Annotated in this window: 114 protein-coding genes, 2 tRNA genes and 1 riboswitch (2 of these 117 cut by a window edge); of the genes, 51 read left to right on the forward strand and 65 right to left on the reverse strand. The window is 64.0% G+C overall.

Going from position 1 to position 112026, the window contains the following annotated elements:
* Both CK219_RS00290 and CK219_RS00295 read left to right on the forward strand, forming a co-directional pair.
* Positions 1 to 913: the 3' portion of an endonuclease/exonuclease/phosphatase family protein gene (locus CK219_RS00290; protein WP_095764809.1), read on the forward strand. 200 nt of this gene lie to the left of the window's left edge; 913 of the gene's 1113 nt are visible here — the last part of the coding sequence; its start codon lies beyond the left edge, outside the window; the stop codon is at positions 911 to 913.
* Between the two features lie 5 nt (positions 914 to 918).
* Positions 919 to 1635, forward strand: coding sequence for a hypothetical protein (locus CK219_RS00295; protein ID WP_095765533.1), 717 nt, complete (start codon positions 919 to 921; stop codon positions 1633 to 1635).
* 71 nt (positions 1636 to 1706) lie between these two features.
* Here the strand turns inward: CK219_RS00295 and CK219_RS00300 are convergent, their stop codons facing one another.
* Genes CK219_RS00300 through CK219_RS00310 form a run of 3 tightly spaced genes read right to left on the reverse strand, consistent with a single transcriptional unit; the run spans position 1707 to position 4919 of the window.
* Positions 1707 to 2924, reverse strand: a complete 1218-nt coding sequence (locus tag CK219_RS00300; protein WP_095764810.1) for an ABC transporter permease — start codon at positions 2922 to 2924, stop codon at positions 1707 to 1709.
* Complete coding sequence (locus tag CK219_RS00305) at positions 2921 to 3628, reverse strand: ABC transporter ATP-binding protein (RefSeq protein ID WP_095764811.1); 708 nt, start codon at positions 3626 to 3628, stop codon at positions 2921 to 2923. The genes CK219_RS00300 and CK219_RS00305 overlap by 4 nt, the downstream gene beginning before the upstream one ends.
* 4 nt (positions 3629 to 3632) lie before the next feature.
* Positions 3633 to 4919, reverse strand: a complete 1287-nt coding sequence (locus CK219_RS00310; RefSeq protein WP_095764812.1) for an efflux RND transporter periplasmic adaptor subunit — start codon at positions 4917 to 4919, stop codon at positions 3633 to 3635.
* A 132-nt stretch (positions 4920 to 5051) separates the two neighbouring features.
* Here CK219_RS00310 and CK219_RS00315 point away from each other — a divergent pair, with 132 nt between their 5' ends.
* The 4 genes from CK219_RS00315 to CK219_RS00330 all read left to right on the forward strand — a co-directional run bounded on the left by CK219_RS00315 (position 5052) and on the right by CK219_RS00330 (position 7237).
* On the forward strand, positions 5052 to 5954 hold the full coding sequence (locus tag CK219_RS00315) for a PhzF family phenazine biosynthesis protein (protein ID WP_095764813.1): 903 nt from the start codon (positions 5052 to 5054) through the stop codon (positions 5952 to 5954).
* Positions 5955 to 6117: 163 nt separating this feature from the next.
* Positions 6118 to 6193, forward strand: a tRNA-Lys gene (locus CK219_RS00320).
* Between the two features lie 112 nt (positions 6194 to 6305).
* Positions 6306 to 6545 carry a hypothetical protein gene (locus CK219_RS32025; protein ID WP_095764814.1) on the forward strand — a complete coding sequence of 80 codons (240 nt, stop codon included), beginning with the start codon at positions 6306 to 6308 and terminating at the stop codon, positions 6543 to 6545.
* A 374-nt stretch (positions 6546 to 6919) separates the two neighbouring features.
* Positions 6920 to 7237 (forward strand): hypothetical protein, encoded by a 318-nt coding sequence (locus tag CK219_RS00330; RefSeq protein ID WP_095764815.1) that lies wholly within the window; start codon positions 6920 to 6922, stop codon positions 7235 to 7237.
* A 55-nt stretch (positions 7238 to 7292) separates the two neighbouring features.
* Here the strand turns inward: CK219_RS00330 and CK219_RS00335 are convergent, their stop codons facing one another.
* The 4 genes from CK219_RS00335 to CK219_RS32710 form a co-directional block, all read right to left on the reverse strand.
* Positions 7293 to 7478 carry a hypothetical protein gene (locus CK219_RS00335; protein WP_095764816.1) on the reverse strand — a complete coding sequence of 62 codons (186 nt, stop codon included), beginning with the start codon at positions 7476 to 7478 and terminating at the stop codon, positions 7293 to 7295.
* Entirely contained in the window at positions 7475 to 7888 is a 414-nt protein-coding gene (locus CK219_RS00340) for a hypothetical protein (protein ID WP_095764817.1), read from the reverse strand. Before CK219_RS00340 ends, CK219_RS00335 begins: the two co-directional genes overlap by 4 nt.
* Entirely contained in the window at positions 7885 to 8325 is a 441-nt protein-coding gene (locus CK219_RS00345) for a hypothetical protein (protein ID WP_095764818.1), read from the reverse strand. Before CK219_RS00345 ends, CK219_RS00340 begins: the two co-directional genes overlap by 4 nt.
* Positions 8326 to 8393: 68 nt before the next feature.
* Complete coding sequence (locus tag CK219_RS32710; protein WP_176476894.1) at positions 8394 to 8726, reverse strand: hypothetical protein; 333 nt, start codon at positions 8724 to 8726, stop codon at positions 8394 to 8396.
* Positions 8727 to 8802: 76 nt separating this feature from the next.
* Between CK219_RS32710 and CK219_RS00355 the strand changes: the two genes are divergently transcribed.
* Complete coding sequence (locus CK219_RS00355) at positions 8803 to 9159, forward strand: type II toxin-antitoxin system PemK/MazF family toxin (protein ID WP_210199983.1); 357 nt, start codon at positions 8803 to 8805, stop codon at positions 9157 to 9159.
* Between the two features lie 176 nt (positions 9160 to 9335).
* Here the strand turns inward: CK219_RS00355 and CK219_RS00360 are convergent, their stop codons facing one another.
* From CK219_RS00360 to CK219_RS00435, 14 genes are all read right to left on the reverse strand, one after another.
* The gene (locus tag CK219_RS00360; RefSeq protein WP_095764820.1) at positions 9336 to 9773 is read right to left on the reverse strand and encodes a hypothetical protein; all 438 of its coding nucleotides are present in this window, start codon (positions 9771 to 9773) and stop codon (positions 9336 to 9338) included.
* A 39-nt stretch (positions 9774 to 9812) separates the two neighbouring features.
* Entirely contained in the window at positions 9813 to 10082 is a 270-nt protein-coding gene (locus tag CK219_RS00365; protein ID WP_176476895.1) for an HNH endonuclease, read from the reverse strand.
* A 783-nt stretch (positions 10083 to 10865) separates the two neighbouring features.
* On the reverse strand, positions 10866 to 12245 hold the full coding sequence (locus tag CK219_RS00375; protein WP_141245277.1) for a hypothetical protein: 1380 nt from the start codon (positions 12243 to 12245) through the stop codon (positions 10866 to 10868).
* Positions 12246 to 13316, reverse strand: a complete 1071-nt coding sequence (locus CK219_RS00385; RefSeq protein WP_095764825.1) for a DUF2793 domain-containing protein — start codon at positions 13314 to 13316, stop codon at positions 12246 to 12248.
* A 28-nt stretch (positions 13317 to 13344) separates the two neighbouring features.
* The gene (locus CK219_RS00390; protein WP_095764826.1) at positions 13345 to 14046 is read right to left on the reverse strand and encodes a hypothetical protein; all 702 of its coding nucleotides are present in this window, start codon (positions 14044 to 14046) and stop codon (positions 13345 to 13347) included.
* Positions 14046 to 15788, reverse strand: coding sequence for a hypothetical protein (locus CK219_RS00395; protein ID WP_095764827.1), 1743 nt, complete (start codon positions 15786 to 15788; stop codon positions 14046 to 14048). The genes CK219_RS00390 and CK219_RS00395 overlap by 1 nt, the downstream gene beginning before the upstream one ends.
* A 1-nt stretch (position 15789) precedes the next feature.
* Positions 15790 to 16059, reverse strand: a complete 270-nt coding sequence (locus tag CK219_RS00400) for a hypothetical protein (protein ID WP_141245278.1) — start codon at positions 16057 to 16059, stop codon at positions 15790 to 15792.
* 274 nt (positions 16060 to 16333) lie between these two features.
* Positions 16334 to 16660, reverse strand: coding sequence for a hypothetical protein (locus CK219_RS00405; RefSeq protein ID WP_095764829.1), 327 nt, complete (start codon positions 16658 to 16660; stop codon positions 16334 to 16336).
* On the reverse strand, positions 16657 to 17445 hold the full coding sequence (locus CK219_RS00410) for a hypothetical protein (protein ID WP_095764830.1): 789 nt from the start codon (positions 17443 to 17445) through the stop codon (positions 16657 to 16659). Before CK219_RS00410 ends, CK219_RS00405 begins: the two co-directional genes overlap by 4 nt.
* Positions 17442 to 17609, reverse strand: a complete 168-nt coding sequence (locus tag CK219_RS31585) for a hypothetical protein (RefSeq protein WP_176476896.1) — start codon at positions 17607 to 17609, stop codon at positions 17442 to 17444. The genes CK219_RS00410 and CK219_RS31585 overlap by 4 nt, the downstream gene beginning before the upstream one ends.
* Positions 17606 to 18280: an ATP-dependent Clp protease proteolytic subunit gene (locus tag CK219_RS00415; RefSeq protein WP_095764831.1), complete on the reverse strand. Its 675-nt coding sequence runs from the start codon at positions 18278 to 18280 to the stop codon at positions 17606 to 17608. Before CK219_RS00415 ends, CK219_RS31585 begins: the two co-directional genes overlap by 4 nt.
* Positions 18277 to 18822 (reverse strand): hypothetical protein, encoded by a 546-nt coding sequence (locus CK219_RS00420; RefSeq protein ID WP_095764832.1) that lies wholly within the window; start codon positions 18820 to 18822, stop codon positions 18277 to 18279. Before CK219_RS00420 ends, CK219_RS00415 begins: the two co-directional genes overlap by 4 nt.
* A gap of 65 nt (positions 18823 to 18887) precedes the next feature.
* A complete protein-coding gene (locus tag CK219_RS00425; RefSeq protein ID WP_095764833.1) occupies positions 18888 to 19160 on the reverse strand; it encodes a hypothetical protein in 273 nt (90 codons plus the stop codon).
* Positions 19161 to 19427: 267 nt separating this feature from the next.
* Complete coding sequence (locus CK219_RS00435) at positions 19428 to 19628, reverse strand: hypothetical protein (RefSeq protein WP_095764835.1); 201 nt, start codon at positions 19626 to 19628, stop codon at positions 19428 to 19430.
* Positions 19629 to 19948: 320 nt separating this feature from the next.
* Here CK219_RS00435 and CK219_RS00440 point away from each other — a divergent pair, with 320 nt between their 5' ends.
* On the forward strand, positions 19949 to 20185 hold the full coding sequence (locus CK219_RS00440) for a hypothetical protein (RefSeq protein WP_095764836.1): 237 nt from the start codon (positions 19949 to 19951) through the stop codon (positions 20183 to 20185).
* 11 nt (positions 20186 to 20196) lie between these two features.
* Here CK219_RS00440 and CK219_RS00445 read toward each other — a convergent pair whose 3' ends face one another.
* From CK219_RS00445 to cbiE, 14 genes are all read right to left on the reverse strand, one after another.
* Positions 20197 to 20850 carry a hypothetical protein gene (locus CK219_RS00445; protein ID WP_095764837.1) on the reverse strand — a complete coding sequence of 218 codons (654 nt, stop codon included), beginning with the start codon at positions 20848 to 20850 and terminating at the stop codon, positions 20197 to 20199.
* Positions 20847 to 21605 (reverse strand): hypothetical protein, encoded by a 759-nt coding sequence (locus CK219_RS00450; protein WP_141245279.1) that lies wholly within the window; start codon positions 21603 to 21605, stop codon positions 20847 to 20849. Before CK219_RS00450 ends, CK219_RS00445 begins: the two co-directional genes overlap by 4 nt.
* Complete coding sequence (locus tag CK219_RS00455) at positions 21595 to 21777, reverse strand: hypothetical protein (RefSeq protein ID WP_095764839.1); 183 nt, start codon at positions 21775 to 21777, stop codon at positions 21595 to 21597. Before CK219_RS00455 ends, CK219_RS00450 begins: the two co-directional genes overlap by 11 nt.
* The gene (locus CK219_RS00460; protein ID WP_095764840.1) at positions 21777 to 21980 is read right to left on the reverse strand and encodes an AlpA family phage regulatory protein; all 204 of its coding nucleotides are present in this window, start codon (positions 21978 to 21980) and stop codon (positions 21777 to 21779) included. The genes CK219_RS00455 and CK219_RS00460 overlap by 1 nt, the downstream gene beginning before the upstream one ends.
* A gap of 79 nt (positions 21981 to 22059) precedes the next feature.
* Positions 22060 to 22638: a hypothetical protein gene (locus CK219_RS00465; RefSeq protein WP_095764841.1), complete on the reverse strand. Its 579-nt coding sequence runs from the start codon at positions 22636 to 22638 to the stop codon at positions 22060 to 22062.
* Entirely contained in the window at positions 22635 to 23822 is a 1188-nt protein-coding gene (locus CK219_RS00470) for an integrase family protein (RefSeq protein ID WP_095764842.1), read from the reverse strand. The genes CK219_RS00465 and CK219_RS00470 overlap by 4 nt, the downstream gene beginning before the upstream one ends.
* A 373-nt stretch (positions 23823 to 24195) precedes the next feature.
* Positions 24196 to 24528: a hypothetical protein gene (locus tag CK219_RS00480; protein ID WP_095764843.1), complete on the reverse strand. Its 333-nt coding sequence runs from the start codon at positions 24526 to 24528 to the stop codon at positions 24196 to 24198.
* A 229-nt stretch (positions 24529 to 24757) separates the two neighbouring features.
* Positions 24758 to 25768 (reverse strand): nicotinate-nucleotide--dimethylbenzimidazole phosphoribosyltransferase, encoded by a 1011-nt coding sequence (gene cobT / locus CK219_RS00485; protein ID WP_095764844.1) that lies wholly within the window; start codon positions 25766 to 25768, stop codon positions 24758 to 24760.
* 24 nt (positions 25769 to 25792) lie between these two features.
* Complete coding sequence (cobS, locus tag CK219_RS00490; protein ID WP_095764845.1) at positions 25793 to 26560, reverse strand: adenosylcobinamide-GDP ribazoletransferase; 768 nt, start codon at positions 26558 to 26560, stop codon at positions 25793 to 25795.
* Positions 26557 to 27873: a cobyrinate a,c-diamide synthase gene (locus CK219_RS00495; RefSeq protein ID WP_095764846.1), complete on the reverse strand. Its 1317-nt coding sequence runs from the start codon at positions 27871 to 27873 to the stop codon at positions 26557 to 26559. The genes cobS and CK219_RS00495 overlap by 4 nt, the downstream gene beginning before the upstream one ends.
* Positions 27870 to 28685 (reverse strand): uroporphyrinogen-III C-methyltransferase, encoded by an 816-nt coding sequence (gene cobA / locus CK219_RS00500; RefSeq protein ID WP_095764847.1) that lies wholly within the window; start codon positions 28683 to 28685, stop codon positions 27870 to 27872. Before cobA ends, CK219_RS00495 begins: the two co-directional genes overlap by 4 nt.
* Positions 28682 to 29446: a precorrin-4 C(11)-methyltransferase gene (cobM, locus tag CK219_RS00505; RefSeq protein WP_095764848.1), complete on the reverse strand. Its 765-nt coding sequence runs from the start codon at positions 29444 to 29446 to the stop codon at positions 28682 to 28684. The genes cobA and cobM overlap by 4 nt, the downstream gene beginning before the upstream one ends.
* Positions 29443 to 29829: a cobalamin biosynthesis protein gene (locus CK219_RS00510; RefSeq protein ID WP_095764849.1), complete on the reverse strand. Its 387-nt coding sequence runs from the start codon at positions 29827 to 29829 to the stop codon at positions 29443 to 29445. The genes cobM and CK219_RS00510 overlap by 4 nt, the downstream gene beginning before the upstream one ends.
* Positions 29826 to 31067, reverse strand: a complete 1242-nt coding sequence (gene cbiE / locus CK219_RS00515; protein WP_095764850.1) for a precorrin-6y C5,15-methyltransferase (decarboxylating) subunit CbiE — start codon at positions 31065 to 31067, stop codon at positions 29826 to 29828. The genes CK219_RS00510 and cbiE overlap by 4 nt, the downstream gene beginning before the upstream one ends.
* 1 nt (position 31068) lies before the next feature.
* On the opposite strand from cbiE, the gene CK219_RS00520 reads away from it, so the two are divergent.
* Entirely contained in the window at positions 31069 to 31836 is a 768-nt protein-coding gene (locus CK219_RS00520) for a cobalt-precorrin-6A reductase (RefSeq protein ID WP_095765535.1), read from the forward strand.
* Here the strand turns inward: CK219_RS00520 and CK219_RS00525 are convergent.
* From CK219_RS00525 to CK219_RS00560, 8 genes are all read right to left on the reverse strand, one after another.
* Positions 31803 to 32564 carry a precorrin-3B C(17)-methyltransferase gene (locus CK219_RS00525; RefSeq protein WP_095764851.1) on the reverse strand — a complete coding sequence of 254 codons (762 nt, stop codon included), beginning with the start codon at positions 32562 to 32564 and terminating at the stop codon, positions 31803 to 31805. The genes CK219_RS00520 and CK219_RS00525 overlap by 34 nt on opposite strands.
* Entirely contained in the window at positions 32561 to 33310 is a 750-nt protein-coding gene (locus CK219_RS00530; protein WP_095764852.1) for a precorrin-2 C(20)-methyltransferase, read from the reverse strand. The genes CK219_RS00525 and CK219_RS00530 overlap by 4 nt, the downstream gene beginning before the upstream one ends.
* The gene (locus CK219_RS00535) at positions 33307 to 33939 is read right to left on the reverse strand and encodes a precorrin-8X methylmutase (protein ID WP_095764853.1); all 633 of its coding nucleotides are present in this window, start codon (positions 33937 to 33939) and stop codon (positions 33307 to 33309) included. Before CK219_RS00535 ends, CK219_RS00530 begins: the two co-directional genes overlap by 4 nt.
* A complete protein-coding gene (gene cobG, locus CK219_RS00540; RefSeq protein ID WP_095764854.1) occupies positions 33940 to 35427 on the reverse strand; it encodes a precorrin-3B synthase in 1488 nt (495 codons plus the stop codon).
* Positions 35424 to 38963 carry a cobaltochelatase subunit CobN gene (locus tag CK219_RS00545; RefSeq protein WP_095764855.1) on the reverse strand — a complete coding sequence of 1180 codons (3540 nt, stop codon included), beginning with the start codon at positions 38961 to 38963 and terminating at the stop codon, positions 35424 to 35426. The genes cobG and CK219_RS00545 overlap by 4 nt, the downstream gene beginning before the upstream one ends.
* Before the next feature lie 16 nt (positions 38964 to 38979).
* Positions 38980 to 40017: a cobalamin biosynthesis protein CobW gene (cobW, locus tag CK219_RS00550; RefSeq protein ID WP_095764856.1), complete on the reverse strand. Its 1038-nt coding sequence runs from the start codon at positions 40015 to 40017 to the stop codon at positions 38980 to 38982.
* A 2-nt stretch (positions 40018 to 40019) separates the two neighbouring features.
* Positions 40020 to 40445 (reverse strand): DUF1636 family protein, encoded by a 426-nt coding sequence (locus CK219_RS00555; protein ID WP_095765536.1) that lies wholly within the window; start codon positions 40443 to 40445, stop codon positions 40020 to 40022.
* A gap of 39 nt (positions 40446 to 40484) precedes the next feature.
* Positions 40485 to 40688, reverse strand: a riboswitch (cobalamin riboswitch).
* 30 nt (positions 40689 to 40718) lie between these two features.
* A complete protein-coding gene (locus CK219_RS00560; RefSeq protein ID WP_095764857.1) occupies positions 40719 to 41918 on the reverse strand; it encodes a winged helix-turn-helix domain-containing protein in 1200 nt (399 codons plus the stop codon).
* A 334-nt stretch (positions 41919 to 42252) separates the two neighbouring features.
* Here CK219_RS00560 and CK219_RS00565 point away from each other — a divergent pair, with 334 nt between their 5' ends.
* The 23 genes from CK219_RS00565 to CK219_RS00675 all read left to right on the forward strand — a co-directional run bounded on the left by CK219_RS00565 (position 42253) and on the right by CK219_RS00675 (position 67393).
* Positions 42253 to 42618, forward strand: coding sequence for an NADH-quinone oxidoreductase subunit A (locus CK219_RS00565; RefSeq protein WP_042643187.1), 366 nt, complete (start codon positions 42253 to 42255; stop codon positions 42616 to 42618).
* Entirely contained in the window at positions 42609 to 43190 is a 582-nt protein-coding gene (locus CK219_RS00570; RefSeq protein WP_095764858.1) for an NADH-quinone oxidoreductase subunit B, read from the forward strand. Before CK219_RS00565 ends, CK219_RS00570 begins: the two co-directional genes overlap by 10 nt.
* A 4-nt stretch (positions 43191 to 43194) precedes the next feature.
* Positions 43195 to 43797 (forward strand): NADH-quinone oxidoreductase subunit C, encoded by a 603-nt coding sequence (locus CK219_RS00575; protein WP_095764859.1) that lies wholly within the window; start codon positions 43195 to 43197, stop codon positions 43795 to 43797.
* Positions 43798 to 43805: 8 nt separating this feature from the next.
* The gene (locus CK219_RS00580; protein ID WP_095764860.1) at positions 43806 to 44996 is read left to right on the forward strand and encodes an NADH-quinone oxidoreductase subunit D; all 1191 of its coding nucleotides are present in this window, start codon (positions 43806 to 43808) and stop codon (positions 44994 to 44996) included.
* Positions 44997 to 46319: an NADH-quinone oxidoreductase subunit E gene (locus tag CK219_RS00585; RefSeq protein WP_095764861.1), complete on the forward strand. Its 1323-nt coding sequence runs from the start codon at positions 44997 to 44999 to the stop codon at positions 46317 to 46319.
* A gap of 10 nt (positions 46320 to 46329) precedes the next feature.
* On the forward strand, positions 46330 to 47634 hold the full coding sequence (gene nuoF, locus CK219_RS00590) for an NADH-quinone oxidoreductase subunit NuoF (RefSeq protein ID WP_095764862.1): 1305 nt from the start codon (positions 46330 to 46332) through the stop codon (positions 47632 to 47634).
* Positions 47635 to 47709: 75 nt separating this feature from the next.
* On the forward strand, positions 47710 to 48393 hold the full coding sequence (locus CK219_RS00595) for an NADH-ubiquinone dehydrogenase (RefSeq protein WP_095764863.1): 684 nt from the start codon (positions 47710 to 47712) through the stop codon (positions 48391 to 48393).
* A gap of 74 nt (positions 48394 to 48467) precedes the next feature.
* A complete protein-coding gene (nuoG, locus tag CK219_RS00600) occupies positions 48468 to 50549 on the forward strand; it encodes an NADH-quinone oxidoreductase subunit NuoG (protein WP_095764864.1) in 2082 nt (693 codons plus the stop codon).
* 2 nt (positions 50550 to 50551) lie between these two features.
* Positions 50552 to 51595, forward strand: a complete 1044-nt coding sequence (nuoH, locus tag CK219_RS00605; RefSeq protein WP_095764865.1) for an NADH-quinone oxidoreductase subunit NuoH — start codon at positions 50552 to 50554, stop codon at positions 51593 to 51595.
* Complete coding sequence (nuoI, locus tag CK219_RS00610) at positions 51595 to 52086, forward strand: NADH-quinone oxidoreductase subunit NuoI (protein WP_095764866.1); 492 nt, start codon at positions 51595 to 51597, stop codon at positions 52084 to 52086. The genes nuoH and nuoI overlap by 1 nt, the downstream gene beginning before the upstream one ends.
* A gap of 229 nt (positions 52087 to 52315) precedes the next feature.
* Positions 52316 to 52936 (forward strand): NADH-quinone oxidoreductase subunit J, encoded by a 621-nt coding sequence (locus CK219_RS00615; RefSeq protein WP_095764867.1) that lies wholly within the window; start codon positions 52316 to 52318, stop codon positions 52934 to 52936.
* 1 nt (position 52937) lies between these two features.
* Positions 52938 to 53246, forward strand: coding sequence for an NADH-quinone oxidoreductase subunit NuoK (gene nuoK, locus CK219_RS00620; RefSeq protein WP_027168992.1), 309 nt, complete (start codon positions 52938 to 52940; stop codon positions 53244 to 53246).
* Positions 53247 to 53257: 11 nt separating this feature from the next.
* A complete protein-coding gene (gene nuoL, locus CK219_RS00625) occupies positions 53258 to 55231 on the forward strand; it encodes an NADH-quinone oxidoreductase subunit L (protein WP_095765537.1) in 1974 nt (657 codons plus the stop codon).
* Entirely contained in the window at positions 55231 to 56736 is a 1506-nt protein-coding gene (locus tag CK219_RS00630) for an NADH-quinone oxidoreductase subunit M (protein WP_095764868.1), read from the forward strand. Before nuoL ends, CK219_RS00630 begins: the two co-directional genes overlap by 1 nt.
* A 14-nt stretch (positions 56737 to 56750) precedes the next feature.
* On the forward strand, positions 56751 to 58187 hold the full coding sequence (gene nuoN / locus CK219_RS00635) for an NADH-quinone oxidoreductase subunit NuoN (RefSeq protein ID WP_095764869.1): 1437 nt from the start codon (positions 56751 to 56753) through the stop codon (positions 58185 to 58187).
* A 4-nt stretch (positions 58188 to 58191) separates the two neighbouring features.
* Positions 58192 to 59013 carry a biotin--[acetyl-CoA-carboxylase] ligase gene (locus CK219_RS00640; RefSeq protein ID WP_095764870.1) on the forward strand — a complete coding sequence of 274 codons (822 nt, stop codon included), beginning with the start codon at positions 58192 to 58194 and terminating at the stop codon, positions 59011 to 59013.
* 96 nt (positions 59014 to 59109) lie between these two features.
* Positions 59110 to 60780 carry a ribonuclease J gene (locus CK219_RS00645; protein ID WP_095764871.1) on the forward strand — a complete coding sequence of 557 codons (1671 nt, stop codon included), beginning with the start codon at positions 59110 to 59112 and terminating at the stop codon, positions 60778 to 60780.
* A gap of 128 nt (positions 60781 to 60908) precedes the next feature.
* On the forward strand, positions 60909 to 61313 hold the full coding sequence (gene mce, locus CK219_RS00650; RefSeq protein ID WP_095764872.1) for a methylmalonyl-CoA epimerase: 405 nt from the start codon (positions 60909 to 60911) through the stop codon (positions 61311 to 61313).
* Positions 61310 to 61594, forward strand: a complete 285-nt coding sequence (locus CK219_RS00655; protein WP_095764873.1) for a DUF1467 family protein — start codon at positions 61310 to 61312, stop codon at positions 61592 to 61594. Before mce ends, CK219_RS00655 begins: the two co-directional genes overlap by 4 nt.
* Before the next feature lie 574 nt (positions 61595 to 62168).
* A complete protein-coding gene (gene proS / locus CK219_RS00660; RefSeq protein ID WP_095764874.1) occupies positions 62169 to 63497 on the forward strand; it encodes a proline--tRNA ligase in 1329 nt (442 codons plus the stop codon).
* Positions 63494 to 64780: a lipoprotein-releasing ABC transporter permease subunit gene (locus tag CK219_RS00665; protein ID WP_095764875.1), complete on the forward strand. Its 1287-nt coding sequence runs from the start codon at positions 63494 to 63496 to the stop codon at positions 64778 to 64780. The genes proS and CK219_RS00665 overlap by 4 nt, the downstream gene beginning before the upstream one ends.
* Entirely contained in the window at positions 64777 to 65460 is a 684-nt protein-coding gene (locus CK219_RS00670; protein WP_176476897.1) for an ABC transporter ATP-binding protein, read from the forward strand. Before CK219_RS00665 ends, CK219_RS00670 begins: the two co-directional genes overlap by 4 nt.
* 682 nt (positions 65461 to 66142) lie before the next feature.
* Entirely contained in the window at positions 66143 to 67393 is a 1251-nt protein-coding gene (locus tag CK219_RS00675) for a site-2 protease family protein (protein WP_095764876.1), read from the forward strand.
* A gap of 154 nt (positions 67394 to 67547) precedes the next feature.
* On the opposite strand, the gene lipB is transcribed toward CK219_RS00675, so the two are convergent.
* On the reverse strand, positions 67548 to 68291 hold the full coding sequence (gene lipB / locus CK219_RS00680) for a lipoyl(octanoyl) transferase LipB (RefSeq protein ID WP_095764877.1): 744 nt from the start codon (positions 68289 to 68291) through the stop codon (positions 67548 to 67550).
* A gap of 239 nt (positions 68292 to 68530) precedes the next feature.
* Here lipB and CK219_RS00685 point away from each other — a divergent pair.
* Positions 68531 to 68615 (forward strand) — tRNA-Leu (locus CK219_RS00685).
* A 150-nt stretch (positions 68616 to 68765) separates the two neighbouring features.
* Here CK219_RS00685 and CK219_RS00690 read toward each other — a convergent pair.
* From CK219_RS00690 to CK219_RS00715, 6 genes are all read right to left on the reverse strand, one after another.
* Entirely contained in the window at positions 68766 to 71447 is a 2682-nt protein-coding gene (locus CK219_RS00690) for a phosphoenolpyruvate carboxylase (RefSeq protein WP_095764878.1), read from the reverse strand.
* 198 nt (positions 71448 to 71645) lie between these two features.
* Entirely contained in the window at positions 71646 to 72545 is a 900-nt protein-coding gene (gene sucD, locus CK219_RS00695) for a succinate--CoA ligase subunit alpha (protein ID WP_095764879.1), read from the reverse strand.
* Positions 72546 to 72558: 13 nt separating this feature from the next.
* Entirely contained in the window at positions 72559 to 73746 is a 1188-nt protein-coding gene (locus CK219_RS00700; protein ID WP_095764880.1) for a malate--CoA ligase subunit beta, read from the reverse strand.
* A 19-nt stretch (positions 73747 to 73765) separates the two neighbouring features.
* Positions 73766 to 74728, reverse strand: coding sequence for a CoA ester lyase (locus CK219_RS00705; RefSeq protein WP_095764881.1), 963 nt, complete (start codon positions 74726 to 74728; stop codon positions 73766 to 73768).
* 10 nt (positions 74729 to 74738) lie between these two features.
* The gene (locus tag CK219_RS00710) at positions 74739 to 75929 is read right to left on the reverse strand and encodes an aminotransferase class V-fold PLP-dependent enzyme (RefSeq protein WP_095764882.1); all 1191 of its coding nucleotides are present in this window, start codon (positions 75927 to 75929) and stop codon (positions 74739 to 74741) included.
* A gap of 121 nt (positions 75930 to 76050) precedes the next feature.
* Positions 76051 to 76722, reverse strand: coding sequence for a response regulator transcription factor (locus CK219_RS00715; RefSeq protein WP_095764883.1), 672 nt, complete (start codon positions 76720 to 76722; stop codon positions 76051 to 76053).
* A 357-nt stretch (positions 76723 to 77079) separates the two neighbouring features.
* Here CK219_RS00715 and mgtE point away from each other — a divergent pair, with 357 nt between their 5' ends.
* Together mgtE and CK219_RS00725 are read left to right on the forward strand one after the other, a co-directional pair.
* On the forward strand, positions 77080 to 78498 hold the full coding sequence (mgtE, locus tag CK219_RS00720; protein WP_095765539.1) for a magnesium transporter: 1419 nt from the start codon (positions 77080 to 77082) through the stop codon (positions 78496 to 78498).
* A gap of 143 nt (positions 78499 to 78641) precedes the next feature.
* Positions 78642 to 79028: a MerR family DNA-binding transcriptional regulator gene (locus tag CK219_RS00725; protein WP_095764884.1), complete on the forward strand. Its 387-nt coding sequence runs from the start codon at positions 78642 to 78644 to the stop codon at positions 79026 to 79028.
* Positions 79029 to 79365: 337 nt separating this feature from the next.
* Here the strand turns inward: CK219_RS00725 and CK219_RS00730 are convergent, their stop codons facing one another.
* Entirely contained in the window at positions 79366 to 79845 is a 480-nt protein-coding gene (locus CK219_RS00730; RefSeq protein ID WP_095764885.1) for an isoprenylcysteine carboxylmethyltransferase family protein, read from the reverse strand.
* Positions 79842 to 80843, reverse strand: a complete 1002-nt coding sequence (locus tag CK219_RS00735; protein WP_095765540.1) for a DUF1624 domain-containing protein — start codon at positions 80841 to 80843, stop codon at positions 79842 to 79844. Before CK219_RS00735 ends, CK219_RS00730 begins: the two co-directional genes overlap by 4 nt.
* Positions 80844 to 81070: 227 nt before the next feature.
* Between CK219_RS00735 and CK219_RS00740 the strand changes: the two genes are divergently transcribed.
* The gene (locus CK219_RS00740; protein ID WP_095764886.1) at positions 81071 to 82270 is read left to right on the forward strand and encodes an MFS transporter; all 1200 of its coding nucleotides are present in this window, start codon (positions 81071 to 81073) and stop codon (positions 82268 to 82270) included.
* Here CK219_RS00740 and CK219_RS00745 read toward each other — a convergent pair.
* The gene (locus tag CK219_RS00745; protein WP_095764887.1) at positions 82239 to 83429 is read right to left on the reverse strand and encodes an aromatic ring-hydroxylating dioxygenase subunit alpha; all 1191 of its coding nucleotides are present in this window, start codon (positions 83427 to 83429) and stop codon (positions 82239 to 82241) included. The two genes, CK219_RS00740 and CK219_RS00745, sit on opposite strands and share 32 nt — an antisense overlap.
* Positions 83430 to 83532: 103 nt before the next feature.
* Here CK219_RS00745 and CK219_RS00750 point away from each other — a divergent pair, with 103 nt between their 5' ends.
* The 3 genes from CK219_RS00750 (at position 83533) to cobO (ending at position 85524) form a co-directional block, all read left to right on the forward strand.
* Positions 83533 to 84219 (forward strand): gamma-glutamylcyclotransferase, encoded by a 687-nt coding sequence (locus CK219_RS00750; RefSeq protein ID WP_095764888.1) that lies wholly within the window; start codon positions 83533 to 83535, stop codon positions 84217 to 84219.
* A 128-nt stretch (positions 84220 to 84347) separates the two neighbouring features.
* Complete coding sequence (gene cobU, locus CK219_RS00755) at positions 84348 to 84893, forward strand: bifunctional adenosylcobinamide kinase/adenosylcobinamide-phosphate guanylyltransferase (RefSeq protein ID WP_095765541.1); 546 nt, start codon at positions 84348 to 84350, stop codon at positions 84891 to 84893.
* Between the two features lies 1 nt (position 84894).
* Entirely contained in the window at positions 84895 to 85524 is a 630-nt protein-coding gene (gene cobO, locus CK219_RS00760) for a cob(I)yrinic acid a,c-diamide adenosyltransferase (protein WP_095764889.1), read from the forward strand.
* Here cobO and cbiB read toward each other — a convergent pair.
* Entirely contained in the window at positions 85521 to 86510 is a 990-nt protein-coding gene (gene cbiB / locus CK219_RS00765) for an adenosylcobinamide-phosphate synthase CbiB (protein WP_095764890.1), read from the reverse strand. The two genes, cobO and cbiB, sit on opposite strands and share 4 nt — an antisense overlap.
* Here cbiB and cobD point away from each other — a divergent pair.
* Positions 86509 to 87564, forward strand: a complete 1056-nt coding sequence (gene cobD / locus CK219_RS00770) for a threonine-phosphate decarboxylase CobD (RefSeq protein ID WP_095764891.1) — start codon at positions 86509 to 86511, stop codon at positions 87562 to 87564. The genes cbiB and cobD overlap by 2 nt on opposite strands.
* On the forward strand, positions 87561 to 88070 hold the full coding sequence (locus CK219_RS00775) for a tyrosine phosphatase family protein (protein WP_095764892.1): 510 nt from the start codon (positions 87561 to 87563) through the stop codon (positions 88068 to 88070). Before cobD ends, CK219_RS00775 begins: the two co-directional genes overlap by 4 nt.
* An 18-nt stretch (positions 88071 to 88088) precedes the next feature.
* Here the strand turns inward: CK219_RS00775 and CK219_RS00780 are convergent, their stop codons facing one another.
* Positions 88089 to 88886, reverse strand: a complete 798-nt coding sequence (locus tag CK219_RS00780) for a creatininase family protein (RefSeq protein WP_095764893.1) — start codon at positions 88884 to 88886, stop codon at positions 88089 to 88091.
* Positions 88887 to 88948: 62 nt separating this feature from the next.
* A complete protein-coding gene (locus tag CK219_RS00785; RefSeq protein ID WP_095764894.1) occupies positions 88949 to 89332 on the reverse strand; it encodes a RidA family protein in 384 nt (127 codons plus the stop codon).
* A gap of 253 nt (positions 89333 to 89585) precedes the next feature.
* Here CK219_RS00785 and CK219_RS00790 point away from each other — a divergent pair, with 253 nt between their 5' ends.
* The 8 genes from CK219_RS00790 to CK219_RS00825 all read left to right on the forward strand — a co-directional run bounded on the left by CK219_RS00790 (position 89586) and on the right by CK219_RS00825 (position 96481).
* Positions 89586 to 90590 carry an ABC transporter substrate-binding protein gene (locus CK219_RS00790; RefSeq protein WP_095764895.1) on the forward strand — a complete coding sequence of 335 codons (1005 nt, stop codon included), beginning with the start codon at positions 89586 to 89588 and terminating at the stop codon, positions 90588 to 90590.
* A 15-nt stretch (positions 90591 to 90605) separates the two neighbouring features.
* The gene (locus CK219_RS00795; protein ID WP_095764896.1) at positions 90606 to 91427 is read left to right on the forward strand and encodes an ABC transporter ATP-binding protein; all 822 of its coding nucleotides are present in this window, start codon (positions 90606 to 90608) and stop codon (positions 91425 to 91427) included.
* Positions 91414 to 92265, forward strand: a complete 852-nt coding sequence (locus CK219_RS00800; RefSeq protein ID WP_095764897.1) for an ABC transporter permease — start codon at positions 91414 to 91416, stop codon at positions 92263 to 92265. Before CK219_RS00795 ends, CK219_RS00800 begins: the two co-directional genes overlap by 14 nt.
* Positions 92266 to 92301: 36 nt before the next feature.
* Complete coding sequence (locus tag CK219_RS00805; protein WP_095764898.1) at positions 92302 to 93600, forward strand: cytosine deaminase; 1299 nt, start codon at positions 92302 to 92304, stop codon at positions 93598 to 93600.
* Positions 93601 to 93602: 2 nt separating this feature from the next.
* Complete coding sequence (locus CK219_RS00810; protein ID WP_095765542.1) at positions 93603 to 95006, forward strand: FAD-binding oxidoreductase; 1404 nt, start codon at positions 93603 to 93605, stop codon at positions 95004 to 95006.
* Positions 95006 to 95587, forward strand: coding sequence for an NAD(P)H-dependent oxidoreductase (locus tag CK219_RS00815; RefSeq protein WP_176476898.1), 582 nt, complete (start codon positions 95006 to 95008; stop codon positions 95585 to 95587). Before CK219_RS00810 ends, CK219_RS00815 begins: the two co-directional genes overlap by 1 nt.
* The gene (locus tag CK219_RS00820; RefSeq protein WP_095764900.1) at positions 95587 to 96174 is read left to right on the forward strand and encodes an NAD(P)H-dependent oxidoreductase; all 588 of its coding nucleotides are present in this window, start codon (positions 95587 to 95589) and stop codon (positions 96172 to 96174) included. The genes CK219_RS00815 and CK219_RS00820 overlap by 1 nt, the downstream gene beginning before the upstream one ends.
* A 73-nt stretch (positions 96175 to 96247) precedes the next feature.
* Complete coding sequence (locus tag CK219_RS00825) at positions 96248 to 96481, forward strand: hypothetical protein (RefSeq protein ID WP_095764901.1); 234 nt, start codon at positions 96248 to 96250, stop codon at positions 96479 to 96481.
* 106 nt (positions 96482 to 96587) lie between these two features.
* On the opposite strand, the gene CK219_RS00830 is transcribed toward CK219_RS00825, so the two are convergent.
* The 4 genes from CK219_RS00830 to CK219_RS00845 form a co-directional block, all read right to left on the reverse strand.
* Entirely contained in the window at positions 96588 to 99035 is a 2448-nt protein-coding gene (locus CK219_RS00830; protein ID WP_095764902.1) for an FAD-dependent oxidoreductase, read from the reverse strand.
* Complete coding sequence (locus CK219_RS00835; RefSeq protein ID WP_095764903.1) at positions 99032 to 100213, reverse strand: pyridoxal phosphate-dependent aminotransferase; 1182 nt, start codon at positions 100211 to 100213, stop codon at positions 99032 to 99034. Before CK219_RS00835 ends, CK219_RS00830 begins: the two co-directional genes overlap by 4 nt.
* The gene (locus CK219_RS00840) at positions 100213 to 102666 is read right to left on the reverse strand and encodes an FAD-dependent oxidoreductase (protein WP_095764904.1); all 2454 of its coding nucleotides are present in this window, start codon (positions 102664 to 102666) and stop codon (positions 100213 to 100215) included. Before CK219_RS00840 ends, CK219_RS00835 begins: the two co-directional genes overlap by 1 nt.
* A 98-nt stretch (positions 102667 to 102764) precedes the next feature.
* Positions 102765 to 103352, reverse strand: a complete 588-nt coding sequence (locus CK219_RS00845) for an XRE family transcriptional regulator (protein WP_224600936.1) — start codon at positions 103350 to 103352, stop codon at positions 102765 to 102767.
* A gap of 232 nt (positions 103353 to 103584) precedes the next feature.
* Here CK219_RS00845 and CK219_RS00850 point away from each other — a divergent pair, with 232 nt between their 5' ends.
* Positions 103585 to 104289: a nitroreductase gene (locus tag CK219_RS00850; protein ID WP_095764905.1), complete on the forward strand. Its 705-nt coding sequence runs from the start codon at positions 103585 to 103587 to the stop codon at positions 104287 to 104289.
* A gap of 14 nt (positions 104290 to 104303) precedes the next feature.
* Here the strand turns inward: CK219_RS00850 and CK219_RS00855 are convergent, their stop codons facing one another.
* The 5 genes from CK219_RS00855 to CK219_RS00875 form a co-directional block, all read right to left on the reverse strand.
* On the reverse strand, positions 104304 to 105686 hold the full coding sequence (locus CK219_RS00855; RefSeq protein ID WP_245340357.1) for an MFS transporter: 1383 nt from the start codon (positions 105684 to 105686) through the stop codon (positions 104304 to 104306).
* Between the two features lie 227 nt (positions 105687 to 105913).
* Positions 105914 to 106501, reverse strand: a complete 588-nt coding sequence (locus CK219_RS00860; protein WP_095765544.1) for a sarcosine oxidase subunit gamma — start codon at positions 106499 to 106501, stop codon at positions 105914 to 105916.
* Between the two features lie 7 nt (positions 106502 to 106508).
* Entirely contained in the window at positions 106509 to 109502 is a 2994-nt protein-coding gene (locus tag CK219_RS00865; RefSeq protein WP_095764907.1) for a sarcosine oxidase subunit alpha, read from the reverse strand.
* Positions 109499 to 109777 carry a sarcosine oxidase subunit delta gene (locus CK219_RS00870; protein WP_095764908.1) on the reverse strand — a complete coding sequence of 93 codons (279 nt, stop codon included), beginning with the start codon at positions 109775 to 109777 and terminating at the stop codon, positions 109499 to 109501. The genes CK219_RS00865 and CK219_RS00870 overlap by 4 nt, the downstream gene beginning before the upstream one ends.
* Before the next feature lie 15 nt (positions 109778 to 109792).
* On the reverse strand, positions 109793 to 111052 hold the full coding sequence (locus CK219_RS00875; RefSeq protein WP_095764909.1) for a sarcosine oxidase subunit beta: 1260 nt from the start codon (positions 111050 to 111052) through the stop codon (positions 109793 to 109795).
* A 194-nt stretch (positions 111053 to 111246) separates the two neighbouring features.
* Here CK219_RS00875 and CK219_RS00880 point away from each other — a divergent pair, with 194 nt between their 5' ends.
* Positions 111247 to 112026 carry the 5' end (the start) of a mechanosensitive ion channel family protein gene (locus tag CK219_RS00880; protein WP_095764910.1) on the forward strand. 1710 nt of this gene lie beyond the right edge of the window, so only the first 780 of its 2490 coding nucleotides appear in the window; it begins with the start codon at positions 111247 to 111249; its stop codon lies off the right edge, out of view.

The following is a 112026-nucleotide window of genomic DNA, read 5'->3' on the forward strand; positions in this document are numbered from 1 at the left end:
AGCCACCCGCGCCGACATCATCTGCATGCAGGAGGTCGACAATATCGAGGCGCTGAAGGCTTTCGAATATGGCTATCTGTTCAAGATGATCGGCCAGGGCTACCGGCAGAAATACACCACCGCCGGCAACGATACGCGCGGCATCGATGTCGCGGTGATGATGCGCAACGAAACGGCGCAAGGGCAGCCGATCGACTTCGTGCGCATGACCAGCCATGCCTATGTCACCTTCGAACAGTTCGGCCTGTTCACGCCGGAGCTCGCCGCGCTCGGCTATCTCGCCAATGAGCGTGTCTTTCGCCGCGACTGCCTGGAGATCGACCTGAGGGTCGGCGGCGTGCCGTTAACGCTCTATCTGGTGCATTTCAAATCGATGGGGCCGCCGCGCAACGGGCTGGATGGCCGCCAGGCGTCGATGCCGCTGCGCATCGCGGAAGCGCAAGCGGTGCGCCGCATCGTCGAGGAGCGTTTCGGCAAGGACCATGCCGCCGACAAACGCTGGGCCATCTGCGGCGACATGAATGATTACCGGCAGCGCGTGAAGATCGATGGCGACGCGATCGACGGCTACCATTTCGAGGTCATAGACGAAGCCCGGTCCTCGATCGATGTGCTCACCGCCGGCGGCTTTTGCGAGAATGTTGTCGAGCGGCGTCCGGAGATGGACCGCTGGAGCTTCTACCATACGCGCGGCCCGGAAGAGCGGCACCTTTGCCAACTCGACTATATCCTGCTGTCGAAGGCGCTGGCCGCGAAGAACGCCACCGCCGTTCCCGACATCATCCGCAACGGCCAGCCCTGGCGCACCATCTTTCCGCCCGGACAGGATGTCGAACGTTTCCCGCGCGCGGGCTGGGACAGGCCGAAAGCGTCGGACCATTGCCCGGTGGCGATCACACTGAACATGGCGTGACACTGTTGAGTTTCGACCTGCCACGCAACGTCATCCTTCCGGTCGATGCGGTCGATGTCCGCCTCGATCCCGGCCCGCATCCCTTCGCGCTGAGCAATGCGGCAGCCATCGCCGAGAACTGGCGGCAGGAGATCGCCGCCAATCCGGCATTGTTCGACGGCGCCGTGGTGCTGCTTTCCGAGCTTGCCTACCGCGACGGCCGCCTCGTCGGCCGCTGCCATGCGGTGAACTATTCGACGTTCCTGCTGTGGCGCAGGCGGCGCGAGAATTCCGGCGCCGAGCACGCCTACGCGCATGCCGTGCTGGTTGCCGGCGACAATGCGCTGGTGGCGATCCGCATGGGGCCGCACACGGTCAATGCCGGCCGCGTCTATTTCGCTGCCGGCTCCTTCGAGCCGATCGATTTCCGCGACGGGCTCGTCGATGTCGACTTCAACATGATCCGGGAGGTGAGGGAGGAGACCGGGCTGGACCTTTCGACGGCCGAGCGCGGACAGCGCTATCACGCGCTATCGACGGCAAGCGGCACGGTGATCTTCCGCCGCTACCACGTGGCCGAACCGGCCGACGAGCTGGCGCGGCGCATCACCGCCTTCGTCGCCGCCGAGACCGAGCCGGAGATCGAGGGGCCGGTGATCATCCGCCACGCCGGCGATCTGCCCGATGGCTTGATGCCGCACATGAAGCCGCTGGTCGAGTGGCATTTCGGCGGCGGCCGTTAGCAGCACCCAGCCGCTCTCTCCGCGCTGCGTCACCGCAAGATCGGCGCACAGGCGCAGAACGCTGCCTCTGATTATTCGTGCCGCAGCGCGTCGATCGGGTCGAGCCTTGCGCCGCGCAGCGCCGGGAAGAAGCCGAACACCATGCCGATCAGCGCCGAGAAGCCGACGGCGAGCAGGATGACGGCGGGGCTTGGCGCGAAGGGTATCGTCAGCGCCATCGAGGCCATGCCGGCCAGCGACAGGCCGATCAGGATGCCGATGATGCCGCCAAAGAGCGACAGCACCGTCGCCTCGACCAGGAACTGGATGAGGATGTGCTTTTCGTGCGCGCCGATGGCCAGCCTGATGCCGATCTCGCGCGTGCGCTCGGTGACCGAGACCAGCATGATGTTCATGATGCCGATGCCGCCGACCAGGAGGCTGACGCCGGCGACGGCGCCCAGCATGCCGGTCATGGTGGTGGTGGCGCTGGTCATCGCATCGGCGATCTGGGTCATGTCGCGGATGGCGAAATCGGGATCGCGATCCGGCGTGATACGGCGCGTGTCGCGCAAAATGTCCTCCACGCGCGGCTGCAGCTCACCGGTCGGCGTGCGGTCGTCGGCGGCGATATAGATGTTGTCGATGTCGCGGTTGCCGGCGATGCGTCGCTGATAGGCGTGCAGCGGCATCAGCACGACATTGTCCTGGTCCTGGCCGAAGCCGGTATAGCCCTTGGGCTCGAGCAGGCCGATGATCTTGCAGGAGGTGCGGTTGACACGGATGATCTCGCCCTCCGGATCGCCGGCGCCGAAGAATTGCTGTCGCACGGTTTCGCCGATCAGGCACACACCGGCGCCGGCGCGCGTTTCGGAATCGCTGAACGGCCGCCCGGAGACCAGTTTCCAGTCGCGGGCGTCGAGATAGGCGCTGTCGGTGCCGGTCACGCCCGAAGTCAGGCTTTCGGTGCCGAAGATGACGCGGACCTGCTTTTGCGAGGCCGGTGAAATCGCGCGGGCGCCGCTCAGATGCGCGACGAGCGCCATGACATCCTTTTCGGCCAGCGGCCGCACCGCCTGGTCGAGCCCTCCCGGTCCGCCGGGTCCTGCCGGCCGGCCGGCGCGGACGACGAGCAGGTTGCTGCCGAGCTTGGAAATATCGGCCTTGACCTTCTCCGTCGTGCCGGAGCCGATGGTGAGCATGGCGATGACGGCGGCGACGCCGATGACGATGCCAAGCAATGTCAGGAAGGAGCGCAACACATTGCGGCGGATCGAGCGCAGCGAGAGGCGGACAGTTTCCCAGATCATGCTGCTTCCTCCGCTTTCAAAGTATCGGAGGCGACATGGCCGTCGAGGAAGCGGATTGTGCGGCCGGCATAGCCGGCGACGTCGGCCTCATGGGTGACCATGACAATGGAGAGACCGAGCTCGGCATTGAGCCTGGTCATCAACTCCATGATTTCATGCGTACGCGCGGTGTCGAGATTGCCGGTCGGTTCGTCGGCGACCAGCAGCGTCGGCCTGGTGACGATGGCGCGGGCGATCGCCACGCGCTGCTGCTGGCCGCCCGAAAGCTCGGCCGGCGTGTGATGCTCGCGCCCGACAAGCCCGACCTCGGCCAGCGCCTGCATGGCGAGATCGCGGCGCTCGCGCGCGGCGACGCCGCGATAGATCAGCGGCAGCTCGACATTTTCTGCCGCGGTGGTGCGCGGCAGGAGATTGTAGCCCTGGAAGACGAAGCCGACATAGAGGTTGCGCAAAAGCGCGCGGCGGTTGCGGTCGAGCCGTCCCGCATCGATGCCCGTGAAAGAGTAGGTTCCGGCTGTCGGCGTATCGAGGCAGCCGATGATATTCATCGCGGTCGATTTGCCCGAGCCGGAGGGACCCATGATGGCGACGAATTCGCCGCGCCGAATGGCGAGATCGACGCCGGCCAGCGCGTGCACGCGAGCCTCGCCCTCGCCATAGCTCTTCCAGACCTTGTCGAAGGTGATGAGCAGGGGAGCCGACATTTCGTCAGCTCCGCTGCTGTGCGCCGGTGATGACCTCAGCGCCCTCATCGAGGCCGGACGTGATCTCGGTCAACTCGCCGTCGGTCGAGCCGATCCTGACGTTGACCGGGTGCGGTCGGCCGTTCTCCAGCACATAAAGCGTGCGCGAGCCGTCGGTCGGCGCCTTCGTTGCCTCGGCTTGGCGGTTCGGGCGGCCCATGCGGCCGGTGAAGAGGTCGCTAAGGCTCCAGCCGCGTGCCTGCTGTTGCATCGGGCGATAGCGGAAGGCGGTCGACGGGACGGTAAGCACGCTTTTGGCCTGCCGGGTCACCACCGAGACCGTGGCCGTCATACCGGGCCGCAAGAGAAGCTCGCCATTGTCGACTTCGAGGCGGGCATTGTAGGTGACAACGCCGTCGGTGGTGACCGAGGCGTAGGAGATGTCGCGGATCTCTGCGTCGAAGGGTCGGTCCGCGAACGCGTCGACGGTGAATCGGGCATGCTGGCCTGGCTTGACCTGGCCGATATCGGCCTCGTCGACCGCGGCCTGCAATTCCATGTTGCGAAGGTCGGCGGCGATGACGAAGAGCACCGGCGCCTGCAGGGAGGACGCGACGGTCTGGCCGGGATCGACCGAGCGCGTCAGCACGATGCCGTCGATCGGCGCATAGATGGTGCTCTTGGCGAGATCGGTCTGCTGCGCCTTGAGATCTGCCTGGGCGATGGCGAGATTGGCTTCGGCGCTGTCGAGCGCCGCCTTCGAGCGGTCGCGCGTCGCCGTCGCCGCTTCGAGCGACTGGTCCGTCGCCATGCCGCGCTTGGTCAGCGCGCTGGCGCGCACAACCGCGTTCTCGTTTTCCTGCAAGGTAACCTTGGCGTTCTCGACGGCGGCCGCCGCCGCCTTGGCGGAGGCGGTGGCGCGCTCGATCTGGACTTCGAGCTTGGCGGTGTCGAGCGTCGCCAGCACGTCGCCCTTCTTGACCTGCTGGTTTTCATTGGCCGCGACCGAGCGGACGATGCCGGAAAGCTCGCTGGAGATGTCGACCTGGGTCAGCGGCTGCAGCGTACCGGTGGCCGATACCGCGACAGTGAGGTCGGCGACCGCCGCGGGCACGGCGGTGTATTCGATCCTGGGAGGTGCTGCGGCATACGACCGATAGAGGGCAATGCCGGCCGTGATTATCGCTATCGTCAGCAGCGCGTAGAACCAGAAGCGGCGACGCTTGCGGCTTACGCCCTTGCGGTCGAGCCCGAGCGCTGTCTCTATGGAAGTACCGGATTCCGCGTTTGCCGGATTGACAAGCTGGTCCACGCCGGACCCCTATGCTGAAAATGGATGTCCCTATCCGTCCACAAATCAGGCCTTAAGGTTCGAATTTCAAATTAAATTTCCCTCATGTTTGGATTGAGGCAGAAATTCGGGGCGAGGCGAAAGGTTTTCTCCATGGCGCGCAATTACTTGCTTTACGATGTGTTTACCACCGAAAGGCTGGCTGGAAATCCGCTTGCGGTGGTGCTGGACAGCGACGGGCTCGACACTGCCGGCATGCAGGCGATCGCACGTGAATTCAATCTGTCTGAGACAGTGTTCGTGCTGCCTCCCGACAATCCGAAGCATCGCAACCGCATACGCATCTTCACGCCCGACTATGAGATGCCTTTCGCGGGGCATCCGACGGTCGGCTCGGCGATCGCGCTGGCCGAACTCGCTGGCGAGGCCGCCGGCATTTTCGTGCTGGAGGAGAATATCGGGCCGGTGCGTTGCGCGGTGAGCAAGCATGATGGCTCGACATTCGCTGAGTTCGACTTGGCGAAACTGCCGGAACCGCTGGAGCTCAAGGCTGACCCGGACGCGATCGGCGCGGCGCTCGGCCTTGCCCCGCACGAGATCGGCTTTGAGAATCACCGCGTCGCCTTCTGGTCGGCCGGCGTGCCTTATGTGACGATTCCCGTTGCCGGCCTGGAGGAGGCGGCCAAGATCCGGCTCGACAACCAGGCGTGGTCGGAATTGGCGCCGCGCAAGAGCGAATGGGCCTTCGCCAGCCCCTATGTCTATTGCCGCGAGACGGTGCATCACGACAGCGCCTTCCATGCCCGCATGATCGTGCCCGGCACGCCTTCCTATGAGGACCCGGCGACCGGTTCGGCCGCGGCCGCCTTTGCCGGCGCCATCATGCATTTCGACGCCCCGACCGACGGCATCTCGCAGCTCTGGATCGAGCAGGGGCTGGAAATGGGCCGGCCGTCGCGCATCCGGCTCGAGCTCAATGTCGATGGCGGGAAACTGGCCTCCGCGCGCATTGGCGGCCACGCGGTCAAGGTGGCTGAAGGCAAGCTATTTGTGTGACACCTGCGGGCTTTTTTGGCAGGCATGATCTTTTCCCGAAAAACCGGAATCCACTTTTCGCGATCATGCCGTGTCGATTTGTCGGGAAATGATCCGGCAGGGCCTAGACACAGCCGAAAGCGGCGGCTATATGCGCCGCCGACGCTGAGTTTTCCGGCGGTGTGGGTGTGTAGCTCAGTTGGTAGAGCAGCTGACTCTTAATCAGCGGGTCCACAGTTCGATCCTGTGCACACCCACCAAATTTCTCTTAAAAATCAATCGGATATCGTTTCGTATCTGAAACAGTTGAACCGGATTTTTCGGCTCGGCTAACCGGCGGCTAACAATTTCGTGATCGGGGAGGGATCTGAAATGAAGGCGCTTAAGGCGGTTTGGATCGTCGGACTGCTCAGCAGTCTCGGTGGTTGCTCAAACAGCGAACCTCGCTACCAGGTCTCCGAAGGTTCGATTGCGACCTATCTGAATCCCAACCAATCGCAGCCTACGACGATATTGCTTGATCGGCAAACGGCCAAGAGCTGGTATCTGACGCGTACCGGCTCTGGCGAGATCATTTGGTTTGAGATCGCCGAGCCTTTAGGTGCAAAGTAGCCCGCCACCGTGAGGCAGCGGCACGGCGAATTAACCAAGGTTGACCTTATCCGGGAACATCGACGCTTAACATTTGTTAGGGGGAGCATGACCATGCCGCCCCCGCCGCCGCGCATGTTGGCCCTTGCAATTCTGCTTCAGATAGCCTTGCGCGTGCATCTGGACTCTCAGCAAGCACCGGCCAAGAAATAGGCCCCGGAAGCCGAAGTGCCCGCTACGTTGCCGCAGCGAGCGCCTCCAGTCCGCACATGTGGTTTCAATGCTTGGTGGCTGACATCGCCTCCGCATGCCCAAGAGAATCCTCTTTCTTGCAATCTGCGTCGACCCTGCGACTATCGGTAGGTCCACGGGAATGGACGCGACGGGAGGGTTTGATGGTCGGTTTTAGGGAGACGCTCACGCACGAGGCCGGCGAGTTGGCTTTCGCCGAGGAAAGGCGGGCCGCAGCATTACGTCGCAAGCTCGCCCTTCACGATGAAACTGGGGCAAAGCTAAAATCCGACGTGGATCACGCTGCCTCTGCGGCGGCCCGTATTCATAGATATCAGCCCGTCATTGACGAGACGCCACAATGCCCGCACTGCTGGATATTGCGAGCAAAGAAGGAGCCATTGAGCAATCAAGAGAGCGGCGGCAAAAACGATTTGTTCAAGTGCCGCGAATGCGGGTACGAGGTGCCCTTGGAGCCTTGAGGGCCCGGAAGCCGAAACCTCCGGGCCACCGTTTCGCGTGCGGAATGATCAGTGCTTATTGGATGCAAGAACCGTGGGGGTATCGCTCACGGTCGTAGTGCCAATGCGAAACCAACATCAACCCCTCGTCCGCCCGAAGAGGGATCATGCCGAAATTGTTGCGGTAGGCGTGGTGGAACGGGATGACGATCATGTCTTCCCTGGGCTCTGTCGCCGCTGACAGCAGGTCGAGCGTGCTCATACCGGCACCAGTACACAGAAATTCGCCAGCGCGTCCGCGTCGGCGATGCCGGCTTCTGCCTCGTCATGCTCGCGATCGTCATCCACCTCGCGCTCATGATCACCAGCGGCGCCGTCGGCCCAATGCTCTTGATTGTAGTTGAAGTTTGGAGCGCCGAGCGTCGGTTCTGCGGTGCCGTCGTCTTCGTCATCGCTGTTATCCTGCTCGCGATCGTCATTGTCGCCAGACCAGCCAGATAGATAGGGCTCAGCATCGGCGTCGTCCTCCAGGTCGCAATCGGCTTCCATGAGGTCCAGCGCGGTGATCAGCGCCATGGACTGGTCGAGCAGCTCGTTAACGCGTGCCTCGATCGCCTGCCGCCAGGTGCGCGGATCCATGCCGGCGGGCATCCCGAATGGCAGCGCGTTCATGACGGCATCCCTTCAAGATAGGCCAGCGCCGCGGCAACCAGCGGCGGCACCGTCGGCGAGGCAGCAAACGAGCTCATCTCGTCCAGGACAAGCCGCAGGGCCTCGATGGCACCCTGCCTTGATGCCGCCGGCCGCTCCCATTCCTCGATGACGGCCATCGGCGGCCCATACGACACCTCTGCGTAGGCCTCCGCTTCATCGTCATCCTCCGGGGCGTTCCGATTGAAATCTTCAAGGCCGGCGCGTAAGGCGGCGATCGCATCGATCAGCGGATCTTTGACGGGAACAGCGCGCGGTGCCGCCACAGCGCCACCAGTGGCAGGCAGTGAGGCAATCCCGGCCAGGATGAGCCGGCGGGAAAATCGTCCGGTGATGATGTGCATTCCCTCGGCGCCGGGCATAGCTTCGCCGGCGGCCGGAATACGGGTGTTCGGCATGGTGGTGCTCCAAATGGTGATATTTACACCATTAAGCATATTGTTATCACCGATTTGCTGTCAATGGCTTATGGTGATAAAAGCACCACATGAAGCCAGTTCAATGCCGCATGGGGCGTGCAGCCCTCAATTGGAGCACCCTCGACCTTGCCAAGGCGGCAGGCGTCGGAGGCAATACGGTCAATAGGTTCGAAGCAGGCCAGGATGCTCGGGTCAGCAGCGTGGACAAGATGCGCGCGGCCCTCGAGTCCGCCGGCGTCGAGTTCATCCCAGAAAACGGCGGCGGCGCTGGTGTGAGGCTGCGGAAGCCATGATGAGCCGGACGGTCGTCTGGATTGCCCTGATTGCTGGTTAGCTGTGAAAAGCGGGAAGAGCGACCTTCCTCGCTTGATCTCAAGCAAGTCCTTGCGGATCGTCTAAAGTATGGCGATTCGATATCCTGTTGGTCCAAAGACGCTCGTACTTTGCGATTATGCTATGGGCGGTTTCTGCGAGCCTGAGATGGTGAAGCGGCGGCCGGCGATAGTGATTTCGCCGAGGCTTCCACACCGTGACGGCCTCTGCAGTGTTGTGCCGATCTCTTTGACCGCGCCGACCCACAACGTGCACTACGTCGTCAAGCTCGACTTCCTGGAACCTCTGCCTGCGCCTTTTGATTCGGTCGTCGGCTGGGTGAAATGCGACATGGTAGCCACGGTGTCGTTCAATCGCCTAGATTTGTTTCGCACCGGTCGCGACCATGAGGGCAAGCGTAAGTATCTGACGATCAAGGTGTCCGACGAGGATTTTGAGCGCGTGAAGCACGGAATTCTTTGCGGCCTCGGCTTTCGGTAAATTGACATTAACCCCAGAAGCCCCATATTGAGGCCGATCGCTCGCGGCGAATGCCGTTGAGCCTCAAGACCTCGAGAGAGGCGAACCCCACCACGGCGACACCAAGCCCGGTGGGGTTTCTTGTTTCTAAGGCCATATGGCAGCCTCGCCAGCGCGCGTTTCCCTTCTTCGCTGTCCTACGCCGCCCGTGCCTCGATCGCCCTCTGGCGGGCTTCCCTGGCCAGCGCCATGCACTGTAGAGCCATGCCGCGGCTGAGGCGCTTCTGCTTCTCGACCCACGGCCCGAAATGCCCATGTGGCAGCGTCGCCTTGATGTGCATCAACCAGCACCCTACCCTGATCTTGAGATCCGTCGACCAGCGGCCACCAGGAAGCGCCACAGCGTCGTTGTCGCCCGGCTCGGGCTCCGGTGGCGCCATGAGGGTCAGATAGGCCCTGTGCACCGCCTGCTGCCTGTCTGGCGGCAGCTTAGCGAACTGGTGCACCGTCATGCCGCATCCAAAGGCCAGGACCGCGGTATGGCGCTTCTCGCCCCGCATGCGGCCGAGGCGCGCGTATTGCCATTCGTTTGGCAGTCGATAGACGCCGACGCCCTCGATCTCGATCTCGGTCATGCCGCCCCCTGTAACGGCGGATGATGCATAAGCCGCGACTTATTCGCAAGCCTCTACCGCCTTCGCTGCCTTTTCTTTCTGCAACTTGGCCATGTTCATCTGGTGACCGCGATGCTGATTGCAGTGAAGGTGGGCCGCAGCCAAATTCTCCCGCGAATTCGTGCCGTTGCGCATCTTTGGCTTCAGGTGCTCTAACGTCGCTTGTTTAGGCCCGGTTGCCGTGAAAGGCTGATGGCACCAGCAGCAGAGGCCGCCCTGCTGTTCGATGAGTTCGTCACGGATTCTTGCTAGCCTGGATTTCTTCGCCATGGGGGTTGTTTCCCTCCTTATTGTTGTTGTTGGCCTTGTAAGGCATGCCAAAAGGACCATGACGTCGAGGAGAGGTCAAGGGTGACGCTGAAAGCATCGCCACGGGGCTGGCAATTGGCGTTGTGCGGGCTGAAATCAGCACCTCTGAACGCGATCTGGACTCCCAGCCGCTTCGGACGCATTCTGCGCCCTGGGGAGTGAGGGGCGTGGGCAAGGATCAGCTTGTAGGCCAGATGGTAGTGTACGGGACCGACGTGACGCCCTTCTGTGGCGTATTTGGCCGCCGGTCCGATAAAGCTCCACCCCTATGAGTGGCAATAATATACGCCGCTTCCGGCGCGTGCGGTGGGCGCAGATCCGCTGGCTTGATGGGCAGGGGCGACTTGCGCTTGCCAAGGCAGGGGCGCGACGGCCAGTAATTTCCACCACTGTTGTGCTGCTTTGCGTGATGGTCGCTGCAACCTCTGCTTGTGTGGCTCAGTACGCTTTGAACCATATCTCGCTGAGTGCAACCGCTGGTCCCAGTTTGCTTGGCTTTGGCTGCAACATCAAAGGCGACATCTCGAACAACACTGGTAATCGGATCTACCACCTGCCAAGCCAGAGATACTACAACTCGAGGATCATCACCCCGAGCAAGGGCGAGCGCTGGTTCTGCGGCGAGGCGGAGGCACAGGCGGCCGGCTGGCGGAAGGCAAGGCGATAGGAGTCTTCCGCAAAGTCAGGATCGCGGGAATGTCGTGGTCGCCTCCGTCAAGCCTGCACCCGATGCATAGTCATCCATTAGGTGCAGCAAATGATTTGCGGTTGCTGCGTAGGCACGACGGGGGCAGTCGCGAGAATTTCCGTCGTGAAATTCAGCCATTGGCACGAAGCAAAGAGCGACATATTCACGCTGTCGCTAACAGTCCCTGACGTAGCCAGAAACTCATCGCTAATCTGCCAGCAGCCGGTCGCGGGTGATATCGCGCCGCCGGATGATCTCGGTCGATATGGATAGGGTGCCAATGGCGACAACACCTCGCCCACGTCGAGATAGTTCACAACCAGACTATTTGCTCGCGATGTCGTGATCGTTGCGCATGTGACCGACGCGCTCGACGCTGAATTATGGGATGAAGCGCCGATCGGATTGCTCTGGTCAACCCCACTGATCTGGATAACTTGCGCCATAGACCCGGTACTGCCGGTCCATGTGATAGTCGGATCAGTTTCTGTTCCGTCGACGTAGCGCCAGGCTTTGGAGCCATTCTGGGTGCCGATCGTCCAGTTCTCGATCACATTCCAGCCAGCGGGCCATACCGCCGTGGCCGTTGCCGATGTGATCGAGCAATAGGCGAGAAGGAGATTGCCGTTCACGCGTGAACCGGGCAGCGATGGCGTAATGGAGGCAGCGTTTGCCACCACGCCGCCGCCAGAATTTACAACTTTGGGGCCCAGCCGCGCGGCCCCGGCCGCCACGATGGCATCGACGAAGCCGACGTAGTTGGTGCTGATGCTGGAGACACTGGAAAACACATTCTGGCTAACGCTGGAGAGTGCTGCCGAATTTATTTTGTATTCCGACTGCAGGCCGTCCCAGCTGGCGTTGGCCCAGAGGTTGTCGATCACGGTAAAGCCGGAATCTGCAGCGGGGGTTCCGGTCCCGCCGACTGCCGTTGCGAGCGCTGCAATCTCGAATGTACTTGAATTCGTCGTCGATATTCCTGTGACCGTGTGCGACGATGAACCGCCGCTTCCTGCAACAGCGACCACGGCCGGCAGTGACGAATTGGTGTCGAAGACGGCATCTATATCGGCACCAGAGACGCCGAAAACGTCCAGGTCAATATAGTTGGTAACGCCGCTGCCGCCCATGGTTGCCGTGATCGTCTGAGCCGTGAGCGGAGATGGCGCATGCGCGACCCACTCATCGACGATCAGCGGAAAAGAACTTATGGTTGATACCAATCTTGTTCTGGCGCGCAGCGCCCAAGTCAGACCGCCGCCGACGACTTTGATGATGCTGGGTGAATTACCGAACGTGTTAGCCGTATTGCTCGAAAACAGGGAAATGAGAGCAACAATAATATCGTCCGAATTGGTAGTCGTCAGCGTTACCGAAGCCGACGTTGCGGACGTCGGCGTGCTTGTACCTGCGTGACCGTCGAGCGAAAGTGCCACTTACCGGCTCCCGACAAGCGTGATGCTGATGTTTGCAAGCGTCGCATCGGCCGTTGCCTGGTTCGTGACCGTGATCACGTCGCCCGCCGAGGTCGTGACTGGGCTCGCGAACGTGAATGTCGCTGTCGTCGCGCCCAAGGCGAAATTGATCGTGCCGATGCTCGCCCCGTTCTGCTTGATGGTGAGCGTGGTCGCCGCCGTTGCCGCAACAGTCGCGCTGGCATAGCTGCCGGAGAGGCCGGACGGGAAGGTGACGGCACGGGGAACGACGATGCGCGTCATCACCGCGCTATTGGCCGTGACGCCCGGGCAGAACATCATCACGTCGTATGGCGTGCTGATAAGCTGCGTTCCATCGGCGCGGATGTAGGCGATGCAGATCACATTATCCGAATTGTCCTGAACGAAGATCGCCCTATCGCCGGCCGCCGTAGTTATGTTGGCCCCGCCAGGCAGTTTCAGCGTCGTTGCATTGTGGGTGAGCGTCAGGACGCCGTCGAAAATGAGAATGGCAACCCGCCCATCCTTGGCGGTCGCCCAGTCGATATCCGTGACTGTGGTCGTGCCGGTGATGTGGAACAAACCGCCTTCGCCGAGCGAGATCGCGCCGGAACTGGCAACGTTGGCGCCCTTCTCCCAGAGCGCGGCGAGGGCATCAGGCGTCACCGCTTTTGCGGTATCGGTTCCGGTCAGAGTTTCTATGGTGGTCGCTGTCAACCCGCCACCGCCAAGAGTGAACGTGCTCCATGCCGAGCCATCATAATATTTCAAGGAATTCGAGGTCTGATCCCAGGCGAACATGCCTTCAATTGGCGAGAAGAAAAACCACGAGCTGTTATAGTACACGGCAACGCCGTTGTTGTGGCCGCTCCAGGCACCCGAGCCAGCCGTTCCGACGACATACAGATCGCCTTCGGCCGGCGATCCCGGCGGAGTATTAAGCGAGACCTGGACGGCCGGGAAGAACATAGCTCCGGCCTCCAGTTTGGCGATTGCCTCGTTGACAGTCACCGAGCGATTATTCTGCGTCGCGTCGAGCTCGGTGATGCTGAGGCGATTGGAAGTGGTCATATCGCTGATTCCTTCGTGTTTTTCCTCATCACGCCACCTCCAGCATCTTAGAAAGCTGATAGTGCGGATCGATCTTCTCGCCGATCTTGTCGGGCCATCTGTGAAGTGTCGTGATCGAGACGCGACCACGCGTCACCACCGTCATGTCGCAGATGCCGCCGATCAGATATTGTCGATCGGTGTTCTCGTCGGCCGGATCGATCGGAACAGGGATGTCCCGGAAATACTCGAAGAGGTCCACGCCGTAGCGGGTGAGCCATGTCTCCAGAGATTGGCCCTGCCGTGCCGGGATGCCCATCGCCGCCAAGCTGATGGCGCGCCCGTCGGAGCCAAAGCCCATGTGCACGAGGCCGGGATCGTTCAGGCTGAACGGCTTATCCACTTCGCATCCGACATGCTTGTTCCGGAACACCCTGTGCATCGGTCCGGCGGTCTCGGAGATGCCGGCGATCAGCACTTCGAGGTGTGGTGACGCGGGGAAATCGAGCAACACCACTGCGATGTCACGAAGCATCTGGTCGAAGCCGACCGCTTCGGCATCGCCGATGATCCTGCGCGCGACGGTTTCGCCGAAGTCGAGATTGCCGCGGAAGGCGACCGCCAATGGCAGGCGTTCCGAGACGGTGACCTTTCGCTTGATCTCCAACAACACGCCGGTGTTATCGTAGACGGCGCCGTCGGTCAGCACGATGATCGTATCGGGTGTGAGGGCTGAGAAAATGCCAGACATCAGCAATCTCCTTTGAAGAGTTCGGCGGTGATCTGCGAAACATCACAAGGCAGACCGGCCAGGGTGCATTCCGCCTCGATCACATCCTTAAGCGCAACCTTCTGGCTCTGGGCGCGCGGCAGGAACCACATGACGGGAGCAGACGCTCCACTCGGCAGGATGAGCAGCGCCTGCCATGTCTGGTTGACGGCGTAATTGTTGAGGTCGCTGTTCAGTTTGAGCAGCCAGGTCGACGTGCCAGCATCATAGGTGTTGACTAGCGCCAGATCGGAGACCCGGAATTCCCTGATGTCGTTGCCGATGAACGATTTGATCGCGATGAGATCGGAACCCGATTTCATCCGCTTCGACAGGGTCGGCATGGCCTGATCGGCCAAGGTTCCGACACCTGTCGAGGTGTTGGACCGCAGCAGCGTCGAAAGATCGGCGGAGTAGACATAAAGGCTGCCGTTCTGGTCCAGAACGATGACGCTGTCGCTTTCCTCATCATAAAAGCACGCCACGGCATGGCCGGAGAGCGCGCTTAACGTCACGTCGGTGTCCGACAACACACCGCTGGTGACATCCCATCTGATGAGGTTGACAACCTTGCTGGTGGTGGCAATTCCGCCTCTCAGCGCATAAGCGTAGTCGGGACCGACAGAGAGCGTCTGCAGATAGAAAAGCGGGTTGTGCGTGGTGGTCTCGGTCCAGACATAATTCCAGCCGGTGCCGGTATTCGACAGCAACGCGAGCTTCGATCCGACCATCCAAACCAGCATATAGGTGACGCCACCGAAGCTGACGTCATCGATCAGCGCTTCCAAGGGACTGGCGCCGCCGAGCCCTGAGACCTCCTGCCTGAAGGCACCTGTTGCGGCATCATAGAACCCGATGGAATCGCCGGAACCCCCGGCGACCGCGACATCGAGCCGATCGCTGATATGCACAGACCCAAGATAGGGAATGGTGGCGGTGTCGAGGGTTGCCGTGCCCGAAGGCAGACGACTGATGGTCAGGACACCGTTGTTATTCGAGGCGATATAATCGCCGTTCGTATCGATGCTCCAGACACTCGCACGAGCAGAGAAACCATCAATGCTTGCCGTGGCCAGTAACGCCCCTTGCAGGATTTCCGCCTCGATATTCGGAACCCGGATGCCGAACTCGTCAAGCGGCAGGTTCTTGATCACGACATAGACGATGCCCGGCCATGCCGGGACCATGCCAGCACCGCGATCGGCCTCGATCAAAGGATCGGGCTTCTGGGTATCGGTGCCCAGATAGAGCGTGATCGAGGCGCCCTTGGCGACGCCGATGCCCTTGCCGCCATTCGAGATGGCGTTCTGCAGCGCTTCGAATGAAACATCGAAGATCAGCTTGTCGTCGGCCCAGATACGGGTGATCGCGGTGGCGGGACCATTCCAAGCGAAGGCGACGGCGAAGGTTGCGGTGTAGCTGTATGTCGTGACCTCCGGCCCGAGCGCCTTGCCCTGCCTTTCCGTCTTGACATGTTCGTCGACGTGATCGCCCTTGAGCCAGATCACGGCACCGGCGGTTCGGATGGCGCCATGCCAGCGCGCTAACTGCTCGCCATATTGCGATGTCTGGGCTTTGAGGCTTTCGGCGCGCGGACCCTTGATCTTCTGCGGGAAGAAATAGGCGATGGCGAGGTTGATGCCGACGCCGACCGCAGTGGTGACGATCGAACCAAGCAGACCGCCGCCGACCGCGGCGCCAGCAAGTGGGGCTATGAAGGCCATTTTATGCTGCCCTCCGTGCCGCCGCGCGGTTTTCTTCAGCGGTTTTCTGCTTGTGCGGAAGGCGGAGCGATTCCTCGAGACGATGCGCTTTGTCGACGGTGGCGTTGATCTGGCTGTTCAACGAAATGACCAGGCCAACGTCCTTGGCGCGCATCGCAGAGCGCATCAGCCTTCGCATGCCCAGAATCCTGCCGCGGAGGTCGATCAGATCGCCGAACCGCTGCAATTCGACGTCGGTCAGGAAGCCTTTCCAGCCGTTTTCGAGCGCCAAAAGAGCGGAAAAATCGCGTTTCTGCGCTGCATTCATCCATCTGAGAGACGGCGAAATGCTGGTTTTCTGCGACTTTGCAGTCGTGCGAGCCATCAGTCGCCCTCAAAAACAGCCAACGAATGCCGAAAAATCAAACGGCAGAAAAAAATTGCGCGCATGAGCCCGGAGCGGTTCCGCTCCCATTTTGCCGATCTCGGACGCCATGGCCCCCCGGAGGGTTGGCGACGGCCACAGGCGAGGACCAATTGATCACGCTGTTCCACGGGCATCGTGATCAATCCTTCACTAGGCGCAGTGCCCCACGTCGGTCGGCATGGCTGGCATTGTTGCGGCCGACTGATGCGGCGAGCAACCTGAACACCTTGGATGCGAGCTCGTCGACCTGCTGACCTTTGGCGCCGCCGATTGCCTGAAGCGACGCGGCGTAGGCGATGCCGTGAAGTCGGCTGAATTCGTCCTCGTCCATCAGCAACGGCATGCCTTTCGACATGTCACTCTCAGCCGCATCGATGGCTTCGACCACCTTCCGGCGAAGCGAGCTTGCCGGGACGCCTGCCTCTGCTGCGACGCGTGCGATTTCCCGTTCGGCTTCAGGCGTCATGTCCGGTCCCTTCCGTCTTTGCCTGCTTTGATGGCTAGCTGCCAGATGTCCGGGCTTTCGCCGGGCGTTACGCCGACATCAGCATCCTTCAGAGCAATCCAGCCGGAACCGCCATACGTGACGATAGTGCCGCGCTTGTAGCTGTTGGCGCGCTGGTGAATGCCGCCGTAGCGTATGCCCGACTTCTCAAGCTCGGCTGTCTGCTGTTCGAGTTGATCGAGGCGGGCTTCGATGGCCGCGCAGCGTTCTGAGTACCAATAGAAGTTGGCTACAACTTCGCCTTGGATGGATGCCGCGAGGTCCAGATTGACTACAGCATCGGCGGGCAAATCACCCTTGCGGAAATGATCCGCTACAGTCGCTTCCCAAAAGAGCTTCGTTGCGAAGTAGGCTTCGGAAAAGATGCCGTTATCGGCCTGGCTGCCGCGCAAGATGCCGGGGTAAGCGGGCTTGCCAGCCTTCAGAACTTTCTCATCGATGTTCCACGGTCGATGCTGTTTTGCGGTTGGCGCGGCCTTCGGAGGTTCTACCTCGCCGAGTTCGGTCTTGAAGCGCCGCTCCCTCTGCTTGCCAAGCAATTCGTTTATGTCGCCGATCTCGCCTTTGAGGCGCTGCTGGCGGTCGACGTCCTGGTCCAGTGCGTGCTGGCGCTGGTCGGCATCGAACGTCGATTTTTTTTGGGCCACCAGCTTTTCCAGTCGTTCGATCTCGGCATCGATCTTTGCGAGATCGGCGGCACGCTGATCCGCGACGATAGCCTTGACCGGCTTGACGCCCTTGCTCATCGCGCACCCTTCCAGCTTTTCCACACGGAATAGCTGTAGCGATGCTGCTCGGCTTCGCGCTTCCAGCGGGCACGACGTTCGGCTTCGGTCTCGTCAAGATTGACCTTGTGGATTTTCTTGGGCGGCAGCGAGCCTTTCAGTGCCACTTGTCGATGCTTGGTCATTTCGCCACCTCATGGATGAGACCGTGAGCCAGGCACCATTCGAGCGTTTGGCATTCGTCCTTGGCCGCCTCAATGGCCAGTTCGGCCAGATCGGCGCCGGACCTGTCCGCGATCGTGTTCAGGTATTCGCTGTCACGCTTGCGCAGGACGCGCATTGCCTCGAGGTGACGGAGCAGCGTCCAGCGGTCTTTATTAGGGTCGGGATTGTCGGCAGTGAGGTGCATCAAATATTGGGTGTCGGCTGCGGCCACGCGATAGTCGGCGGCCATCGAGATCAACACACCAGCGCTCATGCACCGCTTGCCGAGCTTGGCGCGCCTCATGCCTGGGTGCCACCGAATGGCGCGGTAGATCCGCATGGCCGCGGCGAAGTCTCCGCCCTGTGTGTCGATCTGCACGTTGATGCATTGGCAAAGGCGTGCCGCTTCGAGCTGGTCGTGCACGCTCATGGCCATGGCGTCGTCTACTTCCCCGATAACGCGGATCTCAGCCATCTCGATAACGGATATAGGGGCTTTGTCACGATCAATTTCGGCCTTGGCCCTGACCCTCGCCATTAGACAATCGCCCGGCTCGAACGGGTTGCTACGGCGCTCTAACGGTGCCGGTAAGAATTCCGCGACTTGCGCCTCGAGCGTGGCCAGACGGTTGAGGAGATCGGGCTCTGTCAACGTCTCGCTCCGATCATTTTGCGAATGGAGTTGACGACGACGGTCTCGAACATCCGCCTGGCGATAGCGGCATCCTTGACGATGCCCGGCAGATCGACGCGCGCTTGTTGCGCTTCGGCACCGAGCGCCGCGGCAACGTCCAGCAGTTCCAGAACCTCGACGAGGTGCTTGGTGATCTTGGCGCTTAGGCTTTCGATGTCGGCGGCGAGGCTGGCGCGAACGTGCTCGCCATAGACAACCATCTGCCGCTCGAACTCGGCGCGCGCTTCGCGATCGCGAACTTCGGCTGTGCCCGTTTCCATCGCTAGATCTTTGAGCAGGGTGCGAAGCGTCTGCTCAGGAAGTTTGTCGCGGCCGGGGTTGTCGACGCCACTTTCAAGCTTCAGGGTTTCCCGACGTGTGGTAAGGCTCCGGTGTTCGGCCGCCGCGGCGCGCGCTTCCTGTTCAGCGGCGAGGTATTCGGGGGTCGGTCGCGGAAGCCTCAGCGCGGCCCTGAAGTAGGCAGCGTCGGGTTCGGCGGCAGCTTTCAGGCGGGCAAGCATCTAGCGCTCCAAGGTTGATTGCAGTGAGTCTAACCCAGAGCCGCTAGCCGTAACCGGCGATCCTGTTACGCATATTTGCGGGCAAGCTCCTGGCACATGCGGGCGAAGGCCTGGCGCACCAGTTGCGGGTCGTGCTCGTCTTGCATGTTCAGTTCGCCGATCTCGATGAGCGCGTCGCGCATCTGTCGATCGATGACGACCTCGGCCGAGATCGCGTCGACGCGGCCGACTTCCTGTCGATGCGAGTTCACCCTGCAGGCCGCCGAACAGAACTTCGCATCGGCCCGCTTGCCGGCCAGGCTGCCGCTGCAATGCTGGCATTGCCGAACGCTCAACATGGCAGCATCCCAGCGACGATGGCCAGGATGGTGGCAATAGCGGCGGCAGTGAGCGCAAAGGAAGCGGCCGCGGTCATGCACACCCCCAGGGCGGGGAGGTCCGCTTTTCAGCCTGCGAAAGGCCGCCGACCGCTGGGCAAGGTTCTTGAGCTAAACCGTAAGAAAACGGATTTTGAGCGTAACTTTTTTTATACAGATTTTGCTCAGCCGCGGTGCCCAGCGGTCGGGTGCTGACAGTCGGCCGGCGAAGTCTGGTTCCCCCGCCCATCACTGCCGATTCCCCATCAGTCCAAGGTCGCTGAGATAGCCGCGCATCTGGCTATGCTTTGCCGCGCCGAACTGGCGAGGCGCCATCTGGAATTCAGCCCAGAGCAGGCAGAAAGCGATCGCCGCAGCCTCCCTGAATTGATCTAGCCAGCCAGAGGGCTCGATGTACCTTTCCCAGGCGACGGCGGCCTTGCCGCGCATCCATTTCGGCTTGGGCAGCGGTCCTTGCTCTGGCAGGTTCGCGGGAGTCGGCCCATGCCGATCGGGTCGATAGGTGCCTTCTACAAGACGCAGGCGGCCAGGAAGGGGTTTTCTTCCTCGCTTCATGGAATTAGCCCTCCCGGGATTTTAATTTGCCATCGTGCGAAATTTGGAGCCGAGCGGTCGACAAGTTGATCGAGGCAACCGCGGCAGACCGGCCGACACGTCAGTGACAGCCTGTAGCTAACCGTGACGGAACCGACGCTGCCAGCAGATGTTTCATCTGCCTGTGGATCAAACCAGCGTAGGGAGGCTGTCTCGTGATCCCGAACCCGACTGAACTGATCAATTTTGGACGATCGCTGTTCTATGGCCGGCATAACGCAAACATCACCAAGCCGACCGTTTCGAGAGCCTTTCAAAGAGGCGTCTTCGCCGCTCGCACGGGGATGGAAAGGAACGACAACCCCTATCCCTTTGGGACGCATGCCTACCTCGATTGGATCGACGGTTATGAGACCTCGATCGACGTAGGTCAGGCGATGGATCTCGACTGAGCAAGCTGTCATCACAAGCCTCCGAACTCGTCGTCGGCGAGTGCGCCCGTCTCCTGCAAATGTTCCTTCACCTCGGCCATGCTCATCAACATGACATTGGGCTGCTCTCTCTCGCGCGTATGCGCCAAGTTCTTTCTTTCCGGAGCAGAATCTTTAGGTTCAGGCTCCTGCTCCTGTTCCGGCTCAGGTTCCTGCTCCTGATTTGGCATACGGTTAGGCAGCATTTGCGGTAACGGTTTGCCGAACTGTTGCACAAACGCTTCCGCAAATGATTTCGGCCGACTCAGTAGTGACTTATATGCCCTTGAAAGTGTTCTGCTTTTCAGATCGCACTCGGGCAGCATGTCGGCACAAGAGACCCATGCCTTCACGACATTCGGGTTCTCAGGAGGGTTGTATTTGAGGAAGTTGGGAAGGCAGATCAAACCCTCATCTTCATCGTACTCCGCGAGACCGTTTTCGAGCACTCCGCCCAACGCTTCGCCGAACCGTTTCGGTGACCATTTCAGCATGTGGGCGAGGCCATTGGCATGGCTCGGGAGCGCACCCAGAGCCGTCATCCCTGGATGCGTCAGCAAGAGGAGAAAAACGAGCTTGTCGTCGTCGGCCAGAGCCCGGAACTTCGCGTCGTTCCAGACGCGCGTATCGACCTTGCGATACCTCATAGCGCCACCTCGCTGAAAGTGTTCGGGGTGATGAACGGCGCGAGGACTATCGCAGGGATCTGACGGTCGACGGAACCGAACTGCCAATCTGCGATCGGGAGAGTAAAGCGGCGGGTCAGAAAATAGACGAGTATGTTGATAGGCCGGCCGCCGGTGTCGTCCGTGAAAGGCAGCATCGGCCGCCTCGATGCTATGCACTCTTCCTCACCGTCATTGCCGGTGATGATCATGCCGGCGTGGTAGTAGCCGCGGTGCTGGTGGTCTTCCCAGACGTAGGCCACGCCGCGACCGACTGGCGTCTCGCCGTCTTCGGGGTCATAGATGAACAGCGCCTTGTTGAAGCTCGGCAACTGCCATTTTGACGTGAAGGCCAGGGCGGCGCCGAAGCCTCCCAAATCGGACACGGTGTCCGATTCGAGCCCGGACCGGGCAAGCTGTATCAGTCGGCGCGCGCGCCGCTCATTGATGCCGGCGCGGTCGAGAAATGGCAACCAGTCGCCATGCTGGCAGGCCGCCTTTGCGTTGACGAGCATTTGGCCCGCGTCCATCGCCTTGATGATACTCGAGCGCTCGGCCATGTCCGCCGCGGCGGACAATTCGCGGACGCGCTCGGCGAGGTCGGCCAAACTGTTCGAGAGTTGCGGCAAGCGCACGCCTGCGGTATTTTGATACCCGTCTAGGTTCGCCCCTGTGACAACTCCTGATGAGCCCGTGCCGCTTGCCCTGGCGGCCGGGCTTTTCGCTTCATCGGACATCGGCGCCTCCCTGCCGAGAGAGCCGAATTGCCTCGCAAGCCTGGCTAGCACTGATGCCGAAGCGGGTTTTCAGGTCGGGCACGATGGCGCGGTCGCGCGGGTCGTTGCGGTGCTTGCGCAGCCATTCGGCCGCAAGCGTCACCGCCTCATCGGGATCGAGGTCGGTCTGCATCAGGCGGCCTCCTCGCGATGGCCGGCGAGGGGACGAGCGGCTAGCCATTCGTCGATCTCGATCTCGGTCCAGAAGCGGGAGTTTTCGCCAAGCATCCGACCCGGGGGAAAGCCGTTCTTCTCGACGAGTCGCCGCAGTTGCGGCCAGTTGCGAACGATGCCGCGCTCGGCGAGATCGGCAAAGCGTAGAAGTCGTGCAGTCATTGGGTGCCTCGCTGTGTTTAGTTGCGAGACGACCAATTACAGCGCCTTTAGTCGGGCAGGGTGCTGTATGTTTCTAGGTTTATTTTAGCACGGCTTGGCCGGGCACATCGCGCGCTGCTGCGTGTCCGTACTTACGCCAGATTTCAGCCACCGCCTTGTAGCCGATCGCCTGGTTTTCGGCCGCCATCGCATCAGCCACCACCAGACAGGCGCAGATGTTTTTCCCGTCTCGGCTTGTAGCGGCGAGCTCGAATTTCTCCATCACCATAATGATGGTGCAAAGCACTGCCATGTCGCGCAGGAAATAATCAGCCTTCTGCTTGCCGCGAATTTTTGGGATGCGGCCGCTGATGATTTCCATGCTGTAGGCGGCGAGATACGTGGGCATCACTTCGCCGCGGTTCTGATACTCGAGCATGAGGCTCCGCAAGGCTTCATCAGCCACACCCCAACCAGCCCTTGCCAGGTCGACGATGTGCATCAGGTTCTCCACACGCCACTGACAAAACTGTTTGACCAACTCGACGACAAAGCGCCTGTTGCCGGCCTTCCTCAGCCAATTGACCCTGATGCCAAAGGCGACGTCGATCTCTTCGATTTGGTAGCGATGTATGACGCTGCGCGCGAACGCCAGCGCATCGACGGGCTCACCGATCATTTTCTCGCCCTCCGCTTCATCGGCAGGACGTTCTTGGCCGGCGGGTGGAGGATCGTTTTCAAGAGCCCAGCGAGCCGGGTGAGGGCGCTTGCCTTCTCATCGGTATACTTGTGGCGGTTATAGACCCCTTCCACGCCATCGATGACGTGTCCCATGACGCGCTCGGCCGTGTCGCTGTCCACGCCGGCCCTCGCCATCAGGGACCGCGCCGTTCGCCTCAAATCGTGCACCGTCCAATGCGGGATCGGCACATGTTGATCAAAATCAGTCTTGGCCTTCGAAACGCCGCTGAAAAAGCTGCCCTTGGTGCGGCCGGCGAACACGTAAGGGTTTTCGCCGACGCGCTTGCGGGCGCGGATGATGTCGAGCGCCAGGCCTGGAAGCTTTAGCTCGCCTCCAGTGCCTTTCTCCCGGTCGGCGCCGGGAACGTGCCAAATGCCGTCCACCGAAACGTCATCCCACTGCATGGTGAGGATCTTTTCCCGACGCTGCGCAGTGGTCAGAGCAATCTTGAGGATGTCGCCAAAGGTTCCAGCCTGGCCGGCATGCTTCCAGATTGCCCGAATCTCGTCGTCGGTCAGAACGCGCTCGCGCTTAACGGGCGTAGATCGACGCATGCCGCGCACGATAGGGGACAGGTAGGACTCATTGCGGGCTGCATACCAGTTGCAGATACCCCGCACGATCGCCAACACCATATCGGCCTGCCTGCCGCCGTTGCCGTCCTCGATCTCGTCTAGCAGCTTGGCGACGTCGCCGCGGCGAATACCGGTGAACTCTCGATCTTCCCAGGTCGGGAAAATGTAGACATCGAGGCAGCGCTGTATCTCCCGCTCCGAGCGCAGGCCCTTCGCAGCGACGTGGCGCTTCATGTAGTTCTCGGCAACGGTCCGGAAGGTGTCTACAGCGGCCTTCGGCTCGATCGCCGGCAGTCCAGCCCGGATGCGCTTGATCGCCTCCCTAGCATCGTCCCTGGCCTTATCAATGCCCATCATGTCGGCGGCGCCGATGGTCGCCCATACCTGCTTGCCATTCGGGTCTCTGGAAACGGCAACGAACGACTTGGCGCCGGATGGCATCACGCGGACGTAATGGCCGCGCAATTCAGGGTCGGGGAAAGTGTAGCGAGCGGCCCTTGCTTTGAGGTCCGCCACGCCTGCATCCGAGAGGGTTTTTCTGCGCATCGAATTGGCTCCGGGCTAACCATGGGCTAACAACTCGGCCCAGTGACATCGGCTAACACCAGGCTAACATGCGCTAATTTCTATGGTAGAACAGTCGCTTGAGGCAAGCGCATTTTAGCGCTTGTTCGCGGTTGTCACCGCAAAACCGCTGACTCTTAATCAGCGGGTCCACAGTTCGATCCTGTGCACACCCACCATTTTTTCCGATGGTATTTCTCCTTTTTAGCCCGCCTTCGCGGCGGATTGAGCTGTTAAAGCTCAAGACCTGCAACGATCGCCCGTCAGACAGCTCTCATGACGATTGATGCCCAACCGGCGATCGCAGGATCAAGCCGCAAGTGCCAATGCCGCACTAGCGCACGGAAAATGTCCGCTACGCCTGGAAGAATTCCTCGATGTCATCCAGAACGGTGATGGTCGCAACGATGTCCAATGGGTTGTCCCAGTCGACATGAAGAAGGAATTCAACGCCTCCTGCTTCCCCGCCGGCCACGCCGTGGGGGCCAACATTGGTCACATAAATATTAGCTGAGCCAAGATTTGGGCGCCCAAGCGTCTTCGGTCCGCCACCAAAGCCACCGAAGGCAGGTATAAATTCCGCTGCTGTTATGATCACCACCGAGTCTAGGTTGATCGGGTTCCAATTGAAGTTCTGACGAATTGTACCTTTCATTCCCCGGTAGAGTACTCTAATTGAACGAGCCATGCCTTCCTCCTTTTCTGAAGAAACCTCAAATCTGGGGTAATAACGAGGTATGATTTGGCATGGCGTCAGAGTTTGATCTGTGAGGATGATCACAAATCATTTGCAATTGTTGGTAAGAGGATCTTTAAATGATCCGGCGTCGGATCAGTGCAGCCGTCAAATCCGCTAAATTTAGATAATATTAAGCCGATTTGCAGAAACGGAAATTGCGCAAGGGCGACCAATCCCCTCACTTTTCAGAAACGCCGGCCTCGGCAAAGCTCGCCATCTTCGCGTGGCATTCCAGTGCCGAACGCACGATGTTGACGGCAAGGCAGGCGCCGGAGCCTTCGCCGAGCCGCATGCCGAGATCGAGCAGCGGCGGCAGGCCGAGCGCCTCGAGCAGGCGGCGGTGGCCGGCTTCGGCCGAGACATGGGCGGCGATGGTGTGGGCGAGGCCGGTCGGATGCAGCCTCGCCAAAGGTGCTGCGGCTGCGGTGCAGACGAAGCCGTCAAGCAGCACCGGCACGTTGTTTTTGCGCGCGGCGAGTGTGGCGCCGAGGATTGCTGCCAGCTCGCGCCCGCCAAGGGCGGCAGCGATCTTCAGGGGATCGGAGAGCGCATCGGCATGGCGCTTGAGGCCGGCCTCGATGGCCACGACCTTGCGCAGCAGCCCGGCATCGTCGACGCCGGTGCCGCGGCCGGTCCATTTTTCCGCGCCGCCGCCGAAAAGCGCCGTCGAGATCGCCGCCGCCGGCGTGGTGTTGCCGATGCCCATCTCGCCGAAGCAGACGAGGTCGAGATCCTTGGTCACCGTGTCGTAGCCTGCCGAGACGGCGGCGAGGAACGCCTTTTCGTCCATCGCCGGCACTATCGTGAAATCACCGGTCGGATGGTCGAGATCGAGCGGGATGACGTCGAGCTTGGCACCGGCAATGCGGGCAAGCTGGTTGATGGCCGCGCCGCCGCCGGCGAAATTCGCCACCATCTGTACCGTGACTTCCGAAGGATAGGCCGACACGCCCTGCGCGGTGACGCCGTGATTGCCGGCGAAGACGACAACCTTCACATGGTCGAGCTTCGGCATGTCGCGCGCCTGCCAGCGGCCGAGCCAGGCGGCGATCGCTTCCAGCCGGCCGAGACTGCCCTGCGGCTTGGTCAGCGTGTCCTGGCGCCTCGCGACGGCGCTGGCGGCCGCATCGCTGCCGGACGGGAGGTCGAGGCAGGCGGCGCGAAGGTCTTCGAGGGATTTGAAGCTCATGGGGGCAAGGTCTCCGAAAGTGAATCAGGAAAGGCAGATGGAAGCGACGAGCAGCACGGCGATCTCGCCGAGCTGCTGCAGCGCGCCGATCGTGTCGCCGGTCTGCCCGCCGATCTGGCTGAGGCAAAGCGCGCGGAACGCCATGAAGACCAGGCCGAGCAGGATCAGCGCCGCGATCGTGCCGCCAAGGCCGAGCGCCAGCAGCGCCACGGCACCAAGCGCAGCACCTATGACGGCGGTCTCGGTGGTGACGGTGCCTGCACCCGCCGACAGACCGTCGCTGCGGGCCGGCGGCAGAAGATGCATAAAGGCGCCGAACAGGCCGCGCGAGCCGGCATGCGCGGCAAGCAGCGCCAGGAATACGTGGCCTGGACCGGCGAGTTCGGAAAGAGCGCTCCAGCGGATGAGCAGTGACAGCCCAAGCGCGGCCGCGCCATAGGCGCCGATGCGGCTGTCGCGCATGATCTCCAGTTTCCTGTCGCGCGTCCTGCCGCCCCAAAAGCCGTCGGCGATATCGGAAAGCCCGTCCTCGTGCAGGCAGCCGGTGACGAGCATCGTCGCGGCGAGGGTGAGCGCCGCAGCTGGGCCGCTGGCAAGACCCAAACTGTAGGCGATGGCGTAGACGAGCGCGCCGATGATCGCCACCGCGAGACCGGCGAAGGGCGCCGCCCAGATCGCATCCGCGAGGCTGCGGCCGCCGAAATCGCTTGAGGGCAATCTCAATCTGGTGAAGAAGACGAGGCTGAGGCCGATATGGTCAAGCACTTGCCGGGGCGCGGAAGGGCCGCTCATGCGCCCCTCGCAATGGCATGGAAGAAGGTGCCGCTGACATGGCCGCGCCGGTAGCCGGAGGCGCCGAGCGGATTGCCCTGGCCGTCGGCGAGATCGGCCAAGGGCTCGTCATTGCCGGTGCCCGTCATCTGTGCGTAGTGGAATTCGTGACCGCGGATCAGCGTGCCCTCCGGTCCCAACGGACAGGCGGCGCGCAGCCGCGCCTCGCGATAGCCGAGATTCATCTTGCGTTTGGCGAAGCTGGTCGAATGGCCAAGCAGGCCAAGCATCTTGTGGCTCTCGCCCTCCGCGTCTTCCAGCACTTCGCCCAGCACCATGAAGCCGCCGCACTCGCCGTGAACCGGCTTTGCCGCCGCAAAGCGCGCCATTCCTGCCTGGAAGTTGGTCGCGGCTGCGAGCTTGCCGGCATGCAGCTCGGGATAGCCGCCGGGCAGCCAGCAGACATCGCAGTCGGGCGAGGGCGCCTCGTCGGCAAGCGGCGAGAAAGACACGATCTCGGCGCCTGCCTTGCGCCAATGCGAGGCGACATGCGGATAGAGGAAGGTGAAGGCGGCGTCCTCGGCGAGCGCGATGCGCTGCCCGGGCGGCCGCAAGGCATCGCCAAAATCGCCGGTCGCCGGTTCCAGCGGGGTGGCCAGCGCCAGGATGGCGTCGATGTCGAGCGACTTCTCGACCATGTCGGCCAGCCGGTCGAGATGCGCCATCAGGTTCTCGTATTCGCCGGCCTGGACGAGGCCGAGATGCCGCTCCGGCAGGTTGAGCGTCGGATCGCGCAGGATGGCGCCGACCACGGGCAGGCCGATCGCCTCGATGGCGTCGCCGGACAGGCGGCGATGGCGTTCGCTGCCGAGCCGGTTGAGAATGACACCGGCCATGCGCACGTCCGGATCGTAGGTGGCAAACCCCTTGGCCACTGCCGCCGCCGTGGTCGACTGCCCGGAAACGTCGAGCACCAGAAGTACAGGCAGGCCGTAGAGGCGGGCGAGATCGGCAGCCGAGCCGGAGCGGCCTTGCGGCGCGGGGATGCCGTCGAACAGGCCCATCGCGCTTTCAAGGATAATGTATTCGGCGTCGTCCGCGGCTTCGGCCGCTAGCGCATTGAGGAGAGAAGGCGACATCGCCCAGCTGTCGAGGTTGACGCCTGACAGGCCGGTCGCGGCGGCGTGGAAGCCCGGGTCGATATAGTCTGGTCCGGACTTCGCGCCGCGCACTTTCAGCCCGCGCCGCGCAAGCGCACGCAACAGGCCGATGGTGACGCTGGTCTTGCCCGAGCCGGAGCGCGGCGCGCCGACGATGATTGCGCGCGCCGTCATGCGCCGCCCGTCAGTGCCGCGCGCATGGCGACGATGCCGCCGACAACGATCAGCGCCGGCGAAGCGAGCCCGGCGGCCGCGGCCTCGTCAGCGATGTTGGCGAGCGTGGCGACGACGATGCGCTCCTGCGGCGTGGTTGCCGCCACGATCACGGCGGCCGGGGTCGATGGCGCGAGGCCGCCCTCGAGCAGCTTTGCCGCGATCACCGGCAAATTGGCCATGCCCATATAGACGACGACCGGCTGTCCGGTGCGGGCGATCGCGGTCCAGTCGATGTCGTCATCGGTGCCGGCGGCGTGGCCGGTGGCGAGAATGACCGCCTTGTTGATGCCGCGCATGGTGGTGGGAATGCCGGTGGCAGCCAGCGCGCTGAGGCCGGAGGTCAGGCCGGAGAGCACCCGGAACGGAATTTCTTCGCCGGCGAGCGCCAGAGCTTCTTCGCCGCCGCGGCCGAAAATATAGGGGTCGCCGCCCTTCAGGCGCACGACTCGGCGGCCTTCGCGCGCCAGCCGCACAAGAAGCGCGTTGATGTCGTCCTGCTTCATCGAGGGCTGGCCGCCGCGTTTTCCGGCGTAGAAGAGCTCGGCGCCTTGAGCGACCGCCACGACGTCGGGCGAGACCAGCGCGTCATAGACCAGCGCATCGCATTGCCCAAGTGCCGCCAGCACCTCCAGCGTCAGGCAGCCGGGGTCGCCGGGGCCGGCGCCTGCCAGCCAGACATGGCCTGGCTCAAGCTCGCGCGGCTTGAAGTTCAGCCGCGCCAGCGCCTGCTCCACATTAGCCCGTCCGTTCGTATTGGCGCTGCCGTTCACAATCCGTCCCGTCCGCGAAAACGCCGCTGGTAGTGGGCGTCGTACAGTGAGCTTTCGCCGAAATCCTGCGCGGCGAGAGCGCTGCCGACGAAGATGATCGCGGTGCGTTCCATCGGGCTCTCCGCCAGTTGCGCTTCGATGGTGCCCAGCGTGCCGGTCAGGATGCGCTCGTCTGGCCAGGAGGCGCGGAAGACGACCGCGACCGGACATTCGGCGCCGTAAAGCGGGGTCAGATCCGCCACGATGCGGTCGATGGCATGGATGGCGAGATGAATGGCAAGCGTGGCGCCGGTGCGGCCGAAGCCGGCCAGCGTCTCGCCCGGCGGCATTTTCGAGGCGCGGCCGGAGACGCGGGTCAGCACCAGGCTTTGCGCGAGCTCGGGAATGGTGAGCTCGCGGCGAAGTGCTGCCGCCGCTGCCGCGAAAGAGGGCACGCCTGGGGTCAGCGAGTAGGGGATGCCGTGCTTTTCCAGGCGCCTGATCTGTTCGGCCACCGCGCTCCACACCGAAAGATCGCCGGAATGCAGGCGCGAGACGTCGTGGCCGACCTTGTGCGCGGCGACATATTCGGCCTCGATCTCCTCAAGCGACATCGGCGCAGTGTCGATCAATTTGGTGCCTGGCGCGCAATGCTCTAGCAGCTCCGGCGCGACGATCGAGCCGGCATAGAGGCAGACCGGGCAACTGGCCAGGAGCCGGGCGCCGCGCAAGGTGATGAGATCGGCGGCGCCCGGGCCGGCGCCGATGAAATGGACGGTCATGCGGCGCCTCCGCCAAGAGCGATGGCGCAAGTCACCGGACCGAGCACGATGCGCGGTCCAAGCAGTCTCGCACCTTTTCCGGCCGCGGCCAGAGCCGAGGCTTCCGAGACAGAAGGCGTGCCGGCCTGGGCCTGCGACGCTTCGGAGCGACTGACCGTGCCGGACGAGACGGATCGCAGCGCGGCGTCGGAGATGACGAGCACGGGGAGGTCGAGGTCTCGGCCGGCAAGGAAGATCGCCGGCTCGTCGCGCTTGATTTCGCCTGTCGCCAGCGCGGAAAGCGCCGTCATCGCCAACCCGTGCGCTTCGAGCGCGGTCTCGACCGCGGCGCGAACGTCGCCCGCCGTCACGCCTTTGCGGCTGCCGATGCCCGCGACCATCATAGCTTGACCCAGCTCCACTGCGTGACCGGCATGGCCGGTCGCCACGCCTGCATCGAGCCGACAGGCGCCGCGCGCGACAGCGCGATGCGGGTGAGATCGCCGCCACGCCTGTTGTGCTGGTCGAGCAGCAGCGCCTCCATCTCCAGCGTCACCGCATTGGCGACCAGCCGGCCGCCGGGACGCAGCGCCTTGATCGCCTTGTCCAGCACCCCGGCATCGCTGCCGCCGCCGCCGATGAAGATGGCATCGGGCGTCTCCAATTTTGCCAGCGCCTTCGGCGCGGCTCCTTCGATCACGACGAGGCCGGGCACGCCGCAATGGGCGGCGTTGCGGTGGATGCGGGCGGCGCGCTCGCTATTGGCTTCGATGGCGATGGCGCGCATAGAGGAATGAGCCAGCATCCACTCGATGCCGATCGAGCCGGAACCGGCGCCGATGTCCCACAGCAGCTCGCCGCGCCGTGGTGCCAGTGCCGACAGCGTGATGGCGCGGATCTCGCGCTTGGTGATCTGGCCGTCATGTTCGAACAGGTGATCGGCAAGGCCGACGGTCAGAGGCAGGACGCGGGCATCCGGTGTTGATTCAATTTCAATCGCCAGCACGTTGAGCGGATTGACGCTTTCGAGATCGAAGGCTTCGGCGCGAGCGGTGCGGCGTGCCTCATCCTGCCCACCGAGTGCTTCGAGGACCGTCAGTCGCGAAGGGCCAAAACCGAGCTCGTCGAGCAGTGCAGCGATAGCCGCCGGCGCGTCGGCGTCGGAGGTGAGCGCCAGGATGCGCGCGCCGGAATGGAGCAGGGGCCGGATCAGATCGATCGAATGGCCGTGCAGCGAGATGGTCTCCACGTCCTGCAATGCCCAGCCGAGACGGGACGCGGCCAGCGACAGAGACGAGGGCGCCGGCAGGACGAGCATTTGATCCGGCTTGACCTTGCGGGCCAGCGTGGCGCCGACACCATGGAAAAACGGGTCGCCGGACGCGAGCACGCAGATTTTTTTGCCCGCGACCGCCAGCACGTCGCGCATTTCGGCATCGAAGGGCGTCGGCCACGGGCGCGCTTCGCCCTTGGCCAGCGACGCGACAAGGCCGAGATGCCGCTTGCCGCCGAAGACGATCTCAGCCTCGGCAATCCGCTGCTTGGCCTCGTCGCCGAGACCCGCTACACCGTCCTCGCCGATGCCGACGATGGTGAGCCATTTTGAGGCTGGCTGGGCGGCGCGCGGACCCTTAGCAGGCATGATGACCCACCATATCCTGATCCTCGGCGGAACGACGGAAGCCCGGCAATTGGCCGGGAAGCTCGCCCGTCGCGACGATTTTTCGGTCACGCTGTCGCTGGCCGGTCGCACTGAAAGCCCGGTCGCGCAAGGCGTGCCGGTGCGTGTCGGCGGCTTTGGCGGCGCAGATGGGCTGGCTGCCTATCTTCGCGAAGAACACGTCGATCTGCTGATCGACGCCACGCATCCATACGCCGTGCGTATTTCGGCCAATGCCGCCGAAGCGGCTGCGCAGGCTGGCGTGCCGGTCCTTGCGCTGCGGCGTCCTGGATGGGAGCCCGTGGCCGGTGATCGCTGGACGCTGGTCGACAGCGTCACTGAGGCGGCGAAGGCGCTTGGCGAGGCGCCGCGCCGCGTTTTCCTGGCGATCGGCCGTCAGGAGGCCGGCGCCTTCGAAGTCGCTCCGCAGCACCGCTACCTGATCCGCAGCGTCGACCCGGTCGAGCCGAAGCTTGGCGTGCCCGATGCGCTTTACCTCCTGGCGCGTGGACCGTTTCCGGAAGCGGACGAAAGGGCGTTGCTCGAAAAATACGGCATTGATGCCGTCGTTTCCAAGAACAGCGGCGGCGAGGCGACCTATGGCAAGATCGCCGCTGCGCGGGCGCTTGGTATCGAAGTGATCATGATCCGCCGACCGCGTTTGCCGGACGTTCCTTCGACCGAGACCGTCGATGCGCTGGCGGCAAAGGTCGATCATCATTTCGACCCCGTTGCAGAACGCGGGGTGTAGACCAGCGCTGGTTTTTCGCCGCGCTTGATGATGCGGGTTTCCGGCGAGCCGATGATGATGCAGGTCGCCATGTCGGCCTTTGACGCGTCGGCATCCGCCAGCAGAGAGATTTCGATTCGCTCGTCGGGCCGGCCGGCGGCGCGGCCGAAGATCACCGGCGTGGTGCCGGGCAGGATCGCCTTCAGGCATTCGAAGGCGCGGCCGAGCTGCCAAGGGCGAGCCTTGCTGATCGGATTGTAGAGCGCGATGACGAAGCCGGCGCCGGCCGCCGCCAGCAGGCGCAGCTCGATCAGCTCCCACGGCTTCAGATTGTCGGAGAGCGAGATGGCGCAGAAATCATGGCCGAGCGGCGCGCCGATGCGGGCGGCGACGGCAAGCATGGCGGTAACGCCCGGGACAACCGAAATGTCGATGGCACGCCATTCTTCAGGGCCGGCTTCGATCGCCTCGCAGACGGCCGCGGCCATGGCGAAAACGCCGGGATCGCCGCCGGAAACGACAGCGACATTGTGGCCTTCTGCGGCCTTGGCCAGCGCTTCGTTGGAGCGGGCGAGTTCCTCGCGGTTGTCGGAGGCGATGCGGGTCTGGTCCGGCCGCAGTTCCAGCCGGTCGAGATAGGGCTTGTAGCCATAGAAGAAGGAAGCCTCGGCGACGGCATTGGCAGCCTGCGGCGTGACCTGGTCGGCATTGCCGGGTCCGAGACCGATGACGGTAAGGCGGCCGCTCACGGCTTGGTCCCTGGGCGAGCCGACCAGCCGGCAACCAGCACGATGGCGAAATAGGGCGCCTTGTCGTCCGGCTTTTTGGCAAGCCGCATCGAGACGCTGCCCGGCATGGTGCCGCGCTCGACATAGACGGCCTTCGCCAGCTTGCCGGTCGCTTCCAGCGCGCGGCGGATTTTTGGCAGGTTGCGGCCGACCTTCATGATGACGGCCGCATCGGTGTCGGCGAGGCGGCGGGTCAGCTCGAACTCGCTCATCGTGCCGGGCAGCACACTCAGCACGTCGTCGCCCTGGACGATCGGCAGGCCGGTGGCGGACCAACAGCCGGACATGGCGGTGATGCCCGGGATGACTTCCGTCGGGAAGCGGTGCGCAAGCCGCACATGCAGATGCATGTAGGAGCCGTAGAAGAGCGGATCGCCCTCCGACAGCACCGCCACCATCCTGCCGGCGCCGAGATGCTCGGCCACCTGTTCGGCCGATTGCTCGTAGAAATCGGCGATCTGCGCGCGATAGTCGTCGTGATCCTTGTCGATCTCCGTCGTCACCGGATAGAGCAGCGGCAGTTCGATCATGTCCGGCCGGAAGCGCGCCTCGACGATGGCACGCGCATTGCTGTTGTTGCCGCGCTTGGCGAAATAGGCGACGACGTCCGCCTCTGCCAACGCGCGCGCCGCCTTCAGTGTCAGAAGCTCCGGATCTCCAGGGCCGGTGCCGACGCCGACCAGACGGCCTTTCACGATCGCGTTCACAGGCCGGGCCTCGCCAGAGAGTTGAGCGCGGCGGCGGTCATGGCGCTGCCGCCCAGCCTGCCGCGCACGATGGCATAAGGCACGCCGTAGGAATTTTCGGCCAGCGCATCCTTGGATTCGGCAGCACCCACGAAGCCCACAGGCATGCCGATGATCGCGGCCGGCCTCGGCGCGCCGTCGCGCAGCTTCTCAAGCAGATAGAAGAGCGCGGTCGGCGCGTTGCCGATGGCGACGACAGAGCCGGCCATGCGCTCGCCCCAGAGGTCGATCGCCGCGGCCGAGCGGGTGTTGCCGATTTGCCTGGCGATGTCGTGCGTGCGCGGGTCGCGCAGCGTGCATATCACATCGTTGCCGGCCGGCAGACGGGCGCGGGTGACGCCATGCGCCACCATCTCGGCATCGCAGAAGATCGGCGCGCCGGCGGCGAGCGCGGTCCGGGCGGCGGCAACGAAATTATTCGAGAAGACGAAATGGGTGGCGGCTTCAACCTGGCCGCAGGCATGGATCATGCGAATCGCGACATCGGCTTCCGCCTCCGAGAAGCGCGACAGATCCGCCTCGGCGCGGATGATGGCGAAAGAGCGCTCGTAGATCGCCGTTCCGTCATGGATATAGTCGTAGGCGGCCATTCACTGGTTCCGTCGATAGAGTTCGGCGATGCCGGCCGCGCCAAGTCTTTTCAGGCAGGCGGCGGCGGTTTCGCCCTGATGTCGTGCGTCGCGGATCGCGGCAAGAATGCCGGCGACCCCGCGCGCGGCGTCATAGCCCGGCCTGTACGCGGCAGGAAGGGCCTTTGCCGTCCCGTCCACGACAAGTCCGGCTCCGTTTTCGTCGCCGACCAGGGTGAGCGCAGCGGTGCCGGGATGCGCGCAGCCCTTGGCGCAGCCGGAGATGTGGAGCGACAGCGAGGCGTCGAGAAGGTCCGCGCTTTCTTTTGCGATCGTTTCGGCGATGGCACGGGTGGCGATGCGGCCGGACGCGCAGGCCGGCGTGCCGGGGCAGGCGGCGATGCGGGTGCGCGGATCGGCGGGGTCGGTGACAAAGCCGAGAGCGGCGGCGGAGGATTGGAGCGTGGAGGGGGCGGAGAGACCGAGGAAGAGCAGGGCTCGCCCTGGGGCGAGGCGGACTTCGGAGGCGCCGAGGTTCGCGGCTTGGGTGGCGAGATCGATGAGGTTTTGCGCCGGCATGCTGCCGTAGGGCAGGGCGATGCCTAGGGCGTGGTCGGCGTTCATTTCGAAAAAGCCAATCGGCAAGCGAGGGCGCTCTACGGCGCCCCCCTCTGTCCTGCCGGACATCTCCCCCACAAGGGGGGAGATTGGCAGCTCCGCCGATGGCGCCCTGCCTGCAACCTTGCTGCTGGGCTCGATCTTGGCGATTGGCGAAACCGGCGGCGACGGCTCAATCTCCCCCCTTGTGGGGGAGATGTCCGGCAGGACAGAGGGGGGCGCGAAGGAATGCCAGCTGGCGAGAGAGGCCAACTGCCGCTCCGACAAATCGCGGGTATGCGCCTCCCGGCCCTTTTCCGAGACCATCCGGAGTGCAGCAACTGTAATGTCACGCCCAGCATCCGCATCGACCGCCGCGAGCGGCTTCGCGCTCCGCCCGTCGCCGGCAATCGACACGCTCCACCAGATGCCCGCCGCAGCCTGCACTGCCTTCAGCCGCACATCGCCCGTCACCGCATCCATCGTCAGCTGTCCGCCGCCGTCGACAACCACCGACACCTTCGGCCCCAGCCTTGTCGTCAGCCCGGCTTCCTCGATCGCCGCGCTGATTCGCTCTGCCAACGGGCGCGGATCGACGATCTCTTCTGGATCGATTCCCGCCAGCGGTCCGGTCTCGACCGGAACGCCACTGCGCACCGCGATGCCGAGCGCATCTACTTCGTCCGCCAGCAGCCGGGCGCTTTCGGCCGTCAAACCGCGGATCTGCAGGCTGCCGCGCGCGGTCACTTCCATGATGCCGTTGCCGTGGCGCAAAGCGGATTCACCGAGTTCGATGAGCGACTTGGGTGCGAGCCCTCCTGCGACCGGGTTGAGCCGCACCAGCAGCCCGTCGCCGGTCTGCATCGGCGCGCTTAGAGCAGGGCAAGCGCCACGGCGCGAAAACGCGTTCATGCCGCCACTCCACCTGCCTGGGCCCCGGCGATCAAGGCCGCGAGATCGTCGTCGATGGAATTGCGCAGCGGGTGCCACAGGCCGCGACGTCGCGCGGAGAGAAGCCGCTCGGCGATGACCTTCGCCGCCGCCGGATTCTCGCGCAGGATGAAGGCGCGAACTTCCGGGTCGCCAACATAGGCGTCATGCACCGCCTCGATCAGCGCGCCCGAAATGGCATGGGTAGTCTCCGCGAAGCCGACCAGACGGTCGACCGTCTCGGCGAATTCGGAGGCGCCGCGCGGGCCGTGGCGCATCTGGCCGGCGATGAAGCGCGGGTTGACGGCGCGGGCGCGGACCACGCGCGATACCGCTTCGCCGATCGAACGCGGCTTCGGCTTTTTCGGGTCGGTCGTGTCTAGCACGATGACGTCGGCATTCCTGCCGAGCGCTGCAAGGGCGGCCGAAAAGCCGCCGATGAAGGCGACGTCGGCCGAGCCTTCGAGGATGTCGCGGCCCGGATCGTCGCCGGTGTGGACGAGAAGATCGGCTTCGGCGATGCGGCCTTCGAAAGCGCCGGGCGCAGAAATCCCCTCGCCGTCGGCGCCGCCATAGGCGTGCGACGTGGCCTCGAGATAGGCGCGGCCGATCTCTTCGCGCGCGCCCCATTCGCCGCGCGACAGCAAGTCCTCGACGCCGGCGCCATAGGTGCCGGGCGAGGTCCCGAAAATGCGCGCGCCGACCTTGCCCTCCGCGCGGGTCGCCGCAGCGAGAGGGTTTTCCGTGTCGTCTTCGTCGCGGCTGGCGACCGCATTGGCGGCGGCGTCGATCAGCGCGATCTGGGTCGGGAACATGTCGCGGAACAGGCCGGAAATGCGCCAGGTGACGTCGACGCGCGGGCGGCCGAGCGTAGCCGGCGGCAGCACCTCGATGCCAGTGACGCGGCCGGTGGCGGCATCCCATTGCGGCCGGCAGCCCATCAGCGCCAGGCCTTGCGCGATCTCCTCGCCGCCGGTGCGCAGGGAGGCGGAGCCCCAAAGGTCGATGACCAGCGAGCGCGGCCAGTCGCCATGGCTCTGCATATAGCTGCGCACCACTTCTTCCGCCGCCGCCTGGCCGAGGTCATAGGCGGTCGGCGTCGGCATGGTGCGCGGATCGGAGGTGAAGAGGTTGCGGCCGGTGGGGAGCACATCGGAGCGACCGCGCGCCGGGGCGCCGGCAGGGCCGGCCTTGATGTGGCGGCCATCGAGCGCGGCAAGCAGGGCTGCTTTTTCAGCCGCCGCGCTTTGCCGGCGCAGCGGGTCGGCTTCGTCTTCCGGTGCGCGGCCATAGACATGCAGCCCGTCCTTGACGGCGAAATCCTTGAGGTCGCAGAGCCAGGCGTCGATGCGGCGCAGCGCTTCGTCCGGAGCGTCTGTGCCGGCAACGCCGGCTTCGGAAGCAAGGCCAGTCTTTTGCGCCGTCTCGACAATCAATTTGGCCAGACGGTCGCGGCGGCGGCGGTCGAGGCCGTCGGCCTGCGCATATTCGTCGACCAACCGCTCGAGTTTCTGTTGCGCCTCGTCCAGGCCGGCGCCGGTCAGCGGCGGCGGCAGATGGCCGAGGGTGACGGCCGAAATGCGGCGCTTGGCCTGCGCCGCCTCGCCCGGATTGGAGACGATGAAGGGATAGATGACGGGCAGCGACCCGGTGACGATCTCGGGGAAGCAGGTTTCGGACAGCGCGACGGTTTTGCCCGGCAACCATTCCAGCGTGCCGTGTGCGCCAACATGGACGATGGCATGCACGCCGAGCGATTTTTGCAGCCAGAGGCCGAAAGCGATCAGCTCGTGGCGCGGGGGCCGCGTCGGGTCGTGATAGTCGGCGCGGCGGTCGGCCGAGCGGCCGCGGTCGGGGGCCAGCGCCACGGTGACGTTGCCGAAGGTCGCGGCGCGGAAGGGGAAGGTTGCCGAGATCGGCGCTTGAACACCCCCCTCTGTCCTGCCGGACATCTCCCCCGCAAGGGGGGAGATCGGCAGTTCCGCCGAAGGCGCCATTCTTGCAACTCCGACAATTGGCGAAAGCGGTGGCGACAGATCAATCTCCCCCCTTGCGGGGGAGATGTCCGGCAGGACAGAGGGGGGTGCCTCGCGCGAACCTATCCCCTTTGCCTTGCCCCATGTCGCCTCAACTGAAGCTCGCGCTTCCCTCGGCAGTTCCGCTGAAAAGGCAACGTAATCCGTCAACGTAAGGCCGTGCCCACCTACCTCCAGCGCATCCAGCAACGCGCGCGGCGATTGCGGAATCCCCTCAACCGCATAGCCCTGTTCCTTCAGGTCATGCAGCATGGCGAGCACGCTTGAAGGCACATCCAGCCCGACGGCATAACCTGTACGTCCGGGCGCGCTCGGATAATCAGGGATCAGGATCGCGAGCTTGCGCTCGGCCCGCTCCGTCCGCTGCAGGCGGATAAACGCCGCGATCCGCTTGGCGACCTGCGCGACGCGGTCCGGCTCGGACCGGTTGGTGAAGGCGCGGAAGGCGAGCGCCGCATCGGTCTCGACCTCGCCCTTGAACGAGATCGCGCCGGCCAGGATGCGGCCGTCGAGCTCGGGCAGCACCACATGCATGGCAAGGTCGGCAGGAGCCAGGCCGCGCTGGTTCTTTTGCCAGACCTCGCGCCTCGTCGTGGCGACGATGACCTGGAAGACGGGCACACCGGCGCGGTCGAAGAGGGTCTCGGCACCGGGTTCCGCGCCGGAGGCGAAGGCGGTGGCGGTGACGATGGCGGAGGGGTTCAGGGAGGTGAGGGCGGTTTCGACGAAGGCCAGGGATGCCGCGTCTTTGAGGCTGGAGACGAAGATCGGCACAGGCGCTAGGCCTTGCGAACACAGGGCGTCAACGAGTGCGTCGATCGGCGCCACGTCGGCGGCAAGCAGCATCGAGCGGTAGAAGAGGATGGGGATGACGGCGAAATTGTCGACGTCGAGTTCCGCCTCTAAAAGATTCGGCTTCTCGACGACACCAACTCCCGGCTGATAATATCCCGCCTTCGGCACGCTGACCGGTTCGGCCACGGCCGCATCCGACCCGGCGAGCCTTGCCAGCCTTTGCACCAGCGCGCTCATATTCGCCGGGCCGCCTTCGCGGAAATAACCGAGCAGGGCGTCCAATTCGGCGCGCGGCAGGGTCGAGGCTTCGATCAGCCGCTGGTCCTCGTCATGGCTTTCGCCGGGCAGCAGCGCCAGCTTCATGCCGCGTTCTCGCGCCAGCGCCGCGAGCTGGTCGCAGCCGTAGCGCCACCAGTCGTAGCCGCCGAGGATGCGCACCAGGACGACCTTGGCGTGGCGGGCGACGCTGTCGATCCACAGGTCCACCGACATCGGGTGGCGAAGGTCGCGCAGCGCCGCAAGCCGCATCGACGGCAGCCGCGCCGCATCCGTCTTCCAGGCCGTGACCAGGCCGGCGAGATCGCTGTCGGTGAAGGACAGCGCCACCACATCCGCAGGCGTCTGCCTGAGGTCGATCGGCTCGGCGAGATCGTCGAGCGATGCGGATGTGGTGGCGAGGATGTGCATCGCGGTCCGGATTGCCTCAGCCGGCGAGGATACGCTCGATCGCCGGGCGGTTCAGCCCCTTGAGGCCGATGACGACGAGCCTCGAGCGGCGATCGTCCTCGGCCGTCCATGCGCGGTCGTAATAGTGGTTGACGCGCGGGCCGACGGCCTGCAGCAGGAGCCGCATCGGCTTGCCGCCGACCTCGACGAAACCTTTGACGCGCAGCACGTTTTCCTGCTCGGCGGCAAGGGCGACGCGCTTGGCCAGTTCGTCGGGATTGGCGATCGAGGGGATATCGATGACGAAGGAATCGAAATCGTCGTGCTCGTGGTCGAGCTCGTCGTCGTGATGGGTCTTGCGGTTCTCGATGTCGTCCTCCACCGCAAGGCCAAGGCCGAGCAGCACGGCCGAATCGACCTTGCCCTGTGCTGTCGGCACGACCTTGACCGCGCGCGCGACATGCTCGCCGATGACGGCGTTGGCGCGGGCGGAGCCTGCCGCATCCATCAGGTCGCTTTTCGACAGGATGATCAGGTCGGCGCAGGCGATCTGGTCCTCGAACACCTCTTCGACCGGATCGTCATGGTCGAGGGAATCGTCCGCCGCACGCTGCGCCTGCAGGGCATCTACATCGGAAGCGACGCGGCCGTCGGCGAGCGCCGGGCCGTCGACCACGGCGATGACGCCATCGACCGTGACGCGGCTCTTCACGCTCGGCCACTGGAACGCCTGCACCAGCGGCTTCGGCAGAGCGAGGCCCGAGGTTTCGATCAGGATGTGATCGACCTTGGGGTTGAGCGACAGGATCTGGTCGAGCGCCGGCACGAAATCGTCGGCGACGGTGCAGCAGATGCAGCCATTGGCGAGCTCTACGATGTTTTCCTCCGGGCAGGTGTCGACGCCGCAGCCCTTCAGGATCTCGCCATCGATGCCGACATCGCCGAACTCGTTGACGATGATCGCCAGTCGCTTGCCCTTGGCGTTTTCGAGCAGGTTGCGGATCAGCGTCGTCTTGCCGGCGCCGAGGAAGCCGGTGACGACGGTGCAGGGCACGCGGGAAACGGATGCGTTCATGGTCAGTCCTTCAGCATGTCGAGAGGAGGGATGCGGGCAACCAGGCCGCGCTTGAGGGAATCGGGCCGGCCGCGCCAGGGGATGAGACCATCGGTCGAGGTGGCGAAGAGCTTTGCGCCGGCGACGAGATCGGCGCCGCTGGTCGTGTTCAGATCGCCGAAGACGTAGCTCCAGCAGCCGTCGCGCAGCAGCGCGGCGCTTAGCCGGCGCTTGCAGTTGCCGAGGCATTCGACGGTACGGATGTCGATCTTTTCGCCGCAAGCAGCCCGACACGTGTCTTCGGCAAGCAGCGCGCCGGCGCGCGGATGCGCATCCGACCCGGTCTCGTCGCGGCAGGATGAGCAGACGATGACGGTGACGCCAGCCAAAGCATCGGGCTCGGACGGAATGTCCGCACTGTTTGCCGGGAAACTGCCGTTGCGATCCAAAACCATGCTCCTTGCCCGGAAAACCCGCCGGGCATTCGGATACTTAAAGTCTCAGACGGCAGGTCTCCTGGCTCGCGGGTCGTCACCCTGAATGCCGCCTTCCCGGGAACATCCCAGTGGTTTTCGGCAGAGGCTCGTCGCTTACAGTTGCGGGGACAGCCGCGGATTTGGGTGTTGGCCCGCACCGCATTCCCTCTTGGCTCCTCCCTTTGCCGGGAGAAGACCGTCTGGGTCAGGATTTAGGCTTACGGCTAGGTCCCTGTCAACGCGCAGCTACGACACCGCGATGTCGGCCAGCGCCGGTCCGAGGTCGCCGGCCGGCGTCACTTCGATCGCCTCCAGGCCGAGCCAGGCCTGCATCTGCTTCAACTCGTCGAAGAGCTGGGCGGCCGTTTCGGGTGGGGCGCCGGCCTCGGCGTAGGCGGCGTGGACGCGCAAGATGCTGGCCGGGCGGTCAGCTTTCAGATCGACGCGGGCGACGATCCGATCGCCGAGCAGGAAGGGCAGCACGTAGTAGCCATATTGGCGTTTCTCGGCCGGCGTGTAGATCTCGATGCGGTAGCGGAAATCGAAGAGTTTCTCCGTCCTGGTGCGTTCGAAGACGACGGGATCGAAGGGGGCGAGCAGGGCGCGCGCTTCTATCCGGCGCGGGAAACGGGCGTCCTTGTGGAGATAGGCGGTCTTGTCCCAACCTTCGACCTTCACCGGCAGCAATTCGCCGGCTTCGACCAGGTCCTCGATACGATCCTTCGTGTCGCCCGGCGCGAGACGAAAATAGTCGCGAAGGTCGCCATAGGTGGCGATGCCATGGGCGCGGGCGGAAATGCGCAGCAATTCGCGATGCGCGTCCTCGACCGAGGGTACGGGCAGGTCGAGGACCGCCTGCGGCAAAACGCGCTCGGGCAGGTCGTAATAGCGTTCGAAGCCGCGGCGGTAGGCGGTGGTGATGCGCCCGGCCCAGAACAGCCATTCGAAAGCGTGCTTGGCCTCGCTCCAGCCCCACCAGCCGCCATTGCCCTTGTGGCCTTCGATGTCGGACGCGGCGATCGGACCGCGATCGGCGACCTCTCTATATATCTCGTCGATCATTTCCTTGCGTTCACGGCCCCATTTCGCCAGGCCGAGATACATCTCGTCGCCCTGCTCGGCGCGCTGCATGCGCCAGCGCATCAAAGGATAGGTCTCGACGGGCAGGAACGATGCCTCATGCGCCCAGTATTCGAAAACGGCGCGCTTGCGGGTGACCGCGGCATTGTCGAGCAGCGTAAGCGGGTAGGGGCCGAGGCGCGAATAGAGCGGCATGTAATGCGCGCGCACCACCGCGCTCACGGAATCGATCTGCAGAAGGCCGGTTCGCGAAAGTACCCGCGCAAGGTGGCGGCGATCCGGAACACCACTGGGCCTAGGGTCGTTGAACCCTTGCGCGCCGAGCGCGACGCGCCTCGCCATGGCCAGCGAAATCTTGTCCTTCATCAGGTGTCCTTGCCCCGATCGTCCGTTGGATTTTTAGCCGGTGATTCCTGTCATGCTAGCAGGCAAATGGCGGTAGATATGTCAGGAGAGAAAACTGGAGTAAAAACTGAAGGAAATCAAACAGGAGCGGATCGGACCAGTTTCTTCCGATAAGGCGTCCAGAGCCGCGATTTGAACAACGTTTGACTTGCGTCACCGAAACCGCTGCGCTAACCCTCGCCGCGTTGCAGCATGGGCCCCTTAAAACGGTTCAGCGGTTAATCTGTCACGCTTCCGCATTAGAGTTCGTTGCTGTAATCAAAATGAACTGCCCCCGCCGAAGGAAAGTCGCCGCATGAGCGCACTCCTAAGTTCGTACCTGCCTATCGTGCTGTTCATCGCCGTGGCGATGATCGTCGGTCTGGCGCTCATCATCGCTCCGTTCCTTGTGGCCTACCGCAATCCCGACCCGGAAAAGCTTTCCGCCTATGAATGCGGGTTCAACTCGTTCGACGACGCCCGCATGAAGTTCGACATCCGCTTCTACCTGGTGTCGATCCTGTTCATCATCTTCGATCTCGAGGTCGCCTTCCTGTTCCCGTGGGCGGTGTCCTTCTCGAAGCTTGGCATGCTCGGCTTCTGGTCGATGATGGTGTTCCTGGCGGTGTTGACCATCGGCTTTGCCTATGAATGGAAAAAAGGAGCGCTGGAATGGGATTGAACGACAGTTCAGGCGCCCTCGTCGCGCCGAAGCCCAAGGGCATCATCGACCCCAACACCGGCAGGCCGGTGGGGGAGGACGATCCCTTCTTCCTCGAAATCAACAATGAGCTGGCCGACAAGGGTTTTCTCGTCACCTCGACCGAGGCGCTGATCACCTGGGCGCGCAGCGGCTCGCTGATGTTCATGACCTTCGGCCTCGCCTGCTGCGCGGTCGAGATGATCCACACCTCGATGCCGCGCTATGACTCGGAGCGTTTCGGCGTCGCCCCGCGCGCGTCGCCGCGCCAGTCCGACATTATGATCGTCGCCGGCACGCTGACCAACAAGATGGCGCCGGCGCTGCGCAAGGTCTACGACCAGATGCCGGAGCCGCGCTACGTCATCTCGATGGGCTCCTGCGCCAATGGCGGCGGCTACTACCACTATTCCTATTCGGTGGTGCGCGGCTGCGACCGCGTCGTGCCGGTCGACATTTATGTGCCCGGCTGCCCGCCGAGCGCGGAGGCGCTGCTCTACGGCATTCTCCTTCTGCAGAAGAAGATCCGCCGCACCGGCACGATCGAACGGTGAGCCGATGACCCTGGCGTTGAACGAACTCTCCACCTATCTCGGCGAGAAGCTCTCCGGCCGCATTGGCGAAGCCGTGCTTGCCTATGGTGAGCTGACGGTTTCGGTTGAACCGGGCAACCTGATCGAGGTCGCGACCTTCCTGCGCGACGATCCGCGCTGCCAGTTCATCTCGATCATCGATGTCTGCGGAGCGGACTACCCGTCGCGCGCCAGGCGCTTCGATGTCGTCTATCACCTCCTGTCGCCGAAGCAGAATGTGCGCATCCGGCTCAAGGTCCAGGCCGACGAGGAGACGCTGGTGCCGTCGCTGACCGGCGTCTATCCGGGTGCCGACTGGTTCGAGCGCGAGACCTACGACCTTTACGGTGTGCTGTTCTCGGGCCATCCGGACCTGCGCCGCATTCTCACCGACTATGGTTTCGAGGGGCATCCGCTGCGCAAGGATTTCCCGCTGACCGGTTTCGTCGAGGTTCGCTACGACGACGAGGCCAAGCGGGTCATCTACGAGCCGGTGGAATTGAAGCAGGAATTCAGAAATTTCGACTTCTTGAGCCCGTGGGAAGGAACGGATTACGTGCTTCCCGGGGATGAGAAGGCGAAACAGTAGGGCGACCCATGGCTGAAACCTCCGTCCGCAACTTCAACATCAACTTCGGCCCGCAGCATCCTGCGGCGCATGGCGTTTTGCGCCTGGTGCTGGAGCTGGACGGCGAGGTGGTCGACCGCGTCGATCCGCATATCGGTCTGCTGCATCGCGGCACCGAGAAGCTGATCGAGGCCAAGACCTATCTGCAGGCCGTGCCTTATCTCGACCGGCTCGATTATTGCGCGCCGATGAACCAGGAGCATGCATTTGCGCTCGCGGCCGAGCGCCTGCTCGGCATCGAGGTGCCGAAGCGCGGTCAGCTGATCCGCGTGCTCTATTCCGAGATGGGCCGCATCATGTCGCACATCTTGAATGTGACGACGCAGGCCATGGACGTCGGCGCGCTGACGCCGCCGCTGTGGGGCTTCGTCGAGCGCGAAAAGCTGATGGTGTTCTATGAGCGCGCTAGCGGTTCGCGCATGCATGCGGCCTATTTCCGGCCGGGCGGCGTGCACCAGGACCTGCCGCAGAAGCTCGTCGAGGACATCGGCAAGTGGATCGACCCGTTCCTGAAGTCGATCGACGATCTCGACGCGCTCTTGACCGGTAACCGCATCTTCAAGCAGCGCAATGTCGATATCGGCACGGTGTCGCTGGCCGACGCCTGGGCGTGGGGCTTTTCTGGCGTGATGGTGCGCGGCTCGGGCGCCGCCTGGGACCTGCGCAAATCGCAGCCCTATGAATGCTATTCCGAGATGGATTTCGACATCCCGATCGGCAAGAACGGCGACTGCTACGACCGTTACCTTGTGCGCATGGAAGAGATGCGCCAGTCGGCGAAGATCATGCGCCAGTGCGTCGATCTGCTGCTCGGCAAGGAAAGCGCCGGCCCCGTGTCGAACCTCGACGGCAAGGTCGTGCCGCCGAAGCGCGCCGCGATGAAGCGCTCGATGGAAGCGCTAATCCATCACTTCAAGCTCTATACCGAGGGCTACCGCGTGCCGGCCGGCGAGGTCTATGCGGCCGTCGAGGCACCGAAGGGCGAATTTGGCGTCTACCTGGTCTCCGACGGCACCAACAAGCCCTATCGCTGCAAGCTGCGCGCGCCCGGTTTCGCGCATCTGCAAGCCATGGATTTCCTGTGCCGCGGCCACATGCTGGCCGACGTCACCGCCGTGCTTGGCTCCCTCGACATCGTGTTTGGTGAGGTCGATCGCTAAATGTCAGTCCGCCGTCTTGCAGAAGCCAGCCTCCAGCCTGCCACCTTCGCCTTCAACGAGGCGAACGCGGCGGCCGCCCAGCAGTGGATCGCCAAATACCCGAAGGGGCGCGAGCAGTCGGCGATCATCCCGTTGCTGATGATCGCGCAGGAGCAGGAAGGCTGGGTCACCAAGGCGGCGATCGAGACGATCTCCGACATGCTCGGCATGCCGCGCATCCGTGGCCTCGAAGTCGCGACCTTCTACACGCAGTACCAGCTCAATCCGGTCGGCACGCGCGCGCATATCCAGGTCTGCGGCACCACGCCCTGCATGCTGCGCGGCTCGGAAGCGCTGATGGATGTGTGCCGTTCGAAAATCCATCACGACCAGTTCCATACCAACGACAAGGGCACGCTGTCGTGGGAGGAGGTCGAATGCCTCGGCGCCTGCGTCAACGCACCGATGGTCATGATCTTCAAGGACACTTTCGAGGACCTGACGCCTGAGCGGCTGGCTGAGATCATCGATCTCTACGACGCCGGCAAGGGCGCCGAGGTGAAGCCTGGTCCGCAGAACGGCCGCCACGGGTCCGAGCCGGCGACCGGGCTGACGACGCTGACCAGCGAAAAGGCGATCCTGAAGTCGACGCGCGACAAGGAAGCCAGGGCGGCGGCGAAAGCCGCCAAGGAAGCTCTCGCATCGGCGCCGCCTGCAGCTTCCGCTGCAGCCCCGGCACCCGCTGCGCCGGCAAGCTCGGCGCCAGCTCCGGCCGCCTCTGGCCCGGTTGGACCGTCAAAATCCAGCAAGCCGAAGACCCATGCGGCTGAAACCAGCCCGGCGCTCAACACGCCGTCGCCGGTCAAGGTCGCCCCGGCCACTGAGAACGGCGCCAGCGTCAGGGCGCCGCGCCACTCGGCCGCCAACGCCAACCAGGCCGCTCCGGAAGTCGAGGCGGTTTCAAAGCCGCGCAGCGGGCCGAAGACCAAGGCCGAGCCGGCCACCGCTTTCAAGGCGCCGGAAACCAAGCAGCCTGTCGCCAAGACGACGAAGCCTTCGCTCGACGACAAGAACCGGCCGAACGGCATCGAGCGCCCGGCAACGGTCGACGATCTCAAGCTGATCTCGGGCGTCGGCCCGAAGATCGAAGGCACCCTGCATTCGCTGGGCATCTACACCTTCGCGCAGGTCGCCGCCTGGAAGAAGGCCGAGCGCGAATGGGTCGACGGCTATCTCAATTTCCGCGGCCGCATCGAGCGCGACGACTGGGTGAAGCAGGCCAAGGCGCTCGCCAAGGGCGGCGTCGCCGAATACATCCGCGTCTTCGGCAAGAAGCCGGTCTGAGGGACGACAAATGCTTCAGGACAAAGACCGCATCTTCACCAACATCTACGGCCTGTTCGACAAGTCGCTGGCCGGCGCGCAGTCGCGCGGCATCTGGGACGATACGCCAGGCCTCGTCGCCAAAGGCCGCGACTGGATCATCAACGAGATGAAGGCGTCGGGCCTGCGCGGGCGCGGCGGCGCCGGCTTCCCGACCGGATTGAAATGGTCGTTCATGCCCAAGCAGAGCGACGGACGGCCGAGCTATCTCGTCATCAATGCCGACGAATCCGAGCCGGGCACCTGCAAGGACCGCGATATCCTGCGCAACGATCCGCACACGCTGGTCGAAGGCGCGCTGGTCGCCGGCTTCGCGATGGGCGCGATCGCCGCCTACATCTATGTGCGCGGCGAGTTCATCCGCGAGCGTGAGGCGCTGCAGCGCGCCATCGACGAGGCTTACGCGGCCAAGCTGATCGGCAAGAACAACACATCCGGCTACGACTTCGACATCTACATGCATCATGGCGCCGGCGCCTATATCTGCGGCGAGGAGACGGCGCTGCTCGAAAGCCTGGAAGGCAAGAAGGGCCAGCCGCGGCTGAAGCCGCCATTCCCGGCCAATGTCGGCCTCTATGGCTGCCCGACCACCGTCAACAACGTCGAATCGATCGCGGTGGCGCCGACCATTCTGCGCCGGGGCGCCGCCTGGTTCTCGTCCTTCGGTCGCCCGAACAATGCCGGCACCAAGCTGTTCTGCGTGTCCGGCCACGTCAACAATCCGTGCACTTTCGAAGAAGCGATGTCGATCCCGTTCCGCGAGCTGATCGAGACGCATTGCGGCGGCATCCGCGGCGGCTGGGACAATCTGCTCGCGGTCATTCCGGGCGGCGCTTCAGTGCCGCTGGTGCCGGCCGAGCAGATCATCGATGCGCCGATGGATTTCGACGCGCTGCGCGACCTGAAATCCGGGCTCGGCACGGCGGCCGTCATCGTCATGGACAAGTCGACGGATATCGTGAAGGCGATCGCCAGGCTGTCCTACTTCTACAAGCATGAGAGCTGCGGCCAGTGCACGCCGTGCCGCGAAGGCACCGGCTGGATGTGGCGGGTGATGGAGCGGCTGGTGCGCGGCGAGGCGCAGAAGCGCGAGATCGACATGCTGCTCGACGTCACCAAGCAGGTCGAGGGCCACACGATTTGCGCGCTGGGCGACGCGGCTGCCTGGCCGATCCAGGGCCTGATGCGGCATTTTCGCGGCGAGGTGGAACGCCGCATCGACGAGTTTTCGCGCAACGCGCACCGGGTCGAGCCGGTGATGGTGGCGGCGGAATAAGACTACGAAATACGGGCTTGGCCCGAAGACTGAAAAACTGGGGCGGGCATACGAAGAAACGACCAGGAGATCTCTATGGCGCCGTATTCGATACCCTATCCGTTCGTGCCTGATTTGGACCAACTCGAGAAGATGAACCAGGACCTGACCAAGATGATGCCGAAGGAGATGGCCAGCGCCGTCAACCTTCTGGCGCATCCAGTCGCGGGTGCCGCCGCGATGTCGGCGCTCAGCATCGGTCTGGCCAACCACGCCGTCGGCATGTGGATGGGCGCGTTCACCGGCGCGCTGGAGGCTTCGCAGCGCATGTTCCAGCCTTTCCTCGACGATCTCGAGGCGCAGCACGAAGCGGCCGCCAACGCCTCCAAGGCGCGCAAGGCGACCGAGACGTTGATCGCCAGGGCTCAGACCTTCGCCCAGGATGTGACCGATATAGCGGCGAACGCGACCGAGAAGGCGCTCGACGCGACCGGGGCCGATATTGTCGCCCAACCGGCCGCAACGGGGCTGATGCCCGAGGATTTCAGGCAGCCTAAGGCCGTCGATAAGCCGGCGAAGCCGTCGGACCTGAAGGCGATTTCGGGTATCGGACCGAAGCTGGAAAAGGTGCTCAACGGTCTCGGCATCTGGACCTATGGCCAGATCGCCGCCTGGACGTCGGAAGAGATCGCCTGGGTGGAAGATTACCTGTCGCTCGCCGGCCGCATCGGCCGCGACAACTGGACTGCCCAGGCCGCGGCGCTCGCCGCGAAGAAGTGAATTGAAATGCCGGGCGCGGCTTCGTTCGCGCCCGGAAGGATAGATTGCGGGACATCCGCAGAGGTTTGAGGCGAATGGCAAAGCTAAAGGTCGACGGGAAAGAGATCACGGTACCCGACCATTACACGCTGCTGCAGGCGGCCGAGGACGCCGGCGCGGAAGTGCCGCGCTTCTGCTTCCACGAGCGGCTGTCGATCGCCGGCAATTGCCGCATGTGCCTTATCGAGGTGAAGGGCGGTCCGCCCAAGCCGCAGGCCTCCTGTGCCATGGGCGTGCGCGACCTGCGTCCCGGCCCGAACGGCGAGCCGCCGGAAATCTTCACCAACACGCCGATGGTCAAGAAGGCCCGCGAAGGCGTGATGGAATTCCTGTTGATCAATCATCCGCTCGATTGCCCGATCTGCGACCAGGGCGGCGAATGCGACCTGCAGGACCAGGCGATGGCCTTCGGCGTCGATTCCTCGCGCTATCATGAGAACAAGCGCGCGGTCGAGGACAAGTATATAGGCCCGCTGGTCAAGACGGTGATGAACCGCTGCATCCATTGCACGCGCTGCGTCCGCTTCACCACCGAGGTCGCTGGCATTTCCGAGCTCGGCCTGATCGGCCGCGGCGAGGATGCCGAGATCACCACCTACCTCGAACAGGCGATGACGTCGGAGCTGCAGGGCAACGTCATCGATCTGTGCCCGGTCGGCGCACTGACCTCGAAGCCGTTCGCCTTCCAGGCGCGGCCGTGGGAACTGACCAAGACGGAATCGATCGACGTCATGGACGCAGTCGGCTCGGCGATCCGCGTCGACAGCCGCGGTCGCGAGGTGATGCGCATCCTGCCGCGCGTCAACGAGGCGGTGAACGAGGAGTGGATCTCCGACAAGACCCGCTTCATCTGGGACGGCCTGCGCACGCAGCGCCTAGACCGCCCTTACGTGCGCAAGAATGGCAGGCTCGTTTCGGCAAGCTGGGGGGAAGCCTTCGCCGCGATCAAGGACGAGGTTGCAAAGACCGCGCCCGAGCGGATCGGCGCCATCGCCGGCGATCTCGCCGCGGTCGAGGAAATCTACGCGCTGAAGCTGCTGATGGCCGCGCTCGGCTCGAAGAACATCGACTGCCGCCAGGATGGCGCAGCGCTCGATCCGTCGCTCGGCCGCGCCAGCTATATCTTCAACCCGACCATCGAAGGCATCGAGCAGGCCGATACGGTGCTGATCATCGGCGCCAATCCGCGCTTCGAGGCCTCGGTGCTCAACGCTCGCATCCGCAAGCGCTGGCGCGTCGGCAATCTGCCGGTCGGCGTCATCGGCGAGATCGGCGACACACGCTACGACTATGAGCTGATCGGCGCCGGCCCGGAATCGCTCAAGGACCTTGCCGACGGCAACGGCAGGTTCTTCGAGGTGCTGAGCAAGGCCACGCATCCGCTGATCATCGTGGGCCAGGGCGCGCTGGCGCGCACCGACGGCGCAGCGGTGCTCGGCCAGGCAGCCAGGCTCGCGGCCGCCGTCAACGCGGTCACGGCCGAGTGGAACGGCTTTGCGGTGCTGCACAACGCAGCGGCAAGAGTCGGCGGCCTCGATGTCGGCTTCGTGCCGGGCGAGGGCGGCAAGAACGTCGCCGGCATACTGGGCGAGACCGATGTGCTCTTCCTGCTCGGCGCCGACGAGATCGACATGGCCAAGACCGGCGGCGCATTCGTCGTCTATATCGGCACGCATGGCGATGCCGGCGCGCACCGCGCCAATGTCATCCTGCCGGCCGCGGCCTACACCGAGAAGTCGGGCACCTATGTCAACACGGAAGGCCGCGTGCAGCAGACCAACCGCGCCGGCTTCGCCCCTGGCGAGGCGCGCGAGGACTGGGCGATCCTGCGGGCGCTCTCCGACGTGCTCGGCAAGAAGCTGCCCTTCGATTCGCTAGCGCAGCTGCGTGCCAAGCTCTATGGCGAATTCCCGCATCTCGCTCGCATCGATCAGGTGCAGGCGGGCAGCGGCGACGACATCGCCAAGGTGGCGAAGCTTGGCGGCCGGCTTAACAAGGGAACCTTCACCTCGCCGGTGAAGGACTTTTATCTGACCAACCCGATCGCGCGGGCGTCGGCCGTGATGGCCGAATGCTCGGCGCTGGCCAAGAGCGGCTTCAAGCAGGCGGCGGAATAAGCATGGACACCTTCTTTTCCTTCTATGTGCTGCCGACGCTGCTGATCCTGTTGAAGTCGGTCGTGCTGATCGTCGTGCTTCTGATCGGCGTCGCCTATCTGCTTTATGCCGACCGCAAGATCTGGGCGGCGGTGCAATTGCGGCGCGGGCCGAACGTCGTCGGTCCGTGGGGAACGCTGCAGGCCTTTGCCGACCTTCTGAAATTCGTCTTCAAAGAGCCGGTGATCCCGTCGGGCGCCAACAAGGGCGTGTTCCTTCTGGCGCCGCTGGTCTCGGCGGTGCTGGCGATTTCGGCCTGGGCGGTCATTCCGGTCAATGAGGGCTGGGCGATCGCCAACATCAATGTCGGCATCCTTTATGTTTTCGCCATCTCCTCGCTCGAGGTCTATGGCGTGATCATGGGCGGCTGGGCATCAAACTCGAAGTACCCGTTCCTCGGCGCGCTGCGCTCGGCCGCGCAGATGGTGTCCTACGAAGTCTCGATCGGCTTCGTCATCGTCACCGTGCTGCTCACCGTCGGCTCGCTCAACCTCTCCGACATCGTCATGTCGCAGCAGGACGGTCTCGGCACGCGGCTCGGCCTGCCCAACACCTTCCTCGACTGGCACTGGCTGTCGCTGTTGCCGATGTTCGTGGTGTTCTTCATTTCCGCGCTTGCCGAGACGAACCGCCCGCCCTTCGACCTGGTGGAAGCGGAATCGGAACTCGTCGCCGGCCACATGGTCGAATATTCGTCGACGCCGTTCCTGCTGTTCTTCCTCGGCGAGTATGTCGCCGTCGTGCTGATGTGCGCGCTGGCGACCATCCTGTTCCTCGGCGGCTGGCTGCCGCCGTTCAACTTCGCGCCCTTCACCTGGATACCTGGGGTGATCTGGTTCGTGCTGAAGATCTGCCTGATGTTCTTCATGTTCTCGATGGTGAAGGCTTTTGTGCCGCGCTACCGCTACGACCAGCTGATGCGGCTGGGCTGGAAGGTGTTCCTGCCGATTTCGCTGTTCATGGTCGTGGCCACCGCGGCCTTCCTCAAGATCACGGGGTTTGCGTGATGTCCGCTCTGGCCCAGGCCGCAAAATCGCTGCTGCTGAAGGATTTCGTCAGCGCCTTCTTCCTGTCGATGCGCCAATTCTTCGCGCCGAAGGAAACGATCAACTATCCGCATGAGAAGGGGCCGATCAGCCCACGCTTCCGCGGCGAGCATGCGCTGCGCCGCTATCCGAACGGCGAGGAACGCTGCATCGCCTGCAAGCTTTGCGAGGCGATCTGTCCGGCGCAGGCCATCACCATCGAGGCCGGCCCGCGCCGCAATGACGGCACGCGCCGCACCGTGCGCTACGACATCGACATGGTGAAGTGCATCTATTGCGGCTTCTGCCAGGAAGCCTGCCCGGTCGACGCCATCGTCGAAGGGCCCAATTTCGAATTCGCGACCGAGACGCGCGAGGAGCTCTACTACAACAAGGAAAAGCTGCTCGCGAACGGCGATCGCTGGGAGCGGGAGCTGGCGCGCAACATCGCGCTGGATGCGCCGTATAGGTGATTAGCGTGCTTCTCCCCGTTTACGGGGAGAAGACGCCGGCAGGCAGATGAGGGGCCGCGCCAGCTTCTGGAAACTTGGCGTACCCCTCATCCGGCCCTTCGGGCCACCTTCTCCCTGTAAACGGGGAGAAAGAACAAGAAAGTGGACGGCGCAACGTCGTCCGTCTAAGGAACACGCGGTTTCGAACCGGAGGCGGGTCGGAGTCGGAATTTGGAACCCGGGGGAACCCATGCTGAGTGGACTAGAGGCGGCCTTTTTCTACCTCTTCGCCTTTATCGCCGTGGCGTCGGCCTTCATGGTCATTTCGTCGCGCAACCCCGTGCATTCGGTGCTCTTCCTGATCCTCACCTTCTTCAACGCCGCGGGTCTGTTCATGCTGACCGGCGCCGAGTTCCTGGCGATGATCCTGCTGGTCGTCTATGTCGGCGCGGTTATGGTGCTGTTCCTGTTCGTCGTCATGATGCTCGACGTCGACTTCGCCGAGATGAAAGAGGGCGCGCTGCAATACGCGCCGATCGGCGCGCTGGTCGGGCTGATCCTGGCGGCGGAGCTGATCGTCGTGCTCGGCGGCTACACATTTGCGCCGCAGCTCGCCTCGACGGTCGCCAAGGCGACGCCGGATCTCGCCACGCGCTCCAACACGGCGGCGCTCGGCGACATCCTCTACACGGACTACCTCTATTATTTCCAGATTTCCGGCCTTGTGCTGCTGGTCGCCATGATCGGCGCCATCGTCTTGACGCTGCGCCATAAGGAAGGCGTCAAGCGGCAGTCGATCGCCGCGCAGGTCGCCCGCACGCCGGCGACGGGCATAGAAATCCGCAAGGTCAAATCGGGCGAGGGCATCTGAGATGGTCGTCGGCATTGCACACTACCTGACGGTATCGGCGATCCTGTTCACGCTCGGCGTGTTCGGCATCTTCCTGAACCGCCGCAACATCATCGTCATCCTGATGTCGATCGAGCTCATCCTGCTTGCGGTCAACATCAACTTCGTCGCTTTCTCGGCGGCGCTGCATGACCTTGTCGGACAGGTCTTTGCCCTGTTCGTGCTGACGGTCGCAGCCGCTGAAGCCGCGATCGGACTTGCCATTCTTGTCGTCTTCTTCCGCAACCGCGGCTCGATCGCGGTCGAAGACGTGAGCGCGATGAAGGGTTGACGGGAACCATCATGTATCAGGCTATCGTCTTCCTTCCGCTGCTCGGCTTCCTGATTGTCGGCCTGTTCGGCAATTCGCTCGGCGCCAAGGCTTCCGAATACATCACCTCCGGCTTCCTGGTGATCGCGGCGGTGCTGTCGTGGGTTGCCTTCTTCACCGTCGGCTTCGGCCATGGCGAAGTGTTCACCGTGCCGGTGCTGCGCTGGATCCAGTCGGGCGGCATCGACGCCTCCTGGGCGCTCAGGATCGACACGCTGACGGTGGTTATGCTGGTCGTCGTCAACACCGTGTCGGCGCTGGTCCATATCTACTCGATCGGCTACATGCACTACGATCCGAACCGGCCGCGTTTCTTCGCCTATCTGTCGCTGTTCACCTTCGCGATGCTGATGCTGGTGACGGCCGACAACCTCATCCAGATGTTCTTCGGCTGGGAGGGCGTCGGTCTCGCCTCGTATCTGCTGATCGGCTTCTGGTACAAGAAGCCGTCGGCCAATGCCGCCGCCATCAAGGCTTTCGTCGTCAACCGCGTCGGCGACTTCGGCTTCGCGCTCGGCATCTTCGGCGTGTTCGTGCTGTTCGGCTCGGTCAATCTGAGTACCGTGTTCGCCAATGCCGCATCCTTCCTGCCGGCCGAAGGCGCGCCGGCGGGTGCTGCCATGCTCACTTTCCTCGGCCAAGCGCTCGACAAACAGACGGCGCTGACGGTGGTCTGCCTGCTGCTCTTCATGGGCGCCATGGGCAAGTCGGCGCAGGTGCCGCTGCACACTTGGCTGCCGGACGCGATGGAAGGCCCGACGCCGGTCTCCGCGCTCATCCACGCGGCGACCATGGTGACCGCCGGCGTGTTCATGCTGGCGAGGCTTTCGCCGCTGTTCGAGCTGTCGCATTCGGCGCTGACCGTCGTCACTTTCATCGGCGCATTCACCGCCTTCTTCGCGGCGACCGTCGGCCTCGTCCAGAACGACATCAAGCGCGTCATCGCCTATTCGACCTGCTCGCAGCTCGGCTACATGTTCGTGGCGCTAGGCGTCGGCGCTTATGGCGCGGCGATCTTCCACCTTTTCACGCACGCCTTCTTCAAGGCGCTGCTGTTCCTCGGCTCCGGCTCGGTCATCCATGCCGTATCCGACGAGCAGGACATGCGCAAGATGGGCGGCCTGCGCAGGCTCATCCCGGCGACCTACTGGATGATGATCGTCGGCACGCTGGCGCTGACCGGCGTCGGCATTCCGGCAACGGTGATCGGCACCGCCGGCTTCTTCTCCAAGGACGCCATCATCGCGACCTCCTTCGCCAGCCACAATGCGGTCGCCGGCTTCGCCTTTATCCTGCTGGTGGTCGCCGCCTGCTTCACCAGCTTCTATTCCTGGCGGCTGATCTTCATGACCTTCCACGGCGAGCCGCGCGCCAGCCACGAGGTCATGCACCATGTCCACGAATCGCCGCCGGTGATGCTGGTGCCGCTCTATGTGCTGGCCGCCGGCGCGCTGTTTGCCGGTATCATCTTCCACGGCGCCTTCATCGGCGAGGGTTACGCCGAATTCTGGAAGGCTTCGCTGTTCACGCTGCCGGAAAACCACATCCTGCATGAGATCCACGAATTGCCGCTCTGGGTAGAGCTCGCCCCGTTCGTCGCCATGCTGATCGGCCTCGCGGTGGCCTGGAAATTCTATATCCGCTCGCCGGAACTTCCCCGAAGCGTCGCCGCCAATCATCGCCTGCTTTATGCGTTCCTGCTCAACAAGTGGTATTTCGACGAGCTCTACGACTTCCTGTTCGTGCGGCCGGCGAAGCGCCTCGGCAGGTTCCTGTGGAAGACCGGAGACGGCGCCGTCATCGACGGCCTCGGCCCCGACGGCATCTCGGCGCGCGTCGTCGACGTCACCAACAGGGTCGTCAAGCTGCAGACCGGCTATCTCTATCACTATGCCTTCGCCATGCTGATCGGCGTGGCCGCTCTCGTCACCTGGATGATGCTCTGATGACCGACTGGCCAATCCTCTCGCTGGTCACCTTCCTGCCGCTGGTTGGTGTTCTGCTCATCCTATTCATCAGCGACGACAGCGAAAACGCGCGCCGCAACATCCGCGCCATCGCCTTCATCACGACGGCGTTCACCTTCGTGATCTCGCTGTTCATCTGGACGGGCTTCGACAATTCGCAGGCCGGCTTCCAGTTCGTCGAGAAGCACGCCTGGCTGGATTCGGGCATTTCCTACCACATGGGCGTCGACGGCATCTCGATGCTGTTCGTCATCCTGACCACCTTCCTGATGCCGCTTTGCATACTGGCCTCCTGGGATGCGATCGAGAAGCGGGTCAAGGCCTATATGATCGCCTTCCTGATCCTCGAGACGCTGATGATCGGCGTGTTCTGCGCGCTCGACATCGTGCTGTTCTACGTCTTCTTCGAGGCTGGCCTGATTCCGATGTTCATCATCATCGGCGTCTGGGGCGGCAAGCGGCGCGTCTATGCCTCGTTCAAGTTCTTCCTCTACACGCTCGCCGGCTCGGTGCTGATGCTGCTCGCCATCATGGCGATGTTCTTCCAGTCGGGCACCACCGACATTCCGACGCTTCTGACGCATAATTTCCCGGCCAACATGCAGACTTGGCTGTGGCTCGCCTTCTTCGCCTCCTTCGCGGTGAAGATGCCGATGTGGCCGGTGCATACCTGGCTGCCGGACGCGCATGTCGAGGCGCCGACCGCGGGCTCCGTCATCCTGGCGGGCATCCTCCTGAAGATGGGCGGGTATGGCTTCCTGCGCTTCTCGCTGCCGATGTTCCCGGAAGCGTCCGCGATGTTCGCGCCGCTGGTGTTCACGCTCTCTGTCGTGGCCATCATCTACACCTCGCTGGTGGCGCTGATGCAGGAGGACATGAAGAAGCTGATCGCCTATTCGTCGGTCGCCCATATGGGCTTCGTCACCATGGGCATCTTCGCTATGAACCAGGAAGGCGTGCAGGGCGCGATCTTCCAGATGCTCAGCCACGGCCTCGTCTCGGGCGCGCTGTTCCTGTGCGTCGGCGTCATCTACGACCGTATGCATACGCGCGAGATCGACGCCTATGGCGGCCTGGTCAACAACATGCCGAAATACGCCACCGTGTTCATGATCTTCACCATGGCCAATGTCGGCCTTCCCGGCACCAGCGGCTTCATCGGCGAGTTCCTGACCATGCTCGGCGTGTTCAAGGTCAACACCTGGGTGGCGTTCTTCGCCGCCACCGGCGTCATCCTGTCGGCGGCCTACGCACTGTGGCTCTATCGCCGGGTGATCTTCGGCGCGCTGAGCAAGGACAGCCTGAAAAACCTGCTCGACCTTTCGCCGCGCGAGAAGGCGATCGTCTACCCGCTGGTGGTGCTGGTCATCTTCTTCGGCGTCTACCCGGCGCCGGTGTTCGACGCGACGGCCCAGTCGGTCAAGACGCTCGTCACCAACGTCACCGCATCCATCAATTCCGCGCAGACCGCGGCGGCGAACTGACTGGGGAATAGACCATGACGCCGGACCTTCTCTCCAGCTTTTCGCTCTCGACGCCGGAACTGATCCTCGCCGTGGGCGCGCTGGCGCTCCTGATGATCGGGGCCTATTCGCGCTCCAACAACACCATGACCGTGACCGGCCTGGCCGTCCTCGTGCTGGTGGTGGCCGGACTGTGGCTTGGCTTCTCCGGCACGCAAGGCGCTGCTTATGGCGGCGCCTTCGTGCAGGATGCCTTCAGCGCCTTCATGAAGATGCTGGCGCTGATCGGATCGGCGGTGACGCTGGTCATGTCGATGCGCTTTGCGCGCCAGGAGCATTTCGACAAGTTCGAATTCCCGGTTCTGGTGTTGCTCTGCACGCTCGGCATGATGTTGATGATTTCGGCCAACGGCATGATCGGGCTCTATCTCGGGCTCGAGCTGCAGTCGCTGGCGATCTATGTGCTGGCGGCGATCAACCGCGACAATCTGCGCTCGACCGAAGCCGGCCTGAAATACTTCGTCCTCGGCGCGCTGTCGTCGGGCATGCTGCTCTACGGCATCAGCCTCGTTTACGGCTACACCGGCAATACCGGCTTCCAGGAAATCGCGACGGCTCTTGGCAGCGGCGAGCGCCAGCTCGGCCTCGTCTTCGGCCTGGTGTTCGTGTTGGCAGGCCTCGCCTTCAAGATCTCGGCCGTGCCGTTCCATATGTGGACGCCGGATGTCTATGAGGGGGCGCCGACGCCGATCACCGCGTTCCTGGCAGCCGCCCCGAAGATGGCGGCGATGGCGCTGATCGTGCGCGTCACCATGGGCGCCTTCAAGCCGATCGCCTCGGACTGGCAGCAGATCGTCGTCTTCATCTCGATCGCTTCGATGGCGCTTGGCGCCTTCGCGGCCATCGGCCAGACCAACATCAAGCGCCTGATGGCCTATTCCTCGATCGGCCATATGGGCTATGCGCTGGTCGGCCTTGCCGCCAACAGCCAGGCCGGCGTGCGCGGCGTCGCCATCTACATGCTGATCTATCTGGTGATGACGCTCGGCACCTTTGCCTTCATCCTGGCCATGCGGCGCAAGGAAGGCAATGTCGAGCAGATCAGCGATCTTTCCGGTCTCGCCTCGACCAATCCGATCATGGCCACCATCCTCACCGTCCTGATGTTCTCGCTGGCCGGCATTCCGCCGCTCGCCGGCTTCTGGGGGAAGTGGTACGTGTTCCTCGCCGCCATCAACGCGCATCTCTACGCGCTGGCGATCATCGGCGTGCTGGCCTCGGTGGTGGGCGCCTATTATTACCTGCGCATCATCAAGATCATGTGGTTCGACGAGCCGGTCGGCGGCTTCGTGCCGATGGCCAGCGAGCTGCGCCTCGTGCTCGGCGCCAGCGGCGCCTTCGTGCTGTTCTACGTGCTGATCGGCGGGCCGATCGGCAGCTATGCCGAAGCCGCCGCCAAGACCTTCTTCTGACGGGATGGCATTTCGGCTGGCTCCAACCGCGGCGTCAGAGGGGTTCCGGCTCGAGGCGCATGACAGCGTCGGCTCGACCAATGCGCTGGCGCTGGAACACGCGCGCGCTGGCGATCCCGGCAAACTCTGGGTCGTTTCGAAGAAGCAGGAGAGCGGCCGCGGCCGGCGTGGCCGTGCCTGGGCGACGCCGGAGGGCAATCTCGCGGCGACGCTGCTCCTGGTTCCCGGCGGCGAGCTTCGGCTGGCCGCGACGCTCGGCTTCGTCGCCGGGCTGGCGCTGGCCGACGCGCTCGACGCCGTCGTGCCGAAGGGCCGGATCGCCGTCGCCTTGGATGGCGCAAGCCGGGGCCGCAACCGCTTCGAATTGAAATGGCCGAATGACGTGCTGGCTTCGGGCGCCAAGCTTGCCGGCATCCTGTTGGAATCGGCGATGCTCGAGGGCGGCCGCTTTGCCGTCGCTATCGGCATCGGCGTCAATGTCGTGGCTTACCCCGAAGATTTGCCTTATCCGGCGACGTCGCTGCGGGCGCTGGGCGCCACTTGCGATGCCGAAACGCTGTTCCTGGCGCTTTCGGATGCCTGGAGCGAGAATGCCAGGCTGTGGGATGACGGGCGCGGGCTCGATGCCATCAGAAAGCGCTGGCTTGCCCGCGCGGCAGGGCTCGGCGGTGAGGTTGCTGTCAGAATTGACGGCAATGTGGTGCGCGGCGTCTTCGAAACCATTGACGAGGACTGCCGTTTCGTGATCCGCGACGATGAGGGATCGGTTTTGACGATCGCGGCCGGCGACGTGCATTTCGGCGCGGTCGCCTCGGCCCGGGTATAATTTTGTTTTTGTGCAATTCCGTACGGAAAGCCGTGACACGCTTTTCCCGGGTTTGCGCCAACGGCTTGGCCAAAGCGGCCAGGAAGGAAAGAATTGATGGCGAATAAGGAAAACGCCGAGCTCGTCTTCGCGCCGCTGGGCGGCGTCGGCGAGATCGGCATGAACTTCGCCCTTTACGGCTATGGGCCTGCCGACGCGCGCGAATGGATCATCGTCGATGTCGGCGTCACCTTTCCGGACTCGGCACATCCCGGCGTTGATCTCATCCTGCCCGATACGCGCTTCATCGAGGAGAATATCGACGGCCTACGCGGCATCGTCATCACCCATGCGCATGAGGATCATTACGGGGCGCTGCTCGATATCTGGCCGAAGCTTAAAGTCCCGGTCTGGATGACGCCGTTCACCGCCGGGCTGCTCGAGGCCAAGCGACAGGGCGAGCAGGGCGCGCCGAAGATCCCGGCGTCGATCTACCGGGCCGGCGAGAAATTCACCATCGGACCTTTCGAGATCGAGGCCATTCCCGTGGCGCATTCGATTCCCGAGCCGATGTCGCTGGCGATCACCACGCCCGCCGGGATCGTCATCCACACCGGCGACTGGAAGATAGACCCGGCGCCGACGATCGGCCCGAAGACCGACGAGGCACGCTTCCGCGCCTATGGCGACAAGGGCGTGCTGGCGCTGATCTGCGATTCCACCAACGCGCTGAGGGAAGGGGAGTCGCCGTCGGAAGTCGCTGTCGGGGAAGGCCTCAAGGGCGTCATTGAGAGCGCGAAGGGGCGCGTCGCGGTCACGACCTTCTCCTCCAATGTCGGGCGTATCGTCTCGATCGCCAAGGCGGCACGCGATGCCGGCCGGCAATGCCTTGTGCTCGGCCGATCGCTGAAGCGCGTTATCGATGTGGCGGGCGAGCTCGGCTACATGGACGGGCTGCCGGAGTTCATCGCCGAGGAGGACTATGGCTATATCCCGCGCGAGAACCTGGTGATCATCTGCACCGGCAGCCAGGGCGAGCCGCTGGCGGCGCTGGCAAAGCTTTCACGCGACGAGATGAAGTCGGTGGCGCTGACGGCCGGCGACACGGTGGTGTTTTCCTCGCGCACCATTCCCGGCAACGAAAAGGGAATTCTCGAGATCAAGAACCGGCTGATTGATCTCGGCATGAAGATCATCGAGGACGGCGATGCGCTGGTGCATGTCTCCGGCCACCCGCGCCGCAGCGAATTGCGCAAAATGTATGAATGGGTGCGGCCGCAGATCGGCGTTCCCGTGCATGGCGAGGCGGCCCATCTGGTGGCGCAGGGCTCGCTGATGTCGATGTCGGGCATCGGCCAGGTGGCGCAGGTGCGCGACGGCGACATGCTGAGGCTCTGGCCAGGGCCGGCGACGATCATCGACCAGGTGCCGTTCGGGCGGCTCTACAAGGATGGCTCGCTGATCGGCACCGACCAGGCGATGGGCATACGCGACCGCCGCAAGCTTTCATTCGCCGGGCATGTCGCGGTCAATGTCGTGCTCGACGACAAATATGAGCTTGCCGGCGACCCCGACCTGGTGGCGATCGGCGTCGCCGAAGCGGATGCCCGCGGCGAGACGCTGGAGGATCTGATGCTCGATGCGGCAATCGGCGCGGTGGACTCCATTCCGCGTCAGCGCCGAAAAGACCTCGACCTGGTGCAGGAGGCGGTGCGCCGCGCAGTGCGCGGCGCCGCCAACGAAGCCTGGGGCAAGAAGCCGCTGGTGACGGTGTTCGTCACGCGGTGACGAACAAGGGAGTAGGGGAGTAAGGCAGTAGGGCAGTAGGGAAAGGGCGATAGATTTGTATACGCCGAGATTTTTTCCCTACTCCCTTACTGCCCTACTCCCTTACTCCCCTAAAAGCGGAGCGCTTTATGCTTGGACGCCTGAACCATGTCGCGCTTGCCGTGCCGGATCTGGCCGCGGCAATGGCCGCCTATCGCGATACGCTGGGCGCGCGCGTGGGCGAGCCGCAGGCGCTGCCGGAGCATGGTGTGAGCGTGGCGTTCATCGACGTCGGCAACACCAAGATCGAGTTGCTGGAACCACTGGGCGAGGCATCGCCCATCGCCGCGTTCCTCGAGAAGAACCCTTCGGGCGGCATGCATCACGTCTGCTATGAGGTGGACGATATCCTGGCCGCTCGCGATCATTTGAAGCAAAGCGGCGCGCGTGTGCTTGGCGACGGCAATCCGAAGATCGGCGCGCATGGCAAGCCGGTGCTGTTCCTGCATCCCAAGGATTTCTTCGGCACGCTGGTCGAACTGGAGCAGGCATGAACTGGATCCTGTTCGCCGCGCTGTTCTTCGTCACCTGGTGGCTGGTGCTGTTCGTCGTTCTGCCGTTCAGCCTGCGCACCCAGGACGACGACCAGGATGTCACGCTTGGCACCGTTTCCAGCGCACCGCGCGGCCCGCACATGCTGCGCGCCTTCGCCCGCGCGACGATCGTGACGGTGGTCGTGATGGGCATTCTCTACGGCCTGACGATGGGCCTGGGATTCAGCTTCGACGATATCATGCGGATCATGCCGGACTTTAGTCCGAATGCCCATCACTGACGCTGAAGATACAGTCTCCGCAAGTATTAAGCAGCATACGCGCGCCAAGGTTGAATTCGGAAGCCGGCTTCCGAATTCGACGGCTAACCATGGCTGACGCTGTTTGGCAGATGATCGCGCTAAGCAGATGATTGCACAAAAAAAATGCAAGGCACAAGGCCTTGCAATTTAAACGCGTCCGATCCGTTTCCGGTGTCCGGCGGCAGCGAGTTACCGCGCCTAGATCGCATCCTCCCAAGACTTTGACCGCGTAGGAGAGCAGATTTTTCTCCGCCCTCTCGGTTATCGGCGCACACTAGACCAAGGCAGGTGAAAATGTCACGAAGAATTTTGCCTCGAAACAGGCAATATCGTGCTGCACTGCACAATAGTGCGGCAGGGCTTGCTTGTGAATCGATCAAATAGCCATTTGCGGCACTTTGCAGCCAAAATCGCCTTTTTGGTAAGGTGCAGAAGGCCCGATACTTTGGGGCACTCGGGTTTCCATTCGGCCATGAAATGGCTATGAAGCCCGGGCAAGCAGCCTCGGTTGCGCCGATTCCCCGCGCCGCCATTTTCACTCACGGACCAGTCCATGCGTTTGTCGCGCTATTTCCTGCCCATTCTCAAAGAAAATCCCCGCGAGGCCGAGATCGTCTCGCATCGGCTGATGCTGCGCGCAGGCATGATCCGCCAGCAGGGGCAGGGCAGCTTTTCGTGGCTACCGCTCGGCAAGCGCGTGCTGGACAAAGTCTGCCAGATCATCCGCGAGGAACAGAACCGCGCCGGCGCGCTGGAAATCTTGATGCCGACCATCCAGTCGGCGGATCTTTGGCGCGAAAGCGGCCGTTACAACGACTACGGCAAGGAGATGCTGCGCATCAAGGACCGCCAGGACCGCGACATGCTCTACGGGCCGACGAACGAAGAGATGGTCACCGAGATTTTTCGCGCCTATGTGAAGTCCTACAAGGACCTGCCGCTCAACCTCTACCACATCCAATGGAAGTTCCGCGACGAGGTGCGCCCTCGCTTCGGCGTCATGCGCAGCAGAGAGTTCCTGATGAAGGACGCCTATTCCTTCGACCTCGATTTCGAGGGCGCCAAGGCCGCCTACAACCGCATGTTCGTCTCTTACCTCAGGACGTTTACACGTATGGGCCTGCAGGCCATTCCGATGCGCGCCGACACCGGTCCGATCGGCGGCGATCTCAGCCATGAGTTCATCATCCTGGCCGAGACCGGTGAGAGCCAGGTGTTCTGCGACCGCGCTTATCTGACGCTCGACGTGCCGGGCGCCGGCACCAACTTCTCCAACGACGCCGAGATCGGCGATATCGTGAAGAAGTGGACGACGCCTTATGCCGCCACCGACGAGATGCATGACGAGGCGGCCTGGGCGAACGTTCCGCCAAGCGAGCAGGTCTCGGCGCGCGGCATCGAGGTCGGCCATATCTTCCACTTCGGCGAGAAATACTCCAAGCCGATGAACGCCAAGGTGACCGGCCCCGACGGCAAGGACCATTACGCCTCGGGCGGCTCCTATGGCATCGGTCCGTCGCGCCTGGTCGCGGCGATCATCGAGGCCAGCCATGACGAGAACGGCATCATCTGGCCGGAAGCGGTGGCGCCCTTCGATATCGGCCTGATCAACATGAAGGTCGGCGATGGCGAATGCGACCGCGTCTGCGCCGAGCTCTACACGGCGCTGACTTCGGCGGGCAAGGACGTGCTTTATGACGATACCGACCAGCGGCCGGGCGGCAAGTTCGCCACCGCCGATCTGATCGGCCTGCCGTGGCAGGTGATCGTCGGCCCGCGCGGCGTGGCCGCCGGCGAGGTCGAGATCAAGAACCGCAGGTCGGGCGAGCGCGAGACGCTGCCGATCGCCGAAGCCAAGAAACGCCTGGGTATCGCCGCATGAACGAGGCGGCGGCAGCGGCCAGGTCAGCGGCGGGCGCTTTCTCCGGCTTCGAGCGCATGGTGGCGTGGCGCTATCTGCGATCGCGCCGCAAGGAGACGGTGATCTCGGTCATCGCCTCGATCTCCTTTCTCGGCATCATGCTCGGAGTCGCGACGTTGATCGTCGTCATGGCCGTGATGAACGGTTTCCGCGCCGAATTGCTGACCCGCATCCTCGGCGTCAACGGCCATCTCATCGTGCAGCCGCTCGATTCGCCGCTGGAGGACTACGCCCAGGTGGCGAGCCGCATCAACGGTGTTTCGGGCGTCAAATACGCCATCCCGCTGATCGACGGCCAGGTCCTGGCGCAAGGCAATGTCGGCGGCGGCACGGGCGCCCTGGTACGCGGCATCCGCGGCGAGGACCTCGGCAAGATTTCGATCGTCGCCAGCAACATCAAGCAGGGCACGCTCGACGGCTTCGACACCGGCGACGGCGTGGCGATCGGCAAGCGCATGGCCGAAAGCCTCGGGCTAGTGCTCGGCGACACCATCACGCTGATCTCGCCGGACGGCGATGTGACGCCGCTCGGCACCACGCCGCGCATGAAGGGCTACAAGGTGGCGGCGATCTTCGAGGTCGGCATGTCGGAATATGACAGCTCGATCGTCTACATGCCGTTCTCGGAAGCGCAGCTCTATTTCAACATGGACGGGCGAGCCCAGACCATCGAGATCTATGTCGACAATCCCGACAATGTCGACGCGCTGAAGCCGCTGGTCGAGCAGGCGACGCAGCGGCCGGTTGACCTCGTCGACTGGCGCCAGCGCAACGAGACCTTCTTCTCGGCGCTGCAGGTCGAGCGCAACGTCATGTTCATGATTCTCACGCTGATCGTGCTGGTGGCGGCGCTCAACATCATTTCCGGCCTCATCATGCTGGTGAAGGACAAGGGCCACGACATCGCCATCCTGCGCACGATGGGCGCCTCGCGCGGCGCGATCCTGCGCATCTTCCTGATGACGGGCGCGGCGATCGGCGTCACCGGCACGATCGCCGGCGTGCTGCTCGGCGTCGTCATCTGCCTCAACATCGAATCGATCCGCCAGTTCTTCTCCTGGATGACCGGCAGGATCCTGTTCAATCCCGAGCTCTATTTCCTCAGCCAGCTGCCGGCGAAGATGGATCCGCGCGAGACGACCTATGTCGTCATCATGGCGCTTGGCCTGTCGTTCCTCGCGACGGTGTTCCCGGCCTGGCGGGCCGCCCGGCTCGATCCCGTCGAAGCCTTGAGGTACGAATGATGGCCGAGGCCATTATCGAGTTGAAGGGCGTCGAGCGGCACTACGTCCAAGGGCCGCGCAAGCTCACCATTTTGAACGGCGCCGACTTTTCGCTCAGGCGCGGCGAGATGGTGGCGCTGGTGGCGCCGTCGGGCACCGGCAAGTCCACCCTTTTGCACACGGCGGGGCTATTGGAGCGGCCCGATGCGGGCGATGTGATCCTCGCCGGCCGTGCGTGCGGACGGCTGTCGGACGAGGAGCGCACCGCGATCCGCCGCAACGACGTCGGCTTCGTCTATCAATTCCATCATTTGCTGCCGGAGTTCTCCGCGCTCGAGAACATCATGATGCCGCAGCTGATCAAGGGGCTCGGCCGCAAGGAAGCATCCGAGCGGGCGGCGCAGCTCCTCGACTATATGCAGATCGGCAAGCGCGCGCAGCACCGGCCGGCCGAGCTTTCCGGCGGCGAGCAGCAGCGCGTCGCCATTGCCCGCGCCGTTGCCAACGCGCCGCTGGTGCTCCTGGCCGACGAGCCGACCGGCAATCTCGATCCGGTCACCGCCTCCTATGTGTTCGATGCGCTGGAGGCGCTGGTCAGGCAGTCGGGCCTCGCGGCGCTGATCGCCACCCATAACCACGAGCTGGCCTCGCGCATGGACCGGCGCGTGACGTTGGCCGAGGGGAAGGTGGTGCCGCTCTAGGCCAATGTCGTCATCCTAGGGCGAAGCTCCGCGAAGCGGAGCGAAGACCCTAGGATCCATTCCGTTACCTCTGCCGAAGAATGCGACGCCGCAGAGGGGGCAGAGGGGCTTTTAGAAGCCTTGTTCCGCACCGTAGCGAAGCATCAATCTCACGGAATGGATTCTAGGGTCTGCGCGCGTCGCTTCGCTCCTTGCTCCGCCCTAGAATGACGAAGCCATCGGCGTGTTGGCTAATCGCAAACGGCTGCGGTGTGCCCGCGGAGCAAGGCCCTCAACCTTTCCTTAACCCTGCCCAAACGGATCGCCCGAAATCAATCTGGCACGCCTCCGACGGTCGTTGACATTCGAACAAAATTAGAACAAATTACGAACAAAGCAACAACAGGAGAGAGTTATGAGCGATCTTGTTCAGGACGTCATTTCACTGGTTTGCATGAGCACCTTTCTCGTTTCCATGGCGATCTGGATCGGCGCCATGTGATCAGGCGGTTTCGCCGCCGTACGGGACGGGCAGATGACTGCCCGTCGTTGGGGCGGGCAGGAGCCCGCCCATGTCGGGATGGGGAGACCACCTGGAACGGGCAAGAGCCCACCCGCGGGACGGACAAGAGCCCGCCCGCTGTTAAGCCTTTCTTGGCCGCGTCGCCGCTAGGCTGCTCCCTCAAGACAGGGAGCCAAGGCAGTGTCGGTCATCGTCACGGTCACGCTCGTGGCCGGCAATCTCGGACTGATCTTTCTTTTGATGACCGTGCCGCTCGGACTGCGCACGGTGACGGTCAGCCGCGTGATCAAGGCCGACCGCAATTGCCTTTGGCAGGCGCTGTGGCCGTTCGGCGGCGACGCCGGCTGGTCGGGCGAAATCCTTGCCGCCGAGCCCCTGGATAGCGAAGGGACGGCGCTGATCCGGCTCTCGTGGGAAGGACGGGACGGCCGGCCGATCGACCGCAAGGCGCGGCTCGAGGATGTGGTGGAGGGAAGCTGCTTCTCGATGACGGTCCTCGAGGACACGGCGCTCGATCCCTCGTTCTGGGCGAACTATCGCGAGACCGCCGAGCTCGTACCGGAAGGTGATGCCACGCGGGTGACGCTCAGCCAGACCGATCGCTATCGCGGTGTCGCGTTCCTGATCTTCCGCTTCTTCGCCACGCGTCGCGAATTGCGCAAGCTCGACGTCTGGGCGGCGACGGGCACTTATCGCAGGGGCGGCTGGTTCGAGCATCCGCTGAGCCAGGTCGGCTTCGCCGTGCTTTCGGCCCTGATCCTGTGGCCGTTCTTCGGGCTCAATCTTGGCGGCCTGGCGCTGGCGGCGATCCTCACCTCGGTGGTCGCCCTGCACGAGCTTGGCCATATGGCCGCCTTCCGCCTGACGGGGCATCGCCGCGCGCGGATGATCTTCATTCCGCTGCTGGGCGGCATCGCCATCGGCGGCAGGCCCTATGACAGCCGCTTCGAGGTCGCCTTCGTGGCGCTTATGGGCGCCGGCTTCTCCGCCTTCCTGGTGCCGGTGCTGATCGCCGCCAGCGGCTTCGCCAATGGCGAAGGACATCGGTTGGCCGCCATGCTTTTGGCCACGCTTGCCGGCTGCGCGTCGCTGTTCAACATCGCCAATCTGGTGCCGGTGTGGAAATTCGACGGCGGCCAAGTGCTGCGCCAGATCTGCCCGGGGCCGGCCGCACTTGCGCTGGCGTCCTTCCTGCTGCTCTTGGCGCTTCTGTCGCTCGGCTGGCGGGCTGGTTTCTCGCCGAGCTTCCTGCTGATCGCCGGCGCGGTATTCGCGATGCTGAGCCTGATCACAGTGGGCAGCGGCGTCAAGCCGCGCCATGAGCTGAAGCCGATCCGGCCCTTCGACCAGCTGGCCATGGCCGGCGCGCTGCTCGCCGTCTTTGTCATCCATGGCTACGGCATGCTGTGGGCCTCGGCGCAGCTCATGTAGGGTGTGTCGATATTCAGGTGAGGCCGGTCTGCAAATGGCGGCTTCCTGCGCTTCCGGTGCTCACGTACGAAAAGTACGCTCCGCTCCGGTTCTCGGAACCCGCCATTTTCGACTCGGCCTGACCTGAATATCGACACACCCTAGGCGGAGCGGCTTAGCTAGCCTTGCGAGCAGGCTCTACAGCCGGAACGGCGGCAGGTCCGAACACATCCTCGAACGCAGCTTTCAGCGCGAGGTCGAGGTCGGCCATGGTGACGGGGAGGCCAAGATCGACGAGGCTGGTCACGCCATGATCCGAGACGCCGCAGGGCACGATGCCGCTGAAATGGCCGAGGTCCGGCTCGACATTGATGGCGATGCCGTGGAAGCTCACCCAGCGCCGCAGCCGGATGCCGATGGCCGCGATCTTGTCTTCGGCGGGCGTGCCGTCCGGCAGGGCGGGCCGGTCCGGCCGCACCACCCAGACGCCGACGCGGTCCTCGCGCCGCTCGCCGCGCACGTTGAAGGCGGCGAGCGTGGCGATGATCCATTGCTCGAGCGCCGCGACGAAGGCGCGCACATCCTCGCGCCGGCGCTTCAGGTCGAGCATCACATAGGCCACGCGCTGGCCAGGACCGTGATAGGTATATTCGCCGCCGCGCCCGGCGGCAAAAACTGGAAACCGGTTGGGATCGATCAGGTCATTGATTCGCGCGCTGGTGCCGGCGGTGTAGAGCGGCGGATGCTCGACCAGCCAGACCATCTCGCCGGCAGCACCGCTGCGGATCGCCTCGGCGCGCGCTTCCATGAAGGCCAGCGCGTCCGGATAAGAGGTCAGGCCAGGCTCGATCACCCATTCCACCGGCGCCGAACCAGGCAAAGGAAGGAACGACGTGGCGATCTGGCTGCGTTCTGTCATGGAACTTTCTCGATGCTCCTCTCATATGGCGGCAATCGGCCAAAACGTCCAGTTCCGCCAGTGTGAAGCCGAGCCGCGGAGGCTTGTGCCAGCCGCTTTGCCTGATGCACGTCGTCCTCCCAAAACCTCTGCGCACTTGTGGGCGATACGCATTCGCGAATATTCCGCTCGGCGCACTTGTTTCGCCGGAAACGATTTGCTACAGGCCCCGGGCCGGTCGGTTCCGGCTCCTACCACGTGCGGTCGTGGCGGAATTGGTAGACGCGCAGCGTTGAGGTCGCTGTGGGGCAACCCGTGGAAGTTCGAGTCTTCTCGACCGCACCATTCTCCCCAAAAGCCTGTCGAATTTGGCATCGGCGAGCGATCGTTCTCGTCGCTCCCGGCGGTAGACCAAAGTGAAGCGGCGGCGGGCCATGAGACCGCACCGCCGCTGATGCTTGACGCGAGGTGATTCCGGCAACGGGCAAACCGAGCCTATCCCGTCCACCCCAGACCGGCCGAGATGCAGTTGATCGAGACGAGCAGGGCGTCGGTCGCCCGCCTTTGATCTGCGCCTGTGCCTGCCCGAACTTCGCGCAGCAGATTGACCTGCAGCCGGTGGATGTCGTGCATCTGCCGGCGCAGATTGTCGAAACGCCTTTTGAACATCGGAAAGCGCGCGGAAAGGTCGCCTCCCGTAAGGTCGCCGATCAGGCGTCGCGTCAGCTCGTATTCGGCCGCGATGCGGGCGTGGATTCTTGCCGCCGCATCGCTGTCGGACACCAGGTCGGCATAGAGCCGTGCAATCTCCATGTCGGACTGGTAGAGCGTCTTTTCGGCCTCGTCGACGATCAGGCGGAAAAAGCGCGAGTGCTCGAACATGCGGGTCAGAAGCTCGCGCCCGGCCTCGCCGCGCACCGTGACGAACGCGCTCAGCGCGCTGCCGATGCCGTACCAGCCGGTCAAGAGATGTCGGTTCTGGCTCCAGGCGAACACCCATGGAATGGCGCGCAGGTCGGCAATGCCGCTGGCGCCGAAACGGCGATCCGGCCGTGAGCCCATTTTCAAGAGCGCCAGTTCGGCAACCGGGCTCGCCTGATTGAAATAATCCAGGAAGCCCGGCTCGGCCATCAATCCGGCATAGGACGCCTGCGACATGCCGGCGAGCGCTTCCAGCGCTTCGTCGAACTCCGGCGATTCCTTTTGCCTGGCATCGCCGGGCGATCGGATCCCGTGCGCTAGCACGGCGGCGGCGAGAACCTCAAGCTGGTTGAGGCCGGTGCCGCGATTGGCGAATTTCGACGAAACGACCTCGCCCTGCTCGGTCACCCGCATGGATCCGGCTACGGTGCCCTGCGGCTGCGCCGCGATCGCGCGGCCGGTCGGCGCGCCGCCCCGGCTGACGGAGCCGCCGCGGCCGTGAAAGAAACCGATCCTGACCTTGTGCTTGCGCCCGATCGCGGCGAGGCGCTTCTGCGCCTTTGCCAGTTCCCAATTGGAAGCCAGGAAGCCGCCGTCCTTGTTGGAATCCGAATAGCCGAGCATGATTTCCTGGCGCGCGCCGAAATCGCGCACCGTGCGCCGCACCAGCGAGACGCCGAGCAGTTCGTTCAGGATGGCAGGGGCTGCCTGCAGGTCGGCGATGGTCTCGAACAACGGCACGATCCGCAGCCTGATCGTGCCGTCGCCGCCGGGCGCGGTGGAGAGCCCGCAATATTGCGCCAGCAGATAGACCGCGAGCAGATCGTCGGCCGAGCGGGTCATGCTGAGGACGAAAGAGCCGACCGCATCGGCATCCGCGCTGGATATTTGTTCGCGGATGACAGCGAATGTCGACAGCAGTTCACCTGCCTCCGGCGAGATTTGGCTTGCCTCGATCTCCAGCCGCTCGCCCTGGCTGAGCGCCGCGCGGATGCGCGCCGACCATTGCGGCGTGCCGGCGGCGATCGGATCGGCGGCGTCTATCAGCGCAAACAGCTCGGCCAGCACGCGGTTGACGACCGTGGAGTTCTGCCGGATGTCGAGCGAGACGGTGCGGAAGCCGAAGCTTCCGACCTGCCAAATGAGCGGCTGGACGAAACGCCTGGCGACCGCGCGGCCGCCGATCGCTTCGAGGACTGATGAGAGGGCGTTGAGATCGGCGCGAAACGCCTCCGCCGAGGGGTAGGCCGCCTTGCCGCCGTCACGCGTGGCGACCAGCCGGGCCAGCAGGGCCGAAGCGAACTGGCGCAGCGGTTCGTCAGGGTTGCGGGCGGCTATCTCTTGCGCCTCTCCACTCTTATCCAGCGCTGTCTGCAGCACCGGCCTGAAGCCGGCCGGCAGCTCGATGACGTTCGTGCTGGCGCTGAGCACCGACACCAGCCGCTGCAACTGCGCCAGATACCAGCCTATGGCGGTGTTGCGGTATTCGGCCATGGCGTAGGCGGTGACTTCGGCTGTCACATTCGGATTGCCGTCGCGGTCGCCACCGATCCAGGAGGCATAGCGCATGAAGGAAGGAATTCGGATCGGCTCTCCCGGATAGTGGCGCTCGCAGGCGCTCTGAAGCTTGCCATAGAGCTGTGGCGTTGCCTCGAAGATGACTTCGCGGAAGAAATGCAGTCCCCAGGCGATCTCGCGCTCGACCGTCGGCCGCTCCAGCCGCAACTCGCCGGTCATCCACAAAAGCTCGATCTCGCTTTCCAAGTCGGCGACCAGGAGATCGCGTTCGCGCGGCGCCCAGCGCGGCTGATCGAGCTCGGTCAGCTTGCGATAGATGCGGCGGTGGATTTCCAGCACCGTGACGCGTTTGGCCTCCGTCGGATGCGCGGTCATGGTCGGGCCGACGCAAAGTTCGTCGAGCGCCGCCTGGGCTTCCGCCGCCGAGTGGCCGTTCGCCGCCATCTCGGCAATCACGCTGGCGAACGACCCAGGCACTTCGTCGGCGCCCGCGCCTTGCTCAAGCTCGCGCCGCGCCCGCATGGCAAGCAACTCGTCGACAATGGTCAGCAACTGGAACCACACGCCGCTCGCCTGGAGCGCCGGGATGCGCTGCTCGGGAGCCAGCGAGACGAGTGACCTGCGTCCGTTCAGGACCGCGGCGATCTCGGGCTCACGCGCGCTTGCGACCTGAAGCAGCAGGCGCAACAGCAGGCTGCGCTCGTCCTCACGAAACTTGATGGGTTTGCTCTGTTCCAAAGCCGCTTTCCCGATCGTCAGACGATTTGCCGCCGCGCTGCTAAGCAGTTGTTTTCAGGCAATTCCCGGACGGCCGCAGCGCACGTTTCCTGGGATTGCCCTTCATAGGGCAGCGCCGAGCGCACGGGCCGACGACCGTCGAGGAGGCCGGCCCGAAACAGGCTTCACATCCTGTCGCGATTCTCGCCTGGTCGGCCGTCAAGCAGCCTTTTTCGTCCGCGCCAGCGTATCGGCCACAACTTCGCCGAAGGAGGCGGGGGTCGGCACGATCACGACGCCCGCTTCCTTGAGGATCTCGACCTTTTCCTGCGCCGACTCGCCGAAGGCGGAGATGATCGCGCCAGCATGGCCCATGCGGCGGCCCTTCGGGGCTGAGAGGCCGGCGATGTAGGCGATCAGCGGCTTCCTCATGTTATCGCGCGCCCAGATCGCGGCTTCGGCTTCCTGCGGGCCGCCGATCTCGCCGATCATCACCACGGCGTCGGTGTCGTCGTCGCGCTCGAAGAGCTGCAGGATGTCCTTGAAGGACGAGCCGTTGATCGGATCGCCGCCGATGCCGACGCTGGTCGACACGCCGATGCCCAGCGCCTTCATCTGCGAGGCCGCCTCGTAGCCCAGCGTGCCGGAACGGCCGACGATGCCAACGCGTCCCGGCAGATAGATGCTGCCCGGCATGATGCCCATCAGCGCCTGTCCGGGCGTGATGACGCCGGCGCAGTTCGGTCCGACGAGGCGCATGCGGTCCTCGAAGCGGTAGCGGCGCATGTAGCGCTTGACCTGCATCATGTCCTGCGAGGGGATGCCGTCGGTGATGCAGACGCAAAGCTTGATGCCGGCGTCGGCGGCTTCCATGATCGAATCGGCGGCGAAGGGCGGCGGCACGAAGACGATGCTCGCCTCGGCGCGGGTCTCGCGCACGGCGCCCTTGACAGTGTTGAAGACGGGCAGGCCGAGATGCGTCTGGCCGCCCTTGCCGGGGGTGACGCCGCCGACCAGCTTGGTGCCGTAGCGCTTCATGTCGTCGGCATGGAAGCTGCCGATCTTGCCGGTGAAACCTTGCACGATGACGCGCGTGCTGCGGTTGAGCAGGATTGCCATTTCTCGACCTCCCTCAGGCTGCTTTTTTGTTCTTGGCGGCTTCGCGCCAGGCGGCGACGGCCTTTTCGGCGGCTTCGGCCAGCGTGTCGGCGACGATCACCGCCTCACCGGAATCGGCCAGGATCTTGCGGCCTTCCTCGACCTTGGTGCCGGAAAGGCGCACCACCAGAGGGACGTCGACGCCGACCTCGCGGATCGCCTTGATGACGCCTTCCGCCACCCAGTCGCAGCGGTTGATGCCCGCGAAGATGTTGACCAGGATGGTCTCGACATTCTTGTCGCCGAGCACGGCGCGGAAGGATTTCGCAACACGCTCGGGCGAGGCGCCGCCGCCGATGTCGAGGAAGTTGGCCGGCTCGCCGCCGGCGATCTTGATCATGTCCATCGTCGCCATGGCGAGGCCAGCACCGTTGATGATGCAGCCGATATTGCCGTCGAGCCCGACATAGGAGAGGCCGCGGTCGCTGGCGAAAGTCTCGCGCGGATCTTCCTGGCTCTTGTCGCGCAGCTCGGAAATTTCCGGGCGGCGAAACAGCGCGTTCTCGTCGAACGACATCTTGGCGTCGAGCGCGACGAGGCTGCCGTCGCGCGTCACCACCAGCGGATTGATCTCCAGCATCGAGGCGTCGTAGTCGCGGAACACCTGGTAGCAGCCGAGGATGGTTTCGGTCGCCTTGCCGATCAGGTTGCTCTCGAGCCCGAGGCCGAAGGCGATCTCGCGCGCCTGGAAGCCCTGCATGCCGACGCCCGGATCGACGGTGGCGCGGATGATGGAATCAGGTTTTCTCTCGGAGATTTCTTCGATCTCCATGCCGCCGGCGGCCGACGCCACGATCATGACCCGCTCTTCCTTGCGGTCGAGGACGAAGCCGAGATAGAGCTCCTGCGCGATGTCGACGGCCTCCTCGAGATAAAGGCGCGAGATCAGCTTGCCGCGGGGGCCGGTCTGCTGGGTCACCAGCTTGCGCCCGAGCATGGCTTCTGCCGCGTTGGAGATCTCCTCGTCGTTCGAGCAGAGCTTGATGCCGCCGGCCTTGCCGCGCGCGCCGGAGTGAACCTGCGCCTTCAGCACCCATTTGGCGCCGCCGATCTCCCTGGCACGATAGGTCGCCTGTTCGGGGCTGTAGGCGAGGCCGCCGCGCGGCACATGCACGCCGTGGCGGGCAAGCAGTTCCTTGGCCTGGTATTCGTGGATGTCCATCATGTCCTCCCAGTAATTTTTAGTGCGCCGCGCTATGCGCCTGGCCGGCGCGCTCGATCGCCTCGCTCACCACCAGCACGTTGCGCGCCATGCGCTCCGACGCCGCGTCGATCATCTTGCCGTCGAGCGCCGCCGCGCCCTTGCCGAGCGCCTCGGCCTCCTTCAGCACCTCGAGGATACGCCTGGCCCGCGTGACTTCTTTCTCCGGCGGCGAGAACACATCGTTGGCCAAGGCGATCTGCGAAGGGTGGATCGCCCATTTGCCTTCGATGCCGAGCGCCGCGGCACGCCTCGCGGCCGCGTTGTAGCCCTCCGGATCGGAGAAATCGCCGAATGGACCGTCGATCGCGCGCAGGCCATAGGCGCGGCAGGCGACCGTCATGCGCGACAGGGCGAAATGCCACTGGTCGCCGGGATAGTCGGGATTGAGGCCGCCGATGTTGACGGTGCGCGCCTTGTTGGACGCGGCATAGTCGGCGACGCCGAAATGCATGGCTTCCAGCCGCCCGGGCGTGGCGGCGATCGCCTCGACATTGGCCATGCCAAGCGCCGTCTCGATCAATGCCTCGAGGCCGACACGGGTCTTGAAACCCTTGGCCATCTCGATCTGATTGACCATGGCCTCGACCATATAGAGGTCGGCCGGCACGCCGACCTTCGGCACCAGGATCGTGTCCAGCCGGTCGCCGGCCTGCTCCATGACGTCGACGACGTCGCGGTACATGTAATGCGTGTCGAGGCCGTTGATGCGCACCGAGACGGTCTTGCCCTTGGCGCGCCAGTCGATGTCGTTCAGTGCCTGGATGATATTCTTGCGGGCGCGCTCCTTGTCGGGCGGCGCCACCGCATCCTCGATGTCGAGGAAGACGAAGTCGGCGGCGCTGTTGGCCGCCTTGTCGATCATCTCCGGGCTGGAGCCCGGCACGGCGAGCTCGCTGCGCTGCAGCCTCAGCTTCTTCAGATGGTTGATGGTGTGGCTCATGGTGCGCTCCTCACGCCGCTCTGGCGACAGGCACGTCGGCCGTGCGGCGGAAATGCTCGATTGCCGCCGCCACGCCCGAGCCGGGCGCCAGGCGCACGCCGCAATCGAGCAGCGCCATTTCGGCCGCCGACAGCGAGGCCAGCACCATCACCTCGTTCAGCCAGCCGAGATGGCCAATGCGGAAGACTTTGCCGGCCACCTTGTTGAGGCCGCCGCCGAGGGAGGTGTTGTATTGCTGGTAGGCGCGCTTGACGACATTGGCGCTGTCGATGCCTTCCGGCACCAGGATGGCGCTGACCGTGTCGGAGTGCCATTGCGGTGTCTTGGCGCAGAGCTTCAGGCCCCAGGCGTCGACGGCCTTGCGCACGCCCTCGGCTAGGCGATGGTGGCGGGCGAAGATGTTCTCCAACCCTTCCTCGGCAATCAGGTCGAGCGAAGCGCGCAGGCCGCGCAGCAACTGGGTGGCCGGCGTATAGGGGAAATAGCCCGCGTCATTGGCGCGGATCATGTCCTCAAAGGAAAAGTAGCAGTGCCGGTGTGTCGCTACCCGCGAAGCGGCAAGCGCCTTCTTGCTGACCGACAGGAAGCCGAGGCCGGCCGGCAGCATGAAGCCTTTCTGCGAACCGCTGACGGCGCAATCGACGCCCCATTCCTCCTGGCGGAAGTCGATCGAGCCGATCGAGGAAACGCCGTCGACGAAGAGAAGGGCAGGATGGTTCGCCGCGTCGAGCGCGGCGCGGCAGCCGGCGACGTCGCTGGTGACGCCGGTCGCGGTCTCGTTCTGGGTGCAAAAGACAGCCTTGATGCGGTGCGCCTTGTCGGCCCGAAGCTTCTCGGCATAGAGCTCGAGCGGGACGCCAGTGCCCCATTCGCAATCGATGACATCGACATCGAAGCCGAGCCGCTCGGCCATGTCGACCCACAGATGGGAGAATTGGCCGAAGCGCGACATCAACACCCTGTCGCCGGGGCTGAGCACATTGGTCATCGCCGCCTCCCAGGCGCCGGTGCCCGAGGAGGGGTAGATGAAGACGCGGCCGGTCTCGTTCTTGAAGACCTTTTTGATGTCCTCGAACAGCGGTAGCGTCAGGTTGGGGAAGGAGGAGGCGCGCATATCCTCCATTGGGAGGTTCATGGCTTGCCGGACCTGTTCGGGAATGTTGGTGGGCCCCGGGATGAAAAGATGCGTGAACCCAGCCATGCGCGAAACTCCTCCGATCGTTGGGATAGTGGAGGCAGTTTCGTTTCGATGAGGCCTTGCAACAACACCTTGCCGGGTAAGTTGTTGGCCCTTGCGGGTGGGATGATCCTACCCGGTCGGCCTACCCGATAGGCGATTTGGAAGTGCGGCGTTTTTCGCTCGAATAGAGCGCGACGGCCATGGCGCGGTTGCGGACGTCCAGCTTGTCGTAGAGATTCTTCAGGTGATACTTCACCGTGTTCTCGGAAATCCCGGTCCGCGTTGCGATCTGCAAATTGGTCCAGCCGTCGGAAAGCACCGCCAGCAACTCGCGCTCGCGCACGGTGAGCCTGGACAACGGTGTGTCGTTGACCTTGTTGATATCGATATAGGGAATGCAGATGCGCCCGTGGGCGACCGCCAGGATCGTCTCGAAGATGACCGGCGGATCGTCGAACTGGAAGCAGTACCCTTGAGCGCCCAGGCGCACGCATTGCTTCAGGATGCCGATGTCGTGGTCGTTTGAGAAGATCGCGATGCGAACGCCAAGCTCGCGACTCTGGACTTCCGTAAGCACATCGGCGCCGTCCATGTCGGCGAGCTTCCAGCCGACGACGGCGACATCGAATGTCGTGGCGGCGGCCAGTTCCAGGAATTGCGCGCCGCTGTGCACGACACCGAGCAAATCGAAACGGCCGTCGCATTCCAGCATCTCGCGTAGAGCCGAAACGACGAAAGGATTGCGCTCGGCAACGACCACGCGAACGCGCCGCTCGGCATTGCCCTCGTTCGTCTTTGCGGACTTGATGTTCAAGGCCAGCGTTGTCCTCGGAGCGATTGGCGATGCGCTGATCCTGCTGGATCATGCATCATGACAATTCTGCCTCAATAGGGAAGGGGTGCTCTTTCCCCAGCGACATGCGCTGTCGCGCCCGCTGAAGCCATTGCCACACCTGCGGCTGCGCTCCACGCTACTTCCGGGAGGTTGCGAGGCGAAGGCGACCGTCACATTTCCTTGGCTATTCCACGCGCTAGAGCGACATCTTTCCAAGACGAATCCTATTGCCGCGCTATCTGCCGCACAGGGTTTGGATTTTCCGAAAAGCGGTTTCCCCTTTTCGGGATCATGCACTAGACCTCGTTTGGGGATTCCTCGTTGCGGGAGGCGCTGGTGGAAGGCCAGGACACACAGACGACCGACGCCGCGCCCGCCGAGGAGCGCCACGCCGACATCTATGGCGAGGACGGCGCGGTGCGCGCCTCCTTCCTTGCCCAGATCGGCGCGGCGATCGCCGACCGCGACACGATCACCCTTAAGCGCGAGGTCGATGACCTGCACCAGTCGGAGCTCGGCGACGTGCTGGAGGCGCTTCATCCCGAACAGCGCCGCGCGCTCGTGGAGTTGCTCGGTTCCGATTTCGACTTCTCCGCGCTGACCGAAGTCGACGAGGCGATCCGCCTCGACATCGTCGACAATCTGCCCAATGCGCAGATCGCGCAGGCGGTGCAGGAGCTGGATTCCGACGACGCGGTCTACATCCTCGAGGACTTAGAGAAGGAAGACCAGGACGAAATCCTGTCGCAACTGCCTTTCACCGAGCGCATCAGGCTCAGGCGCGCGCTCGACTATCCGGAAGAGACCGCCGGCCGGCGCATGCAGACGGAGTTTGTCGCCGTGCCGCCGTTCTGGACCATCGGCCAGACCATCGACTACATGCGCGAGGACAGAAACCTGCCCGAGCGCTTCAGCCAGATCTTCGTCATCGACCCTAGCTTCAAGCTGCTCGGCGCCATCGATCTCGACCAGATCCTGCGCAACAAGCGGGCGGTCAAGGTCGAGGACGTCATGCATGAGACACTGCATGCGATCTCGGCCACGATGGACCAGGAAGAGGCGGCGCGCGAGTTCGAGCAGTACAATTTGCTCTCCGCCGCCGTGGTCGACGAGAACGGGCGGCTGGTCGGCGTGCTCACCATCGACGACGTGGTCGACGTCATCCAGGAAGAGGCGGAAGAAGACCTTTTGCGCATGGGCGGCGTCGGCGATGAAGAACTGTCCGACACGGTGCTCGCCACCTCGCGCTCGCGCGTGCCCTGGCTGCTGGTCAACCTTGTGACCGCCTTCCTCGCGGCTTCGGTCATCGGCCTGTTCGACCGCACCATCGAGCATGTGGTGGCGCTGGCGGTGCTGATGCCGATCGTCGCCGGGATGGGCGGCAATGCCGGCTCGCAGACCATGACCGTCACCGTGCGCGCGCTGGCGACCAGGGACCTCGATATCTACAACGCCGCCCGCATCATCCGCCGCGAGCTCGGTGTCGGTTTCGTCAACGGGGTGGTGTTTGCCGTGCTCATCGGCATGGTTGCCGGTTTCTGGTTCCGCGATCCCAATCTGGGCGGCATCATCGCGGCGGCGATGATCATCAACATGTTCGCGGCCGCCTTGGCAGGGATTCTCATCCCCCTGCTGCTTGACCGTTTCAAGATCGACCCGGCCGTGGCCTCCGCCGTCTTCGTCACCACCGTCACCGACGTCGTCGGCTTCTTTGCTTTCCTTGGCTTGGCTACCTGGTGGTTCAGCATTCGCTAAAGCAATGAAGCGCCGTTAATTGACTTTTACGTAAGTGCCGTGCGAGGGTTGCCGCGGGGTCACGTGCCGATTCCGGCGCTGGATGGGTATCATCGGAGGGAAGGGCGACGCTTCAAGCGCGATGCCCGGGCTTGGGAGCGGGAATGCGGGAATATTACACGATCACCGAGCTGACGCGCGAGTTCGACGTGTCAACGCGGACATTGCGTTTTTACGAGGACGAGGGGCTGGTGCAGCCGGTAAGGCGCGGCCGCACGCGGCTGTTTCGGCCTTCCGACCGGCATCTCATCCGCCAGATCATGCGGGGAAAAAGGCTCGGCTTCTCGATCAACGAGATCCGCGAGATCATTCAGATGTACAAGGAGCCGCCCGGCGAGGTCGGCCAGCTCAAGCTGATGATCAAGCGCATCGAGGAGAAGCGCGAGGACCTGCGCCAGAAAAGGCGTGACCTGGAAGAGACGCTGACCGAGTTGGACCAGGCCGAGGAGTCCTGCGTGGAGCGGCTGGCCGAGCTGGGCGTGAATACCTGATGGCACCTGTCATAGCGGACCTTGGTGATTAGCCGAAGCGTTCCGAACCTTCGTCATCCTTGGGCGTAGCGACGCGAAGCGGAGCGAAGACCCGAGGATCCATTCCGTTACCTTCGCCGAAGGGCGAAAACGGTGCAGAACGTAGGCTCTCTGCACCGTTGCAACGCGTATAGGTAACGGCATGGATTCCAGGGTCTGCGCGCGTCGCTTCGCTCCTTGCTCCGCCCTAGAATGACGAAGTTGCGGATGCTCCTGCCAAATCGCCGAGGTGCGCGGTTGCTGATCGCCTAGGTGTGCAGTCTGATCGCACCAGGCAGCCGTCATTGCGGAAGCAACCTCAAATCCAGCGCCGCACCCTTTTTGCATAATCGCGGTATTTCTTGCCGAACTTCTCCGCCAGGATCTTTTCTTCCTTCTCGATCGCCAGTTTCTGCGTCGCGAAGGCGGCCAGGAAGGCGAAGAGCAGGAACCAGGCGATGCCGGTGATGAAGGCGACGCCGATCAGCAGCAGCGTGTTGGCGAGATACATCGGGTTGCGGGTGATGCCGAAGGGGCCCGACGTCACCAGATGATCGGGCTCGGCGTTGGGGTCGAATGTCGTTTTGGCCCGCATCATCACGCGGATAGCCGTGACCCAGAGCATGGCGACGCCGAACAGCGCCACCCAACCGACGCCGAACAGGAGATCGCCGAGAATGTCGCCGATCCAGGGCAGCGGGTAGAGCATGCCGAGGACGATGCTCGCCGCAATCGCCACGACATAGATCACCGGCGGCCAGGGAATGATCCCGTGTCTGGGCTTTGTGATGCCCGTCATTGCTGCCCTCCCTCCATCTGGTCCTGCGTCGCGGCGGTGCAGGTCTCCGCCATGTCGGCCAGATGCGATTTCCAGACGCTGGACTGATCGTTGGCGTAGAGCTTGTCGAGTGACCCTTCGCCCTTCAGCGTGTCCAGCATGCAGCCACAATAGCTCGTACAGAACTTGCTGTCCCGCTGTTGTTCGCACTGCGCCTGGCAAGCCGGCAGGAAGCCGGCTTCCCTATCCTGAGGGACTGCCGGCATTACCTGCGAGAACAGCCACACCGAGCCGAACAGAAGCGGCTGGTGGATGAGGTAAAAGGCGAGGCTGTGCCGGCCGATGAAGGTCAGCGGCTTAGACCAGCGGCCGGGCAGCCATGTCCCCAGAAGAGCGAGCAGGCCTGTGGCGGAAGCTAGCTTGACCGCGGCGATGCCCGCAAGCACGGCGCCGAACCACGGGAAAAGCGGCACGTAGTCGTTGGAACGCGGGTTGGTGGCGGAAAGGCCCACCCACCACAGCGCCGGATGGTCGAAGAACTCCGACCGCAGATAGTAAGGGGCGGCAATGACCGCCGCGGCGATGATCGCCGTCACCAGCCAGGGCAGCCTTAGAAAGGCGAGGCCGAGCAGGCTCGCCAGCGCGATCTCATGCAGGATGCCGAAGAAGATGAACCCGTCCGGGGTGACGATGTAGGTGACTGCCGAGATGGCGGCCGCTGCGATGGCCACCATGGCAAAGCGCTTCCAGAAGCCTGGCCAACGGATCTGACGGCCGTGGGCGAGGAAGAGGCTGACGCCGACCAGAAACAGGAAAGTCGAGGCAATGCAGCGCGCGTAGAATTTCCACCAGCCGAAGGCGGTGAGGGCGGGCGCGGTGTAGCCGAAGTTTTCGAGGTCCCAGGTGAAGTGGTAGCTCGCCATCGCGATCAGCGCGATGCCGCGCAGGATGTCGATGGCCTGGATGCGGCCGTGCTTTGGCGCGTCCTGAACAAGGCCGCTCGTCGTTTGAAGGCTCATCATCTCGATCCGATTCAGTCGTGCCAAACGACTATCACGGTTCAAGTGGACGACAGAAGCAGGCGGCCATCAATGCGGTTCATGGCAGCCATGAAATTTCGCTTTAGGCCAGAGCTGGAAAGCCTTTGGCAAGCTTCGCTTTTCGGCCTCTCGGAGTCGGTTTCCTGCTACTGGCCGGCAGCTGGCCCGGCCAGATTCGGGCGCGGGATTCACCTTTCGGAGGGCCGATGTCCACCCATGTGCGCCATCCGATCTGGCTTCCGGCTTTGCGGCCGGCGGACGCGCGCACCTTCGCCTCGCTCTATGCGGTTGAATCCTTCGCCCGCGCCACGATCTCCAGCGTGATCCCGATCCAGGCCTACGAGATCCTGCACAATGAGCGGATCGTCTCGATCCTCTACACGATCGTATCCCTGATGGGCCTTTCGGTCACGCTGTTCATGCCGGTGCTCATCCGCCGCTTCGCGCGGCGCTGGGTCTACACCGCCGGCTGCATGCTGCTGGCGATCGGCTCCGCCTTCTTCGTCACCCACACGCTGCCCGGACAGATTGCCGGCATGCTCTGCCGCGTGATGGGGGCGAGCGCACTGTCGATCACGCTCAACCTCTACATCATGGATCACATCCGCAAGACCGACTTCATGCAGGCGGAATCGCTGCGCATGGCCTGGTCGATGTTCGCCTGGACCGGCGGGCCGACGCTCGGCATCTTCCTCTACACGCATTTCGGCATCTATGCCGCGCATGGCGCGGTCGTGGTGTTTGCGTTGGCGCTGCTTTGCCTGTTCTGGTTCTACCGGCTGAGTGACAACCAGTCGATCCGGCCCGGCAAGTCGCGTCCTGCCAATCCGCTCGCCAATATCGGCCGCTTCGTGAAACAGCCAAGGCTCAGGCTTGCCTGGCTGATCGCCTTCGGCCGCTCCTGCTTCTGGACGACGTTCTTCGTCTATGGCCCGCTGTTCATGGTGATCACCGGCCAGGGCGAGCTCGCCGGCGGCTTGCTGGTTTCTGCCGGCAACGCGCTCCTGTTCGTGGCGATCTTCTGGGGCAGGGCCGGCAAACGCTTCGGCGGGCGCAAGGTCATGACCTTCGCCTATTTCGCCATGTCGGCCATGTTGTTTGCCGCGGGCGGAATCGGCGAGGCGGCGCCGTTGCTCACCGGCGCGCTGCTGCTTTGCGGCGCCTTGTTCACCATCGCGCTCGATGCGCTCGGCTCTACCGCGTTCATGCGCTCGGTGCGCGCTTACGAGAAGGCGCAGATGGCGGCGGTCTACCGCACCTATCTCGATTTCTCCGAGCTGACGCCGCCGCTCGTCTATTCGGTGGTGCTCGCCTTCTTCGGGCTGGGCTCGGTGTTCGTCACGCTCGGCATCCTGGCCGCCTTCTGCGGCTTCGTCACCTGGCGCTACCTGCCGAAGGCGTTTTGAACGCTGCGTGACGACCGCGCACCCAGTCGTGGAAGCGGTGCAGATCGTATTCCTCCGGCATCAGCACGCCGGCCTGATAGCGCATCGAGCGCAGCCCCTTCTGGTTGATCTCGCAGATCACGGCGTCTTCTTCGAGCACCTGGGTGCCGAAGGCGACGATGTTTTCGACATCGGTCTCAGCCAACGCTTCCGGGGCGAACAGCCATTCGGCGGTGAGCTCGGTCTGCTCGGGACCGAGCGGGGCCAGCCGCACGGTGCGCATATAATCGACATGGCCGACGATGAACATCGACGGCAGCGAGGTGGCGTAGGTCTGGCCGGCGGCGCGCTCGGCCGGCGTCAGGCCGGAAAAGACAGGGCCATGGACATGGCCGTCCTTGGACCAGGTTTCGGCGCCGGGGCGCAGCCGGCCGGAGAATTCCGGGGCGTCATTGTCGGCGTGGCGCGCCCATTCGGGATCGTCATGCCTGGCCATCAGGCCGCGGCCATAGATCGGCACCAGCCGCGACAGATCCTTGTGCACGCCCGGGCAGTGCAGGCATTCGTTGAAGTTCTCCCAGAAGACCTTCCAGTTGCAGTTCATCACCCTGGTGAGCCGGTGGCCGGTGACGAGGCTTTCCAGCGGCCAGTTGGAAAGATCGCCGGAGGCGCGGTCAAAGGCGCTTTCCGCCGAGCCGTCGGGATGCTCGGCGAGGTTGACGAAGACGAAACCGCGCCACACCGAGAGCGCCACGCGGTAGAGCGGATAATCGGCCTTGTCGAAGCCTTCGGGCAGCGATTTCGACGGCACGCGCACGAGATCGCCGCGCAGCGAATAGGACCATGCGTGGTAGGGGCAGGTCAGCAGCCTGGCCTTCAGCCGCCCCGCGCTTTCCTGGCAAAGCTGCGAGCCGCGATGCCGGCAGGTGTTGTGGAAGGCGCGCAAGGCGCCAGTCTCGTCACGCAGCACGACGATCTCCTGGGTGCCGATGCGCACCGTGCGGAAGGCGAGGGGTTCCGCGAGATCGGCCTCGCGGCAGACCATCAACCAGTTTCGATACCAGATCGCCTCCAGATCGTGCCGATACTCGTCGGCGTCCCAATAGGCGGCGGACGGCAAGGTCGGCTGGAGGGTGGTCAGGCCGTTGTAGGGGGCGCGCTCGCTCGGATCGGGCTGCATCGGCTACTCCGTGGCTGGCAGCAGCCGACACCCGGGCCAAGGAGTTGTCAACCGCGAGGCGGCCGCATAGTTTCGGTCGCGCAGGAACCTTAAGGTCGCGCGCATGCTGCCAAGAACCATGTCGCTTACCGAGGAACTGGTCGCTCGCTGCTTCCGCGCGGTCGAGGATGCGGGACCGGATCCCGATGCGGCGCATCTGGATGACAGCGACTATGTGGCGATGACGCGTGAGCTGGAGGCTCAACTGCTGGCCAACGAACCGCTCTGGCTGTTTGGCTACGGCTCTCTGATCTGGAAGCCCGAGATCGAGCATGTCGAGGAGCGCGTGGCCCTGCTGCGCGGCTGGCACAGATCCTTCTGCATGAACATGACGCGTTGGCGCGGCACCAAGGAAAGTCCGGGCCTGATGATGGCGCTGGACCGTGGCGGACAATGCAAGGGCGTCGCCTTTCGGCTCGGCGACGGCGACAGGCGCGAGCAACTCGACAAGATCCTGCGGCGAGAGGTGACACTGAAGCCGACCAGCTATCATCCGCGCCTGCTCGATATGACGAGCGATGGCGGCCCGCTGCGGGCGCTGGCCTTCGTCATCAACCGCCAGGGCACCACCTATGCCGGTCCATTAAGCGAGGAAGCGGTTGTCGAAAGGCTGGCGACCTCCTGCGGCCATTGGGGCTCGGGCGCCGACTATCTCTACAACACGGTGAAGAATCTTGAGCAGCGCGGCATCCACGATACGCGTTTGTGGCGGCTGCAGCAGCTGGTCGCGGCGCGGATTGCCGGCTCGTAGCACCGCAAGTCGTGGCGCAGTCGCGCCGGGCGGTGGCGGAATTGGGTTTGCCGGTGGTCGCGCTTCTGCCTAAGGTCGCGCACCGTCGGCCTCTGGGCCGCGACACGATTCCAACCTGGAAGGCAAGAATGACCGGCGCGACAGCCGCGAGCGGCAATAGAGCTTCCGATGGGAAGCTGACCTTCATCCTGGGCGGTGCCCGTTCGGGCAAGAGCACGCATGCCGAGGCGCTGACAACCGCCCATCCATCGCCCTGGACCTACATTGCCACGGCGCAGGCCTATGACGACGAAATGCGCGAGCGCATCGCGCTGCATCGGTCGCGGCGCGGCGAAGGCTGGGTCACCGTCGATGCGCCGCTCGATTTGGTGGGCGCCATCGAGGCTTTGCCGACCCACCAACCTGTGCTGATCGATTGCCTGACATTGTGGCTCACCAACCACATGCTGGCCGAACATGACGTCCAGGCCGAATGCCGGGGGCTCAAGGATGCGCTGTCGCGGCCGCGCGGGCCGTGGTTCGTGGTCTCCAACGAAGTCGGATTGGGCATCGTGCCCGACAACGCGCTGGCGCGCCGGTTCCGCGACGCCGCGGGCCGGCTCAACCAGCAGGTGGCGGCCGCTGCCGACAGCGTTCTCATGATGGTGGCGGGATTGCCACTCAAGGTGAAGTGACATGGCCGAAATCGAAGACAAGACCATTGACGACAAGGACGCCGAGCGCCACCGCGCCAAGATGGCCAAGCGCAAGGCGGTGCAGGATGCCGAAGTGGCCGGCAAGACGGTTGAAAAGGGGCTGCTGATCGTCAACACCGGGCCGGGCAAGGGCAAGACCACGGCCGCCTTCGGCTTGGCGCTGAGAATGCTGGGCTATGGCAAGCGCGTCGGCGTCGTGCAGTTCATCAAGGGCAAATGGCATACCGGCGAGAAGGATGCTTTCGCGGCCTTCGGCGACCGAGTCGTGTGGCATGCGATGGGCGAGGGTTTTACCTGGGAGACGCAGGACCTGAAGCGCGACATCGCCGCCGCCGAAGCCGCCTGGGCCAAGGCATTGGAGCTGATGGCCGATCCCTCGATGAGCCTCGTGGTGCTCGACGAGCTCAACATCGCGCTGCGCTACGACTATCTCGACCTGGAAAAGGTGGTCGCGGCGCTGAAGGCGCGCCGGGGCGACCTGCATGTGATCGTCACCGGCCGCAACGCCAAGCCGCTGCTTGTCGAGGCGGCCGATCTCGTCACCGAGATGGGGCTGACCAAGCACCATTTCGCCGCCGGCGTGAAGGCGCAGCAGGGAATTGAGTTTTAGCCGCCGATCAAGATGGTCAGGTAGATCACGATCGCCGAGACGACCGCGAATAGGCCGAGCAGCAGCCAGTCGGCTACGCGATAGAGCTTGAGCGCCTGGCGGATGTCGGTGCTTTCGGCCTCGCGGCGGCCGCCTTCGCCCATGAAGGCATCCTCGACGACTTCGCCGCCATAGCTGCGCGGTCCGGCGAGGGACAGCCCCAGCGCGCCGGCCATCGCCGCCTCCGGCCAGCCGGCATTGGGCGAACGGTGCTTCCTCGCGTCGCGGCGCATGACATGCCAGGCGGAGTGCGGATCGGCGCCCGGGACGAGAAAGGCCGCCAGCACGATGAGCAGGCCGGTCAGCCGCGATGCGGGCAGGTTGACCAGATCGTCGAAACGGGCGGCAGCACGGCCGAAGGCTTCGTATTTCGGCGTGCGGTGGCCGATCATCGAATCGGCGGTGTTGGCGGCTTTGTAGGCAGCACCTCCGCCCAGTCCGCCGATGCCGGTCCAGAAGGCGGGCGCAACAATGCCGTCCGAAAAATTCTCGGCCAGGCTTTCGATCGCGGCACGCGCGACACCGCCCTTGTCGAGCTTTTCCGGATCGCGGCCGACAATGCGCGATACGGCGATGCGGCCGAGGGTCAGGCCGCCGGTCTCCAACGCATCGGCGACGTCCTCGACATGCTCCGCGAGGCTCTTCTGCGACAGCAGCGAGGAACCGAGGATGGCGGCGATGACGAGGCCCGTGGGGAACATCATCCAGAGCAGGACATGCAGCGCCAGGCCGATCAGGCCGGGCACCAGCAGAATGACGAGCAAGGCCTGGACGCCGCGGCGGCGACGCAATTCGTCGGAATCCGTAGCGTGGTTGAGCCGGCGATCGAGAAAGGATATCAGCCTGCCGATCCAGGTGACCGGATGGCCGATGGCGCCGAACAGCCAGTCCGGGTAGCCGAGGGCGCGTTCGATGGCGAGTGATAGGAAAGCGATCAGGACGGACATGAAACTTCTAAGCGGAGCGATTGCAGCGGTTGATCATGGCGGCAGCCTTGGCCGGGCAAACGCGCTTTTTCCTCATGCGCCAAAACCTTTCGTGGACCTCTCGACAGGTATCAATCCGCACTCCTATCCGCTTTTCGACCTGCCCGCCACAGCGCTGTCCCGATTGCCGGAGGCAGGACAACTGCGCGAATTGGCCGAAATTGCGGCCAGGGCCTATGGCGCGCCGTCGGCGGCGCATGTGGCGGCGGCGCCCGGCACGCAGATTCTCCTGCCGCGCGTCGCTTCGCTGCTGCGGCCCGGCAAGGCGCTGGTGCTCGGCCCAACCTATGCCGAACATGCCCGGGCGGCGGCTATCGCCGGCCATGCGGTCGCGGAGGTCAGCGATTTCGACGCGCTGGCCGAGGCGGACCTTGCGGTGCTGGTCAATCCCAACAATCCGGACGGGCGGGTGATCGAAAAGGCGCGCCTGCTCAAGCTCGCGGCGCGACTTCGCGCCAAGGGCGGGCTGCTGGTCGTCGACGAAGCTTTCATGGATGTAGGCCCGACTGAGCAAAGCCTGGCCGGCGATGTCGGGAAGGGGGGCATCGTCGTGCTGCGCTCCTTCGGCAAGTTTTTCGGCCTCGCCGGTATTCGGCTCGGCTTCGCGCTGGCGGATCCGCTGACGGCCGAGCGGCTGGATGTGCAGCTCGGGCCCTGGGCGGTGGCCGGCCCGGCGCTCGAATATGGCATCCGCGCCTTGTCGGATGCGGCGTGGCAGGCCCGTATGCGGCAATGCCTGGCGCAGGATGCCGGGCGGCTCGACGCGCTGCTTGGCCGATTCGATGTTCCGGTCGCCGGCGGCACCAGCCTGTTCCGCTATCTGTCGTTTCCCGAGGCCGCAGGCCTTTTTTCGGCACTTGGCTCGAGCGGCGTGCTGGTCCGCCATTTTGACGAGCGGCCTCAGGTGCTGCGTGTCGGTTTGCCGGGCAATGAAGCGGAATGGCAACGCCTCGAAGGCGCCCTTGCCACGCGGGCTGCGCGGCGCAAGGATGCGCCAAAGGAGTTCGGGCAATGATCCACGTCTGTTCGCTGTCGAAGGTCGACGAGGCCGTGACAAGGACCGGTGCGCAGCGGTTGTTGTCGCTGCTCGCCGCAGGCACCGAAGTGGTCCGCCCGGCCTCGATCCTGGCGGAGAACCACTTGCATCTGGTCATGCACGACATCGCTGTCGCGCAGGAAGGCATGACAATGCCCGGCGAGGAGCATGTGCGGGCCTTGCTCGATTTCGCCTATCGCTGGGACCGGGTAAAGCCGCTGGTGGTGCATTGCTATGCCGGCGTCAGCCGCTCGACGGCGTCGGCCTACATCATCGCCGCGGCGCTGGCGCCCAAGCGTGACGAGATGGAGCTCGCCCGAACGCTGCGCTTTCTCTCGCCGACGGCTACGCCCAATCCGCGGCTGATCGCCGTCGCCGACACGCTGCTTGAGCGCGACGGCCGCATGATCGCGGCGATCGAGGCCATCGGGCGCGGCGCCGACGCGTTCGAAGGGATACCCTTCGAACTGGGGATCGACGCCTAAGTCAAAGCCGACCAGCCGCTACGACAGCCACTCGGCAAGCTTCGCCTTGCGCACATCCCGGACCAGGTTGATAAAACCGTCGGCCTGCATTTCCGCCGTCAGCCGGCCCTTCTCAGCCGTGGCGATGGAGGCGTCGCCGACCACGCCGTTCGGATTGAGGTCGCTGGCAACCCAGGCGAAGGCATGCGTGCCGGTGTGGCGCAGCAGGGCGAATTCCTTTTCGGCGCGCCCGACATTGGAGACGAAATTCTCCGCCTTGCTCATGTCGACGAGGTCGGGCCGGAAGTGCAGCATCAGCGAGGTCTCGACATCGCCGCCATGGATGCCGTGACGGTCCTCGAGCTCGGTGTACATTCCGGCCGGGCGGCCGAAACGCTGCCAGCTCGTCTTCACCGACAGCATTTTGGCGCGCACGCGTAATTCGCGCGAAATGATGCCCATGATCTCTTCATTACCGCCATGCGAATTGACGATGATCAGCTTCCTCACCCCGGCGCGGGCGACCGACAGGCCAAGTTCGGTCCAGGCGTCGACCAAGGTGGCGGCGGGCAAGGTGAGCGTTCCCGGCGCATGCAGATGCTCGTTCGACTTGCCGACAGCCTGCACCGGCAGGATGCGGATGTCGAGATCGTCGGGCAGGCGCGCGATCACCGTCTCCAGCATGCCCGCCATGATCGAGGTGTCGGTCGAGACCGGAAGGTGAGGCCCATGCTGCTCGATCGCCGCCACCGGCAGCACGGCGATGGTCGCTTCGGCGTCGATCGAGGCGTATTCGGTCGTCCGGTAATCGCCCCACCACACGCGTCTTGTCGTCACTTTTCGTCTCCCGATTGGTCTGCTGTCCGGCCTGAAGGTCTAGAGCCTATCCCCGGAAACAGCTAGCCCGCTGCCAGAGCTTCGACCTCGACCTTGAATTCCGGGCGGGCGAAGCCGGAGACGATCATCAGCGTGGAGGCCGGCGCCGGATCGGAAAAGAGCCGGTTGCGGACATCCATATAGGCCTGCAGGTGCTCGCGGCCGATGACGAAGGCGTTGATGCGCACGATGTCGTTCAAGGTCAGCCCGGCCTCGCTCAGAATCGCGGCGATGTTCTTGAAGCAGAGCTCCGTCTGCGCGCCGGCATCCTCCGGCACGGCGTCGTCTGGGCCGATGCCCAATTGACCCGAGCACAGCACCAGACGCTTTCCGGCCGGTATTTCGACGCCGTGGCTGTAGCGGGCGAAAGGCGGCTTGATCGACTTGGGGGCGAGGTATTTGAGCATGGCATTCTCCTGTCGGCCGACAGCCTAGTGGCGGATTCATGAAACATTCAAGATGCCGTGGACGCCGCCAGGAGCGATTATGGACAGGCGTCCAAAAAATAGGCACGATGCCTCGCGTACGGCATGACCCGTCCGGTCTCGGCAACGACTGCCGCACGAGCAGGCGGCCCTGGCGGTGGCATGTGTCTTGCTTCTTGAATCAATGGTGTCGAGCCCAGCGCGTTGCGCGCCGGAGCCAAGAGAGGGTGAGTTTATGATCGGACAAGGAAAGATCCTGGCGGGCGCCGTCGCCCTGCTGGCTGCGGGCACGCTGGGCGCGGCCGCAAACGAGAAGGTGACGTTCGGCACCAACTGGCTGGCCGAGCCGGAGCATGGCGGCTACTACCAGGCGATCGCCGACGGCACCTATGCCGCCTGCGGCCTTGATGTCACCATCATGCAGGGCGGCCCGCAGGTCAGCGGCCGGCCGATGCTGCTAGCCGGCAAGATCGATTTCTATATGGGCGGCAACCTGCTCTCGGCCTTCGACGCCGTGCAGCAGGGCATTCCGATGCGTGTCGTTGCGTCCGACTTCCAGAAGGATCCGCAAGTCATCATGTCCCATCCGGGAGAGGGGCTGGACAAGTGGGAGGACCTCAAGAACGCCGACCAGTACATCATGGGCGACGAAGGCGCGCAGACCTTCTTCCAGTGGATGGTCACCGATCTCGGTTTCGATGCCGCCAAGCGCGTGCCCTACACATTCAATCCGGCGCCCTTCATCGCCAACAAGAAGTCGATCCAGCAGGGCTATGTGACGTCCGAGCCGTTTGCCGTGCAGAAGCAGGGCGGCTTCACGCCGAACCAGTTCCTGCTCGCCGACTATGGCTGGGATACGTATGCGACCACCATCGAGGTGATGCAGGATACGATCGACAAGCGGCCGGAGGTGGTCCAATGCTTCGTCGATGGCTCGGCCAAGGGCTGGTACAAATACCTCTATGGCGACAACAAGGCCGCCAACGAGATGATCAAGAAGGACAATCCGGACATGACGGATGAGCAGATCGCCTTCTCGATCGAGCAGATGAAGAAGTTCGGCGTTGTCGATTCGGGCGATTCGGAAAAGCTCGGCATCGGCGCGATGACCGAAGCCCGCATCCAGAGTTTTTACGACAAGATGGTCAAGGCCAAGGTCGCGCAGCCGGGCCTTGACATCAAGAAGGCTTACACGCTGGCCTTCATCAACAAGGGTGTCGGGCTGGAGCTGAAGAAGTAAGGCGGCCGGCCTGAGATGATCCAGGAAAAAGTGGCTGGGACGCCGGCGGCATCCGGGGAGGCCCCGATGCTGCTGGCATTGCGCAATGTCGGCAAGGTCTTTTCCAACGGCGTGACGGCGCTGAGCAAGGTCGACCTGGCGATCCGCGAAGGCGATTTCCTGAGCCTGCTCGGCCCCTCGGGCTGCGGCAAGTCGACCGCGCTCAGGTTGATCGCGGGTCTCTCGACGCCGACCTCCGGCCAGCTTGACTGGCGCGGCTCGATCGACCGCTCGAACATCGGCTTCGTCTTCCAGGAGCCGACGCTGCTGCCCTGGGCCAGCGTCTTCGACAATGTCTGGTTGCCGCTGAGGCTGAAGGGGGTGTCGCGCGCCAAGGCGGAACCCGCCGTGATGGAGGTGCTGTCGCGCGTCCATCTCACCGGCTTCGAGAACGCTGTGCCGCGCGAGCTTTCCGGCGGCATGAAGATGCGCGTCTCGATCGCGCGGGCCATGGTGACCAAGCCGCGCATCCTTCTGATGGACGAGCCTTTCGCGGCGCTCGACGAGATCACCCGCTTCAAGCTCAACAACGACCTTCTGGAACTTTGGCAGGACGAGCGCTTCACCGTCATCTTTGTCACCCACAGCGTGTTCGAGAGCGTGTTCCTGTCCAGCCGCGTCGTCGTCATGGCCGCGCGGCCGGGCCGCGTCCATGGCGAACTCCCCATCAACGCGCCCTATCCGCGTGACGAGGCGTTCCGCACCTCGCCGGGCTATGCCGCGCTTTGCCGGCAGGCCTCGGGCGTGCTGGTCGACGCCATCAACTCAACCGCCGGATCGCATCATGACGGCCATTGAAAACAATGTCCTGACGCTCGATCCCGAAGAGGCGCGCCGCGCCCGCCAGGAGCGGCTGGAGCGCATCGGCAAATGGGTGCTGCCGCTGGCGATCATGACGCTGGCGATCGTGCTGTGGGACCGCATCTGCGTCTGGAACGCGATCCCGCAATATATCCTGCCGCGGCCGGGCGTGGTGCTGCAGACGCTGCACAGCGACGCCGGCCTGCTCTTCTCCTCGCTCTTGGTGACGCTCAGGATCACCTTCCTCAGCTTGGCTCTCGCCGTCATCGGCGGCGTCGGGCTGGCGGTGCTGTTCGCGCAGTCGAAATGGGTGGAGATGTCGTTCTTCCCCTTCGCCATCGTGCTGCAGGTGACGCCGATCGTCGCCATCTTCCCCTTGATCAACATCTATGTGGACAACCAGACCATCAAACTGCTGCTCTGCGCCTGGATCGTCGCCTTCTTCCCGATCCTGTCGAACACGACTCTCGGCCTGAACTCGGTCGACCGCAATCTGCGGGACCTGTTCAAGCTCAACGGCGCGACGCGCTGGCAGCAATTGCGATATCTGCGCCTGCCGGCGGCGATGCCTTATTTTCTCGGCGGGCTGAAGATCGCCGGCGGCCTGTCGCTGATCGGCGCCGTGGTGGCGGAATTCGTCGCCGGCGCGCAGGGGCAGTCGTCCGGGCTCGCGTCCCGCATCATCGAGGCCGGCTACCGGCTCAATGCGCCGCGCCTGTTCGCGGCGCTGATCCTGATCTCGCTCACCGGCATCCTGATCTTCCTGGTGCTGTCGCTGGTGTCGCATCTCATCCTGCGCCGCTGGCACGAGAGCGCGCTGAAGCAGGAGCGCTAAGGTGGTAGCCGGGAAAATCGCGAAGAGGACCAGATCTTGATCCCTACCTCTGGTTCCTACCGGCTTGCCAATGCCCGTGTTCACCGGTCGCTGACGCCCGGCCTTATAGAACCGTTCGACGTGGACGGTTTCGCGCTGGCTGAACTGGCCGTCGCCGACGGCAAGATCGCGAGCATCGTCGCCCATGCCGAATCGAAGGCGCAGTCCGACGCGATCGACCTTGCCGGCCGTATCGTGCTGCCGTGTTTCGTCGATTGCCACACCCACATCGACAAGGGCCATATCTGGCCGCGGAAACCCAATCCGGACGGCACCTTCATGGGCGCGCTCAATGCCACCGGCGCCGACCGCGCCGCGCGCTGGAGCGCCGAGGATGTCGCGCGCCGCATGGATTTCTCGCTGCGCTCGGCCTACGCGCATGGCACCAAGGCCATGCGCACGCATCTCGACAGCGTGCCGCCGCAGGAGGAGATCTCCTGGCCGGTGTTCGAAACGATGCGAGAGAGATGGCGCGGGCGCATCGACCTGCAGGCGGCTTGCCTGCTCGGCATTGAAGGCGTGCGTGACAAGGCCTGGTTCGAGCGACTGGCGAAGCGCGTCGCCGCGGCCAAGGGCGTGCTCGGCGTCGTCACCTATATGGTGCCCGACCTCGAGGAACTGCTCGACCAGGTGTTCGCCCAGGCGATCGAGCATGGGCTCGATCTCGATTTCCATGCCGACGAGACCGACGATATCGCGGCCATCTCGTTGAAGAAGATCGCCGAGGCGTCGCTGTGGAACGGTTTCGAGGGCAACATCCTGGTCGGCCATTGCTGCTCGCTGTCGCGCCAGCCGGACCTGGAGGTGCTCGATACGCTGGACAAGGTGGCGAAGGCGCGGCTTGCCGTGGTGTCGCTGCCGATGTGCAATCTCTATCTGCAGGACCGCCGCAGCAACGGCACCACCCCGCGCTGGCGCGGCGTGACGCTGCTGCACGAGATGAAGGCGCGCGGCATCAAGGTTGCGGTGGCCTCCGACAATACGCGCGATCCGTTCTACGCCTATGGCGATCTCGATATGCTCGAAGTCTACCGCATGGCGACGCGCATCCTGCATTTCGACCATCCGGTAGGCGACTGGCCGAAGGCGGTGGCGGCAACGCCGGCCGAGGTGATGCGGCTCGACGGCGCCGGTACGCTTGCCGTCGGCGGCTCAGCCGATTTCATCGTCTTCAGGGGGCGCAGCTGGACCGAATTGCTGTCGCGGCCCGAATCGGATCGCATCGTGGTGCGCGACGGCAGGGCGATCGAACGCCAATTGCCCGACTATGCCGAACTCGACGAACTGATGGTGTGATGATGGATATCGCAGCGCTGAAGCGCGATCTCGACGGGATCAAGCTCGACGACCATCCGGCCATCGTCCAGCAGAAGAGCCGCGACTTCTACTGGTACAGCCCGGTGCTGAAGGCGCAACTCGATCACATCAAAGGCGACCTGATCGTCACGCCGAAGAACGAAGATGAAGTCATCCGCGCGCTTGCCGCATGCCACAGGCACGGCGTTCCGGTGACGCCGCGCGGCAGCGGCACCGGCAATTATGGGCAGGCGATGCCGCTGTCGGGCGGCGTGGTGCTGAACCTCGCCGAGATGAACGAGATCAAGACGATCGCGCCGGGGCGGGTGGTGACCGGGCCGGGCGCGGTGCTGGCCGACATCGACAAGGCGACGCGGGCGCATTCCGGACAGGAGCTGAGGCTCTCGCCCTCGACCTACAACACCGCCTCGATCGGCGGCTTCATCGCTGGCGGTTCGGGCGGCGTCGGCTCGATCAATTTCGGCGGCTTGCGCGATTTCGGCAATGTGCTGCGGCTGCGCGTCGTCACCATGGAGGCCGAGCCCAAGGCGCTCGAGCTCACCGGCGAGGACCTGCACAAGGTGACGCATGCCTATGGCACCAACGGCATTATCACCGAGGTCGAGATGCCGCTGACCGCCGCCTATGATTGGATCGACGTTATCGTCGGCTTCGACAAATTCATGGGTGCAGCCCGCTACGGCAACGCGCTTGCCTGCCAGGACGGCATCCTGACCAAGCTGATCACGCCGATCGCCGCACCCGTGCCGCAGCTCTATTTCAAGCGGCACCAGAAATTCCTGCGCGAGGGGCAAAGCATTTGCGTCGTCATGGTCGCGAAGCATGGGCTCGACGCCTTCCTGGCCTTCACCCGGCGCGCCGGCGGCGAGGTCATCTTCAATGCGGCGACCGCGACGGACGAGGACAAGAAGGGCCTGCCGCCGGCCTATGAGCTTGCCTGGAACCACACGACCCTGCGCGCACTGCGCGTCGACCCGTCGATCACCTATCTGCAGTCGCTCTATCCGTTCCCCAACCAGCTGGCGCTGGTCGAGAAGATGGACGCGATGTTCACGGGCGAGGTGTTCTCGCATCTGGAATTCGTGCGGCTCGACGGCAACATCACCTGCTTCGGCCTGCCGCTGGTCAAGTTCACCACCGAGGCGCGGCTCAACGAAATCATCCGCCTGCATGAGGAGAATGGCTGCCCGATCTTCAACCCGCACCGCTACACGCTGGAAGAGGGCGGCATGAAGCAGACCGACGAGTTCCAGCTTGCCTTCAAGCGCCAGACCGATCCGCAAGGGCTGCTCAATCCCGGCAAGATGATCGCCTGGGAAAACCCGGACTATGATTATCGCTCCGGCCGCACGTTTCTGTTCAAGGGATTGCAGAAGGCGGGGTGATGAAAATCCTCGTGCTCTACGCTCATCCGGTGGAGACCAGCTTCAACGCCGGCCTGCACGAGACGATCGTCGAGCGGCTCGCCGCGTCGGGGCATGCGGTCGACGACTGCGACCTCTATGCCGAGGATTTCGATCCAAGGCTGACACGCGCCGAGCGGCTCGGCTACCACGAGCCGCGCGGGCCGGACGACGCGGTCGCCGGCTATGTCGAAAGGCTGAAGAATGCCGAAGCGCTGGTGCTGTCGTTTCCGGTCTGGAACTATGGCTATCCGGCGATCCTGAAAGGTTTTTTCGACCGCGTCTTCCTGCCCGGCGTGTCGTTCAAGCTGGTCGACGGCAAAGTGCAGCCGACATTGCACAACATCCGCAAGCTCGCGGCCATCACCACCTATGGCGGCAGCCGCTTTCGCGCCATGCTGATGGGCGATCCGCCGCGCAAGATCGTCAAGCGCATGCTGCGGGCGACCATCAAGCCAGGCGCTCCTGTCTCCTATCTCGCGCATTATTCGATGAACCTCTCCACCGAGGAGACGCGCAAAGTCTTCATGGCGAAGGTCGCGGCGACGATGGACGCCTTCTGATGCGCGTGCTGGTGGTCTATTGCCATCCGGTGCCGGAAAGCTATTGCGCGGCGATCCGCGACCTGGCGGTGGAGGTGCTGAAAGGACGTGGCTGGGACGTGCGGCTGCTCGACCTCTATGCCGAGAATTTCGACCCTGTGATGAGTTGCGAGGAGCGGCGCTTCTACAATGATCGCGCGCCGGAAGATCCTGCGCTGACGCCGCATTTCGAACATCTGCAATGGGCGCAGGCGATCCTCTTCATCTATCCGACCTGGTGGTACGGGTTGCCGGCGATGCTGAAGGGCTGGTTCGACCGCGTGTGGGCGACCGACATCGCCTTCAAGCTACCAGCCGGCAAGGGGCGGATCACGTCGCTGATGCGGCACGTCACCAAGGTCGGCGTCATCACCACCTGCGGCGCGCCGACCTGGTGGAGCGTGGTCGTCGGCCAGCCGGGACGCAAGACGATTTTACGCGGCATGCGGGCGCTATGCGCCACGCGCTGCAAGACGTTTTTCCTGGCGCACTATTTGATGGATGCCTCGACACCGAAGAGCAGGGCGGGGTTTCTGGTCAAAGTCCGCAGGACGCTTGAGCGGTTTTAGGGGGCCTTCAGCTATCCTGCGGGATTGTGGCGAACGCCTTTTTTTATGCGGAAATGAAGTGCATAATAAGGGCATGACCAAGCTTTTCGAGCATGCAGTCCAACGTGTTCGCACCTTGCCTCCTGAATTGCAGGACGAGTACGCACGTGTCCTCTTGCGCCTCGCGGGTGAAGTGGGGGACGAACCTATTCACCAACTGAGCCGAGAGGAAAAAGCCTCGCTCGCAATGTCCCGAGCGCAGGCTGCGCGTGGTGAATTTGCAACCGACGAGGAAGTCCGTGCTGTTTGGGCGAAGCACGGCCTGTGAAGCTTCGTTACACGCCGGCGGCGTTAGCCGTCAACCATGCCGGACAAGTAATAGCGACTCTTGGTCACGCCTGCGGGCAATCCTGCCCGAAGCCGCGAGAGGAAAGCTACATCCTCACCCGTTCCGCCTTCGGATCATACATCGGCTTCAGCGAGGCTTCCGCCGTGAAACGCTCGCCGGCGATCTCCACCTCATAGGATGAGCCCAGCACATCCGCCTCGCTCTCGCCTTGGCAAGGCACATAGCCAAGCCCGATCGCGCCGCCGAGATGGTGGCCGTAATTGCCTGATGTGATCGGGCCGACGATCTTGCCGTCGCGCAGGATGGCCTCGTTGTGGAAGAGCAGGGGCTGCGCGTCCTTCAGGCGAAACTGCACCAGCCGGCGTGACAGGCCGGCTTCCTTCTTCCTGAGCACCGCCTCGCGGCCGATGAAACCGGCTTTGCTCGTCTTCACCGCAAAGCCGAGGCCCGCCTCCAGCACATTGTCCTCGTCGGTGATGTCGTGGCCGAAATGGCGGAAGGCCTTTTCAATGCGGCAGGAATCCAGCGTATGCAGGCCGCAGAGTTTCAGGCCGACATCGGCGCCGGCTTCGGTGATCTCCTCAAAGACATGGGCGGCCTGCTCGGTCGAGACATAGAATTCCCAGCCAAGCTCGCCGACATAGGTGACCCGGTGGGCGCGGGCGAGACCCATCCCGATCTCGATCTCCTGGAAAGTGCCGAACGGATTAGTCTCGTTGGAAAAATCGTTCGGGCTGACCTTCTGGATCAGTTTTCGCGCCTCCGGACCCATGACGCAGATCACGGCTTCGGCGGCGGTGACGTCGGTGATGACGACGAACTCGTCGGCGACATGCTTTCTCAGCCAGGCGAAGTCGCGCTGCAGCGTGGCACCCGGCACGACCAGGAAATAGGCCGTATCCGAAAGCCGCGTCACGGTGAGGTCGCTCTCGATGCCGCCGCGCTGGTTGAGCATCTGCGTGTAGACGATCTTGCCCGGCGCCACGTCCATGTCGTTGGCGCAGAGCCGCTGCAGGAAGGCGCAGGCATCGCGACCCTCGACGCGGATCTTGCCGAAGGAAGTCATGTCGAACAGGCCGACGCCGTTGCGCACCGCGAGATGTTCCTCGCGCTGGTTGTCGAACCAGTTCTGCCGCTTCCAGGAATAGCGGTATTCGCGCTCCTGGCCTTCGCGCGCGAACCAGTTGGCGCGCTCCCAGCCCGCCACCTCGCCGAAGACGGCGCCGCGCGCCTTCAGGTGCTCGTGCAAGGGCGAGCGGCGCACGCCGCGCGAGGTCGCCATCTGGCGATAGGGGAAATGGTCGGCATAGAGCAGGCCGAGCGTTTCGGAGACGCGCTCCTTGAGGTAGCGGCGGTTCTTCTGGAAAGGCTGGGCGCGGCGGATATCGACCTCCCACAGGTCGAAGGGCGCCTCGCCGTCATTGATCCATTGCGCCAGCGCCATGCCGGCGCCGCCGGAGGAGACGATGCCGATCGAGTTATAGCCCGTCGCCATCCAGTAGCCGGAAAGCTCCGGCGCCTCGCCGAGATAATAGCGGTCGTCCGGCGTGAAACTCTCCGGGCCGTTGAAGAAGGTATGGATGCCGGCGGTGCCCAGCATCGGCATGCGGTTAACGCCCATTTCGAGGATGGGCTCGAAATGGTCCATGTCCTCGGGCAACTGGTCGAAGCAGAAATCCTCGCGGATGCCGTCCATGCCCCAGGGCTTCGCCACCGGCTCGAAGGCGCCGAGCATCATCTTGCCGGCGTCCTCCTTGTAGTAGGCGCACTCGTCCGGCACGCGCAGCACCGGCAGGCGGGAGAGGCCGGGGATCGGCTCGGTGACGAGATAGAAATGCTCGCAGGCATGCAGCGGGATGGTAACGCCGTTCTGCCGACCCAACTCGCGCGCCCACATGCCGGCGCAGTTGACGACGATGTCGGTCTCGATCGTGCCTTGCTCCTGGCCCTGCGCCCAGGAGACGCCGCAGACTCGACCGTTCTTGGTATGGACCTTGGTGACCTTCATATTCTCGATGATCGTCGCACCGCGCTGGCGCGCGCCCTTGGCCAGCGCCATGGCGATGTTGGCGGGATCGCACTGGCCGTCGAGCGGCAAATGCACGGCGCCAACCACATCCGAGACGTTGAGATGCGGGTACATCTCCTTGACCTCGGGCGGCGAAATCTCGCGCACGTCGACATCGAAGGCGCGGGCGAGTGAAGCCTGCCTATAGATCTCGTGCTTGCGCTCCTCGGTCAGCGCGACAGTGATCGAGCCGACCTGGCGCATGCCGGTGCCGACATCGGTCTCAGCCTCGAGCTTGACGTAGAGATCGGCCGAATATTTCGCCAGCCGCGTCATGTTCTGGGAGCCGCGCAACTGGCCGATCAGCCCGGCCGCATGCCAGGTGGTGCCTGAGGTGAGCTGCTTGCGCTCCAAGAGCACGATGTCGGTCCAGCCGAGCTTAGCCAGATGATAGGCGACCGAGCAGCCGGAGACGCCGCCGCCGATGATTACCGCGCGGGCTTTGGCCGGGATGGTCTTGGTCATGCGGCCTCGCGGCGATAGTTGGAAGCGAAGCGGCGAACGCGAAGCGCTGCTTCCTTGAGGATGGATTCGGGCTGGCAGAGGCTGATGCGGATGTGGCCGGCGGCGGCTTCGCCGAAGCTCGATCCGGGCATCACGCCGACCTTTTCCTCGTCGAGCAGCGCCCAGGCGAATTTCTCGTCGTCGGGTTCGACCGCGGAGACATCGAGCATGATGTACATGCCGCCTTCGGAGCCGCGCACGGTGACTTCGTTGGCTCCGCGTATGGCATCGAGGAAGATCGCGCGCCGCGCGGCGTAACGCTCGGCGATATCCTTCACGCCATAGTGGTTTTCAAGCGCCTCGGCGCAAGCGATGGAGATGAAGGCTGGCAGGCCGTAGGTCGTGACCAGATTGAGGTCGGTCATCAGCGCGATCATCGCTTTCGGCCCGGTCAGCCAGCCCATGCGCCAGCCGGTCATGCCGTGGCTCTTCGACATGGAGTTGATGACCAGGGTGCGCTCGGCCATACCGGGCAGCGAGCGCGGCGAGATGTGCTCGCCGCCGCCGAGCGTCCAGTAGACCTCGTCCGACAGCAGCCAGAGATCGTGCTCCTTGCAGATTTCGGCCAGCCGTTCGAGCCGTTCGCGCGAATAGACGGCACCGGTCGGGTTGTTCGGCGTGTTGATCAGGATGGCGCGGGTGTTGGGCTTGAGCGCGGCGCGGATCATGTCTGCGCGAGGTTGAAATCCATCTTCGGCCGGTGTCTCGACCACCGTGAAGCTGGCGCCCGCGGCGCTGAAGGTGTTGGGGTAGGTGGCGTAGTAAGGCGCGACTACAATGGCGTGGTCGCCTGGGTCGAGCACGCCCTGCACGGCGGCGTAAAGCGCTGCCTGGCCGCCAGGCGTGGCGATGACCTCGTCGGGTTCCGTGAGGATGCCGGCGCAAACGGTCGCGGCGGCGGCCATCGCCTTGCGCAGGCGCGGCAGGCCGGGCAGCGGCGTGTAGTGATGGTTGCTGCCGCGCACGGCGCTCACGCAGGCTTCGATGGTTTCCGACGGCGTGTCGAAATCATGGTCGCCGACCGAGAGCACAATGATGTCTTCGCCGGCCTGCTTGCGATTCCAGGCGGCGAAATGGACCTCCCAGCCGTCCTTGCCGGAAGGCACGATACCGGTAATGCGTTTTGATGGCTTCGGCATCAGGCTCTCAACCTCTCATTCTTCGGATCCCACAGCGGCTCGTCGTTCTGGACGATGGCCTTGAAGCGATCGCCAAAAATCTCGACCTCGACCGCCGTGCCCGGCTCCGTGAGATCCGTGCGCAGCATGCCGAGCACGATCGACTTGCCGACGCGGTGGCCCCAGCCGCCCGACGTCGTCTCGCCGACGATCGTGCCCTCATGCCAGAGCGTCGACATATAGGGTGCGTCGCAGTCGCCGGGGTTCTCGACAACCAAAGTGACGAAGCGCTTCTTCACGCCCTGCTGCTTCTCGTTGAGGAGAGCCGCCTTGCCGCGGAAGTCTGGCTTGTCCCATTTGACGAAGCGCTCCAGGCCGCCCTGCAGGATCGAATAGTCGGTCGAGAGGTCGCCCTTCCAGGTGCGGTAGCCTTTTTCCAGCCGCAGCGAATCCAGCGCATACATGCCGAAGGGTTTCAGCCCGTGCTTCCGGCCGGCGGCCCAGACGGCGTCGAAGACGGTCGCCGTGTCTGCGACCTTGGTGTGGATCTCCCAGCCGAGCTCGCCGGCGAAGGAGACGCGCACCAGCTTCGCCCAGCGCCCGGCAATGGTTGTTTCCTGATGCGTCAGCCAGGGCAGCGTCAGGTCGGCGTCGCAGACTTCGGCCAGGATTTTTCGCGAATTCGGGCCGGTCAGAATCTGCGTCGAAAATTCCTCCGTACGGTCGGTCAGCGTGAAGGCCGCATCGGCGGGCATGCGCGACTGCAGCCATTCGAAATCGTGCCACTGCGCCACCGCGGCAGTGATCAGCGTCATCTGATCCTCGCCATGGCGCACCACCGACATTTCGGTGACGATGCGGCCCTTGTCGTCGGCGAAATAGACGAGGCCGATGCGACCGGGTTTCGGCACAAGGCCGGTGACCTGCAAGGCCAGCCAATCGGCCGCGCCCGGACCTTCGAGGTTGAAACGCGAGAAGCCGGGCAGGTCGAGGATACCGGCGGCGTCGCGCACGGCAAGGCATTCCTCGCGCACGCGCTGCTGCCACGGGCCGTCGCGGCGGAAGGTGAGGGTAGACTCTTCGGAAGTATCATCGCCGGGTTGTGCGTACCAAGTCGCGCGCTCCCAGCCATTATAGGCGTCGAACTGGCCGCCCAGCGCCTTGATGCGATCATGCAGCGGCGACAGCTTGCGGTCGCGCCCCTCCGGCCAGGCATGGCGCGGGAACTGGATGGCGTATTCGTTGCCGTAGATTTCCATGCCCTTGGCGACGCAATAGTCGGGCGCCGAGGCGAAGCTGGTGAAACGGCGCGGATCGCAGGACCACATATCCCATTCGGTCTGGCCTTCGGTGACCCATTCGGCCAGCACCTTGCCGGCGCCGCCGCCTTGCGCGATGCCGAAGGTGAAGACGCAGGCCTCGAAGGCGTTCGGCACGCCGGGCATCGGCCCGATCAGCGGATTGCCGTCCGGCGCGTAAGGAATCGGGCCGTTGATCACCTTGGAGAGGCCGGCGGTGCCGAGGATCGGCACGCGGGCGACGGCGTCGGCCAGGTAATGCTCGAGGCGGTCGAGATCGTCGGGGAAGAGCTGGAAGGAGAAATCCTCCGGCATCGGATCGTTGTGGGTCGCCCAATGCGCGCGGCAATTGCGCTCATAGGGGCCGAGATTCATGCCGCTCTTTTCCTGGCGCAAGTAATAGGACGTGTCGACGTCGCGCAGCAGCGGCAGCTTGTGGCCCTGTTCCTTCGTCCACGCGGCAAGCTCGGGGATTTCCTCGAACAATATGTACTGATGACTCATCACCATCATCGGCACGTCGCGCCCAAACATCTTGCCGACTTCGGCGGCGCGGTAGCCGGCCGCATTGATGACGATCTCGCAGCGGATCTCGCCTTGCGGGGTGGCGATCACCCATTCGCCGTTCTCGCGGCGCACGCCGGTGACCGGGCAGAAGCGGATGATCTTGGCGCCCATGTCACGCGCGCCTTTGGCCAGCGCCTGGGTCAGCTGAGCCGGGTCGATGTCGCCGTCGCTCGGATCATAGAGCGCGCCCTTCAACTCATGCGTCTCGATGAAGGGATAGCGGCGCTTGATCTCGTCGAGGCCGACGACGTCGATATCCATTCCCTGGTAGCGGCCCATGCCCTTGGCGCGCTGGAATTCCTGCATGCGCTCCTTGGTATGGGCGAGCCGGAGCGAGCCGGTTACATGGTAGTTCATCGGATAATCGACCGCTTCGGCCAGACCCCGGTAAAGCTCGGTCGAGTAGCGCTGCATGTTCATCAGCGACCAGGACGAGGAGAAGGTCGGCACGTTGCCGGCGGCATGCCAGGTCGAGCCTGAGGTCAGCTCGTTTTTTTCCAGAAGCACGCAATCGGTCCAGCCCGCCTTGCAGAGGTGATAGAGCGAGGAGGTGCCGACGACGCCGCCTCCGATGATCACCACGCGTGCCGTGGTCGGCAAACCGGCCATTTCTTCCTCCAGAGTCTCAGCGCTTCGCGCTTCGATTTTTGTTTTTGATGCATGTCGTTATCCCAAAACCGCTTCGCACTTTTGGTTGACATGCATTGTCAGTATACCGGTGGCGAAACCACCCAGATGACCACTGCCGGCTCGGCGCCGGGATTGCGCCAGCGGAACGGCTTGCCCTCGAAGCGGAACGAGTCGCCTTCGCCGAGACGATGCCAGACGCCGTCGATCTCGATCTCGAATGTGCCCGACGCGACATAGCCCGCTTCTTCCGTCGGGCGGCGCGTTTCTGTTTCCAGCTCCGCGCCCGGCGCGAACACCGAGCGCAGCATCTCGAAGCTACCGCCGAGATCGGGCGACAGAAGCTCCTCCACCAGGCCGGATTCGCTTGTGCCAAGCGAACGGCGGCTGCCGGCGCGCACGACCACGCCGCGTTCCTGCTCGACAGGCGCGTCATGGCTGAAGAACAGGCTGATCGGAACATCGAAGAGGCTGGCGAATGCCCGCAAGTCACCCAGCGAGGGAACCGAGAGGCCGCGCTCGACCTGGCTGACCCAGCCGACCGACCGACCGAGCTTGAGGGCGATCTCGGCCAGTGTGAGGCCGCGCGCCTTGCGAAGCGCACGGATGTCGCCGGCCAGCAGCCGGTCGCCATTGTCCTGCTCCGATCTGGCAGTAGTCGAGCTCAAGCGTATCTCGTGAAAAAATCTATGTAAATTTCATGAAGCGGTAAAGTCATGAAAAAATCAAGGGGATTTTCATACCCCGCAAGATTTACTTGCGCGATTTTTGAGGTTGAGGCAAAGCCACGATCACGAACGGCGAGTGGGGACGTCCGGTCGGGGACCAATACAGTTTAGTGTCTGCGGATGGTCGCCATGGAACCGGTTGCAGTTCCGGCCATGCGCGAAGGGACGGCCCATGCTGGAGAAGAATAGCCGAATCGCCATGGACGCGGCGATCGTCGACGATGCGATCCTGTCGCGCCGGTCGGTGCGCGCGTTTCTGCCCGATATGGTCGATGACGACACGATCCGCGCGATCCTGGCGGTCGCCGCGCGCGCGCCGTCGGGCACCAACATGCAGCCCTGGCGCGTCTATGTGACCAAGGGCGAGGTCAAGCAGCGCATCAGCGATGCCATCCTCAATTCCGGCATCCGTGCCGAAAAGGCGGAGTGGGACGAGTACCGCTACTATCCCGACCAGTTCTTCGAACCATATCTCACCCGCCGCCGCGCCAACGGCTTCGGGCTCTATGGCGTGCTGGGCATCGGCCGCCGCGAGGTCGACAGGATGCGCGCCCAACACGACCGCAATTTCATTTTCTTCGACGCTCCGGTCGGCATGATCTTCACGATCGACCGGAGGCTGAACCAAGGGTCGTGGATCGACTACGGCATGTTCCTGCAGAACATCATGGTCGCGGCGCGAGGCAGGGGACTGCATACCTGCCCGCAGGCGGCCTTTGCGCCCTATCACCGTCAGATCAGGCCGGTGCTCGATATTCCCGACGAAGAGATCGTCGTCTGCGGCATGGCGTTGGGCTATGAGGACACATCCAAGCCGGAGAACGAGTTTCGCACCGACCGCGCGCCGCTCGAGGACTGGGTGACGTTCGCGAAGTAGCGTCGGCTGAGGCGTCAGTCGGTGCTCATATGCGCGCCATGGCCGCTGACACGGGCGCCATCCTGCGGCGTCAGCCTCAGATAGGCCGACAGCGCGCAAAGGGTGATCAATCCTTCTATGACGAACAGGATGCGGTAGTCGTTGATGCCGGCCTTGCCGCCGCCGGCAAGCAGCGCCAGCAGCGCGGCCGCGAGGCCGACGCTGATCGCCACCGCCAGCTGCCACAGGATGTAATAGAGCGCGCTGAAGCGCGCGAGCTGCTCCGGCGCGATGTCCGAATAGGAGAGATTGCCGGTCGAGGCCCATTGCACCGAGCGGAAGACGCCGAAGACGAAAATATAGGCAAGCACGATCCATGCCGGCAGGCTCTCCTGCATCAAGGCGAAGCCCGCGACCAGCAAAGCGACGATCGGCGTATTGGTGACCAGCACGCGCTTGAAGCCGAAACGGTTCAAAAGGCGCGGCATAAAGAAGCGCATGATCAACGACCCGATCGCGGCCACGAAGGTCAGCGATCCCGCCTGCACGGCGCTCATGCCGAAGCCGAGCTGGAACATCAGCGGCAAGAGGAAGACCACCGAGCTCAGCCCGATGGTGTCGAGGCCGCCGCCCGTCAGGAAGGAGATGCGGAAGGTGCGGATGCGCAAGAGATTGAGGTCGAGCAGCGGATTGCGCGCGCGCAGGCAGTAGAAGGCGGCAACCGTCAGGATGACGATCGCCAGGCCGAGCTCAAGCGCCATGCTGCTTGCGGCCACATCTTTCGCAGCGACCGAATCCATGCCGAAGACCAGCAGCGTCATGCCGCAGCCGACGAGCAGGAAGCCTGGCAAATCGAACGGCGTGCGCACCGGCTTGGTCGTCGTCGGAAACAGGGAGGCGGCCAGCAGCGCCGCGGTCAGCGCGATCGGGATGTTGATGTAGAAGATCCAGCGCCAGGAGACGTAAGTGGTGAGCGCGCCACCGACGAGCGGCCCGACCAGCGGCCCGGATTGGCCGGCGAGCGAAATGTACATGTTGATCTTCAGCGTGCGGTCGCGCGGGAAGCTCGACAGGATCACGACCTGACCAAGCGTGCCCATCAGCGCGCCGCCGCAGCCTTGCAGGGCGCGCGAGCCGACCAGCATCCAGATGTTTTCCGAAAGGCCGCACAAGGCCGAGGCGCCGGCGAAGACGAGCAGCGCGAAGCAATAGACATTGCGCAGCCCAAAACGGTCGGCCAGCCAGCCGCCGAGCGGCATGGTGACGATGAGGCTGGCGACATAGACGGTGATCAAAAGGCCAAGCTGGCTTGGCGGCCGGTCGAGGCTCTCGCCGATGCCGGGCAGCGCGGTGACCACGACGTTCTGGTCGAGACTGGTCATGAACACGCCGCAAGCGACGGTTGCCGGCAACAGCATCGACGGACCCTCCGCCGGAGCAAAGCGGGTCGTGGCCGTCGCCGAAGTCTCAACAGTCATGGAAGGGTATGGTCGAACTGGTTGCCGGTGCGGACGTTTGCCCTGGCAAACGCCCGTGATTCCTTACCTATCGCGCGTGCTGGCCCAGCGCTCAAGCAGCAGTTGTAGCCGTCGATAATGCCAGACGCCGCCTGGACCAATGCTAAAGCCAGCAACGCCCGAGCGGGCTATTGCACTTCGTAACCGACTTCCTCCGAGGCGTGGCACAAGGCCTTCCAGAAGGAGCGCGCGAAGGAGCGGAAGACGTAGATGTCGAACTGGTCTGGGCCGCTGCGCTGGATCTGGGCGAAGATGTCGTGATGGTTGGTCGAACGTCCGGCGCCGAGCGGGAAGGCCGGCAAGGCGAAGTCGATAGCGAAGAACTTCGCCATCACCCATTCAGCCTTCGGACCGGCGATGCGGATCGCGGTGCGGCCATGCGAAAGGTCTGTCAGCGTGCCGATGGCCGGCGTGATGGCGCCGGCGAAAGCCGCAGCCAGGCCTTCGGCCTCGTCCACCACGGTGAATTTTCCCGGCGCGAAGCCGAAGCCGGCACGCGCACCGCTGCTCACACCCCCGCCGGCGCCATCGGGCAGAGCGAGACCGGTGACCTTGCCGATAATTTCGATCAGCTGCTTCTCTTCACCCGGCCAGGCGGCGAGCTGCAGGATCGTGCCCGGTCGCATCTCGGACAGAATGACATCGACGCCATGTTCGAAATTGCCGTGCGAACCTGGATGATAATCCGGCTCGAGCGGCGATTGGCGTTCGGGCAAAGGCTGCTCAGCCATGCATGCGGCTCCCGTCCGGATCGTAGAAATGGTTGGAGACGATCTCGACCGGCCCAAACCGGTTGCGCAACGGATCTGAGACGAAGGCGCGCGTTCCATGGCGCGCCTTGCCGCCCTTGACCAGCGCAAGCGCAATGTATTTGCCCAGCGCCGGCGAATAGCAGCAGGCGGTGATGTGGCCGAGCGAGTCGTGCGGATTGTCCTCGTCCAGTTCCTCGACGATATGGCCGCCGCCGTTGAGCGGCCGGTTGTCGAGGGCGATCAGGCCGACCAGCTCGAGCCGGTCGGGGGCGATCAGGCCTTCGCGGTCCATCATGGCCGAGCCGATGAAGGGCTTCTTCTTCGACAGCATCCAGTCGAGATGGAGGTCGCGCGCGGTGGTGCGGCCGTCGATTTCGGCGCCGGTGACATGGCCTTTCTCGATGCGCATCGTGCCCAGCGCCTCTAGCCCGTAGGTGACCAGGCCGAAAGGCTGGCCGGCCTCGATCAAGGCTTCCCAGACATGGGTGCCGTAGCCGGCCCCGGAATAGACCTCGAATGCCATTTCGCCGGAGAAGGACAGCCGGCAGATCATCACCGGCACGCCGGCGATGCGGCCATGGACGATACCCATGAAGGGCAGCGTAGCGTTGTCGACAGCGGTATCTTTTACGCAAGCCGCAAGGATGGCGCGCGCGTTCGGTCCGCCGATCGCCGCACCCGCCCATTCGTCGGTGACGGAGGTCACGGTGACCTTCAGCTCCGGCCAGATGACGTCGAGGAAATATTCCAGATGCTGCATCACCTTGCCGGCATTGGCCGTGGTGGTGGTCATCAGGAATTCCTGCTCGCCAAGCCGCCAAGTGGTGCCGTCGTCGAAGGCAAGCCCGTCCTCGCGCAGCATCAAGCCGTAGCGTGCCTTGCCGACGGCCAAAGTGGAGAACATGTTGGTGTAGACGCGGTCGAGGAACTCGGCCGCGTCCGGCCCCTGCACGGCGATCTTGCCCAGCGTCGAGACATCGACGATGCCGGCGCTTTCGCGCGTCGCCCTGGCCTCGCGGACATAGGCCTGCTCGACCGTCTCGCCGGGAAGGCCGTAGATCATCGGCCGGTACCATAGGCCGGCCGAATACATGGTCGCGCCATTGGCGATGTGCCAGTCATGCATCGGCGTCAGCCGCTCGGGCTTGAGGTCGCCGAAACGCTCGGCAGCAAGGGAGCCGATCGAAACCGCCGTGTAAGGCGGGCGAAAGCGCGTCGTGCCGACTTCGGGGATCGGCTTGCCGAGCGCCTCGGCCATGATCGCAAGGCCAGGCACATTGGAGTTCTTGCCCTGGTCGGTCGCCATGCCGAGCGTGGTGTAGCGCTTCAGGTGCTCGACCGATACGAAGCCTTCGCGATGCGCCAGCCGCACGTCCTCGGCGGTGACATCGTGCTGGAAGTCGACGAAGCTCTTGCCCTTGGCCTTGATCTCGAAGACCGGCGCTGGATCTGGATCGCCGGGGGCGGCTTCGACGATCGGCAGGGCTGCGGGCGCCGCCGTTCCGCCGGCGGCCGAAACGCCGGCCGCGCGGCCCTCGGCGATGGCTTCGGCGGTGGAGAAGCTGCCGGTGAAGGCGCCTGCGCCGATCCAGCGCTGCGTCGGCTTGGGCGGCAGGAACGCCTGCCTGGCCGGGTCCCATTCAGCCTTGGCGCCCGCCTGGCTGGCGAGATGAATGGTCGGCGACCAGCCGCCCGACATCAAAAGGCTGTCGGCATGGATGCTGCGGGCATCGCCGCTGAGCGCACCGCTTATGGCGTCGAAGCGCTGCACCTTGAGACCGGTGAGGGCCTTGCCGCCCTCGGTCGCAACCACGGCGTGGCCGTCCAGCAGCTCGGCCTCGGCCTCGCCGGCGAGCCGGCGCATGTCGTTCGAGACGTCGGCGCGGACATCGACGATGGCAACAATGGTCGCGCCGGCCTTCTTTAACGCAACGGCCGAGCGGTAGGCGCTGTCATTGTTGGTGAAGAGCGCGATGCGCTGTCCCGGCAGCACGCCATATTCATTGACGTAACGTTCCGCCGCATGCGCCAGCATGACGCCGGGACGGTCATTGCCCGGAAACACCAGCGGCCGCTCGAAGGAACCGGTGGCGAGCACCACCGTGCCGGCGCGGATCGCCCAGTAGCGCTGGCGCGGCTCGCCCTTGGCTGGCGCCTCCTTATGATCGGTCACCCGTTCGAGGGCGGCCAGCGTGTTGCCGTCGTAATAGCCCCACACCGTCGTGCGCGGCAAAAGCCGCACATTGTCGTTGCCTCCGAGCTGCGCGACCGTGCGCTGGGCCCATTCGGCGGCAGGCATGCCGTCGATGGTTTCGCCCGACCAGTTGGCGGAGCCGCCAAAATGGGCTTCGAGATCGGCGAGGATGACGCGGGCGCCCTGGTCGGCGGCGGCTTTCGCCGCCATCAGGCCGGCCGGACCGGAGCCGACGACCAGCACGTCGCAAAAGGCGTTCATGCGCTCGTAGCGAGACGGATCGGGAGCGGTGCCAGCCTTGCCAAGGCCGGCGGCGCGACGGATGAAATGCTCGCAGAACATCCAGAAGCGCGTGCCCTTCAGCGGGCCGATCACCGGCCCCATGAAGGTCTTGTAGTAGAAGCCGGCCGACAGGAGCTTGCCGCCGAGCTGGTTGAGAGCGCCGATATCCCAGGCGAGCGCGGGGGTACGGTTCTGGCTGACGGCGACGAGCCCGTCATAGATCTCGACCATGGTGGCCGCGATGTTGGGCTCGCGCACCTCGCCGCGCAGCACTGTCACCAGCGCGTTCGGCTCCTCGACGCCGGCGGCGAGCAGGCCGCGCGGGCGGTGATATTTGAAGGAGCGGCCGAACAGCGTCACGCCATTGGCGAGCAGCGCCGAGGCCAGCGTGTCGCCGGCATGCCCGGTGTAAGGCGCGCCGTCGAAGGTGAAGCGGATGGTGCGCAGCCGGTCGATCCGGCCGCCGGTCTCGGTGCGGCGCGGGCTCACGAGCGGCTCTCCGTCTTGTGGCCGCCACGGGCGAATGCGGTGCTGAGGATTTCGTGCGTGATTGTGTTGCGCACGACCCTGAGATGCGCGCGGCAACCGCCGGAATGCTGCCAGATCTCGTTGTGGTCACCGGCCGGATTCAGCCGGTCGTAGACATAGGCGTTCCAGGCGTCGAGGTCCTGCGAGGCGGGCTGCGGCCGCTCGCGGTTGCCGTCGCCCTGGTAGGTGAATTCGATAACGTCGCGCGGGCCGCAATAGGGACAGGTGATTAGCATTTTTCAATCCAAACCCTAGTGCAATCTGGGCGTCGCGCCCTGGCCTTTGTCGTCGATGACCAGGCCGCGGTAGAAACGGTCGAGCGTGAAGGGCGCGTTGAACTCGTGCGGCTCGTCCTTGGCAATGGTGTAGGCAAAGCACCAGCCGGAGGCCGGCGTCGCCTTGAAGCCGCCATAGCACCAGCCGCAATTGAGATACATGCCCGGCAGCGGACCGGCGGCGATGATCGGCGAGCCGTCCATCGTCATGTCGCACAGCCCGCCCCAGGAGCGCAGCATGCGCACGCGCGCCAGGCCGGGAAACAGCGCCACCATCTCGCTCATCACCTCGTCGACGATTGGCAGGCTGCCGCGCTGGGCGTAGCTGTTGTAGCCGTCGAGGTCGCCGCCAAAGACCAGGCCGCCCTTGTCGGATTGCGAGATGTAGAAATGGCCCATGCCGAAGGTGAGAACGGTGTCGACGACAGGCTTCAGCGATTCCGAGACGAAGGCCTGCAGCACATGGCTTTCGATCGGCATGTGCGAGATGCCGGCAAGCTGCATGACGCGGCCGGTGCTGCCGGCAACCGCAAGCGCGACCTTCTTGGCGCGGATTTCGCCGCGCGTCGTCGAAACGCCAGTGATGCGGTCGCCGTCGCGCAGGAAGCCGGTGACCTCGCAATTCTCGATAATATCGACGCCGCGCCGGTCGGCGCCGCGCGCATAGCCCCAGGCGACCGCGTCGTGCCGGGCCGTGCCGGCGCGCGGCTGCATCAGCCCGCCAAGGACGGGAAAGCGCGCCGACCCTGAGACATCCAGCGCCGGGACAAGCCGCTTGATACGGTCGACGCTCATCAGTTCGGCGTCGACGCCGAGATGGCGCATGGCATTGCCGCGCCTGGCATAGTCATCGAGCTGGGCTGGCGTGTGCGCGAGGTTCAGGCAGCCGCGCTGCGAGAACATAACGTTGTAGTTGAGGTCGTGCGAGAGATTCTCCCACAGCTTCATCGAATGTTCGTAGAAGCGGGTGTTCTGCGGCAGGAGATAGTTGGAGCGCACCGCCGTGGTGTTGCGGCCGACATTGCCGGAGCCGAGCCAGCCCTTTTCCAGCACCGCGACGTTGGTGATGCCGTGTTCCTTGGCGAGATAATAGGCGGTCGAAAGACCATGGCCGCCGCCGCCGATGACGATCACGTCATAGGAAGCCTTGGGGTCCGGCTTACGCCAGGCGGGCTTCCAATCCTTGTTGCCGGTCAGCGCGTTCTTGAGCAGCGAGAAGGCTGAATATTCCGCCATTCTTCCTATCGTCCTTATGATGCGAGGCGGCAGACTATAGAGCAGGCGGGAAGCGCAAAGCCAAGATTGCGCCATCGCTTTTCGACAGGCCGACTATCGCCGGCACGATCGGGACGGCTTGCCGCCCGATATGCCGGTCTTTATCAAGGGCGGAAATTTCGAGAATTTTTCGGCCGCGAGTCGCCAACAAAATCATGTTCTTCCGCCTGCTGCGCCTGGTTCTGGTTGTCATCGTCGCTGCCTTCGCGCAGCCGGCGCTGGACGCGTCGGCGCAGGCGATCGGCCATGGCTCGTCACAACTCATCGCCGACCAGACCAAGGCCATCCAGGACCTGACGGCAAGGACCGACGGCCTGGAAAAGAAACTGGGCGATCCTGACCAGGACGATGCGGGGCTCGTCGACATCCGGTTGCAGCTCGAGGATATCTCGCGGGCGGCGCTGAACAGCGCCCTGGCATTCCGGCAGCGCCTCACCGACATCAACAATCGCGCGGAGGTTCTCGGCCAGCCGCCGGCGCAGGGGCAACCCCCGGAGCCGGTGATCGTGAGCAACGAACGCAGCGCGCTCGCCACGGAAAAAGCTCAGATCAACGCAGTCGTCGCCAGCGCGCAAAACCTGTCGATTCGCGTCAACGGCTTGGTCGACAAGATCGCCGTCATGCGCAGCGAGCTTTTCCGCAGCGTCATCACCAAGCACTACGACTTGACGGACGCACTGAGCCCGCAGGCCTTTTCCGACGCGCATGACCAGTTCACGGGCCTTTACAAGGCGGTGTCGTCGTGGGCGAGCTTCGCGGTCCGGTTCAAGTTCCAGGCGATCCTCGCGGCGACGCTTATGGCGCTGGCGCTGGCGGCGGTGCTTTTGATCGGCGGCCGGCGCCTGTTCGGCCGGATATTCGAGGCCGACCCGACCGTGGAGGATCCTTCCTATCTCAGCCGGCTGTCGGTGGCGTTCTGGTCGACGCTGCTGCCG

The organism is Mesorhizobium sp. WSM4313 (assembly GCF_002294725.1).
Lineage (GTDB): Bacteria > Pseudomonadota > Alphaproteobacteria > Rhizobiales > Rhizobiaceae > Mesorhizobium.

Bases quoted from the DNA above. Each gene is read 5' to 3' on its own strand.
- CK219_RS00300 (WP_095764810.1), bottom strand. From the start codon at position 2,924: ATGATCTGGGAAACTGTCCGCCTCTCGCTGCGCTCGATCCGCCGCAAT.
- CK219_RS00305 (WP_095764811.1), bottom strand. From the start codon at position 3,628: ATGTCGGCTCCCCTGCTCATCACCTTCGACAAGGTCTGGAAGAGCTAT.
- CK219_RS00315 (WP_095764813.1), top strand. From the start codon at position 5,052: ATGGCGCGCAATTACTTGCTTTACGATGTGTTTACCACCGAAAGGCTG.
- CK219_RS32025 (WP_095764814.1), top strand. From the start codon at position 6,306: ATGAAGGCGCTTAAGGCGGTTTGGATCGTCGGACTGCTCAGCAGTCTC.
- CK219_RS00330 (WP_095764815.1), top strand. From the start codon at position 6,920: ATGGTCGGTTTTAGGGAGACGCTCACGCACGAGGCCGGCGAGTTGGCT.
- CK219_RS00335 (WP_095764816.1), bottom strand. From the start codon at position 7,478: ATGAGCACGCTCGACCTGCTGTCAGCGGCGACAGAGCCCAGGGAAGAC.
- CK219_RS00340 (WP_095764817.1), bottom strand. From the start codon at position 7,888: ATGAACGCGCTGCCATTCGGGATGCCCGCCGGCATGGATCCGCGCACC.
- CK219_RS00345 (WP_095764818.1), bottom strand. From the start codon at position 8,325: ATGCCGAACACCCGTATTCCGGCCGCCGGCGAAGCTATGCCCGGCGCC.
- CK219_RS00355 (WP_210199983.1), top strand. From the start codon at position 8,803: ATGGGCGGTTTCTGCGAGCCTGAGATGGTGAAGCGGCGGCCGGCGATA.
- CK219_RS00360 (WP_095764820.1), bottom strand. From the start codon at position 9,773: ATGACCGAGATCGAGATCGAGGGCGTCGGCGTCTATCGACTGCCAAAC.
- CK219_RS00365 (WP_176476895.1), bottom strand. From the start codon at position 10,082: ATGGCGAAGAAATCCAGGCTAGCAAGAATCCGTGACGAACTCATCGAA.
- CK219_RS00385 (WP_095764825.1), bottom strand. From the start codon at position 13,316: ATGACCACTTCCAATCGCCTCAGCATCACCGAGCTCGACGCGACGCAG.
- CK219_RS00390 (WP_095764826.1), bottom strand. From the start codon at position 14,046: ATGTCTGGCATTTTCTCAGCCCTCACACCCGATACGATCATCGTGCTG.
- CK219_RS00395 (WP_095764827.1), bottom strand. From the start codon at position 15,788: ATGGCCTTCATAGCCCCACTTGCTGGCGCCGCGGTCGGCGGCGGTCTG.
- CK219_RS00405 (WP_095764829.1), bottom strand. From the start codon at position 16,660: ATGACGCCTGAAGCCGAACGGGAAATCGCACGCGTCGCAGCAGAGGCA.
- CK219_RS00410 (WP_095764830.1), bottom strand. From the start codon at position 17,445: ATGAGCAAGGGCGTCAAGCCGGTCAAGGCTATCGTCGCGGATCAGCGT.
- CK219_RS31585 (WP_176476896.1), bottom strand. From the start codon at position 17,609: ATGACCAAGCATCGACAAGTGGCACTGAAAGGCTCGCTGCCGCCCAAG.
- CK219_RS00420 (WP_095764832.1), bottom strand. From the start codon at position 18,822: ATGCTTGCCCGCCTGAAAGCTGCCGCCGAACCCGACGCTGCCTACTTC.
- CK219_RS00425 (WP_095764833.1), bottom strand. From the start codon at position 19,160: ATGTTGAGCGTTCGGCAATGCCAGCATTGCAGCGGCAGCCTGGCCGGC.
- CK219_RS00435 (WP_095764835.1), bottom strand. From the start codon at position 19,628: ATGCGCGGCAAGGCCGCCGTCGCCTGGGAAAGGTACATCGAGCCCTCT.
- CK219_RS00445 (WP_095764837.1), bottom strand. From the start codon at position 20,850: ATGAGGTATCGCAAGGTCGATACGCGCGTCTGGAACGACGCGAAGTTC.
- CK219_RS00450 (WP_141245279.1), bottom strand. From the start codon at position 21,605: ATGTCCGATGAAGCGAAAAGCCCGGCCGCCAGGGCAAGCGGCACGGGC.
- CK219_RS00455 (WP_095764839.1), bottom strand. From the start codon at position 21,777: ATGCAGACCGACCTCGATCCCGATGAGGCGGTGACGCTTGCGGCCGAA.
- CK219_RS00460 (WP_095764840.1), bottom strand. From the start codon at position 21,980: ATGACTGCACGACTTCTACGCTTTGCCGATCTCGCCGAGCGCGGCATC.
- CK219_RS00465 (WP_095764841.1), bottom strand. From the start codon at position 22,638: ATGATCGGTGAGCCCGTCGATGCGCTGGCGTTCGCGCGCAGCGTCATA.
- CK219_RS00470 (WP_095764842.1), bottom strand. From the start codon at position 23,822: ATGCGCAGAAAAACCCTCTCGGATGCAGGCGTGGCGGACCTCAAAGCA.
- CK219_RS00480 (WP_095764843.1), bottom strand. From the start codon at position 24,528: ATGGCTCGTTCAATTAGAGTACTCTACCGGGGAATGAAAGGTACAATT.
- cobT (WP_095764844.1), bottom strand. From the start codon at position 25,768: ATGAGCTTCAAATCCCTCGAAGACCTTCGCGCCGCCTGCCTCGACCTC.
- cobS (WP_095764845.1), bottom strand. From the start codon at position 26,560: ATGAGCGGCCCTTCCGCGCCCCGGCAAGTGCTTGACCATATCGGCCTC.
- CK219_RS00495 (WP_095764846.1), bottom strand. From the start codon at position 27,873: ATGACGGCGCGCGCAATCATCGTCGGCGCGCCGCGCTCCGGCTCGGGC.
- cobM (WP_095764848.1), bottom strand. From the start codon at position 29,446: ATGACCGTCCATTTCATCGGCGCCGGCCCGGGCGCCGCCGATCTCATC.
- CK219_RS00510 (WP_095764849.1), bottom strand. From the start codon at position 29,829: ATGATGGTCGCGGGCATCGGCAGCCGCAAAGGCGTGACGGCGGGCGAC.
- cbiE (WP_095764850.1), bottom strand. From the start codon at position 31,067: ATGCCTGCTAAGGGTCCGCGCGCCGCCCAGCCAGCCTCAAAATGGCTC.
- CK219_RS00520 (WP_095765535.1), top strand. From the start codon at position 31,069: ATGACCCACCATATCCTGATCCTCGGCGGAACGACGGAAGCCCGGCAA.
- CK219_RS00535 (WP_095764853.1), bottom strand. From the start codon at position 33,939: ATGGCCGCCTACGACTATATCCATGACGGAACGGCGATCTACGAGCGC.
- cobG (WP_095764854.1), bottom strand. From the start codon at position 35,427: ATGAACGCGTTTTCGCGCCGTGGCGCTTGCCCTGCTCTAAGCGCGCCG.
- CK219_RS00545 (WP_095764855.1), bottom strand. From the start codon at position 38,963: ATGCACATCCTCGCCACCACATCCGCATCGCTCGACGATCTCGCCGAG.
- cobW (WP_095764856.1), bottom strand. From the start codon at position 40,017: ATGAACGCATCCGTTTCCCGCGTGCCCTGCACCGTCGTCACCGGCTTC.
- CK219_RS00560 (WP_095764857.1), bottom strand. From the start codon at position 41,918: ATGAAGGACAAGATTTCGCTGGCCATGGCGAGGCGCGTCGCGCTCGGC.
- CK219_RS00565 (WP_042643187.1), top strand. From the start codon at position 42,253: ATGAGCGCACTCCTAAGTTCGTACCTGCCTATCGTGCTGTTCATCGCC.
- CK219_RS00570 (WP_095764858.1), top strand. From the start codon at position 42,609: ATGGGATTGAACGACAGTTCAGGCGCCCTCGTCGCGCCGAAGCCCAAG.
- CK219_RS00575 (WP_095764859.1), top strand. From the start codon at position 43,195: ATGACCCTGGCGTTGAACGAACTCTCCACCTATCTCGGCGAGAAGCTC.
- CK219_RS00580 (WP_095764860.1), top strand. From the start codon at position 43,806: ATGGCTGAAACCTCCGTCCGCAACTTCAACATCAACTTCGGCCCGCAG.
- CK219_RS00585 (WP_095764861.1), top strand. From the start codon at position 44,997: ATGTCAGTCCGCCGTCTTGCAGAAGCCAGCCTCCAGCCTGCCACCTTC.
- nuoF (WP_095764862.1), top strand. From the start codon at position 46,330: ATGCTTCAGGACAAAGACCGCATCTTCACCAACATCTACGGCCTGTTC.
- CK219_RS00595 (WP_095764863.1), top strand. From the start codon at position 47,710: ATGGCGCCGTATTCGATACCCTATCCGTTCGTGCCTGATTTGGACCAA.
- nuoG (WP_095764864.1), top strand. From the start codon at position 48,468: ATGGCAAAGCTAAAGGTCGACGGGAAAGAGATCACGGTACCCGACCAT.
- nuoH (WP_095764865.1), top strand. From the start codon at position 50,552: ATGGACACCTTCTTTTCCTTCTATGTGCTGCCGACGCTGCTGATCCTG.
- nuoI (WP_095764866.1), top strand. From the start codon at position 51,595: ATGTCCGCTCTGGCCCAGGCCGCAAAATCGCTGCTGCTGAAGGATTTC.
- CK219_RS00615 (WP_095764867.1), top strand. From the start codon at position 52,316: ATGCTGAGTGGACTAGAGGCGGCCTTTTTCTACCTCTTCGCCTTTATC.
- nuoK (WP_027168992.1), top strand. From the start codon at position 52,938: ATGGTCGTCGGCATTGCACACTACCTGACGGTATCGGCGATCCTGTTC.
- nuoL (WP_095765537.1), top strand. From the start codon at position 53,258: ATGTATCAGGCTATCGTCTTCCTTCCGCTGCTCGGCTTCCTGATTGTC.
- CK219_RS00630 (WP_095764868.1), top strand. From the start codon at position 55,231: ATGACCGACTGGCCAATCCTCTCGCTGGTCACCTTCCTGCCGCTGGTT.
- nuoN (WP_095764869.1), top strand. From the start codon at position 56,751: ATGACGCCGGACCTTCTCTCCAGCTTTTCGCTCTCGACGCCGGAACTG.
- CK219_RS00640 (WP_095764870.1), top strand. From the start codon at position 58,192: ATGGCATTTCGGCTGGCTCCAACCGCGGCGTCAGAGGGGTTCCGGCTC.
- CK219_RS00645 (WP_095764871.1), top strand. From the start codon at position 59,110: ATGGCGAATAAGGAAAACGCCGAGCTCGTCTTCGCGCCGCTGGGCGGC.
- mce (WP_095764872.1), top strand. From the start codon at position 60,909: ATGCTTGGACGCCTGAACCATGTCGCGCTTGCCGTGCCGGATCTGGCC.
- CK219_RS00655 (WP_095764873.1), top strand. From the start codon at position 61,310: ATGAACTGGATCCTGTTCGCCGCGCTGTTCTTCGTCACCTGGTGGCTG.
- proS (WP_095764874.1), top strand. From the start codon at position 62,169: ATGCGTTTGTCGCGCTATTTCCTGCCCATTCTCAAAGAAAATCCCCGC.
- CK219_RS00665 (WP_095764875.1), top strand. From the start codon at position 63,494: ATGAACGAGGCGGCGGCAGCGGCCAGGTCAGCGGCGGGCGCTTTCTCC.
- CK219_RS00670 (WP_176476897.1), top strand. From the start codon at position 64,777: ATGATGGCCGAGGCCATTATCGAGTTGAAGGGCGTCGAGCGGCACTAC.
- lipB (WP_095764877.1), bottom strand. From the start codon at position 68,291: ATGACAGAACGCAGCCAGATCGCCACGTCGTTCCTTCCTTTGCCTGGT.
- sucD (WP_095764879.1), bottom strand. From the start codon at position 72,545: ATGGCAATCCTGCTCAACCGCAGCACGCGCGTCATCGTGCAAGGTTTC.
- CK219_RS00700 (WP_095764880.1), bottom strand. From the start codon at position 73,746: ATGGACATCCACGAATACCAGGCCAAGGAACTGCTTGCCCGCCACGGC.
- CK219_RS00705 (WP_095764881.1), bottom strand. From the start codon at position 74,728: ATGAGCCACACCATCAACCATCTGAAGAAGCTGAGGCTGCAGCGCAGC.
- CK219_RS00710 (WP_095764882.1), bottom strand. From the start codon at position 75,929: ATGGCTGGGTTCACGCATCTTTTCATCCCGGGGCCCACCAACATTCCC.
- CK219_RS00725 (WP_095764884.1), top strand. From the start codon at position 78,642: ATGCGGGAATATTACACGATCACCGAGCTGACGCGCGAGTTCGACGTG.
- CK219_RS00730 (WP_095764885.1), bottom strand. From the start codon at position 79,845: ATGACGGGCATCACAAAGCCCAGACACGGGATCATTCCCTGGCCGCCG.
- CK219_RS00735 (WP_095765540.1), bottom strand. From the start codon at position 80,843: ATGAGCCTTCAAACGACGAGCGGCCTTGTTCAGGACGCGCCAAAGCAC.
- CK219_RS00740 (WP_095764886.1), top strand. From the start codon at position 81,071: ATGTCCACCCATGTGCGCCATCCGATCTGGCTTCCGGCTTTGCGGCCG.
- CK219_RS00745 (WP_095764887.1), bottom strand. From the start codon at position 83,429: ATGCAGCCCGATCCGAGCGAGCGCGCCCCCTACAACGGCCTGACCACC.
- CK219_RS00750 (WP_095764888.1), top strand. From the start codon at position 83,533: ATGCTGCCAAGAACCATGTCGCTTACCGAGGAACTGGTCGCTCGCTGC.
- cobU (WP_095765541.1), top strand. From the start codon at position 84,348: ATGACCGGCGCGACAGCCGCGAGCGGCAATAGAGCTTCCGATGGGAAG.
- cobO (WP_095764889.1), top strand. From the start codon at position 84,895: ATGGCCGAAATCGAAGACAAGACCATTGACGACAAGGACGCCGAGCGC.
- cobD (WP_095764891.1), top strand. From the start codon at position 86,509: ATGAAACTTCTAAGCGGAGCGATTGCAGCGGTTGATCATGGCGGCAGC.
- cbiB (WP_095764890.1), bottom strand. From the start codon at position 86,510: ATGTCCGTCCTGATCGCTTTCCTATCACTCGCCATCGAACGCGCCCTC.
- CK219_RS00775 (WP_095764892.1), top strand. From the start codon at position 87,561: ATGATCCACGTCTGTTCGCTGTCGAAGGTCGACGAGGCCGTGACAAGG.
- CK219_RS00785 (WP_095764894.1), bottom strand. From the start codon at position 89,332: ATGCTCAAATACCTCGCCCCCAAGTCGATCAAGCCGCCTTTCGCCCGC.
- CK219_RS00790 (WP_095764895.1), top strand. From the start codon at position 89,586: ATGATCGGACAAGGAAAGATCCTGGCGGGCGCCGTCGCCCTGCTGGCT.
- CK219_RS00795 (WP_095764896.1), top strand. From the start codon at position 90,606: ATGATCCAGGAAAAAGTGGCTGGGACGCCGGCGGCATCCGGGGAGGCC.
- CK219_RS00800 (WP_095764897.1), top strand. From the start codon at position 91,414: ATGACGGCCATTGAAAACAATGTCCTGACGCTCGATCCCGAAGAGGCG.
- CK219_RS00810 (WP_095765542.1), top strand. From the start codon at position 93,603: ATGGATATCGCAGCGCTGAAGCGCGATCTCGACGGGATCAAGCTCGAC.
- CK219_RS00815 (WP_176476898.1), top strand. From the start codon at position 95,006: ATGAAAATCCTCGTGCTCTACGCTCATCCGGTGGAGACCAGCTTCAAC.
- CK219_RS00820 (WP_095764900.1), top strand. From the start codon at position 95,587: ATGCGCGTGCTGGTGGTCTATTGCCATCCGGTGCCGGAAAGCTATTGC.
- CK219_RS00825 (WP_095764901.1), top strand. From the start codon at position 96,248: ATGACCAAGCTTTTCGAGCATGCAGTCCAACGTGTTCGCACCTTGCCT.
- CK219_RS00830 (WP_095764902.1), bottom strand. From the start codon at position 99,035: ATGACCAAGACCATCCCGGCCAAAGCCCGCGCGGTAATCATCGGCGGC.
- CK219_RS00835 (WP_095764903.1), bottom strand. From the start codon at position 100,213: ATGCCGAAGCCATCAAAACGCATTACCGGTATCGTGCCTTCCGGCAAG.
- CK219_RS00840 (WP_095764904.1), bottom strand. From the start codon at position 102,666: ATGGCCGGTTTGCCGACCACGGCACGCGTGGTGATCATCGGAGGCGGC.
- CK219_RS00850 (WP_095764905.1), top strand. From the start codon at position 103,585: ATGCTGGAGAAGAATAGCCGAATCGCCATGGACGCGGCGATCGTCGAC.
- CK219_RS00855 (WP_245340357.1), bottom strand. From the start codon at position 105,686: ATGCTGTTGCCGGCAACCGTCGCTTGCGGCGTGTTCATGACCAGTCTC.
- CK219_RS00870 (WP_095764908.1), bottom strand. From the start codon at position 109,777: ATGCTAATCACCTGTCCCTATTGCGGCCCGCGCGACGTTATCGAATTC.
- CK219_RS00875 (WP_095764909.1), bottom strand. From the start codon at position 111,052: ATGGCGGAATATTCAGCCTTCTCGCTGCTCAAGAACGCGCTGACCGGC.